Origin of the sequence: Pseudoalteromonas sp. SG41-2 (genome assembly GCF_014164535.1) — a bacterium.
In the GTDB taxonomy this organism is placed as follows: domain Bacteria; phylum Pseudomonadota; class Gammaproteobacteria; order Enterobacterales; family Alteromonadaceae; genus Pseudoalteromonas; species Pseudoalteromonas rhizosphaerae.
Genome location: NZ_JACJFK010000001.1, coordinates 173,015 through 288,357 on the forward strand (window position 1 = coordinate 173,015; position 115,343 = coordinate 288,357).

Sequence of the window (115,343 nt, forward strand, 5' to 3'; positions counted from 1 at the left end):
CTACACCTGCGATTGAACTAAGGAAATGTGCCAAGGCCGTTTATCGGCCTTGGGATTAAGTGAGAAAAGTATGCAAACAATTCCGATGACAGTTCGTGGCGCAGATTTAATGCGCAAAGAACTTAACGAATTAAAAACAGTTACCCGTCCAAAAATTGTATCTGATATTGCAGTTGCACGTGAACATGGTGACTTAAAAGAAAACGCTGAATATCACGCAGCGCGTGAGCAACAGGGTTTTTGCGAAGGCCGTATTCAAGAAATTGAAGCTAAGCTTTCAAATGTACAAATCATTGATGTGACTAAACTACCAAATACGGGTAAAGTTATTTTTGGTACCACAGTAACAATCGTTAATGTTGAGACTGATGCTGAAGTTAAATACCAAATTGTTGGTGATGATGAAGCAAGTATTAAAGATAACCGTATTTCGGTTAATTCACCGATTGCCCGTGGTTTAATTGGTAAACAAGCAGATGATGCTGTGATCATTAAAACCCCGAAAGGCGACGTGGAATACGAAATCATTGAGGTTGAGTACATTTAATTACTTTACTCATTTTCACGTTTTTAAAAACCGATGCTTGCATCGGTTTTTTTATGCCATAAACAATCTCGACATTTCTTAATAAATTGGGTACGTTAAGCTAACGTATTGATAATTTGCAGATGTTGATGACAGCAATTACTTTTCCTGACGCATTAAAAAACGGCGATAAAATTGCCATTTGCGCATTTTCATCCGGTGTTAAGAGTATCTTTCACCCACGCCTGGAACGCGTACTTTCTGGCTTAACACGCCGTGGCTACCTAGTAGTCGAAGGTAAATGCTTAAGACAACAAAGTAGCCCAGCAAAACAACGCGCTGATGAGCTAATGGCATTCTTACTTGATGACAGCATTGCCGCAATTATGCCGCCGTGGGGTGGTGAGCTTGCCATGGAAATACTTCAGTATATTGATTTTAATGCGGTTAAATCTGCCAAGCCAAAGTGGTTAGTAGGTTTTTCAGATGTGAGCACGTTTGCCTGTATGCTTACAGTGCGATGTGGTTGGGTAACACTTCATGCTGCAAATCTAATGCAATTACATCCTAACGAGAAAGACAATTACTGCTTGCAAGTTTTTGATGTTCTGGCGCTTGAGAAAAATGGCTATTTCGAACAGATGCCTGCCAAGTATTATCAGAATAAAGTGATTGATTACGCAAAAGAGCCAGATGCATTATTTGATTATACTCAGCCGAGTCAATGGCGCTGCCTAAACTATCAAGACTCAAGGCAAGTAGAGCTGACGGGGCGGTTATTTGGTGGCTGTTTAGACTCACTTAACGTGTTACTGGCTTCTCCATATCTTGATCTGCATAACTTTAAGCAAACATATGCGCCAGAAGGTTTACTACTTTATTTAGAAAATGCAGAGCTTTCACCTACAGCAGTGGCCCGTACTTTAATGGCGTTGCGGTTAAATGGTGTGTTTGCTGATATTAACGGTATTATTCTGGGGCGTAGTGCTTTGCTTAGCTCTCCAGAGCAAGACATTGATTATTACCAAGCCCTTGAGCTTGCGTTAGGTAATTGTTTATTCCCAGTTATCATCGACGCTGATATCGGACATGTTGCACCCAATTTATGTTTAGTGAATGGCGCGTTTTGCAGTTTTAAAGCCACTATAGATAAAGGCTTAGTTTACAATGCGAGCCTAGTGACCACTTTGCAATAGAACTTCGTACCTAATTGGTGATAAAAATGCATATTAAGGCAATGGCGTTAATATGCATTTTTCGCGATACGTAATTATTTTGAATCAGATAACCTTTCGACTAACTCAACACGTCGATTCAGCTCTCGACCTAATTCGTTTTTGTTAGTGGCTGCGGGAGCATAGGGGCCAACACCTTGAGGTATTAACCTTGTTTTAGCGATACCATAGTCAGCAATTAAAGCTTTAACGACCGCATCAGCCCGACGTTTAGAAAGGTCTAAATTATATTCAGCAGAGCCTTTATCATCTGTGTGACCAACAACATACAAACTCAATGCCTTATTTTTTTCTAAAACTTGCGCAATGACATCCAATGATTGTTTAGATTCAGGCTTTATGACCGCTTTATCGTAGTCAAATAACACCCCATAGATTGAGGCTTTACCTTTTTGCTTAAGTTGCTCTAACACTTTATCGCTATTTGTCTCTATTAACCCAGTTAATAATGGCTCGCTCTGCATCACTACAAGCTGAATACGAGAATCGCCTTCATAGTTACCTATAAAAAAAGCTACATAGGTAGTTTGGCCCTCAACAGTACTTTTCATAACTTGGTATCGAGGTTGGCGCCAGTAATTATAAGCTTGTTTTACAGCGAGTTTATCCCCTAACTTTTGTAAATCCTCACGGATTAATCTATCTCTGGTGTTACCACTGCATGAATCTTTTTGACAAGAGAATACCGTTTCAAACCCTTCTTTTACTAAAGCACTTAGATAATTATGATAAATTTTTAGCGTTGACACCCTGTTTACGACATAAGTAATTTGGGTTAAGTCTCCGGTAACGTCTAGCATTGGGAGTGTCTTTGTTTTTGTATCAACAATACCAACAGGAATGCTGAATTCTTCATAATCAACCTGTTTGTAATCTTCAATATAACTACTAGGGTAGCGACTTATTAATGGATGATCTGCTGAGCCCCCTTTATCTTTACGCGGTGCCTTGGTTATCTGTTTACTATTGTGTTTGGTAAATGCGTCAAAATTGGCAGTGACAAGTCCTGATTCAATGTCTTTTATATCCACTGTGGTTAATAATACTCGCGTCGTATTTTTATACTGACCAACAAATAACGAAATAGCAGCATCGGGGGACTCATCCCCTTTTGTGGCGAAAATATAGTGAGGTTGTTGGAATTGATTACTAGGGTTAAAGTAGCTAGACTTTTCAGCTAATAATTTTCTTTGTTCACGTTTATCTCCTGAATAACAATCACTTAAAGAACATGTATAAACCACTTTAAAACCAGCATCACTTAACGCACTTTCATAATTTTTTGTTACCTTTAACGAAGCAACATTTTTTATCGTATAAGCGTAATGGCCTGTATCACCAATGAATTTTTTATACTCAAATTGTTGAGACTTTTCAGCTGTAGCAACAAACTTTGTAACAAGGCGAGTTTCTTCACCCGCTAAAATAACGGAGTTCTCCAGCTTGGCACTTGGATAGGGGGAAAGCAAAGGCTCTGCGTGTAGGTTAAATACACATATTAGGGGGGCGATACAAAATATAAGTACCTTGGTTATTTTGTTATTCATTGAAATTCCTTTTATTAATGAAGGTAAACATTGTATTTAAAAAATAAGTTGGCCTAATTAAACTTTATAAAAAAGAATAAATCGCAATTTTTTAACGCTTACAAATTTTGCTGGCGTTGATAGTAACTTTACAGGCTTGAGTGTCAATTGATTGCCAATGCTGGATATCGGATGGCGCAGTACAGCCAGCATCTTCAATAAGTAAAATGTCATCCTCACACAGTAATAAAATGGCATTTTTATCTTGAATGAAAACTTTTAACTGATAGTCCTCAAAAGGGGTGAGGTTGTTTTTATTGCTGTTGATAGCAGCCATTAGTAATGCTTGCGGATCAGTATAGGTTTTGGTGCTGAACTTTAATGTGCCATCAACCGCGGCTGAAATATCTTTTAGTTGTGATGCAAGATCAGCCATCTTTTCTGGCTCATGTGCATTAGCTAGGCTAGGGCAGCCCACAGATAAAACAATTACTAAGATTAGAGTTAAGTATTTCATTTTAAATATTCCACGCGGTTAAGTTGCCATTTTCGTCTTTACCGTTGTCTAAATTCCAATTACAAATTTGCCAGCACTCTCCATCATTAAAAATAGCATTAGCAATAATCGATATAAAATACTGTATATTTTTAACCGCTAAATTAAAAATGTCGTCGTAGTGCATTGGGCCATTTGGAGTATTAAGCTGCTCAATGTAAGTGTAATCAATCTCATCTTGGCGAGGGTAGAGTAGCCCATTGTTTGCCGCAACATGCCTTGCCCATGGGAAGAGTCGATATCCTTCTTCAGCATGATCAACAACCAGTTGAAAGCCTGAATGCCACGCATCAAAGTCAGGAGCTGCTGATTGTGTGTAATCTGGGTGGATATGCGATAAAACATGCTGCCACAGTTGTTTAATATCTTCATCAAGGCAGTTATTTTGGCTGCTACATGAGCCGATATTAAGCCGAAAGCGATCAGCAAGGCCAATTTCACCCAAGTTTAACCTTGGCCAAATGTAAGCGTCTTGATTCATTTCACAAGTGCGGTGGTCAGTTTGGTTTTGCTCATACGGGCCCACTTTAAGCTCGACCACCGGATGAATGGTGATATCAGCTGCAACATGCGACATATAACCACACAGCCAAGCAAAGCATTTCTCTTGCGCTGATCCCTCTAGATTTTTGCAATACTTTACTGCTTCTTTAATTACATCACCGGTATTGTGATAATGCATTAAATCAGCCCATTTATTTTGCTCTGAATTACCCACAGCTAAATAAGGGTAGTCAGGCGATACACAGCCTAACTCAAGGTATTTTTGATTTTGACTTAAGATCAGCTTTGCTTTGGTAGGAATATTCATTCCAATCAGGGCGTTATTCTCAGTAGCTAAGTTAGCCGCAGTAATGTGTGCAAAGGCACCTGGCATCAGTAAATCCTTCTACTTAGTAGTTTTGTTAATATATTTGCAATTGATCCAAGTTGCAATGGTTAAGTAATTAGTCAAATAGGCTTATTAGTTAGCTTTAAAATGGACTGCGTAATTTTAGTTATCAATAAACGTAACTTGAGCTTAAATCCATCGAGCTCACAGGCTACTGCCAAGCTCTAAAATGGCTATCTATTTTAGTAGGAGTTTAGTTGCCAAGAAGCGGAGACAAAACTAGCTGAGTTGGGCATAACTCAAGCATATCTTTTAGAGGAATCGGCTTATGGTGAGTGTTGACTCGTTTATTCACAGGGTAAAGGAGTTTATGATGGAGCTAAAAAAGACAGTGAGCGGGTCAGCGGCACGAGCTAAGCGTGCCGCATCAGTTGTTACTCAACGATAAATGTAATGCGTTTATGACTCGAATAAGGAGCTATATCATCTTTTGCATAAACAAGCACTTGATAGTTACCTGAGGAAACTAAAGGCAATATTGCTGTATCACTTGTTTCGTTACCAATAGATGCAGCCCTGCCATTTGGCAATAATACGAGCCATGTGTAGGTAATGGGATCTGTTTCTTTGTCATAGGCGTGTGCTTTGAGTGTTAAATTACTGCCTTTGATTTTATTCCCGAACATCTCAACATCGATAATGGTCGGCGCGGAGTTATCGGGATCTTCTACTTTGATTGCGACAAACCTTTTCGTGGTGTTTTCTCCGTCAGAGGCGGCGACTTGTAAAATGTAAAAGCCAGCAACATCAAAACGAACTCTAGCGCGGCTACCTGTTTCAGCAATAATATCTGCTTGGCTATTCGCTGGCCTATTTAGCCACTTCCAGCTCAACTCTACTTGCGCGCCCTCAGGCTCTTGTACTTCAGCGTAGAATAATTGCTCTGATAGGGTAAAGGTATTAAGCAATGGGCTTGGCAAGACGTTAAGTGCTGGTGGTGCATTTTGGTCGGAACTAAATGAAATTGCTGTTTTACCAGCATCGCTCTGTTTCTCTGAGACCGTTATCGTTTTTACGACTGATTCCGTACGGTCACTATTTCTATCTTTGAGTGTAAAACGAACCTTGTATTCACCGGCAACATCTGGAATAAAGAAGGAGATATACGACATAGTATAGGCTAATGTTACCTTGCTGGTAGCAGGAATACTGTCGAAGCTAAACATAGGAGTCGCAAAATTGTATTGCATGCTGTCTTTTGCATCAAGGTTAATAAACTCGTTCACTTCAGCGGTTTCAGGTGCGTCAAATGATGCTATGAGCTCTGGTCTATCATCATATACTTCTATCTGTTTGGTTACCGTTTCTGAATAGGCTTTACCATCATGTACCGTTAAGCTGATCGTGAATATGCCATAGTCTCTTCCTTCAAAACCAGCACTTTGTCCTTCAGGATTGGCGAGAAAGAAGTCTAATGCATTGTTAGCACTGGTAACTTGCCACTTATAATAAATCTTATCGCCATCAGCATCTGAGCTATTTTTGCCGCTTAGTGTTACTTGCTTATTTTTACCCACTTTTTCCTCAAAAGGAGTAATAACAGCTGTTGGGGCATGATTTTTTGGCTCAATTGGTTTATCTGAAATGCTCACTGACGCTGTAGCAATAGACTCTGTTGAACCTGACTTAATGATTAGCTGAATTTGATATGTACCAGCTATATCGGCAACAAACTCGCTCATTAGGCTGCTATTATTTGCTATTTTTGCAGAGCTATTATCAGGCTTTTCAATAATTGACCAATCCACGCTTGAAATGGCAGGAACAATGCTACTTGTTCCTACTAATCTGACCGTTGAACCGGTGTATACCGATTGGATCGGATTGATTTTAGCAGTAATGGCACCTGAGCCGGTTGAACTATCGGTAGATGTATCTTTATCGCTATCACTGAGATTATTATTTTCTACTTGTGGCTTAGTTGAACTACCTGAACCGCCGCACGCGGTTAGTGTTACCCCAAGAAATAAAGCCAATAATATTAATTTTTTATTCATTTTAATGTCCCTATACTTTATCCTAGCAAACAAAATACATGCTTTAGAATATTTAATCTAGTTAAAATTTGTTCAGCACAAAGGCCAGCTTGTGCAAATATAGAAGTTAAGTTAAAAGCCCTCAGTAAAAAGTTAAAACTGCAATTGTGCAGTCATTTTCGTGCGCGCAATTTTGGTTTAAGCGGATTAATAACTTATTAAATAGAAAAAATGAAAGTAACCTTGTAGTAAAAGATTAACTCTTAATCTAAAAAGTAAGTGTGGTGGAACAGCATTGTTTGTTCAATTAGAGTGGCTGTCTAGCTTTATAATTTCGCATTCAAGATATATAGGCTTTGCGAAAGCACCTACAGGAAAAGTGTTTTAATAACAATATATTAAAGAGGTATTTTAACTTCTTTGAATAGAATTTTGATATGGCTTTTCGGGCAGTATAGAGCACATATAATATAGCTATGTTTAATTCTCGATAATTACAGCTGTGCCCGAAGCAACGATAAATAACATACCTGATTTACCACCGCCTGATATCTCACTGTAGTCTAGATCTATACCTATTACGGCATTAGCACCTAGAGAATAGGCTTCTTTTCTAAGTTCATTTAGTGCTGTTTTACGGGCATCTCTAAGCGTGTTTTGTATGCTGTTACTGCGACCTCCAAAAGTATCACTAAAACTTGCAAAAATATCTTTAAAAATGTTCATGCCATAAGCGCATTCGGCAGTAATAACATCAATACGTTTTGTAATATTTAAGTTTAGAGCTGTTTCGGTTGTCAGTAGTACGTCTTTTGCTTCAACTTTGTTTAGTTTACTTGCAATAGCGTGTTCTATTTTCTGTTTATCATAGTCTTGTTTGGCTTTACTGCCATTAACACCATATTTTCTGGTTAGGTGGATATCTTTAGCTTTCTCTATTGTGTTAGCTACAGACTCAGAAATTTGTGTTAAGTATTTACCATAATAGAGCACATCGTAATGGTTTTGGTTTTGCTGGGTTCTGATTCCCGCTAATCCAAATTCTTTGTTCATGAATTTAAGGTAAGGCAAAGATATTTCTATTTCATTGCTGTTTAGGTCAGCTAGGTTTGTATCGTCGAAGCCTTCTATGAAAGCATCGCATTCTTTCATACCATGATTTTTATAAATACCAGATTGACTGTAGAGCGTTGTTAAGTTGCATAAAAATTGGCCTTTATACCAAATGGCTGCAATAGCATTATGCCCGTCTTTCTTTAATGCGTATGCTAAGTCTGATGTATTATATGTGTTACCAGTTATATTATTTATTAGCTCTTTATCTTTTAAGCTCCAGTCAGGCTTAGTATTTGATGGTGTTGATTTATCACTTTTAGAAAAAAACATATCTCTCCTTAGAAACTTTAATAGTAAAAAGTAGCTTGATTGTAGAATTGAACTTCAAGCATATGCTGATAGCTATACAAACATGCTTTAACTCTGCCAACCAAACATTAGCATATAAAAGGGTATAATATGACTTAATAAAGGGGAGTTATGCAAAATTCACATCGAATAGAAAACGATAAACTAATTTTTAAAGCGCTGGTGGAATTGCTCAATCAATCTAGCCGATACAAAAATCCTAGTTGTTATGCTTTAGTAAATCACCTTAATAATAAAGGTATTAAGACAAGCTGGGGGAACAATTGGACTCGGAAAAGCTTATTTAGGTATCTACAAAGAAACGGCTTTCTGGTGTGTGGGGCTTACGCAATAGCTTAGATCAATATACGAAACTAGCCAAGTTTATTTAGGGTATTTTCAGACATCGTAAAACGGGAGTTTCGCAACCAGTACGCACGAACAGCTAAATGAAGTAAGCTTTATTTCCCAGCTATAAAATGAGTAGAGTGGCTACAGATTGGCTACACGAAAGGCTTTTAAAGAAAACAACTTATATATAAATGAGGTTAAGTTGTTGAATTAAATGGTCGGTATGGAGAGATTCGAACTCTCGACCCCTGCCACCCCATGACAGTGCGCTACCAAGCTGCGCTACATACCGACGTTGCAAGCAATAGTACGTATATTTTTTCAAAAATCAATAAGCTTTTGTTTGTTTGAACATTTATTGCACGTACTGAGTGAAATAAATCATTTTATGAGGATGTTTAGTTATTTATCCAGTCATTGATCGATTTATACATCACATCTCGTAGTATAGGTTGAGCAGTTTTGTTAGGGTGTATGTTGTCGTTTTGCATCAGGCTATTATCAGCAGCGACATTCAAGATAAAAAATGGCATTAAATGGCTGTTTGTGGCACCAGCAACCTCAGCAAAACTAGCGGTAAATAATCCGGTATAACGTGGCCCATAGTTAGGCGGGATGTGTACTTCCATAATCGCTACTTTGGCATCAGCTTGTTTGCTCTTGCTCACTAAACTGGCTAGGTTTTCTTTTAGGCGTTTAATTGGAAAGCCACGCAGGCCGTCGTTACCACCAAGCTCTATAAGTACATGGCTCGGTTGAAACTCATTAAGTAGGGCGTCTAAACGACGCAGTGCGCCACCGGTGGTTTCGCCACTGATACTGGCATTGATAAGTTGGATCGGCGCTTGCTCGTTGTCGTACTTATCTTGTAACAGTTTAACCCAGCCTTGCTCTTGTTTTAAGCCGTAGGCGGCGCTTAAACTATCACCTAAAATTAAAATTGTGTTGTCAGCTGCCGCACTAAGTGGTTTGATTACTAATAGTAAAACGAAAATAAAACGTAGGATTGAATACATCATATGTCAGCGCTATCTCAATTAAATATCATTCAGGTTAAAGGTCTTTCTAAAACGGTTAATACCCTTGAAGGGGATTTGCCCATCCTCAGTGACATCACCTTTAATGTCAAGTCTGGAGACTCAGTTGCTGTAGTTGGTACCTCAGGTTCAGGTAAATCAACTTTATTAAGTTTGCTCGCAGGGCTTGACCAATCGACTCAGGGATCAATTTATTTAGATGGTGAGCCGCTGCATGAACTTGATGAAGAAGCGCGTGCGGCATTAAGAGCTGCAAAAGTCGGTTTTGTATTTCAATCATTTATGTTGGTACAGAGTTTAACAGCACTTGAGAATGTGATGTTACCGGCAGAGCTTGCTGGTGGAAAAAATGCCAAGCAACAAGCACTCGATCTTCTGGAAAAAGTAGGTTTAAGTCATCGTATTGAGCATTATCCGTCGCAATTGTCTGGTGGTGAGCAGCAGCGTGTAGCGATTGCTCGCGCATTTATTGGCACACCAAAGATTTTATTCGCCGATGAGCCATCAGCAAATCTTGATAGCAAAAATGGTAAGTTAATTGAGTCACTGTTATTCGAGCTTAATCAGCTTCATGGCACGACGTTGATTTTAGTCACACATGATGAGGCGTTAGCAGCAAAGTGTCAGCATGTGTTACAAATTGAAGCGGGTCAATTAGTTAAAAATACCAATGAGGCTGTGGCGAATGTGGGTTAAATTAGCATTAAAATTATTTAGCCGTGAATTTCGCCGTGGTGAACTCACGGTGATTTGTGCGGCCATAGCGTTGGCGGTATTGACGGTTTTAACGCTTTCTATGGTGACTGATCGCATAGGGCAAAGCATAGCGCAAAAAAGCAGTGCCTTTATTGCCGCTGATCGCGTGCTGGCAAGCAACCATGAATTACCGGGTGAATATTTAACAACAGCAAGCGAATACAACTTACAAACCGCACAACTCACTTACTTTGATACTATGTTGTTTGCTAATGACGAAATGCAATTAAGCTCAGTAAAGGCGGTGTCGGAGCATTATCCACTTAAGGGCGAACTAAAAGTTAAAAGCAGTTTAACCGGAGAGGTTGAAGTGGCCACGCAAGGGCCAACTGTTGGTAATGTGTGGTTTAGTGAATCGGTATTTTATGCACTAAATGTAAAAGTAGGTGATACGGTTGAGCTAGGCGCTGCGCAATTTAATATTGAAAAAGTATTGGTGGAAGAGCCAGATGCGCCATTTAATATTTTTTCAAGTAGTCGTCGTGTGTTGTTAAATAACCAAGATGTAGACAAAACTGAAGTGATCCAGCCGGGCAGCCGTGTTTTTTACCGCCAGTTGTATGCAGGGGATGAGAGTAACCTTACTGACTTTTATAGCTGGCTAAAACCACAAATGAAAGAAAACCAGCAATGGTATGGTGTTAAAGACAGACAGTCGCCGATTGCAAATAGCTTAAACCGCGCTGAAAGCTTTTTATTATTAGCGGGGTTATTGGGCATTATTTTAGCGGCGGTGGCTATTGCCGTGTCTGCAAAGCGTTATTGCGAACGCCAATATGACCCAGTTGCGATGATGAAAACCTTAGGTGGTAGCCGATCGACAATTCGCAAAATTTACTTACTGCATTTATCACTGGTGTGTGCTTTGTCGGTCATACTTGGCTTAGCCATTGGCTATGGTTTACAAGAGATAGCCACTAGTTATTTAGCTAAATCAATGAACAATACTCTTCCTGCAGCGGGTATAAAACCGTGGTTTGTGGCGATTAGTACTGGCGTTATCTGTGCCGTGATGTTTTCAATCAAGCCGTTATTAGATTTATTTGATATTCCACCGCTTAGGGTATTACGCCGTAACTTAGGCGATAAGCTACTAGTAAGTAAAGTGCATTTAGCGATGTCGGGCTTAACAGTCTTTTTATTAATGTGGTTGTTTAGTAATAACCTTAAAATTACCGCTATTTTGTTTGTCTCTACTTTAATTTTGATTGCAATACTGTTTGTATTATCTCGGTTAATTTTTGGCAGCGGACGTAAACTAGGATTGCGCCCGGGGAATAGTTGGTCATTAGCGATTGCTTCGTTGCAAAAACGTGCCAATGCTAATGCGGTACAGTTGATCAGTTTTTCGTTGGCAATAAAGCTATTGTTATTTTTAGTGGTGCTGAAAAACGATATGATCGCAGATTGGCAATCGCAACTTCCAAGCGACGCGCCGAATGCTTTTTTAGTAAATATAACCGAAACTGAATTGCCAGACGTAACAAGCTTTTTAGAGCAAAAAAATATTCAAGTATCTGAGTTCTATCCGACTATTCGTGGTCGCGTAAACGCTGTTAATGGTGAATTAGTTGCTCGCGAAGTCTCATTGCAAGACAACGAGAAGAAAGACGAAGAAGCACGCGCAGGTATTGGCCGTGAACTAAATCTTACATGGTTAGAGCAAGTCCCTGTGCAAAATGAGATCATAGACGGGCAGTGGTTTGCCGACAATGCCACCGCTGAAGCATCGATCGAAGAATCTATGCTAGAGCGTTTAGATGTGAAACTGGGTGATACGCTAACATTTTTGATTGGCGCCCAGTCATTTGATGCCAAAATCACCAGTGTTCGTAAAGTTAATTGGGCTACTTTAAAGCCTAATTTCTTTATTATATTAAGTCCTGATGTACTGGCTGATTTTCCTGCGACGTATATTTCATCGGTGCGTATCGAAGCCGATCAAAAACGCGACTTTAGTGAGCTACTACGTGCCTACCCGACAATCAACGCCATCGACGTTGACAGCTTTGTCAAACAAATACGTTCTACTATTTCGCAAGTATCGCTGGCAATTGGATTTGTACTGGCGATAGTGGTGATGTGTGGTGGCTTAGTTTTAATTTCGCAAGTGCAAGCAAGCCTTGGTGAACGGATGCAGGAAATTGTCATATTGCGTACCTTAGGCGCCAAAGGGCGGCTAATAAAAAATGCCACTTTATATGAGTTTTTATTGCTGGGCAGCGCTGCTGGTTTTGTCGCTGCGTTGGTCAGTGATGTGGCTTTATTAATAGTGCAACGTGAGATGTTTGACTTAGCAGGTAAGCTGCACCCGCATATTTGGCTTATTGGACCATTAGTGGGTGGTGTGTTTGTGGCATCACTAGGCTACTTTATGATAGCTAGAACCATGCGTAAAAATACCCAAGGGTTACTACGCTCTTTAGCCTAAAAGGTTAGCAATTAAACAAGCCCGTTTTTACGGGCTTTTTTATGCCAATAATGCACTGGTAATTTATACAGTGCTCTGGCATTATTAGCGTACTTAACTATTTACACTGATTGGGCAAGTATTGGCTATTATTTTAGGGATTGATCCTGGCTCACGATTAACCGGTTATGGGGTGATTGCCCATCAAGGTGCTAAATTTACTTATTTAGGCAGCGGTTGTATAAAACTGGCCGATCACGAGTTTCCTATTCGATTAAAAATGATTTATCAAGGGATCAGTCAACTAATCGAACAATTCTCTCCCGATCATTTTGCCATTGAAAAAGTATTTATGGCGCATAATCCTGATTCAGCTCTTAAATTAGGCCAAGCCAGAGGGGCTGCAATTGTTGGTGCGGCAATGGCTGAGTTACCGGTGTTTGAATACTCGGCGCGGCAAATTAAACAAGCGGTGGTAGGGCACGGTGGTGCCGATAAATCGCAAGTGCAGCATATGGTTAAAAATATTTTAAAATTGCCAGGCACACCGCAAGCGGATGCAGCCGATGCATTAGCCATTGCGATATGCCATGCTCATTCCGATCAAAATTTAATAAAACTAGCGGGCAGTGCCAGTAAAACCGTTAGAGGACGATTAAGGAAATAACATGATAGGTCGCTTAAATGGCATCTTAGTAGAAAAACAACCGCCAGAAATTTTGCTTGAAGTAAGCGGTGTTGGTTACGAAGTTAACATGCCGATGACGTGTTTTTATGATTTACCAAACATTGGCGAAAATGCCATTGTGTATACTCATTTTGTAGTAAGAGAAGACGCCCAGTTATTATTTGGCTTTAATAATAAAATTGAGCGAGCATTATTTAGAGAGCTATTAAAAGCCAATGGCGTTGGGCCAAAGCTCGGATTAGCAATACTTTCAGGGATGTCGGCTAAGCAATTTGTTAGCTGTGTGAATAACGAAGATGCCACCAGTTTAGTGAAACTGCCAGGTGTAGGTAAAAAAACCGCAGAGCGCCTGGTACTTGAAATGAAAGACCGATTAAAAGATTGGGGTAATGACTTATTCACGCCATTTAGTGATAATGCAGTTATAGAGCCCGCATCTGACGCACTTATTGCTAATAATGCGGCAGATGATGCAATCTCTGCGTTAGTGTCATTAGGTTATAAATTGGCGCAAGCACAAAAAACAGTAAAATCAGTGGCCAAGCCTGGTATGTCTACAGAGGTTCTGATCAAAGAATCTCTAAAATCAATGTTGTGAGTAAACCATGATTGAAGCGGATCGTTTAATAGATGCGACTGAACAAAGTAATGAAGATGTAGTCGATCGCGCGATTAGACCAAAACTATTAGCCGATTATACTGGTCAGCCCCATGTTAAACAGCAAATGGAAATATTTATAGAAGCTGCACGTAGTCGGGGTGAAGCGCTTGATCATTTATTAATATTTGGTCCGCCGGGTTTGGGTAAAACCACACTAGCAAACATTGTTGCCAATGAGCTGAATGTCAGTATTAAAACAACCTCGGGCCCAGTGCTTGAAAAAGCCGGTGATTTAGCCGCACTACTGACCAATTTAGAAGAAGGCGATGTACTTTTTATTGATGAAATACATAGGCTAAGCCCGCAAGTTGAAGAAATACTCTATCCTGCAATGGAAGATTATCAACTCGATTTAATGATTGGTGAAGGGCCCGCAGCTCGTTCCATTAAGCTCGATTTACCCGCTTTTACCTTAATTGGTGCTACCACTCGCGCAGGCTCGTTAACCTCACCACTTAGAGACCGTTTTGGTATTGTGCAGCGTTTAGAGTTTTATTCGGTGGCAGATTTATCGACTATAGTGGGGCGCTCTGCTCATTATTTAAATTTAGCCATGTGTGATGAAGGCGCCATTGAAATTGCTAAACGCTCTCGTGGTACGCCACGTATCGCCAATCGATTATTACGCCGGGTACGAGATTACACGCAAGTTAAATCAGACGGTACTGTAAATGCCGAAGTGGCAGAGCTGGCACTTAATATGATTGATGTCGATAAAAGCGGCTTTGATTATATGGACCGTAAATATTTACTCGCGATCATTGAAAAGTTTATGGGGGGGCCGGTAGGGTTAGACAACTTAGCCGCCGCCATCGGTGAAGAAAAAGAAACCATTGAAGATGTGATCGAGCCTTACCTCATCCAGCAAGGATTTATCCAACGTACGCCAAGAGGGCGTATTGTGTCTGATAACGCCTATCATCACTTTGGCTTATTACCCAAACAAGAATAAAGTACATTTATTGTAGCTGTATGCGTGCGTATGGCTGCAAACCCACCTCATACATCTTCTATACTGTTCTTTTAGCCACTATTCAAATGTCTATTTTGCTGTGTTTAAGTTAATCGCGTGATTAGCATATTACTTAAAGTTTAGATTATTTAGTTATTTGGGCTAATGCAATTCACATACTGTTAAGTTTGTAAACGATATTGTATGCGCCATAGCGAGGTAGTGCTGTGCGTGATTTGCAGGCAAAAAAAAGCCCGCATAAAATGCGGGCAAACAACAAGTTGAAGGAAGTAATCTAAGTAACACTGCTTAAATTCATCAAGTTTTATCAAGAAGACTTTAAGCGTAGCAATACGAAAAATCAGAATCATATTGCAAAGAACTGGGCTGAATGAAGTATTCATTGCTGCGCTAGCTCGGTATGGGAGAATAATACGCAATAGTTGGTTTTTGTTCAAACTAGAAAAATTTAATTTTCAGATAAAAAAAACTAATAGCAAGATTTTTATGAGCGCTTTATTTTTGTTCATAAAATTCACGGTCGTATATTAATCTATTGAATTTGTGATGTTTTATTTGTTTGAATGATTTTTTTATAGATTAGTTAAACTGTTGCAATGACTATGCTCATAGTCAATTATGCTTGTTTATTCATTAAGAGTGAATAAAGAGGGTGTTTTACACAGTTTTTGTTTATAAATAAGCACCCCAGCATGTATTTACCTCGGCAGTACAATCTTAAATTGTTGCGTCAAGATTGCCGAACAAGGCTATAAAACTGGAGTCAGCCTGCTCTTCAACGTTTTTTGTTGCTAATTCACAGCAATAGCGTTGTCAGTACTGAGCTGAATAGATACACTAGTTGCAACTTTTGGCCATTTTTTCGGTCATATACCTAGCGTATAATGAAATGTTATTTATACAAGAAATCTTATTAGGAGTTTAATGTGGGTTCAGGGCTTAATTTTTTAGATTTAATTCTAGAAGCAAGTTTTCTTGTGCAATTAGTTATGCTGGCATTATTAGCTATGTCAGTGATGTCATGGGCAATTATTTTTCAGCGTAAAAAAGCAATTTCGGATGCATTATCCAATACTAAGCGATTTGAGCAAAAATTTTGGTCAGGCATTGATTTAAGTAAACTCTACAATGAGATCTCATCGCGTAGCGGTAGCTCAACCGGCGTTGAAGCATTATTTATAGCAGGCTTTAAAGAGTTTGCTCGTCATAAGAAAAACTCTTTTCAAAGTGCTAGCATTGTAATGGAAGGGACGCATCGTTCAATGCGAGTTGCGTTATCTCGCGAAATCGAAAAATTAGAATCAAGTTTATCGTTTTTAGCAACAGTGGGGTCTATCAGTCCTTACATTGGTTTGTTTGGTACTGTATGGGGCATTATGAATGCTTTTATCGCGTTAGGCGAAGTTAAGCAAGCAACCTTACAAATGGTTGCCCCAGGTATAGCTGAAGCGCTTATTGCAACAGCTATGGGTTTATTCGCTGCTATTCCAGCGGTTATTGCATACAACCGTTTTGCTAATAGAGTTGAAAAGCTAGAATCTAACTACATTAACTTTATGGAAGAGTTTGCAAATATTTTACACCGTCAAGCAGCTACCCAAATAGAGGCAAAAGCGAATGTATCAGCGTAAGAAGCGTCGTCCTGTTGCAGAGATAAACGTAGTTCCTTACATTGATGTAATGCTGGTGCTACTGATTATTTTTATGGCCACTGCGCCTTTGATCACTCATGGCGTTAAAGTTGATTTGCCAAAAATGGAAGAATCAGATTTAGTTGATACTAAAGATACGCCCCCGATCATTGCTTCAATTGATGCACAAGGTAAGTACTATGTCAGTATCGGTACTGATCCAGAAGAACCGATGGAAGCATTAGATGTTGCCGCTGTTATCAAGTTGCAACTGATGAAAAACCCAGAAACCCCAGTGATGATCAAAGGCTCAGGTAAAGTATCGTATCAAGAAGTATTATTATTGATGGATTTCTTAAAAAATGCCGGTGTACCTTCAGTTGGATTAATGACTGAATCGTTTGAAGGGAATAAAAGCTAATATGGGTCCTTCAGTATTAAAATCAGTGTTATTGCACCTCGCTATAGTTGGCGTTTTGATTGGAACCGCGAGTTTTCATACTTCACCGCCTACAGTAATGGAAGTTACCTTGAACAAGGCTATGCCTGATGCTGAAAATGCTGTTTCAGCGGTGACTGTTGATCAGAAAATGGTTGAACAAAAAATTGCTGAGTTGAAACGCAAAGAAGATGATAAAAAACGTGCTGAAGATAAACGCATTCGTGATTTAGAACGTCGAGCATCTGATGCACGTAAACAGCGTGAATCTGAAGACCGCCGGATCAAAAAGCTAGAGCAAGAGCGTCGCGCGAAAGAGAAAGAAACCGCACAAGCCCAAGCTCAAGCTAAAAAAGCGCGTGAAATAGAGCAAAAAGAACGTGAAAAAGCGCAGCAGGCTGAAAAGCAAAAAGAACAAGCTGAACTTGCTGCTAAAGCGGCTGCTGAAAAACGTAAAGCAGAAGAAGAGGCTTTAAAGAAAGCTGAAGACGACCGTAAACGCGAAGAGTTAGCCGCTAAAAAACGTGCAGAAGCTGCTGAAGAGGCACGTCAAAAAGCGTTACAAGAGCAAATGCTGCAAGAGCAACTGGCTACAGAGCAAGCTGCACGTAATAAAATACGTCAGCAACAGGTAGGCACTGAGGTTGATAAATATAAAGCATTAATTATGGCACGTATTCAGCAAAATTTATTAATTGATGAAAAGATGAAAAACCAACAATGCCGTGTGAATATTCGCTTAGGTTTTAATGGTCTGGTCACACAAGTTACATCTTTAGGTGGTGATAAGTTAGTATGTGAAGCGGCGCTTAGAGCGGTTCGTATGGCTGATACACTGCCAGTTTCTAAAGATAAAGATGTGTTTGAGCAATTAAAAAATATTAACTTAACAATTAAGCCACAATTTTAAAGGAATGGTATGTTCAACAAGTTGAAAACAGTTTGTTTAATTTTCGTTTTAGGCTTTACCAGTGTTGCAAATGCGGCACTTGAAATAGTCATAACCGAAGGCATTGATGGCGCGCGACCTATTGCGATCGTGCCATTTAAATATAAAGGTATGGGGCCAATTCCACAAAAGCTCAGTGATGTGATTGCTGCGGATTTAATGCGTAGTGGTAAATTTAAACCCATTGACGTTAATGCCATGCCACAGTTACCTAGTAAAGACGCAGACGTAGATTATGGCGCTTGGGTAAATAAAGGCGTTGAAGCGATTTTAGTTGGTGAAGTTGAACAACAAACTGATGGCCGTTACTTAGTACGCTATGAGCTTATTGATGTTATCCGAGGCCAAATCACTGGCGGTGAAACGCAAATGATGAGTAACGGAAAACTCATTAAAAACCAAGATCATATTCAAGAAGCACGCGAAAGTGTGATCAGTGATACCGGTTTTAGACGTTATGCACACCGTATCAGTGATGTTATTTATGAAAAACTCACCGGTGAGCGCGGCGCATTTTTAACTAAAATTGCTTATGTGATTGTACGTGATGATGAACCAAAGCCTTACCAGTTAGTAGTTGCAGATTATGATGGTTTTAATGAGCAGGTTTTATTACGCTCGCAAGAGCCGCTTATGTCACCAGCATGGTCACCAGATGGCACTAAACTAGCGTATGTAACCTTTGAAAATCGTCAAAGCCAAATTTATATCCAAGATTTATACACTGGTAAGCGTGAACTCATAACAAGTCACCAAGGTATTAATGGTGCGCCACAATTCTCACCCGATGGTAAAAAACTACTATTGGTGCTATCAAAAGACAGAAACGGCGCTACTGAAGTGTATATGCTAGACTTAGCAACGCGTAAAGAAACCCGATTGACTAACCACCGTAGTATAGATACTGAACCGTCTTGGCATCCGAATGGTCAAGATATAGTGTTTACTTCTGAAAGGGGTGGTAATGCTCAGATTTATAAGTTAAATTTACAAACAGGTAGGTCACAACGAATGACCTTTGATGGTGATATGAATCTAGCTGGTTCTATTACCCCTGACGGCAAAGAATTAGTGATGGTTAACCGTACCAACGGGCAGTACCATCTTGCTAAGAAAGAGCTGGCTACAGGCGCATTTCAAGTGTTAACACGAACGCGCCTAGATGAGTCACCGAGCGTAGCACCAAATGGTTCGATGATCATCTATAGCACGCTACATAATAATAAGCAGGTACTAGCGCTAGTATCAATGGACGGTCGCTTTAAAGCACGGTTACCTGTGCTAAATGGACAAGTAAAGGCACCCGCGTGGTCGCCTTATTTACAGTAATTTTTGCTGGTTTACTCAATATAGGAATCTACTCAATGCAACTTAATAAAATACTTAAAGGCCTGCTAATTGCTGTGCCAGTTATGACACTAGCAGCTTGTAGCTCATCTTCGGATATCGATGAAGGTGCAGCAAATCAATCAAATCAAGCGACTGTTGAGCAAACAACTGATAATGACACTGTCGAAGTTGCGACATTAACGCCAGAGCAGCAGGCTCAAGAAGAACTTCGTCAGAAGTATGACGAATTGCGTCAAGAACAAGTGATTTACTTTGGTTTTGATACTGCGACTATTCAAGGTCAGTATGGCGAATTACTTCGTGCACATGCTGAGTTTTTAGTTAAAAACCCATCTGTTAAAGTATTAATTGAAGGTCATGCTGATGAGCGTGGCACTCCTGAGTACAATATTGCACTGGGTGAGCACCGTGGCCAAGCAGTTGAAAAATACCTACAAAGTTTAGGTGTTTCTGCAAGCCAAATGTCAGTAGTGAGCTACGGTGAAGAAAAGCCGATGGTTAAATCACGTACTGAATCTGCTTTCGCTAAAAACCGCCGTGCGGTACTAGTTTACTAAATTAGAGACATTATGAAGCCGAAAATTATTTTGGCAGCCATGATATTGAGCGGGAGCACCCATGTTTGGGCTGCTCCCGCTCCTGTTTCAGAAGCTGCGAGTTCACAATCGAGTATAGAAAAACGCCTTGCTGCCCTTGAAAGTATGATGCAGTCGAGAAATTTATTACAAGTTGAGTTACAGCAACAGTTAAATAGGCTGCAAGATGAAGTGAGCCAGGTTCGCGGGATCACTGAAGAGCAGACCTATAAGCTTGAAAAAGTACTGCAACGTCAACGTGAGCTGTATCAAGAAATAGAAAATCGCGTTAGCCAAGCTTACTCGCAACCTAGTGCAGAGCAACACGCAGAGCCTGTTGCATCGCAAGCTATAAGTTCTGATCTGTCTGAGAATGAGGCATACGAGCGTGCAGTGGCATTAATCATGAAGGATAAGCGCTATGATCAGGCAATTCCAGAGTTTCAAACGTTTTTAACAACATATCCAAATTCTGTGTATGCGTCTAACGCTCATTATTGGTTAGGACAATTATTAACAATTAAAAATGATCCAGTAAAGGCATCGGAACATTTTAAAGTTGTTGTAAATGAATTTCCAAATTCAAATAAGCGTCCAGATGCCATGTTAAAGCTTGGTACTTTATTACAAGAGCAAGGTTTAGCCGAACAAGCGTCAAAAACCTTTAATGATTTACTTAACCAATACCCAAGTACAACTGCTGCAAAATTGGCCACTGATCGCCTTTCAAAAATGTAGAATCAGTTTGATTAGACTGCTTTTTGTCATAAGCGGTCTAAAATTGGTCAACTAGACATAAAAACTTAAAAAAAGAGACATTTTCTGTTGCACTCATTTTTTAAATAAGTATTATAAGCGCCCGCAGCAAACGAATGGTTCAACCACTCGAATTGCGACAAAAAGAGCGGGTCATTAGCTCAGTTGGTAGAGCAGTGGACTTTTAATCCATTGGTCGATGGTTCAAGTCCATCATGACCCACCATTCATTATTTAATAATAGAATGGTCTTTATCGGCGGATTTACGTATTAATGTTTTGTTGCATTTTGTTGCAGCAGCAGAACGGGTCATTAGCTCAGTTGGTAGAGCAGTGGACTTTTAATCCATTGGTCGATGGTTCAAGTCCATCATGACCCACCATTCTTTATTCGTTGAATAGTAGAGTGGTTATAATCGGCGGATTCACGCACCGTGCTTAGGCACATCAGAGCGGGTCATTAGCTCAGTTGGTAGAGCAGTGGACTTTTAATCCATTGGTCGATGGTTCAAGTCCATCATGACCCACCATTCTTTATTCGTTGAATAATAGGGTGGTTTATAATCGGCGGATCTACGCAGCGTGCTTAGGCACATCAGAGCGGGTCATTAGCTCAGTTGGTAGAGCAGTGGACTTTTAATCCATTGGTCGATGGTTCAAGTCCATCATGACCCACCATTCTTTATTCGTAGAATAGTAGAGTGGTTATAATCGGCGGATCTACGCAGCGTGCTTAGGCACATCAGAGCGGGTCATTAGCTCAGTTGGTAGAGCAGTGGACTTTTAATCCATTGGTCGATGGTTCAAGTCCATCATGACCCACCATTCTGGTTTATTCAATTTCAGTTTATCTGACCCCTATTTAGTAAATTCACATCACTTTACATCAAAAGAAAAAAACACTTACAAAAATAATTGTCAAGCTAAATACAAATGCGTTAATCAAATTGCTATTATATCAATCGTGTTAAGTTACTGACCATTTATAGCGACAGATAAATACAGTGATAACAAGGCTTAAATTTTGACATGTAGTTGTTCTCGGCAATTGCTCCTGCATTGCTCTACCTCCTGCATCCATGCAGTCGTACATAAAAAATAACTAACGAAGTTAACGCTTTATTTAGCCTGCTAGAATGATTAAATATTTAAGTAGATTGGTATTTATGACCACTACTGTTATTTAGTTTTATATTCTCGTATAATCCGCCCCATAAATGCACTGTAGATTAAGTGGTCGAGAAATGAGTTTAGCTCAAACTATTATGCCTGAAGGTTATATCTTTCCTCCTAAACCAGCTCCATTGAATAATGATGAGCAGGCGCAATACAAAGCACGTATCAAGCAATTATTGATTGATAAAAATGCCGTATTGGTTGCCCATTATTATACTGATCCTGAAATTCAAGCGCTTGCTGAAGAAACTGGCGGTTGTGTTGCTGATTCGCTAGAAATGGCTCGCTTTGGTGCCAAGCACGATGCTGACATGATTATCGTTGCCGGCGTACGTTTTATGGGTGAAACAGCAAAAATACTGACACCGAATAAAACCGTGGTTATGCCAACACTAGAAGCAACTTGTTCGCTTGATATTGGTTGCCCAATTGATGAGTTCTCAGCGTTTTGTGATCAGCACCCTGATCGTAAAGTAGTTGTATACGCAAATACATCAACTGCCGTTAAAGCTCGCGCTGATTGGATTGTTACCTCATCGTGTGCCCTTGAGATTGTTGAGCACCTAGATGAAATGGGTGAAAAAATCATTTGGGGCCCAGACAAACATTTAGGTGCCTATATTCAAAAGAATACTGGCGCTGATATGATCATGTGGAATGGCGCATGTATCGTGCATGACGAATTTAAAACCAAAGCGTTAAAAGACATGAAAGCGCTTTACCCTGACGCTGGCGTTTTGGTTCATCCAGAATCACCAGCAGAAATTGTAGCGTTAGCTGATGCAGTAGGTTCAACCAGTCAATTGATCAAAGCTGCACAAACTATGAGCAATCAAAAGTTTATTGTTGCCACTGATCGCGGCATTTTTTATAAAATGCAGCAGTTATGCCCTGATAAAGAATTTGTTGCCGCACCAACGGCTGGCGAAGGCGCAACCTGTAAGAGTTGTGCGCACTGCCCGTGGATGGCAATGAACGGCCTCAAAGCGATTGAGGAAGCGTTATTAGATGCAACTGGCAAAGAAGTGTTTGTAGATATGGACCTTCGTGAAGGCGCACTCAAGTCGCTTAATCGGATGCTCGACTTCTCAGCGTCACTCCAACGCTAAACCAAGTTATAAAGATAAGGCCGCTGATACTGCTATCAGCGGCCTTTTTTGTTTGTTTACTAGGCAGTTAACAGGCAAAAGGGAAAAACACCTTGCACCGCCGCGCGCTATTTCATACTATTACGCCGCGTTATACATTAACGCCTGCGGTGAGGTGGCTGAGTGGCTGAAGGCGCACGCCTGGAAAGTGTGTTTAGGTTAATCCCTAACGAGGGTTCGAATCCCTCCCTCACCGCCATTATTCTATATTAGGACGCCTCATGGCGTCCTTTTTTGTGCTTATCAATAAAGCTTCTAATTTTATATATCAATACGCCCCCCTTTATCTAGTAACTTAATTCATTGAACTCAAACAAGTTCCATTCAGTTACAAATTTGGCTATGATGCTAAATATTCAACAAAAGGATTCTTGATGAAACATATCCTACTAATAGTTACTGGTGCAAGCCCTCAAGTATTAACTGAGACGCTTTACGCTCTTCATCAGCAGGGTAAGCCGATACCCGAAGAGATTTTTGTTATAACTACAAAAAGCACAAAGGCTATGCTTACTGATGGACTATTTAAGCAAGGTCACTTAGCTAAATTAATAGCAGACTACCAACTTCCCAATATTAAACTTCCCGATGAAAATATATGGCTAATAGAAGACAACAAAGGCCAACCTATTGATGATGCAAAATCTGAAATAGAACAAACTTATATGGCTGATTTTATTACCCGTAAAGTATTTGAGCTTACTAATAAAAATAACATTAGTATTCATGCCTCAATCGCGGGTGGGCGGAAAACCATGGCGTTTTATTTAGGTTATGCAATGTCATTATTAGGGGGCGAGCAAGATTCACTCAGCCACGTATTTGTAAACGACGAGTTTGAATTTGTAAGAGACTTTTACTACCCAACACCATACAACCACATGATCGACGGTAAAAATGGCAAACAAGTTAACTGTAAAAATGCCCAAGTTACACTTGCCGAAATACCATTTGTACGTATGCGCCAATCAATCGACGAAACCCTCATTACGAATATGCAAAGTGCCTCGTTTAGCCAAACAGTAGCAAGTTTAAACTCAGCACATAAAAAAGATTTAGCTCTTGAAGTAAATGCTAAGGCAAAAACACTTACCTTTGCAGGGGTAGAAATTAAACTTACCGCCAAAGAATGCGCCTTTTATTTATGGTTAAACAAATATAGTCAAAGTGGAAAAACTGGCTTAATTGTTGACCGTAACTTTGAAGAAACATTGAGGTACAGCAAAGAGTATCTAACGCATTTACAGCAAAATAGCAGTGATTTACGTATATTCCGTGATACGTTTGGCGTAGAACCAGAAGACTTTAGAGATGGTTTACACAGTAATTTAAAAGTAATGGAAAAAACGTTTGTACAGCAAACACGCAGCCGGATAAACAATAAAATAAAAAATTTGTTACCCAACGAGCTTGCTAAAAAAATAGCGATTGACTCTAATAACCAAAGTTTTGAAACAAGCTACTGGTTAAGTGCAGTAACACATAACATAAAAATAAATATAACGGCTTAAACTTCACAAGCTTGCAAATGCATAAAAATAAATAAGTTTGGTAAATTAGTTTATAAGGAAGTAACGAAGAATGAAGCAATCAATGAACTTTGAACACATTAAGCAACAATGGCCAGAACTACACCAGTTAGCCGCTTTTGCAGAGGAGTATGCGATTACCGATCCGCAAAGCTCATTGGTTAAATTACGTTGCTTTGCCGAAAAAGTCGTAGGCTTCATTTATAAAGAGCTCTGTTTACCTGCCAACCCTAATTCGACTTTTCAAGATAAACTCATTGCTGACAACTTTAAATCAGCAGTACCACAACAAATACAAGATAAACTGCATGCTATACGTAAAAGCGGTAACAGAGCAGCGCACGAAGGCAAAGTAAGTCAGCAAGAAGCGGTATGGATTTTAAAAGAAACTTACTTTATTTCTTGTTATCTTTATATGGCTTTTGCCAATGGCGATCAAAAAGACTTACCAGAATTCACTGCACCCGAACTTACTCAATTAACTAACCAAACAGATGCCGCTTTTGCAAAACAAAATAAGCAACTATCAAAACAGCTAGAAGAAAATAAACTTCGCTTAAAACAAGCGTTAAATGAATTAGAAGCCGCTCAGCAAGCGCAGCAATTGGCTCAAAAAGAAGCGGCCAAACTTAAAAGTGTTATTGATCAAAATAAACTCACTGAATTGCAAACAAATAATAGTGCAATTACATCTAGCTTTAACTTTAATGAAGACGAAACCCGCAAACGAATTATCGATTTAGACTTACGCGCAGCAGGGTGGCATGTTGCACTTGATGATGTTTCTACCGATGAAGTCGGCAAAGAAGTAAAGGTAAATGAGCAACCAACGCCAACAGGCACTGGCTACATAGATTACGTTTTATGGGATGACGACGGAAAGCCACTTGCTGTAATAGAAGCCAAACGCGCCCGTGAAAACATCGAAAAAGGCCGTGAGCAAGCAACGCTTTATGCCAACGCGCTCGAAAAACAATTTGGTCAACGCCCTGTTATTTTTTATTCAAACGGCTGGGATATAAAAATCCTAGATGATGCGCAAGGCTATAATAGCCGTGGATTATACGGTTACTATTCAAAAGATTCCCTGCAGTACTTAATAAAGCAGCGCACGCTGAAAAAAGATCTAAACACCACGCCAATAGATACCGCAGTAGCAGGGCGTTTGTATCAAATGGAAACCATAACCCGTGTTTGTGAGCGCTTTAGCGACAAACACCGCAAAGCGCTTATTGTGCAAGCAACCGGCACAGGTAAAACACGCGTATCTATTGCGCTTGCTAAGCGTTTACTTGATGCGGGTTGGGCAAAGCGCGTACTGTTTTTATGTGACCGAAAAGAGCTACGTAAACAAGCGGGTAATGCCTTTACCGAACACACTAAAGAGCCAGTACACATTGTAGGAAAAAGCGCTAAAAATACCGCAGCGAGTGCGCGCGTATTTATCGCGACTTACCCAGGCATGCTGCGCATAATGAACAAGTACGACGTAGGCTACTTTGACCTGATCGTGGCTGATGAATCGCACCGCTCAATTTACAATATTTATGGCGATATTTTTAAATACTTTGACGCGCTAGAAGTGGGCTTAACCGCCACGCCGGTAGAAATGGTATCGCGCTCAACCTGTGATTTGTTTAGCTGTGATTACAAAATGCCAACAGCCAATTACCCACTTGAAGACGCCATAGAGCAAGGCAACTTAGTCCCCTATAAAATTGTAAGTTACACCACACAGTTTTTACGTGAAGGCATTAAAAAAGACAACCTAACCGATGAACAAATAGCCCAACTAGAAGAGCAAGGGATTGATCCTAACGAGCTCGACTTTGACGCAAAACAAATAGACGAAGCCATTAAAAATAAAGACACCAACAGGCTAATACTACGCAACTTAATGGAAAAAGGCCTGCGCGATAAAGACGGCCAGCTACCTGGTAAAACTATTATATTTGCCCGTAACATAGCCCACGCCGAATTAATGGCGCAGTTATTTAGTGAACTTTACCCGCAGCATGGTGCTAATTTTTGCCGCGTAATTCACTCAAAGTACGAACGCGCCGAAGAGCTAATAGACGACTTTAAATCAAGCGACGAAAACAGCGTACGCATTGCCGTATCGGTCGATATGCTCGACACCGGCATAGACGTACCTGAATGTGTAAACCTTGTATTTGCAAAACCCATAAAATCAAAAGTAAAATTTTGGCAAATGATTGGCCGTGGCACACGCTTATGCGAAAACTTATATGGCCCAGGCAAGCACAAAACCCACTTTTTAATATTCGACCACTGGGCTAACTTTGAATACTTTGACGAAAACCCAGAAGAAGAAGACGTAAAACAAGCTAAATCTCTACTGCAAAAACTATTTGAAGCGCGGGTAACCCTTGCCCAAACCGCCCTTAAAAAAGCCAATATGGATGTGTTTGACCAAACAATTAAATTAATTCACGGCGATATTTGTTTACTGCCAATGGAATCAATATCAGTACGCGAGAACTGGCAAGTGGTCGAAACCTATAAAGATCTAAAACGCCTTAATCAATTTGCGCCCAACACAGCCAGCGACTTACTCGAAAAAGTAGCGCCGCTTATGCAGTGGCGTAACATCATGGGGCAAAGTGAAGCGTATAAATTTGATTCTGAGCTAACCACTATTCAAACGCTGTTACTTACTGATGCAAACCAAATTGATTTAGCTAAACAAAGTGTAATGAACAAGGTTGAGTCGCTACAAATGCACTTAAACGAAGTGCGTAGCAAAGCACCTGCAATAGCAGAAATACAAACAGAGCAATATTGGCAGTATTTAACCCATGTAGCGCTTGAGCAAAGCCGCATTAATTTACGCAGTATTATACACCTGCGTACTAAAGATATAGCACCGCCACCCACTGCTTTTATACTTGATATAACCGAAGACACCAACCAAATACACGAAGCCGACAGGCTGACAAAAATAGTCTCTATTGATTATCAAATATACCGCCAAGAGGTTGAAAAAACACTTACCCCGTTATTTGAAACCGACAGCGTACTGAAAAAAATTCGCAGTGGCGAACCAGTAACCGAAGCTGACTTAGCGCAATTAAGCTCGTTAGTGCATACGCAAAACCCAAGTGTAGATTTAAATACATTAAAAGAGTTTTTTCCCGAATCAACCGCGACGCTCGACAAAATATTGCGTACCATAGTCGGCATGGATAAAAACGCCATAGAACAAAGTTTCACTACCTTTGTGCAGCAAATACATACTCACGTAAACTCTAAACAACAGCGCTTTATTGGTATGCTAAAAAACCATTTAATTCGCCACGGCTCTATCGAAATAGCCCAGCTTTACGATGCACCTTTTACCCAAATACACGACATGGGGCTAGACGGCATATTTAGCCAGCAACAAGCCGACGTAATCGAACAATTTATTAAGCAGTTTGATGTAGAATTGGGTGATAAAAATCAATCTGTTGAAAAAGAGGTGAGGCTGTAAATGGTCAATCAAGTAGAAGTGTTTCAATCTGATGATGGTGCCTTACAATTATCAGTTTCATTAAAGAACGAGTCAGTATGGCTTACTCAAGCAGATATGGCAGTATTGTTTGATAAAAACAAACGTACAGTGTCTGAACATATTCGTAATATTTTTAAAGATGAAGAGTTAATAGAAGAGGCAGTTGTCCGGAATTTCCGGACAACTGCCTCAGATGGTAAAAGTTATACTGTAAGCCATTATAATCTCGACGTTATTATATCAGTGGGCTATCGCGTTAAATCTAAAAATGGGGTGCGCTTTCGCCAATGGGCGACTAAAACGTTAAAGCAGCACTTATTAAAAGGCTACACCTTAAACCAAGAGCGACTAGCGCAAAACGCAACAGAGCTTAATAACGCATTACAACTCGTTAAACGTATTGCTGTTTTGCCACAAAACAGTGAGTTTGGAGCAGGGCTTGTAGATATAATTGCCAGTTACACGCAAACCTTCTTATGGCTACAACAGTATGATGAAGGACTGCTTAATTCACCAAAAGGGGAGTTAGGCGGCGCACTTACACCACTTAATGATGTAAAAATCGCGATTGATCAGCTTAAGCAAAACCTTATAATCAAAGGTGAAGCCACCAAGTTATTTGCACAAGAGCGTAACAACGGCCTAAATGCAATTTGGGGCGCGTTAGATCAAAGTGTATTTGGTGAGCCTGCCTACCCAAGCATAGAAAGTAAGGCGGCTCATTTATTATATTTTGTTGTAAAAAACCACCCATTTAGTGATGGCAATAAACGCACCGCAGCGTTTTTGTTTGTCGATTTTTTAAATCGTAATCAACGGCTGCTAAATGAGCATTACCAACCCGTAATAAACGACACAGGGTTAGCGGCCATTACCTTGCTAGTGGCAGAGTCAAACCCAAAAGAAAAAGACACCATTATTCGCTTAATCGAAAATTTATTAAGCCAAACTTAAATAGCATAAAACGCAGGTCGGATAAGCCAAAGCGCCATCCGACGATGTTGGATAAGCCAGAGCATCATTCAACAATGCCATATAAAAAATTAATTAACACAATGAGCGCAATAAACCGCTCACACTAGGAAAACTATGATAACCGGACCTTTAAAAAGTAAAATCGACAAACTATGGGAAGAATTTTGGACAGGCGGCATCACTAACCCGCTAACCGTAGTAGAGCAAATTACTTTTTTAATGTACGCCCGTATGCTCGACATGAACGAGCAAGCCGACGAAAAACGCAGCGCACGCACTAAGCAGCCATTTAACCGCCGCTTTAACGACGCCGAACAACACATTCGTTGGCAAAACCTGCGCCATTTAGGCGCAGAAGAGTTATACAAACTAGTTAAAGATGAGCTGTTTCCGTACTTTTCAAAAACCTCAGGCGACGTATCGCCAGAAGGCGCGGTATTTAACGAGTTTATGAAAGACGCGCAATTGATGATTCAAAAGCAAAGCTTATTGGTAAAAGCCGTTGAAATGGTCAACGATCTCCCGCTGGAAAACTCAGACACCAAAGGCGATTTATACGAATACTTGCTTAGCAAACTCACCACCGCAGGTATTAACGGCCAATTTAGAACGCCGCGCCATATTATACGCGCCATGGTCGAAATGATGGATCCAGATGTAACCAGCCAAATATGCGACCCATCAACCGGCACTGGTGGCTTTTTGTCGGTAAGTTACGAATACCTATTACAAAAATACACCTCAGCCGAGGGCATCGACCGCGAACCTGTGTTTGATGTAGATGGCAACGTACAATGTGATGATAGCGGCAAACCGCTTGAAAACTTACTTTACTCAGGCGATTTAATAACCCCAGAGCAGCGCAGCCACATAGATGCTGACATGTTCAACGGCTTTGATTTTGACGCCACCATGCTACGCGTAGCCGCTATGAACCTAGTAATGCACGGTATTAAACAACCGGGCATTCATTATCAAGATACCCTAAGCCAAAACTTTAAAGAGCATTACCCGCAAAAAGCCAAAGAAGGGTACGACATAATACTCGCCAACCCGCCATTTAAAGGCAGCCTAGACGAAGAAGACGTATGCCCCGAGTTATTACGTAAAGTAAAAACTAAAAAAACCGAGCTGCTATTTGTTGCCCTTATTGAGCGCATGTTAAAAGTAGGCGGGCAATCTGCGACTATCGTGCCCGACGGCGTATTATTTGGCTCATCAAAAGCGCACGTACAACTGCGCCAAATGCTGGTGGATAACAACCAGCTAGAAGCCGTAATCTCACTGCCCAGTGGCGTGTTTAAACCCTACGCTGGTGTTTCAACTGCCATACTTATATTCACCAAAGGTGGCAGCACCGATCATGTATGGTTTTACGACGTACAAGCCGATGGTTTTAGCTTGGATGACAAGCGCACACCAATAAAAGCTAACGACTTACCAAGCCTAATTAGCGAATTTAAAGCCCGCGATAAAGCACAGGCAACAAGCGATAGCAATGATAAAACTCAAAAGGCGTTTTGGGTAAGTAAAGACGACATAGCCAGTAATAAATACGACCTGTCAATCAACCGCTATAAAGAAGTGGTATACGAGGAAGAAAGCTACGATCCACCAAAAGAGATTTTAGGTAAATTAGTGAGCTTAGAAAACGAAATACTGGTTGATTTGAAAGAGCTGGAGGGGATGCTGTGAGTTGGCCTTTGGTGAAGTTGGGTGATGTAGTTAAGTTTATTGGTGGGTCACAGCCCCCAAAATCAACGTTTAAATATGAGCCAATGGAAGGTTATATTCGTCTATTACAAATTAGAGATTATAAATCTGATAATAATTTAACGTTTATACCAGAATCATCAACCAAAAAATTCTGTTCTAAAAAAGATATCATGATTGGACGATATGGGCCCCCAGTATTTCAAATACTTCGAGGGTTAGAGGGAGCGTATAATGTTGCATTAATGAAAGCTGAGCCAAGTGAGAGCGTCGATAGAGACTATCTGTTTTATTTTCTGAGACAAGATACTTTATTTAGGCTTATAGATGGTTTATCGCAAAGAACAGCTGGCCAAAGTGGTATTGATATGGATGCATTAAAAAGCTATCCCATGTTGCTCCCACCACTACACGAGCAAAAACGAATCGCCGCGATTTTAGATAAAGCCGACACCATCCGCCGCAAACGCCAACAAGCCATCCAACTCGCCGACGACTTCCTACGCAGCGTATTCCTAGATATGTTCGGCGATCCTGTTACAAATCCGAAGGGGTGGGAATTGAGATCTCTCGCCTCTTTGTGCCGAAAAATTACAGATGGCACTCATCACTCACCACCTATAGTTGAAAAAGGCTTCCCTTACGTAACAGCAAAACATTTGAAGAAAACAGGGTTAGAGTTTCATGCTAAACCTTGGTACGTGTCGGAAGAAGAACATAAAAAAATATTCTCTAGGTGCAACCCTGAAAAAAATGATGTTCTCTATATTAAAGATGGTGCAACGACGGGCCTTGCAGCAATAAATGAATATGACTTTGAGTTCAGTATGCTTTCCAGTTTGGCTCTCTTAAAGCCAAATTTTGAATTAGTTAACTCAGAGTTTTTATGTATGTTTTTGAATCATCCAAGAACAAAATTAGTTTTAACTGCGAATATGGCAGGCGCAGCTATTACAAGGCTCACATTAGCGAAAATCAAAGATGTAAAAGTTCCTTTACCTGATATAAATACTCAAGAAAAGTTCAAAGAAGTATATATTTCTGTAAGGGCTATTTTGAATAAGGTCAAAGCAAGTGATGGATTGAGTGAGCAAGAATTTAACTCACTAAGCCAAAAAGCCTTTGCAGGCCAGCTATAACGCTATTTATAAAAATAAGAACAAGGATGTTAAATGACCGAACGTAAATTAAATAAAAACAAAAATGAGACCAAGCATTTAAAACAAACCGCTTATTTAGCATGGAAAGGATAAATAAAAAATGCAGGCACAAGTAAAACGCATGAACGAAGTGGGCGATACGGTGTTTTTAACACCTACGCCATTACTCAGCTACGAGGAGTTGGTGTTAAAAAGCTTAGGCTCAAATACCTATCGCGGCTTTCATCGTAAAAATAATAATTGCTTAGGCGCATCACATACCTTTAGAGATGTGTTAACCAAAAAGAAGGATTATTTAATATACGCACTAAATAATCTCACCTCTGAAATAGAGTTAAACGAGCTTGTAAACGAGTTATGTAGTGAGCTTAAAATTGAACTGAGTAAAAACATTAAACCTTCACAGTTGCAGTTGTTTAATAAAGTACGAAAGCCCGTAGATATTGTATTTGAGCACTTTGTAGCAATGGGTGAAGACTTTGCACCAGCAAGAAAAACCGCCACACCATGGCTATTTTTATCTGGTTTGAAATAAGCGTTTTGAAAGCAACGGCACAAACTTATTTTTAACCAATCTAAGCAGAAAATGATAAACCATTTTGGGAGATGAAATCGCTTTATTGGATGTATGATAATATATTTACGGTTTGAAGATATTCGCTTAAGTTATTATTACTTTATATAAAAAATATACATATTTATAAGATTAGGATTGTGGACATGGAATCACCAGAGGTTTTTTTAAAAGAGCTTAATAGTGCTTTACGCAGATTACGGGGGGCATGCAATGTACTCGCCAATGAAGAAATAGATAAAAAATTATTAGCTGTGATACGTCGGTTACTGTTAGCTGAAATATTAGGCAATGAGTGGATAATTGCAGTTGGTGGCTCGCAAGGGGCAGGTAAAACAACTTTAATGTCTAAAATTTATGACTGTGGAGATTGGCTACAAGGCAACGAAGGGCGCGGTGAAAAATTGCCCGTTTTGATTATTGAAACTAATGAAGTAAATGCACCGAAGGGCTATGTACGGCGTTTACAAAGCGGTGATACTGGAAATCAGTTAATAGTAAAAGATGTAACTATTGATGTTGAAAACTTTAATCAAGTTATAACAGACCCTTCAGCAGAAGATTTACTCCCTGTCTTAAAAGTACCAAAACGTTTTTTTAAAAGGGAAAATCAGGCTTGGCTACTTTTACCTGGCTATGAAAAACAAGATCGAGATAATAAAGATTGGCAAGAGTTAATGCGTCAAGCAATGATAGCTGCAGGTGGTTGTATAGTTGTTACAGACGAAACAAGAATGGCAAATCAACAACAGCTTGATATTACAAAGGATATGCTTGCAAATGAATTAAAGCATTGCGAACCTTGTGTTGTTATATCTAAAACGGAGTCATACAAAAATGACTTAGATCGCCAAAATCAGTTAAAAAATAGTGCGATGAACACTTTCAAAATAGATGAGAGCCGAATTGATAAGCAGATCATATTAACGGGAACAGATGATTCTGATTACTTTGAAGAGTGGATGCCAAAATTACAAAGCATGATTGATGAACTAAATTATACTGGGCAATCGAATCGTGTTTTTCAAATTAATAACCTTGCACACTTAATCGGTCGAGATTTAACTAAAGTTCTAACTAGTATTAGATCTAAGACTAGACTTATCTTCAAGAGTTCTGAAGCAACAGAGAGTGCATTAATATGTGAAGATCTTCTAGATGAATTTGATGACTCTGTTACATTATTGAGAGAAGAGCATAAAAAAATTGCAAAAGCGCATGTTGATCGGAACCGGATAAATGCGTCTAAGAAGTTAGACGAAAAATTATCTTTAGAGCATGAAGGCTTAAAAAATTTTATTACTAGTTCACTTAAAAGTACAACTGAAAAAAAGACAAAAATAAAGCAAACTGTTGAAGACGCTTGGCAACAAGAAGGAAACAACTTTCTTTCTGATTATGCTAATCAATTAACGGGCTTGACTTTAGAAAAATTAGGGCCTGTGAACGATTCTGATACAGAGCTAAGTAAAAATGAAAATCCTAAATTAGAGAACACTAAAAAACTTATTGAACTTGGTTATGTTGGCAAATCAGGTAAGCCGATTCAGTTTACAAAATTAAGTGAGGAAATAAAGAACGATATCAAAATAGTACTGAATCCTAACTCTAATACCATTGTCGAAACAAGTAAACAACTAGTAGAAAGTGTAAGGTTGATACCTACTATATCCCTTGAATATGCAAGGTTGTCTTACTCTGTACCAAAGTTGTTAGCTGATGAACTTAAATTAAAGATGGACCATAATGGTGAGTTAATAGAACAGAGTGTTGATGCTATTAACAAAGGCGTAAATACGGGGAGAGATGCTCTTAAAGCCGTTGCTGCTTTATTAGCTGTAGATGTGATTAGTGATGGTGATTCTGATATATTGGGTACACTTTTTGGCCATACTAAAAACAAAGAATCTGAGACCAGTTCGAGTGATGATTCTACCAGTGGAGAATCTACAAGTGAGACTGGGGGCGGCAGTTCGCCCCCTGTTATGCTTCACCCTGCTGCCATTGCCGTTACTGCCTTTGTTGCAGCTTGCTATGTGACAACCAAAGCAGTAACAGGGCTTAGAAAACAAGAGCAACAGTTAAGTATTCAAGCGCACTCTTTGCTTAATGCAATCTCAGATTCTCACTATGAAAACTTTTGCAGTAGTTTTGATGAAGTAATGCGCTCAGTAAGATTTAGATTAGTATATACCTTACGACAACGCTATCATTTAGATGAAAACTTAATGCGTAAAGAAAGATTAGCAAAGGCTTTAGCTGATGTAATTGTTTTATCAAATGATTTGAAAGCTGAAATTGATTCTTCAGCAAGTGGCTTAAACCCATTGTTAGTTGGGTGCACTGCTGAGTATGATTAATGATTGGCTAACTGAATACTGGTATGAGTTGCACCTATCTAATTTGGACTGGGCGTTTGATGCATACGAGCGATTAATAAGCTCTATGAGTCACGATATTCAAAAAACGTTATCGATGAAAGGAAAGCAGGTAGAGCCTTTTGTAGTTGTTTACGGCAAGACTCAAGTAGGAAAAACGACACTTCTTCTTGATTTGCTCGGTATTCATTCAGATCAAATAAGTGCAGTTTCCCATGTGCTCAGGGGGGGAAGGGAAGCTGGGAAGTCAGCTACTGCAACAACTATGGAATATTGTCGTTCTAAAAGTGAAAATTGGGCTTTAACCATAAATTCTAAAAAAGAGTTCTATGCTGCTGAGTCCGATATGATCATAGCTCTAAGCTGCTTAAGAGACAGTATGGAAAATGAAACTCAGTCTTTCAATTCTCCGTGCATTGTTGATATACCAAAACGTTTCTTTTCTATTACTGCTAAAAAATACACCAATATTCGTATTTTAGACTTACCCGGTGATAATCCTGCGAATGCTACAGAGCAAAAACATGTATATGCTATGGCTAAAGCTTATCTTCCTTTCGCTGATTTAATTTTATTAGTTGGAAGGGGAGATGATTTGAGTTTTTTAAACTCAGAGGCTATGAGTCTTCCGGGGCTAGAGAATTGGCAAGCCATGCTTGGACGTTTTCGTATAGTAACGACATTTTCTTACTCCGCCCAATCAATAAGAGACCTAATTCGTAAGAAAGAAGAAGTTAATATCAGTGTTATTAGAGCGAGATTGATTGAGCAAATTCAGCGCTTTGGTGAGCTAAGTAATGAAGGTAAAAATCAGACCCTATTTTTCCCACTTGAATTTGGAAATAGTTGGCAGAATCTAGAAAAGCAGGAACCTTTACTCTACAGTAAATTAAAGCCATTAATTAATGGGCTTCGAGCAACATTAATTGATGAAATACATGCTTCTGTATCGCCTGTCAGTCGCCTTCGTAATATGCTCGATAGTCATGTAAGGATAGAATATATTTATAAAAAGAAATTAGAGAGGTTGAAACAGGATGAAAAAATAATCAGCAGCGAGATTCAAGCTATTGATGAAGATGTCCAAAATTATATAATAATAAACAGCAAAGAGCTCGAGGAATTAAATAAACTAAAGGTTCTAATTGAATATGGTAAAGATGAAAATATAGAAAGTAATATTCATAACTTATTGGCTGATAATAAAATTAATAGTCATTCTAAAATTTATGAAAAATCAGAAGGTGCAAGTGTTACTACTCTTGAAAAGTTGATTGTTAATTACCAGTATGATTTAAAAGCAGTTGAATTAAATTTAAGTCAATTTTTAATTGATAAAAATAAATTATACTGGAGAGCGGTTGAGAAAGTTTTTGTTGAGCCAAATTATAGCGTGATTGAGGATGAGGTTCGATCTATTTTTGGACAGATAGAAAAAGATTTAGATAAATATTTTATAAAAAAATACCTATCAAGTAAAAACTATCTCCATGATAAAAATAAAGTAGAAACGGCTAGGAGTAAATCAGAAAAGTTTATTCTTTCGCAGTGGAGAAAGTCTTGGATTAAAGCAATTGAAACATTGAACAGTAAACTTAATCTTAAAAAAAGCCAACTTGAGACGAGCATATTGATAAATGAAGAAGAACAAAAAAAACTACAGAAAGAATCTCATGGAAAAAATATTTTATTAAATAAATTGGAGAACAGCGCTAAAGATATCGAAAAATTAATGAGAGAGGATATAAAGAAATTTGAATCTTTTATTAATATTTTGAAACAAGAATATCAGGCTTCAGTAGCGGAAAAAATTGATGCATTTTTAAATGAAGGTGATGAATGTGATGCGTTTATGCAGCTGGTTTCATTCTGTGAACTAAGTAGTCAAAGAAACTCGTTAGAGTTATTACATGCAAAAAAAGTGATTAAGTTATGATTGAAAATAGTGAAATTAATAATAAAGAAATACAACTTACTGAATTAATGGGGAGGATTGTTAGGCAACCACTTACTCCTGTTATTAATGACTTGGAAATTTTAAAAAATGACATTTTATCTTTAGGGGATGCTCTAGAAGAGGCTAACGAGAAGCTTGATTTAGTAAGTGCAGATAAAGATGAGTTATTAAAGCAATTAACAAAAAAAATTTCACGTTTAGAAGAACGAGTTTTAAACGATATGGCTAAAAATAGCGCTGGAATTATTAATGATAATAAAGATAGAGTTGAACAACAGCTGTTAGTTTTTAATAAGTCTATTGAAGGTGCGGTGTCTGAAATAATAGGCTCAAGAGATGCCGTTAAAGATATGTTGACTTCTTTTAGTAACAAGATAGATGAGCGTCATAAAGAACTTTTAGATAGAAATACTTGTTTAGATTCTAAGATTGATGCATTAGCGTATGGATTAGAAGGAACAAATAATAAAACAGCTGAAATTATCGTAGCGCAAGAGAAAAATATACTCGAATTGACTAGTGAAAATGATGAAATTAAAGGTTTAATATTTAAAATTAATAAAAAGATTAATTTATTCTCATTCGTTTTGTTGGTATCAACTTTAATTGCTACCTCTTATTATTGGTTTCAAATACTGATCCATTAAAGGGTCAGAAAAGCACATGTTTAATATGAAACTCCAACTTTGCGCCTCAAACGGACTTAATAAATGTCTAAAAGTTGATTTCCCTCGCTTATCTCATGAGCCAGGTAAATAAGCTGGGGTAAATACGCTAATTAGTGATCGCGATAATTTTAACTGGCAATTGCAGATTATTGATAACAGCTATAAATCCCGTGAAAAAACAATTATCGCTTGTGAAGCGAATTGCCGTTTTGCGTTTTTTATACCGGTTAGTTTAAAGTTAACACAAGAGGAATTAACTCAGCGCTTAGCGTATGAATGGCAAACAAACATTTGAGGTATATCAGCTTATTCCACGCAGCGATATAGCTGTGCTGTTGAGTGAATTATCTAAAAGAGAATTTACTCCGCACTGGGCTAAAAATACCAATTTAAGCATAAGCGGCCATATTAGCGACGCTGCACTTTGGGTTACCCAAATACCCAGCCTAAACGCACCACCAATAAAACAACTCGCTGCAAAGAGAAGTTTTATACCCATAGAGCGGTTATTGAGTTATTGCCAATCGCTTATTAATGAAAAGCAACGCGTGGAGGATTCACCAAGTTCTAAAATTTATAGCTGCAATGTTATTAATTTTAGTGATTACAAAAAAGGCTAAAACCAACTCAATTAAGTTTTTACAAGCTTGTGAAAACTAATCCTATCATCCGCTTTGCTATCATAGTTTACGAAATAAGAAATTGGTTATATTTTGTAAACTATGCTAATCATCTAAAAAATAAGTGCTTTTTATATAATTGGCTTGAAATATATAATTTAAAACGTACTATTAAGCTAAAGTTCATAAGATTGTTTTTTAAAATAAATAAATACTAAAGTATTTGTTTTTAGATAGGTAACGGCTTGTAACCACCACACTCAAAGGACATGCGAATAGTCATATTCGTTAATTGATATGGAGATTACCCCCTATGTATACGCACATTTTTATTAAGCTTTAATCTGATATTTAAGTATTGGGTTGTAAGACCAATATTAATTGAAGAAAAATCATTAAGTACCTTAATAAGATATAAACCTTTTACTCATTACTTTATGGATACAAATATGTCAGGAAAAATATCGTTACCTCACAAATGCCCGAAATGTGGTGTTACAGCCAGAACAGCTGCTGAATTAGAAACAATTTTTGGTTACCGAAATCTAAAAGGAGGGGCGACTAATCAAAGTCAATGTAAAAAATGCAGATAGAACTCTATGTAATAAGGCCTAGTTAGCCAATATTTATTAGAAGAACATGATTGTATTTTTATAGAAGTTAAATTAAAGGAATTTATATGAAAGCGTTCGATCCTAGTGCATTTACAGCACCTAAAGCTAAACCATTACCTGTCATCCTATTACTAGATGTTAGTACTAGTATGAGTGGTTCTTCAATTGACAACTTAAACTCAGCAGTAAAAGAAATGATTGTAGATTTTGCTAAGGCAGAAAAAAGTGAAATAGAATTGTTAGTTTCTATTATCACTTTTGGTGCTGAAGTTAAATTAGAATTACCTTATACATCTGCGTCAAATATAGAATGGAAGGATCTCAATGTTAGTGGAGCTACCCCTATGGGGACTGCATTTAAGATGGCAAAAGCTATGATTGAAGATAAAGAAACTACGCCATCACGTGCATATCGTCCTACTATTGTTTTAGTTTCTGATGGTGCTCCTAATGATGAATGGCAACGGCCCTTGCAGGCGCTCGTGAATGAAGGACGTTCTAGTAAATGTGACCGTATGGCTATGGCTATTGGCACCAGTGCAGATAACAACGTATTGAATCGGTTTGTTGAAGGTACTGAAAATAAGGTATTTACAGCAAAAGAAAATACAGAAATAAAAAAATTCTTCCAATTTGTCACTATGTCAGTAACTACACGTACTGCATCACAAAACCCAAATTTATTGCCTACTCAGCAAGAAATTAAAGACATCTCACCTGCAGCAAAAGCGCTTGTTGATTCTGTTGAAGAGTCAATGTCTGTGGAAGATAGTGAGTCTGATTTTATCTAGAATTTATTATTTTTAACCATTGAATACATTTTTGTATTCAATGGAAATTTCTCTTTATATTTTGGACGATTATGACAACTACCGTAGCAAATGAGATGAATTTAAATAAGGTATTGACTGCATTATCAAAACCAATTTCTCCAGATATATTTAAAAATATTTTACCAACAGTCTCTCTTGAGAGTGGTGAATATCATTTCTATAAATTGACTCGTGTTTCTATAGCTGAAGAACAAAGTAGTCGTCAATCACTGGAAAATATATTTAGTGTTATATCTGGGCTAGGGCTTAATGGTGTTTATATATTGGAAGGTGATGAATACGGGGTCAGTTTATATTTTGGCCTAGTACGGAATTTTTCACGTATTTCTGCACCTATGACAGCGAAGCTTGCTGCGGAAATGATTTTGAAGCCAAGCTTTGAAGGGAACTTTTTTGGCAGTGAATTAGTAGAACTTGATGATCAAAATAAAATTGTAGACTCCCTTAAAAATTATTCCCATGTTGGTCTTTTACAGGGTGCAGTAGGGGATCAAGGAGAAGGGGAAGCTTTGAAATATCAAAGTGTAGACACCATTATTAATATAATGATGGGTAAACAATTTGCACTAAGCATCACATATTCACCTCTTCAACCCAGTGAAATAGACGAAATAGAAAATGGCTTGCACGATGCCTTTAAGCAACTCAGTTTATTAGCCAAAAATTCATTGCAACTAGGTAAAAATAATAGTGCAAATGCCTCATCTTCAACTAACAAAAGTCATTCCGATGGTCGCAATAATAGTATTGCGATAAATAGCGGAAGCAGTGATGCAAAAAATCATGGAAAAACGACTAAGAACTCTGAAGATGTTAGCGAAACGGGGGGCGATAGTCATACCATAAGCAAAGGCGCAACTTACACCGCAGGCAGTAATCATAGTGATACTCAAGGTAGCTCAACAAGTCTGAGCAAAACACTGGGGGCGAGTGAAACCCTAAGTTTAGAGGTTATCAACCCTCAAGCTAAAAAATGGGCAAGCTATATTGAAGATGTTTTACTACCTAGAGTTGATTATGGGCGAAGTCGTGGCCTGTTTGTTAGTAGTATTAGCTTGTTTACTAAAAGTAATCCCACATTATTAGCACTAGGGAATAGTTGTAAATCTATTTTTTCAGGTAATAGTAATAATTGCTATCCACTACAACTAGTTACAATTTCTAATAGCCAACAAGCTGTTCATGCTGCACAGCAATTTCAAATTCCTATTGCTGACGTTGAAAAAAAACAAGTTAGTAGCCCACAATACAAAATGAATCATTGGCTTAAATCTCGTTGCATTATTGATAAAAAAAGTTTGATGCTAGGTGCTGTTTATTCTACAAAAGAGCTCAGTCTAGTAGCAGGTATTCCGCAGGATGAAGTAGCAGGTATTGCCCTAGAGCCTAAAATAACATTTGGTTTAAATCCTCCATACATTACTGAAAAAAGTGATCGTCTTACGCTTGGTAGCTTGGTAAAGAATTCGCATGTTTGTGAAGGACACCCTGTTGCTATTAATAAAAAGGAATTGAATAAACATGTGTTTATTGCGGGTGCTACAGGTAACGGAAAAACCACTACCTGTAAATATTTATTAGCAGAAAGTAAATTACCTTTTTTAGTTATTGAACCCGCTAAAACTGAATATCGAGAGTTGATCACCGAATATGATGATTTGCTTGTATTTACTATAGGAAGAGAAGATTTAGCGCCTATGAGGTTAAATCCACTCGCACTTTTACCCAATGAAACAATTAGTAACCGCATTGATACGATTAAGGCTGCATTTATGGCTTCGTTTGATATGGAAGCTGCCATTCCGCAAATATTTGAAGCTGCATTATACAAATGTTATGAAAATCTTGATTGGAACTTATGTTACTCCAAGTATATGGGCGTTCAAGAAACAGCTATCTACCCAATACTGAGTGATTTATCTGCTGAAATTGACAAGGAAGTTGAACGTCAAAATTTTGATGAGCGTTTAAAGAAAGATTATATAGCCTCTATTAAATCAAGGCTTCAAGGATTAATGGTTGGTGCGAAAGGGCAAATGCTCAATTGTACTCAGACTATTGATTTTGATGCCTTACTTGATAAGAGAGTCGTTATTGAGCTGGAAGAAATTCGTAATAATCAAGAAAAATCCTTACTGATGGGATTTGTTATTACTAATTTAATGCAGGCTGTTAAAAATAGGCATGAAAAAGACTCAAGTTTCAGGCATCTGACTTTAATTGAAGAAGCGCATCGGCTATTAGCTAACCCAAGCATTGCGGCTAGTAGTAATGAAAAATTAGGTGTCGAAATATTCGCTGACATGTTAGCTGAGATCCGTAAATATGGCGAAGGTTTAATTATTGTTGATCAGATCCCTAATAAACTTATGCCAGAAGTTATAAAAAGTACAAATACAAAAATTATTCATAAGCTGATTGCAAAAGATGATAAAGATGCTGTTGGTAATGGGATGGCATTGAATGAACAGCAACAAAATTATTTGTCGCAACTCGATGTTGGCCATGCTGTTATTTTCAGCCAAGGCTGGCGACAATCTGTTCAAGTAAAAATAAATCCTGGTTCAGCCAATACAGTACCAGATCGCAAGCTTGTAATATCTAAAATAAAATCTGAATATGCTAAATTTTCATACGAGATATTGAAGCGTATAGAGGATGTTGAATATTCCTTTACAACATGGCAAGCACTTTTGGAAAGTAATGTATTACCTGCTTACGAAAACGTTATTAGTTACGGTTTTGATAATAGTGAAAAAAAAATGGATTTAGCTAATAAAATTAACGTATTAGCAGATCAAAATATTAATTTACGTTGGGTATCACACTTCATTGCTGCCAATGTTTATTTTGAACAAAACAATGATGAATTACCAGATTGGCAAGAAGCTGTACATGTGATGTTGGAAGCCGTAAAAGAGCAACAGCCTTTTTCACTCCAGCAGTATAATTTAGATCAGTCTAAGAGAAGGAAAATAGTATGTTTGGATTAATTACAGCAGGCTTCACTGCCATTAGTGCTGGTTGTAGTGCCATCGGTGGAGCGCTTGGTTCTGCATGTGGTGCTATTGGTAGGGTTTTAGGGCCGATGTTAAATATGGGAGGAGTAATAACTACCGCACTTAATATAATTGGAGGGTTAGCTAAAGTTTTTAACCTCATGCCAATGCAAGCTGATATCGAAAATGACATGGTTGATCTTGGAGCTCGAATAGATAAAAGTGATCTGAAATCTGACGCTTTTTCTAGTGCTAAGGAATATATTGATCACCTGCGAAATAACATTGAAATTAGCCGCGAAGAAATCAATTCACTTTCAGATGAAAAGAAAAAAATAAATCAAATTGTTGGTGCGAGTTTATACGCAAAAGGGGTGTCTGAAAATTATACCATAGATATACCTGCTACTTTTTGGGGGGAAGTTGCTTTGTCGGCTTTGTCATCAGGGCAGGTACATAAAATATTAAATGGTTATCAAGCGATAGGGATACCGGCTGATTTAAGATCTTTTTCTGAGCGAAACCTATCGTTGGGGGATAACAAATCTGTTTATAGTGTTTTGGCTGATGCATTAAAAGACGTTGATTTAGATAGTGTGGTTAATACACCGGAAGAGTTGATTACACAACGAAATAATGAGTATGAAAAAGGCAGCACCAATGCATAAGATATTGTTTGATAATAGTGGAAGCATGTCAGAACTGGGAAAAGAGCAATTACTCATTAATACATTGCGATTTTGTAGACAATTTATTGAATTAAACAATATTAAGGAGCCTGTTGAATATTACCAGGCGAGTAACTCCATTGACCAAATACAGTTTGAGGAAAATAACGATATTGTTATTTTACCGCCTACTGGTCGAACCTCTGGGGAAGTAATATCTGATTGGCTTCAGTCCAATAAAAATAATTTTATTTTTTGGATAACAGACGGTTATACAAACTTTAGTGAAGAATTACTTTTAAACTTAGGTAAAAAATCAAACCTAGTTATTGTCGCCTTGGGTTGTGATGCTGATATTAATCAGCTTAAGCGTTTTCAATCTAGCTTGTTTCTTGTAGATAATTTAGACGCTGCATTAGAAAAATTTTTTACACCTATTTCTAATATGTCCGTATTGCCTAAAGTGGTTGAAGAAGCGGCAACTGAAAATGTATTCAGTGACGATGACAACGATGATGAATGGTAAATATTTAGGCTATTTTGGTCATAGCGAAATTGGACCAAGTCATGTTAAGAATAACGTCAACAATCAAGATGCATGGTGTATTAAATATTTTGATTGGGGACAAGTTATTGTTGTTTCAGACGGTGTTGGTAGTAAATTACTTTCAGAATTTGGTAGTAAAGCTGTGTGCCAAGCAGCTATTAAACTTGCACATTTCTGGCATGAAAACATAAATTATCAACCCGAAGTGTTGTTGAGTAAATTTCACGAGTATTGGATTGATGCGCTAGAAAATAGAAACCCTAATCAATGTAGCTGCACAAGTTTGTGGGTGATTCACTGTCATGGGCTTATTTTTATGGCACAACTGGGGGATGGTCTTTTATCCTTTATTAATAAGCAAGATGAAGTCAATTTTTTAATCGATGATTTTAATGAGATATCCTTTAGTAATCAGACATTTGCTTTACAGGAAAAGCATGAAGAAAATCACTGGAATTGGAAGGTAAAGACTGCTGAAGAGTTTACCTCTTTTTTATTAATGACTGATGGTATTAGCGATGATTTATTACAAGAACAAAAAACTTCATTTGTAAAAGGTGTTGTTGAGCGTTATTCGACATTAGATAGAGAGCAAGCAAAAGAAGAAATCCAATGGTGGCTTAAATCATGGCCAGTGCCGAATCATCAAGATGATAAAACTATCGCATGTATTTACACAGTGAAGGATTAATGTAATGAATCAAGGCAGTAAGGTAACGGATCAATACCATCAACAGCACGAAATAGGGGCAGAGTTAGGAAGAGGTGGGCAAGGCATTGTTTATACTACTAGTGATCCTGATATTGCAATCAAACTAGTATTAACTAATGACGGCGAACCTTATACAGATAAGCACTATATCCATGGCTATCAAGAACAATTAAATAACTTATTAACACTACCTGTAAACCAAGATATCAACTTAGCAAGACCAATTTGTAAATTAAAAGATCATGCTGGCTATGTTATGCAACTACTACGTGACATGAAACCTATAGAAGATTTTTTTGCCATTCCTTCTAAAGATCTTGAAAAACGAAAATATCCGCAATGGCTTGATGGTTTTGTGAAGGAAAAGCGTTTTAAAGAAGCGCACGCATTAGCTGATTATGCTCAAACAGGCAGTAGTAAAAGGCGTTTTCAAGTATTGATGCAGTGTGCTACACAACTTGCAAAGCTTCATGGTCAGGGGCTTGTCTATGGTGATATATCCAATGAAAATGTTTTTTTTAGCGAAAATAAAGCATTTAACCATGTTTGGTTTATTGATGCAGATAATTTACGTTTTGAAAATAAAAACTCGAAAAAAGCGGTTTATACACCTGGATATGGTGCTCCAGAGCTAGTATTGGGATTAGTTGGATCGAGTTCACGCACTGATGCATATTCTTTTGCCGTTTTAGCATTTAAATTGTTATCACTAATACATCCTTTTTATGGAGAAAAATTGCAGGGAGATAATGGGGCAGACTGGGCAGATGAAGAAGAATCAACATCAAATATGTCACTCGATGAGCAAGCTAGTGCAGGATTACTGCCTTTTATAGACGCTCCTGATGATGACTCTAACCGCAATCAATCTGGGTTGCCTCGAACATTAATTTTAACAGAAAAGCTTCAAGTACTTTTCAACCATACATTTAATAAAGCACAGAAACACTCTTGGAAACGTCCACTAATGTTTCATTGGCCAAAGGCGCTAGCTCAAGCCGTAGATCTAAGTATTGAATGTGAATCATGCAATATGAGCTACCTAGAAAAGTATGCTTTAACGGAAAATAAATGCCCTTATTGCTCAGCTAAAACTCCTCGTTATTTTTTGATACAGCGACATGCTATTAGCCAATTCACTGGCTCTGAACTATGGCGTGCAGCTATACCTCGTCAGGAAGACGAAATTTGTTTGCCTAAACGGTTATTTACACCTTTCTGTTTGGATGATTTTGATGATGAATTCGCTAGGATTTACAAAGAAAGTGATCACTGGGTATTATCACTATCTTTTAGTTATAGCCAACAAATAAATGTTGCGTTAAACGCTCCTGGAGAACGTTTTTCTAACTTTGTTTCAAAATTAGAGTTAACTGAAGAAGAACTTAAAAAAGGAATTTTATTACAGATTGACGGTGATTACCCGCAACTTGTAACGATCACGCTTAAGGATGTTAAATGAATATTACAGAAATACGCACAGAGATTGAGCATCAAGCGTGGATACGTCTATTAAATGATTCTAATGTATTAGAACGTGAGCAATTGTGTTCAGTATCTTATGAACATGGAAAGTTACAACTTATTTCAAATGGTCAGTGCATGATGTTCAAGTGCACTCAAACCAGAGAAGAGAATGATATAGCGATACAATTTGCTAAGGGATATAGCGCACTTGCTAGTGTGACAAATATAGCTGCTAACGGTACATACTTAGTGCGAATTGTTTATATTCATGGTGGCACTATTAACCTTTCTAATATTGATTTAGCTTTAGATGCTAATACCTTAGAGCAAGCTAAAAAATTAAAGGTAGGAAATGATTTTAAGGAAATTTCACAGGCCTTAAAGTCTAAATTTATGTTTAGATTTGATAGTAATAGTAAGGATTACTATGCATTCGCCTATCTGAGCCAAGTTGCTTACGATGAAATAAAACAAATCGAACATTTAGAGAAGAAAGCTTTAAATAGTGATGATGCTGTGGAACGTGTTCCGTTTAAAGAGCCTGCTCTAACAAATAACATGGTTCTTATTGGTGAAGGTATTCAACTTGCGGTTGGTGAATACAATATAGGTGAAGATACTTATTTAGGCTGTAAAAGGTTAGTTGAAAAAAGTAGGAAAGAAGTTAATAAAGCCATTCGATTAATTAAAATTAACTTAGGCTTTTCAGATATTGATAATCCTGTTGTTTTAGAGGCTTATGCTAAACAACAAATGGAAACTTTATCTAATCAAGAACAAGGGTATTTAAATACTTGGGATAAATACGGTGATGAAGAAGGTAACTTCTTACTTAAAAAAGCGAGATGGATTAATTATATATCGTATACAAATTTTGAACTATATAAAGATGGCAGTAGTATTGAGGTATTTGTAAATAAAGATTATCGCAAACAATTGAAATCAGGTGACTCCTTAGAGTTGATATCTACAGACCCTGAGTATTTAGTAGATATAGATATGACATGGGAACAATATAGCAAAACACAATTTGAGAATTATAAACAAAAAAATGGGCTAAATTCAGGAATAGAATGGGGTGAATTTAAATCTCAAAATAAAACGTCAAATGATAGTGAACAAACCGACAAGAGTAATAGCCGCAATATTAAACAGCAAAAAAATAATGAGAGTCTCATTATTGATATTAAAAAGGTTAACCAGCATAGCTTGGTGTTAGGTGTCGACTTTTTACCTGATAATGCAAAATTAATTTACTCAATAATGGGAGACCAGGTACAAGTTGAAAGACGCATGACCGCGAGGGAGCGCATTAGTCAGGGCACTAGCGCAATGCCATTGTTAGGGCTCATTATTGAAGAAGATGGCGTGGTTCCTCAGCGTAAAAAAGCAAACAAAATAAAACCACTTACTAACCATGTTGAGAGTAAAATATTTCCAGAACACCCACCTACTGCAATGCAAAAAATAGCCATTGAATGTGCTTTAAATACACCTGACATTTGCATTATTCAAGGACCTCCTGGGACAGGAAAGACAACAGTAATCGCAGCTATTATTGAGCGTTTAAATGAAATTTCTGATAAAAAAGAAGGAGTTCAAGGTGATATTTTAATATCTGGTTATCAGCACGATGCTGTTGATAACGTCTTATCAAGATTAAGTGTTAATAGTTTGCCGTCAGTCAAGTTTGGTCAAAAAAATGGTGAGGAGTTAAATGCATCTAGTAGCGATAGTAAAATTGATTTTTGGCGTCATAACGTTGCTCAAGATGTACGGAACGTTAATCCTGAATTAAGCTTGAGTACTAATTACGATTTATTGCATCGCTTTTATCAGAATTATTTATCCGCGCCTGGTACGCATAAAGCATTGAGATTATTAAAGCTAGGATTAGATGCGGTTACAGATTTTGGACCACAATCACTTTCAGTACGATGTAAAGCTTTATCAGATGAGCTCGTTGAACAATCACGTCCTAAAGATCAAAGCGAGTTAAGATGTGTTCGCGCACTTCGCATAACTCACAATGCTTTTTTAGATGATGGCCCCGCTCGAGCTTCAGTTCTTTTAAATAAGTTTTCTGATCAACTTTCAGAGTCAGACTCATCATTATTAAAAAAGGCTATTACTTGGGAAAAGGGTAATAATCTAGATTTTTTAGACGAATTGAAACAATTAAAAAAGAATTTATTGGCACGATTTAGAGAAGAAATTCGTCTTAATACGTCTAAAGTTCGCCAAGATGTTGTTGAACTCATTCAAGGCTGTTTAGCACAGCTTGAGTCAAGTACTAGTATCAAAGATCCTCAAAATAAAATCTTATCAAATTACCTATTTGAGTTAGAGAATAACCCCTTAGGAATTAAAAAAGCAATAAGCGAATACAATTTAGTTTATGGAGCAACAACAGGTCAGTCAGAGGGGAAATTATTAAGAAAGGTTAAAGTTGGCGGTAAAGGAGCCATTATTTTTGATTCCGTAATTATAGATGAAGCTGCACGAGCTGCACCAAGGGATCTTATGATTCCAATGGTACAAGCGGAAAATCGGATTATCTTAGTGGGTGATCATCGTCAATTACCACATATGGTAGAAGATAAAATTGTTGAAGCTCTGAAAGATGAAGATGGTGATAACAAAATATATGAGGAGCATATTAAACACAGTATGTTCCAATATTTATTTAATAGATTAAAAAAACTAGAAAAACAAGATGGAATAACACGGACTATTACACTTGATGCACAGTTTCGCAGTCATCGTTTACTTGGTGAATTTGCAAGTGATACTTTTTATCAACCTCATGGTGAAGCATACCGCTCTGATTTACCTGATAGCTTGTTTTCTCATCAATTAAAGGGGATTAAAAAGCAAGCTGCAGTCTGGGTCGATGTTCCTCACTACTCTGGAAAAGAAGAAAAGGACGCCAGCAAGAGTACTTATCGAACAGCTGAAGCGAAAAAAATAGCTGAAAAACTGAGTCAATGGATAAATAGTGAGGAAGGCAAGACGCTATCATTTGGAGTAATTAGTTTTTATAAAGCACAAGTTAGAGAAATATTTAAAGAATTAGTTAAAAATGGAATAACTGAAAAAAACGGCGATGAATATCAAATTTGTGAGCAATATAAAATGCTCAGGGATAAAACTGGTAAGCCTATTGAAGAACGGTTGCGTATAGGTACAGTTGATTCTTTTCAGGGTATGGAATTTGATATTGTACTGCTATCAGTCGTAAGAAGTTGCGATAAACAAACACTAAATAATGAGAGTATAAAACAGCACTCTATTTTTGGGCATTTAATGTCAATAAACCGTTTGTGCGTCAGTATGACAAGACAAAAGAGAGCTTTAATAACTTTTGGCGATAAAGCTTTTGTCTCGTCAGATAGAGCTAAGAATGCGATTCCTCAAGTGGAAAGTTATTTACAGCTTTGCGATAACAGCGGATTAGTTATTGGTGACAAAAATAAAAAAGTAGAGGTGGATTAGCGTGAGTAATTTTTCTGATTATATTGATGTTATTAGTTGTAATGAATCGATCATCAGACATGATCCGATAGCTGATTATGCACTTCTTTATCCATTATGGGCATATAACATCACGTTACCAATAGTGGAACATGACACGCTCAATCCATTAGAAACTGTAGTGTATGAACTAATCGCTAATAAAGAACATGATGTCGAAAAGATTGCAATGCTTATTGGATTAAAAGTTGAGTTAGTCGAGTTTATTATCAGTCGTCTACAGCAATTAGATTTTATTAATAGTCGATTACAAATGATAGAGGCCAATCAGCAAAAAGTCTTGGATAAAGATAATATTAAGTATATTGCCGCGACAGTTTACTATGACATAAAGAATAAGATGTATTTACCTAGGATAGTTAAAGACGGCTTTCCTATTTTTTACGCTCAAAAAGATAAAAACAAATATAAATTTAACATGGGTACTAGTGGTGAGTTAAAAGAAGTCGAGGCTGCGCCAGTTAGCTTTGATAAAAAAGTTGCACCAGAGTTAACGCCCACTGATGCTTTAAATATTATTCGTAATTACCGTAATGCATTAAAAAAAGAGCGTTTAACAAATAACGAGCTTAATGAATATTGTAACATTCCAGCAACAAGTATTGAGGTAGATAAATCCCCTCAGCTTGTATATTTACATCAGCGGGTTTTTATTCCTGATAATAGTGCTGATGTATTTGTTACAAATGGTTTTAATGGAAGTATTAATCCTGAGGCAAGTAGAGGGTTTGAAAGGCATAATAATTCGTTATATAAGAAACTTAAAGAGAAGGCTGAACGGAAAAAATTGAGAGCTAATCGTACAGAGAATTTTATAGATGAAAGCTCAATAATAAAATTAAATAAAATTTATCAATACATAATCAACAATACAATTACTTCATCAGCAGAGCGTAAGTTAGCTATTGATAATCAAGCAGATTTCTTTAAAGGTATATATAGTGAATTAGAAAATTTACTAGCAAGGTCTGCATCATTGATCCCTGTTAAGAATGTATTAACGCATATTCATTCAACTAATGCATCAGTTAATGGTCGAAATATTGCGAATAAAGTCAAAAAGATAGGGTTTAATACTAACAAGCTTGCTAACTACTTCTTTAATATTAAAAAAGGTACATTTAGTTACTTAGATTATAACGATCCCAACATGACTGCAATGATTGCGTTAAATGCTATATCTGCAGAACAAGCAGTGAGTCATCCTTTTATTGAGTTAGCGAAAGAGAATCCTGATTTCTTTGAAAGAGTCAATGAGCTCAAAAAATTGAGAGATGCGGCAAGTCACGGAGATATTGTTAGTGAAATTAAAGATAAATTAGAAATTAAAGAATGGTATCAGTGGATAGAGTCTGTATGCAAAGTATTTGGAAATGACATTTCTGAGGAGTTTGTTAAAAATGGTATTGATCACCGAACAAATTTAGAACTAACTCTGAGTCGTGAAATGGATAAACATTTTAATTGGCATCAAAAGGCTTCTCTTCCTCTTGATGTCGTTGAAGTGATTCGTAGTGCATTAAAAAAACAATTAGAAAATAATTTGAGCGATACCGTGACAGATTGTGCGTCCGCACTACAGAAGAGTTTTTACCATGCAATGAAATATTTTGAACCAGTGCGGGATATTTCTTTGCTACTTGCGGAAAGTCGTTCTGATGTGATTGCAAGAAAAATCATACCAACCCAGATTGAGCATAGACTTAATTCGAGTAAAGAACGCCTCGAACGGGCTTGCCAAGGAGTTGATAGTACTCTAGGTGCTAATGCGATGGCATTCATTTATCGTGTCCATGATAATGATTTAGAGGCTTTTCCTAAACGAGATAATTTATTGTCGGTGACATCGCGATTAGTCGAGCTTAGAGGGCATAACAGAAGATTAACAGAGGCTGATATATCATTAGTAGATTTAGAGAAATTAGTCACTACCGTATTTAAAATGATCAATGATTTAATGGAACGTTTTGGTGAGTAAACATAACCAATCAAAAGGTTAACCAAAAGTATTTTTAAGGAAGTAATCTCATGAATAAACTAGAAAAAAAACAAGTTAAAAATAATGAACAAGCGCAACAACAAAATAATATAGAAGAATTGTTGGCTAAACGTGAAAATGAACTTAATGCGCAGAAAAGTAAAATTGTGCGAAAGGAAAAAGATATTGATCAAGAGAGAGCGTTGCTTTTAGAGGAAAAAAAACAGCTATCGATTGAACTATCTAAAGCTAAAGAATTACAGAATGTCCTAGAAAAAGAAAAAATAGCACTTAGTCATGAACGTATTAATGTTGAAAAAGGATTGCCACATCAAGTTGCTAACTATAAGCAGCAACTCGATGAACAAGTTAAACACAAAGAAAAACAATTGGATTCATTGAAAAATGATCTCGAACAATCGCGTGATAAATTAATGAAAGAGCAGCAGGACTTAACAGTTAAAGCTGAGCGTTTATCGCAACAAGAGCAAGGATTTGAGCTAGCATGTCAACAAGAAAAACAAACATTGTTAGATGCATTTAATGCAGAAATCACAGCAAAGCGAGATACCGTTAATGCCGAGATTATAGCGAGTAAAAATGCAGCGCATAATGCCCTTGATAATGAGCTGAAAGAAAAAAGAGAACAGTTAGAGTTTCAACAGCAAGAGTTAGCTAAGCAAACTGAAACTGTCACCAAACAAAAAGCAGAGAATCAACTTAAAAGCGCAGATATAAATGCAAAAAGGGAGGCGCTTGATCAACATATCAATGAAGGTGTGATAGATAAAAAAGTAAGCTTAGAAAAAAGTTTAAAACAAAAAGAAGATGAAATAGAGCGACTTCGTAACAGTTTAGAAAGTGCAGAAACATCACTCGGTTTGTATAAAGATCTAGAGAAGCAACTTGGCTCCGAGCCTGCTAGAGTACTAGCTGAACTATCTGCAACTAAAGAAGAAATTAATCGCTTAAATGAAGAGCTATTAGAAAGACCAACGAAAGAGATAGAGGATTATTATGATAAGGCTAAAGCTGAATTAAGCGATGCTCAAGATCGTGCAGATCGGTTTGCTAATGAAAATCAACAATTACAAAACCAAGTAAAAGATATAGAACAACTTAGTTATCAATTACAACGTGCGGAAAGTGAACTTGATACATCGAAAAGTCTTTTTAGCTCTAAAGAAGCTGAGAATAACAAATTGAAAGCTGAAATAGATCGGTTAAAAGTAAGCTATGAAGATGAAAGTAATCGTGAAGAGCGTTTGCAACAGATTCAAAGCGGCGTGATTAGTCGACTAAAAGGCGAAAATGAATTACCCGTTTGGCCTGCTGACACTAAGGAGATATCTTGGCTTAATACTATTAAGAAGAAGGTATCAAATTATGGATTAGAGTTTGACTACCGAATTTTATATTCTTTTCATACGGCACTTAAAATTTCTGAATGGTCTCCATTAACTGTATTAGCGGGTGTGAGTGGTACTGGTAAATCTGAGCTTCCAAAACTGTATTCTCATTTCGGTGGTATTAACTTTATGAGTGTGCCAGTTCAACCGAACTGGGATAGCCAAGAATCTATGCTTGGTTACTTCAATGCAATTGATAACGTATTTGATGCACAACCTATTTTGAAGTTTCTGATCCAAAGTCAAACAGAAAAATCAGTTAATCCTAATGGCTTAAAAGACATGATGAATCTAGTGTTACTGGATGAAATGAATCTTGCCCATGTTGAAATGTATTTCGCTGACTTTTTGAGTAAATTAGAGGATAGACGCGCCGCTGATAAAGACAATTTACCCACTATAGACATTAAACTTGGTGCAAAACACGAACCGCATAAATTGGCATTGGGAAGAAATATGCTATTCGCTGGGACTATGAATCAAGATGAAACTACGAAGGCACTATCGGATAAAGTACTGGATCGTGGAGTAACTATTTATTTTCCAAGACCTACAACATTAATTGCTCGTAAAAAATTAGAAAAAAAAGAGGCCCCAAGTCACTTTTTGTCAACGAAGCAATGGCATCGTTGGGTTAAGTTAGAAAGTAGCTTACCTGGTGCAGAGCATAAAAAATACAAAGGCATTATTGAGAGTATTAATAATCATCTTGGGGAGGTTGGTAAAGCGTTAGGTCATCGTGTTTGGCAGTCGATAGAATATTTCATGGTTAATCATCCGTTGGTATTAGCATTTTCAGCTAATGGATTTGATGATGCTAATTATAAAAAAGCACTACATTTTGCTTTTGAAGATCAGTTAGTGCAAAAAGTTATGCCAAAATTACGAGGCATTGAAACCCGTGGGATTGGTAAGGAGCGCTGTTTATCACCTATTCGTGCTTTATTAGATGATAAAAAGTTTAATATTGTTGCCGATTTTGAGCGTGCTATGGTCATGGGACATGGTCAATTTATGTGGTGCAGTGCTGATTACTTAAATGATGATGAGAGCAAAAAAGAGTATCTAGAACTTGTTAAAGCAATACCTGATGATTTCAATAAACAACCACAAACTCATACACCTAAAATAGTAGCCAAAAAAATAACTCTAAGCCAAAATCAACTTAACCTCTTAAATACCTATTCAAGAAACAGTAAAATTACAATAGATGGCTTGTTACCAGCTCAAATCGCAGAATGTCTTCAAATAAGTGGATTTGATGCCAAAGATATTAAAGAATATTTAGTAGAGAACGCACCTAAGGTGCAAGCATGAATAATGAAATGATAAGCACGGTAGAATTGAGCACTTTTGACCAATTCTACCGTGCTTTGAATAACAAAGATGCCAAAGCCCTGCTTGTCGCTTATTTACAGGACACTTTTTTATCAAAAATTACTATTGAACCCGTCACTGGTGAACCCGATATAATGGCCTTAAGTCATCTTGCTACTTCAACTAAGTTGCAATCTCAAGACAAATTTACCCAACTATTATCTTATTGTGATGCTGCGTTAAAAACGGTGATCAACTATCCGCGCTATAAAGTTGTTCGAGAGCATGATTTTGTGCCTATTCATAAGGCGCAGCAGTTAGATAGCCGTTCTGTACAATGGTTATCACGTCAACCAGGGAATAATATTCGCCAAAAACTTTCTGTTAATCCCCATGTTTTAGCATTAACGCGGCGTAATAGTTTGGATACATTAGAAAATAGATTTGTTCACAATACGATTCAATACCTTGATTATTTGTTAGAGAGTAAGCGCGAAAATGTTGGTTTAAATGATGATCAAGATTGGTTAGCACAAGAGCTAGATTTATGGGGCAGTAAAGAAGAAGTCAAAGAGATTAAAGCATGGCAGGTAATGCCACCCAATAATGTATTACTTGAAGATAAAAACTATCAAAAAATTTGGCGAGTTGGTAATAAACTTAACCGACTTGATGATGAAATTTCACATATTTACAACAATATTGAGTTTAGTTTTTTACATCGGTTGTGGTTAGAGATTATTGCGCATCTACAATCAGTTAAAAAGGTTCACGTTCTAGAAAGCATGTTGTCATCCGATGTAACTGATTTGACCTATAAGCATGTTTATGGCTCAGTTGAAATACTTGGTAAAAACCTAGAGGCTAGAGGATCCTATAGATTAAATGAAAAAAAATATATTGATATAAGAGTTTCATGTAATGATCAAGAATCTAAAATAATCTTAGTCACTAATTTTGATGTGAAGAAATATTATACGATAAATATTTCGAGTGTTGGGGTTGTAGTATGTGATGAAAAAAATCGTCAAATACAATCTTACTCATTGTTCAATCAAGATATGCAGATAATGGCCGGCCAAATTGTTCAATCTTGGCTTGGAGAGTCTGGTTTACCAAGGGTGTTTAAAGCGTTAGAGTCTGATTTTTTTGCAACGATTAACTTGTCATCCAGTATTCCATATGTTCGCCTCTTAACTTCAGATACAGCTAAAGAAAAAGGCTCAGTAAAAAAACTACAAAGTGAAAGCCCTTTACCATTACGTTTTCTTGCCCATAAAGATAATCATACCGGAGAGGTGTTAGATCTCTCGTTATCAACCGCAATTGACTTAGACCAAGATGCAGAGTTATTAACCTACGGATCTGTTTATGATGAAGATAATGCAAGTGTAATCGTAGACCTAATTGCTAAAGGCTTGAAAACGCCCAGGGTTAATTATTTAGTTAGTGATTACATTAGTGATTTTGATTCTAAGGTAATTCGTAGTGAGTTCAACCGTGCTTTCTACAGAGCGACGCCTTTACCAAAAAGTATTGCAGCCGTTTTTGCCATGCAAGCTAAAACGATGTTACCTATAAAAAAAGGAGAGTTATATGTTGTACTAGAGCAGGGGTTAAATGGGCTCTATGCAACACCTGTTATTGGTCAAAACAGCAAACAAAAAATTTATTGGGAGAGGCATCCGTCTTTCAAATTAGATAATAAAGGAACAATTAAACTTATTAATCAAGCTCTCAAGGGGGAATACCCTCAGGATGTCATAGATGCTTTCTGTTCGTCATTTAGTTATGCTGAGTTGATAAAAAATAATAGAAAGCCTGCGATAAAATATAGAAACAACTGGTATACATTAAGTGAAAGTAATAGGGAAAAAGTTAAATCTCATTATGTTGATATTGCCAAAAGTACTTTATCTAACTCACTCAAAGAAAATGGTATTAATGGTTTTACATCACTGAATATCATTACATTAGACCCATCAATAAAAACAAATGGTTTTGATAGTAAAAATATCTATAAAAACCTAGATATTACTCATGGTTCACAAGCCCTTTTTGAATTAATGTCAGCAAAAAGAAATACAGTCTATTGGCGAGATCATCTCCCTAAATTATTAACTCGTTTGCCAATGGAAGGTAGAGAGGTTGAATTGGTATTTGTAGATGATAAAACAACAATAGAGCCTAAACGAGGCAAGCGTATTTCGCTTGAACTTAAGAGTAAGTTTACAATTCCTGCTGGAAAAACAAAAATTGCGTTACCAATTTTTCAAGGGCAAGGAAAAGATGTTAAGCGTTACAGCTTGACTCTGGAACATTCTGCCTTCCCACTAGCAGCCGATATAGAGTGTACTTTAGATTTAGGTTATACCTACGGTGATGAAGAGCCTTATCAATTAGTTTTTAGCCCAGTTGATAATGATGCTCCTTTTAACCAAGTAATTGCAAAATGGTCGAATTGGGAGATGACTCAAGAGCAAAAAAGAGTATGCCCTGAATACCCCAAAGTACAAACTATTACTGAGCTTATTAAATTTACTTCTCAAGGTAAAAAAGAGACTGATATATTAGAATGGTCTGAGCGCGTATTTAATGAAGTTCATGATTATTATGAATTCTTAGTAAATGGAAAAAGTTCAAAACGTATTTCACTACAGATAGATCCTTCAAACTATTTCGAAGATAAAAATGGTAATAAATGCCAAAAACTTAATTTGGGTATAGGTGAAGTATTTATACATCAAGCCCAATTTGAAGATGGGGTGTTTAATAAACAGCCTGATAAAATTTCAGGGAATTTAATTAAAAATGATAGGGGCGGCTATAAACTCAATGATATAACTGAAATTGGTGCAATACCTATGAGAGAGGTTAATCGTTTATCTGGAAAATGGCGATTCCCTATTTTAACTCTATTTGACCAAGAGCGAGAAATGCTTAGTCAAGACTTTCCGAGAAGCTTACGTGAAAGCGCTAACCTAGCATTGAATAGTGCAGTAGAGCTTCTAACCGTTAATACCCCAAGTAAAATGGAACAAGAGTTAAGGCAATTTATAAGTTACTTCCATCGTATAATGCCAGAATCTTTCGCTAAACAATTAATTGAGAATACTAAGAATAAAACTAAATTACGCCAATCAATGTTGAATATTTCCTATGCTTTGGGTGATTGTTCAACTGAATGGCAGAAAAGGTTATTGAGTAATATTCTGATGCCAATTGATGATATAGGTGGAACACGTGCAGTTAGTTTAGAAATATTGGGCACGGCTATCTGGCGAAGTAAGTCTTTGGTCTTCCAATTAACAAGTAAGCAAATTAATGTTTTGGTAAATAGGGTCTCTGATTTCATAACCAAGGATGAGTTAAACATTAAAAGCAATGATAAGCACTTCAAATGGAATTCTTTACTACGTCGATTAGAGCTAGTTTTTGCACTCATACGACTTCGCGCAAGTGATAAGCAAGATATAGCAAGGTCTATGGCAGTAGGTAGTGAAAATTCAGATAAATTATTAAATGCAATACAATTATTAAATGAAAATGTAGGCGGTACATTATTTAATGTTATGGAACGAGATAATAAAGTTAAGAGTCGGGTTCATTTAGGTAATATTAATAAGCCAGTAGCCTTTAATAAAACTCCTGATATTTTATATGCACTTAATATGTACTTATCGGGTGACGATGGTGCTAGTAGCATCACCATTAGTGAGATTTCTTCAGAATAGCAATGGGTAGTTTCAACGATAGTAATTAGCTTTCGCTTCAATGAATTTACGACGCGCATGGGCTAAACACGCAACGAAAGTATCAATTAAATCACCATCTATTGAACTTGTAAATATTACATTGTGAAGGAGAGAATCGCTGGGCCCAACTAAGTTTTGTACTTCTACCATCTTCTGGTGCAGGTCCTTAAACAATGCTGAAAACTTAACTAGTAGTACATAAAATTAAACTACCTAATTAGAAACGTTATTTAAGGTAAGCGTCTAGCAAAATGCACCTGCCAGTCACTCGTCAAAATGATTAAGCTATTTCCGAATTTCAATGAGGAGATAGCCATGAGAAAAACACGCAGCCATTGAACAATGGCGCAGTATTATTGAACAACAACAAGTCAGCGATTTAACTATCACTGACTATTGCCAGCAACATGCTTTATCAAAAACAAGCTTTTATGCCGCACGAAGTAAGCTTAATGAATCATCGGGCAGCTTTGTTCGCGCTAAAGTAGCTAAACACGTTGACGTCACCGAACAGCTACTGTCGATTACCCTCGAAGTCGGAAAAGTAAACGTCAGTTTGCTTCCCACAACGCCTGCATCTTATCTAGGCCAATTACTACGCGAGCTTGCCTGATGAAAATGTTTGTTGAACCAAAGTGTATTTACTTACACCGCGATGCTGTGGATTTTCGAAAATCCATTGATGGTCTGGTCGCAATCGTTGAGGGTGAGCTTGAACGTGATGCCTATACTGGCGCTTTATTTTTATTTTGCAACAAAGCGAAGGATAAACTCAAGCTGGTTTACTGGGATAAAACGGGGTTTGCTTTGTGGTACAAGCGATTAGAAAAGCAAAAGTTCAAATGGCCAAACAAAGCCAGTCTGCAAGAATTTGAGCTCAGTCCAGAGCAACTGAATTGGTTGTTGTCGGGATATGATGTGCTTGGTCATGAAGAGTTGCGGTATAAATCGATGATCTAATCGATCATATTGGCAGTAAATTATCGTTGCCACACCGTCTGTTTTATCTTTGCGTCAAGCAAGAAAACACCGTCAAATTCTGTTAAATTGCGAACATGAAAATTGATGCACACTCACTTCCTGACGACCCAGAACAACTCAAGCGCATGTTGCTTGAGTTGCAACAGCATATGGATGAAAAGTTAGCTGAAAAAGACGCGAAAATTCACGAATTGCTACAAGCTTATAACGCGAAACTAGCCAAAGAGTACGCCAAAAAATCTGAAAAGATGCCGGGTGCAGGCGAAGTATTCAATGAAGCAGAAGATATTCTCGATGAACATGATAAAGCGCTATTGGCCACATCGGCCTCAGTAAAGAAAGAAAAAGCCAAACCGAAACGCCGGCCACTGCCGGCTCAGTTACCCCGAGTTGAGGTCGTTGTTGACCTCGAAGAGGATGAAAAAATGTGTGATTGCTGTCAAAGCCCCCTTCACAAAATGGGTGAAAGCAGCAGTGAAGCACTCGAGTTTGTGCCAGCGCATATTAAAGTAATCAAAACCATTCGCCCTAAATATACGTGCCGTCACTGTGAGCGTGAAGGCATTGAAAGTGTGGTAAAAACCGCCCTTATGCCCGCAACAGCCATTCCAAAAAGCATCGCAACGCCCAGCTTGCTGAGCCAAATAATCATGTGTAAATACCAGTTTGGCTTACCACTTTATCGCCAAGAAACCATGTTAGGCGATATTGGTATTGAGTTGAGCAGACAAACTATGTCGAGCTGGATGTTGCGCTGCGCAGACCTGTTGTCCCCTCTGTATCAACGCTTAAAAGACGTGTTGCTATCTCAACCGGTTATTCACGGCGATGAAACCCCGTTAAACGTCATTAATGCAGATAAAGCAACCAGCTATATGTGGCTGTATTGTTGCGGCGATGATAAACCGAGTAAAGGCACCAATATTGTCTTGTTTGATTACCATAACAGTCGCGCAGGCCAATGTGCGATTGATTTCCTTGATGGTTACGAAGGCTACATGCACGTTGACGGCTACAAGGCTTACGAGCAAACGAATGCAACACTGGTTGCGTGCTTAGCCCATATGCGCCGTAAATTCATCGAGGCTAAAGGCAATAATAAAAAAACAGTCAAAGCAGATGTAGTACTAAACCTTATTCGCAAGCTCTACGGTATTGAGCAAGCCATCAAAGATAAATCGCACGATGAAAAATTCAAGATTAGGCAGAGAAAAGCCAAACCAATCGTTGATGAATTGTATCAATGGTTACTCAAGCATAAAGATAAAATCCCACCAAAAATGGCGTTAGGTGAAGCAATTACCTATGCGATAAATCAGTTTGAGAAATTCAGACGTTACCTTGATGATGGCAGGCTCAGTATTGACAATAACCGTGCAGAGCGAGCTATAAAACCGTTCGTAATAGGGCGAAAAAACTGGTTGTTCTCAAATACCTGCAATGGTGCTCATGCCAGCGCTATACTTTATAGTCTTATTGAAACCGCAAAGGCAAATGACCTTGTGGTGCATGACTATATCTCTACTTGCTTACAGCGCCTTGCTGAGCAGCCAGATAACCTTGAGCCACTGCTACCTTGGAACATTAAGCAAAGCTAGGTGTCGTTAGCTATACGCTTACTATTTAAGTGATTGAAATATAAAATTAATTGGTGCGGCTGAGTGAGGTCGATTCGCTTTACCCATCAATAAGCGGATAGTACGCATCTCCCCAAAGCTCGTTTGAGCTATCCATCATAATATCGATAATAAATATAAAATGAGCAGCGTTAAAGTTGTAGTTAAACTTAAAACGACCGTTATTTAGTTATTTTGTTTGCTAGGTTAGTTAATAAATCAACGGCTTTAAAGCTCGCCGCTTCCATTTGCGATATATGATCAATCATTTTATCCGAATGGCCATCTGCAAAGGCTTGCAATGCTTGTATGCCATGGTTGTGAATCTCGGCGTGCGGGGCTTCTAAGTTTTTAAATTCAATATGGGAGGCGTATTTAGCTGCACCATCACCTTTATAGTACCATTTACCTAAACGACACATTGTGTGATCGGCAAATTCATCTGTGGTTTTATCAGATAAACCAAGTAGTACCTTATAAACTTCCAGTTTCCAAACGATATGATCCATTTTTACCGTCTGAATAAATGCGTTTTCAGTTGAGTCGGTAATAACTGAATACATGTTTTGTGAGAACGTAACAATTTTATTAGCGGTATCTTCGATAGCCGCTGAACTTTCACTGATCTCATTACTTTGTTTCCCGACGTCGGTAATGTTGCCAACAACGTGGTCCATTTGTTGGTTTACTTGTTCAATTAAGCCTGAAATTTCATTCGATGCATCAGCTGAGCGTTGTGCTAATGTGCGAACTTCATCTGCAACTACGGCAAAGCCTCTACCTTGTTCTCCAGCTCTGGCGGCCTCAATAGCAGCATTAAGGGCTAGTAAGTTAGTTTGGTCAGAGATGCCTTTGATAATGTTTACAAAGTCATTAATCCCTGCTGTGACTGTTTGTAATTGCTTTACAGATTCAGAGGCTGTTTTAGTGTCTCTGGATATCACAGAAGTTGATTGCAAAGTGGCGGATAGCATTACAATAATGTTATCAAGCAATTGCTGTGATGATTGAAAGCCATCTCTGTGCATTACAAGTTCACTTGAATTTGCTGCTAGGCTCTCCCTGATTTGCTCTATTAAAATTGAAGACTGTAGCCACAAGCGGTTTAATTCGTCTTGTTGTTTGGCAGTTTTATCAGTTTGATTTATTTGCGCTACTAACTGACTTTTAGCATTCTTAACTTGTTCCAGTTCATCATGCAGTGCTTCATTTTGGTTACGAATATCTACAATTTCATTTTTTAGTTTTGCAATTTCTTTTTTATACTTAGAATTAAATATCACGTATTTGTCCAACTGTTTCTGTAAATGTGCCCAGAGTAAATCTCAGCGTTGTGCTAGCACACTTAATCTAATAGGTTATTAGGTTAGTTTAGCAAACTATGTCGTAATTTTTTTGAGCAAGCGCAATAAAACAGTGTGCCATTGCTATTTTTAGGTCAACAGAGCAGCCTTAATGCGAGGAAATAACATCGCTTTATTAGTAAACTATATGTTTGAAGATAGTTGCGCGCAAGAACATTTGTTAGTTTAACTGAGACAGACGACTTTATTCCGCCCTGTTTCTTTAGCTTTATAAAGACCAAGATCGGCTTGTTTAACCATGTCTTTATATTCACCTTGTTGATTATATTCACAGACACCTAAAGAAACAGTGACCTGAAGTAGCTTATCTTGGTAAGTCAATTCAATGTTACTTACGGCTAAGCGTAACTTTTCTGCAAGATGCGATGCTTGCTCTTTATTGGTTTCAGGTAAAAACACCAGAAATTCTTCACCTCCCCAGCGAGCAACTTTATCCATACTTCTAATTGAATCTTGCAATGCGCTAGCCACTTTTTGCAATACAATGTCACCATAGTCATGTCCATAGGTGTCGTTGAGTACTTTAAAATGATCTATATCCAGCAAAATAATACTAAAAGTTTTTTTATTGCGATTAACCCGGCTCATTTCTAATTCAAAGATATCGTGCAATGCGCGGCGATTAAATAGTCCCGTGAGCTGATCGCGCAACGCAAGCTCTTTAACTTGCAGGTAGGCAGAGTGTTTTAGTCTATAGGCAATATAAATAAATAGGATAATTAAAAGACTGAAGGCAACGATCCCATAGAGTCGTAGAATTGCATTTTCATTGCTTGTTTGCGCTAGTTTAGCTTCGATTAATGACTTTTCTTTAGAGGCAATATCATAGGCTGCTTGTGATTGATCAAATTTTTCTTTTGCAGCTAATGAGGTACTTTCATCATCTAATTCTTTGTATTCAACCATAAGTTCTAATGCGCGTTGGTAATTTCCTAATGATTGATAATTTTCGATCATTGGCGGATAGTTTTCTAAACGTTTGATGAGTTGACTCTCGCTTGAAAATATAGCAAGGGCTTGCTCAAAATAGTCGGCAGCAAGTTTATAATTACCTAAACTTTGATTGCTTTGTGCCAGATTACTTAAAACGGTAGGCTTATGTATTAAATCATTGTTTTTATTTACAATATCTAACGCTTTTAAATAATAATCAATGGCTTTTTGGTGCTCATTTAGCTCAGCATAAATAGTGCCTTTATTAATAATTATAGGAACTCGGTCAAATATATTATGAAAGTGGGCTACTTTTTCGGCTTGATTAATGGCAATTAATGCCTCTTGGTATTGGGCTTTATCAACGTACATTGCAGCTAAGTTTGCATACAGCTCAGTGAGCAGTATGTCATTTTCAGGGTATGCTGCTATTGCCTGTTGAGTGTATTCAATCGCTTTGTCGTAGTTTTTCATATAATAATTGGTAAACCCTAAACCAATTAATATCTTCGGTGAAGCATATCCTTGAATGTTTATTTGTAAATCGTGAGCATGTAAGATTTTATCGAGTCCATCTACCATTTTTCCTTGTCTAACAGAGTTAATTCCATACAAATAGTAAGTCATACTCGTAGCAAGCTGTGTGTCATCAGCAAAAGACACCGCTTTTGATAAATAAGAATCGGCTTCGGCAAACTTACCTAAGCGATATTTCATTAGTCCGAGGTTGTCATAAAGTGCGTATTTAGTTTCTATATCGACTTCGCTAACGAGTAATTGTGAGACATCGTCTTTGAGCAAGTCGAATTCATGCCAGTTCTTGTCTTCATTCATAAATGCAAGCCAAACAACCATTAACTCAGCTTGTTGTGTGGTTGATTGTGCCGAGGAATATGTTGTCCTTAATTGTTGATAAGCTTGTGCGGATTCACCATCGCTTTTGAGCTGTTTTATTTCACTGAGTGTGGATTCTAGTGAGTCAATTTGCTCTGTGGCATAGCCACTATTAATAAACGTTAGCAGTAGTAATATTAAAATACCTTGTCGTACCATTATAAAGTCCAAAGAGTAAGGGGCGTGTTGAAGTCAACTAATGCCAAAGTTTTTGCAGTGGGAGCTGTGTTTATTTCACTGATCAGTGTGAATAAGCATAAATTAATTATCGCTAAAAGCGACATTATTGCCGTTATATTTTAATTTTTATAGGTATTAATTTTGTATCTTTGTCTTAAAGCGTTGCGCGTAAAAAATTTAAAGTTTGCGTGGATAAGTCGCAGAACAACACGTCTGCGACTCAATTATAGCGAAGTGTAATTAGTAACGTTTTTTAGGTGCTTTTAGTTGTGAATCAAATTCATCAGGAAATAAAATCGTGCCGTCGTCTTCTTCAGTTGGAAAAACGGCGATAAGTAAGTCATCTTGTTCAAGACCGGGTGTCCATCGGGTTGTCCAATCTTTCAATGGAATTGCTTTAGCTGTGCAATTTTCCCACTCACCGGTAGCCCATGCCTCGGCATAAATACGTTCAGGCCATACCGGTACACAATCATCATCTTCGTTGGCGAGCATAACACAGCCATCGTCGTCATTTAATATCCACACTTGTTTGAACTCTTGGACGGTCTCAAACATAAAAGCCAATCTTTTTTTGGCTCCTAAATTTAAGATTGTCTCGAATTTTTCAGATGCGGTTGCAGTTGCATTACTCATTAATAGACTCTCTCTAGAATGGCTTAGGTATAGTATATTGACTAATATGACAAAATGTCGATTAGTTAAAAATTAATTACACATTGCGTGGTATAAATCGTCGGCGAGTTGGCTTAGATCTTGTTCGCAGCGGTTAGTCAGTGCATAGGTTCGCAAGCCGTAAAGGCCCATTGCTAAAAAACGAGCTAGATGCTCAGCTGTGCGTGTGTTTGGGATTTCACCTTCTTTTATCGCGCGCTCAAATTGTTCGGCGAGGGCGTTTTCGTAGGCGTTTAAATTTGTCATTAGTACGTGGCTGATCTGTGAATCTTGCCCTTCAACTTCACTAATACTTTTAGTCAGTAAACATACTTTCATCGCATCACCACTGATACACTCGTTGACTATTGAGTCTAAGTATTGGCGTAGGCTTGGTAAAACGGGTTTATGTTGACAAAAAAGTGCCGTAAATTGCTGATTTCTATCAGCCTGATATTGCTCAATAGCCGCTAAAAAAATACCTTTTTTATTACCAAACGCAGCATATAAAGATCCCGGATGAAGCGCTGTAACTTGCGTTAATTTTTGCATACTCGTTTTAGCATAACCGTGTTGCATAAAAGCCAGCATCGCTTGGCGAAGTACAAATTCACGGTCAAATTCGGCTATTCTCATAGGGCGCTCTGTTGCATTCTATTTGACTTATAAGGTGTAGATGGGGTTAGTTTACTTAATCTTGAACAAATATTCAAAAATAGACTTGAATGTTTTATTGTTCGCCCTTATCTTGAATGTACACTCAAGATAAGGATTGATAAGAATGACCACTGATCTACTGCAACCGTTTAAGCTTAATGACACGATTGAATTACAAAACCGTATACTTATGGCACCGCTAACGCGTTGTATGGCTGACGATAACTTAGTGCCAACCCAAGCGATGGTTGATTACTACGCACGCCGTGCTGAAGCCGGTTTAATAATTAGTGAAGCCACGATTATTCGCCCTGATGCGCAAGGTTACCCGAATACGCCAGGTTTATTTACCAGCGCACAAATTCAAGGCTGGAAAAAAGTAACCGATGCTGTGCATGAGCAGGGCGGTAAAATGTTTGCACAACTTTGGCATGTTGGTCGGGTTGCACATCCACACTTTTTTGATGGCGACGTTTTAGCCCCATCGGCTATTGGTGTTGAAGGCTCTGTACCACGTATGCGTGAGCTTACTTATATTACCCCAAAAGCAGCAACCACTGCCGATATTAAGTCATTAATTGCAGATTATGCAAAGGCTGCAGAGAATGCACTTGAAGCTGGATTTGATGGCGTTGAGATCCATGGTGCGAATGGTTACTTAATCGATCAGTTTTTACATTATGCAGCCAATGAGCGTGATGATGAATACGGGCAAACTCCAGAGAATATGTCGCGTTTTGCACTTGAAGTTGTTGATGCGGTAATTAACGTCATCGGTGCAGATAAAACTGGGCTACGTTTATCTCCTGGTGCTTACTTTAATATGAGCGAAGATAGCCGCGATAAAGCGGTATTTGATTACCTCTTAAACGAGTTGAATAGCCGAGCACTCGCTTACTTACATGGCGGTATTTTTGACGATAGCATGCGCTTTGCAAGCCTTGCAGATAAAACGACGTCAGAATATTTACGTGCGGCTTATTCAGGTACTTTAGTGGGTGTTGGTAGCTATGATTTTGACACGGCTAAAGCTGCGATTAACGCCAATAAGTTTGATTTAATTGCTATTGGTCGCCCGTTTATTGCAAACCCAGATTACATCAGTAAAATCAAAAATGCTGAAGAAGTGGTTCCGTATAGTGATGAAATGCTGGCTGAACTAATTTAAACGTAATTTATTTTAGTCACTAAACCACCTACGCTCGTAGGTGGTTGCATTAACGCCATACATGTTGATTGCAAACTCGTTTTAGGTATTTATTTGCGATTAGCAATATTGCTTTTTAATCGTTACTAATACTGTGAAAAATACTTTTTCGTATTGATTTAACTCCCTCTCTATTTCCTACAAATATTACCGCGATAGACTGTTATTTAAATTATAATATCTTTATATGTTAATTGGTTAAGCTGCATTGTTGCCATAAATAATCAATATTTTTGTCACTGTTACGTCAATTTTTTCGAGCTTTTTTGTCATATATTCCCTCCATACTTTGCCCGTATACAAAACAATAATTGCAAATGGGACAACAATGCGTACTTTTACTAAAAGATCGACTTTAAGCTTAGCAATCGCTTTAGCGTTTTCAACTAATAGCTTTGCAAATACCAACGAAATCGAAGAAGTCACGGTAGTGGCAAAACCAACGAGCTATGCAAATAGTGTGATTGAGCAATCAATGATTGAACAGCAGAGTTCGGTATCAAGTGTATTATCGGTGATGGATAACCTACCGGGAATTAGTATTAACGAAGGTGATGCATTTGGTGGTGATGATTGGTCTACCACTATTACGATGCGCGGCTTTAGTATCGATGGTAACCAACAGCAGTTAGGTATGACGGTTGATGGTATTCCAAACGGTGGCTCTAATTATGGCGGTGGTGCAAAAGCTAATCGCTACCTAGACAGCGAAAACTTAGCCACGGTTGAAGTGGGCCAAGGTACCTCAGATATCGCCTCGGCATCACTTGAAGCGCTCGGTGGTACGTTTAATTTTGTTAGTAAAGATCCTAGCCTTGAGCGAGGAACTACATTTGCTTACACCAATGGTGACCATGATGCGACCCGTTATTATTTTAAGCATGAAACTGGCACTCTCTTTGATAACACGCAAGCTTATGTGAGTTATTCACAAACCAATACTAGCCGCTGGATAGGTGATGGCAGTAATGGTGGTAAAGATAATCAACATGCTGAGGCTAAATTTGTATCTAATTTTAATGCGCTGACTGTAACAGGGCGTTTATCGTATGATGATGTAAGTGAGACCAACTATAACAGTGTGAGCTTGCAGCAATTTGCGCAAACACCAGATTGGGATCAACTAACTTGGAATTGGACTGGCGTGCCACACTTTGACCAAATGTTTGCAGAAGGTTGGGGTACATTGCGTGAAAATGCGTTAGGTTACGTAAAGTTTGAATATGCAATCTCACCTTCGTCATTATTAACAATCAGCCCTTATTACCATAAAAACTCAGGGCGTGGTGATTGGATCCCACCTTATTTAACATCACCTGTCGATAAAGACGGTAATCCAACAACCGAAGGCGGCACAAATGCTGGCTCATATGGTTTTGCAGATAGCCAAGGTAAGCCATTAACGCCTAACGCAAATTGTACGGATACACTCAGTTGGCCATGGGATTCAGGCACAGGGTTGAATCCGGCGTGTTACCCAGATTCCGCAATACCGGTAATGTCATATCGCCATACACACTATGACAAGGACCGTTTAGGTTTAACCGCCGATTATAAATTAACCTTAGGGATGCACGATATTGAAGCAGGTATTTGGCTTGAGCAAACTGATCGTGACGAATCTCGTGATTGGCATAAAGTTATTGACGCTCGCGTGTATCATCACTTTGATAGCACCCCATACTGGACGCAATATAAAAATACTTTTGAAACAGATACCTTTAAGTGGTACGTACAAGATTCTATCAGCCTAGGCGATTTTACAGTTAATCTTGGCGCTAAACAGTATTTAGTTGAATTACAAAAATACGATCATTTTGCAGATCTACGCTCTGATAAAATAAACAGTGATTCAGATGTGTTATTTAGTGCAGGTGCTTTGTACCAGCTAACTAGCAGTACTGAGTTATTTGCCAGTTTTAGTGAAAATTTCTCAGCAATTAAAGATGGAGTGCTGGAGCGTGATAGTTCTACACTCACAGAAATTGAACCAGAAACAGCTGAAAATATCGACTTTGGTGTACGTTATAAAGCAGACCGCTTGAGCCTAACTGCGACCGCTTATTCTATTGCCTTTGATAACCGTATTACTTTTATCGCACCTGGCAGTGATACCGGCGGGATTGATTATACGATAGGTACAAATGGCTCTTACATCAATGTAGGTGGTATTGACTCGCAAGGTATTGAACTATCAGCAAGTTATATGCTTACAAATGAATGGAATATTTATACTTCATACACTAATAACAGCTCTGAATACGCATCGCACGATCCAAGTGCCTACGATGCCGATGGTGTTATCCTCAAAGATGAAGACGGAAAAGCGCTACCGCCAAGCTTTAAAAAAGGCGATGACGTTATCGATTCACCAAGCGATATGTTTGTGCTTTCGACCGATTATTACAGTGGCGACTTCCGCTTTGGTATATCCGCTAAATATACCGGTGAACGCTTAGGTGCATTTTTAGATGAGCAAACTCGTACACGTAATAAAGTTGATGGTTATACCGTGCTTGATATCAATGCCGGTTATGCTGCAGACGTCAATGCCGGCCCATTTAAATCAATCGATATTGCTTTTGCTGTCACTAACGTAACAGATAAACAGTATTTAGCGGGTGGGACAGGTAATGGCAGCACTTATTTTATTGGTGCACCACGAACTGCAGCACTTACATTTACTGCTAATTTTTAAGCCCTAATTATAAAAATAATAACCAAAACCCATCCTTGTTGATGGGTTTTTATTGATAGGAATACTATGAAAGCAATAGCTAAACTGGCCGTAATAGGCTGTACATTAATGGTAAGTCATATTGTCAAAGCCAGTGATAATGTCGTGCTTGTGACGCTTGATGGAGTGCGTTGGCAAGAGGTATTTAACGGCGCCGATCAAAAATTGTTAGCAAATCCCGATTTTGTTAAACAGCCTGAGCAATTGAAACAACAGTTTTGGCGCGATGACAAACACGCCCGACAAGCTCAGTTAATGCCATTTATTAGCAATACGATTGCTCAACACGGTGTGTTAATTGGCGATAGAGAGAATGGTTCAACAATGTCGGTGAGTAACCCGTGGTATTTTTCATACCCAGGCTACAGTGAGATCTTAACTGGCAGTGTTGATGAGGCAATTAACAGTAATGATAAAACGCCAAATCCAAATAAAACTATTTTAGAGCGATTAGAGCAACGCGCTGACTATAAAAATAAAACCGCCTTATTTGGTAGTTGGGATGTATTTCCGTTTATTGTTAATACCAAACGCAGCGACGTATATGTAAATGCGGGTTTTATGCCAATTGAGGCAGACTTATTTGCCGATGCGCCACTATTAAATGCTTTACAACAGGAGATCCCAAGTCCTTGGCATAATGTGCGTTTAGACAGTTTTACATATCGTTTTGCCAAAGCTTATATGCTGGCAAAAAAGCCTAAGTTATTAGTGATCAGCTTAGGTGAAACCGATGATTTTGCCCATGATGGTCATTACGATCACTATTTGCAGTCGGCTAAACAAAGTGACGCTTTTATCAAAGATTTATGGCAAACCATTCAGACTACACCTGGCTATAAAAATAACACAACGCTTATTATCACCACGGATCATGGCCGTGGCAGTAACGCTAATGATTGGCAGCATCATAGTTCAAAACAAGCAATGGCAAAATCGGAGCAAGGTCGTAAAGCTTTTCCTGAGGGAATTATTGGCTCTGAGCATATTTGGTTAGCTGCAATTGGCCCAGATATTAAACCGCAAGGTTTATTAAAAACAACAACAGAGCTCAAACAAGCACAAGTTGCGGCAACGATTTTAACCGTACTTGGCGAAAACCCTAAGCAGCTTAATCCCGCTATGGCGGATGCAATTAATGAGATTTTAAAATGAAGCATTTAATTAAAGCGGCCGCATTGGTAAGCATTGTTGCGAGTTTTTCAGTATTAAGTACACCGCAAAAACTAACGCCACAAAAAATACTGTTTGGCTCATGTGGGCATCAAGATAAAGATATTCCGATTTTTGACGCGATCAATAAAGAGCAGGCAGATTTGTTTATCTTTTTGGGTGATAACATCTACGGCGACACCAACGATATGCGCGTACTTGCCGATAAATATCAGCGCTTAGGCGCTAAGCCCGGCTTTAAAACGTTAAAAGCACAGACTCCCCTTATTGCCATGTGGGATGATCATGATTTTGGCCAAAATGATGCAGGTAAAGAGTACCCACATAAAGAACAGTCTCGGGAAATTATGCTCGACTTTTGGCAAGAGCCACCGGGTTCAGTGCGTCGCACACGTGCCGATGGGATTTATACTTCGTATATGTATGGCGAAGGTGAGCACACGATACAAGTGATCATGCCTGATCTGCGTTGGAATCGCGATGCACTTAACCACGTTAGTGAAACACAATACAAGACTGAGCGTAAAGCGAGTAATCAAGGGCCTTATAGCCCAAGTGAAGTAAAAGGCGCATCGATGTTAGGTGAGGCGCAGTGGCAATGGCTTGAACAAGAGCTTAAAAAGCCTGCTGCAATTAAACTGATTGCTTCGAGCTTACAGTTACTGCCTGACTTTACCGGCTGGGAGTCGTGGGCTAATTTTCCGGAGGATAGAAACCGTTTATTTGCGTTAATTAAAAAACACAAAGTAAACGGCGTGGTAATTATCAGTGGTGACACACATTGGGGTGAGATATCAAGGTATGAACAAAACCTTGATTATCCACTGATTGAAATGACCAGCTCAGGCCTTACTGAAAAATGGAAAAACGTCAGTCCTAATAAACACCGCGTGGGGAAGTTCACACATGACGTTAATTACGGTGATTTAAGCATTGATTGGCAACAAACAGATCCAGCTATTTCACTCCAGCTAAAAGGCATTGATGGCGATGTGATCATGCAAAGCCAATTTAGCTTATCAAGTATTAGCCCATATAAATAATGACTCCCTCAGAAAATAAAACGCACAGTAGCTATACTGTGCGTATAAAAAGTGAGTTAATTATTGTGCTAACTCGCTGATTTATTAATGCCAATTAGCGACAATGGCTACCCCTATAATTGAAAATATCTTACACTGTTTTTATCTCAAGCAAGAACAGTGTCGCAATGCTCAATATTATTCAATCTAACCGTATGGAAGCCCTGCAAGCGCAGTTTCATCAGCTTTTAAAAGTAAACCCATTAAGCAGCCTGTTTGATAAAGAAGTGGTGTTGGTGCAATCTCCGGGTATGTCGCAGTGGCTAAAAATTGGTTTAAGTGAAAGTTTGGGGGTGGCAGCACAGGTAGATTTTCCATTGCCATCGAGCTTCATTTGGCAGTTATACCAGCAGCTATTACCGAATGTACCCAAAGAGTCGGCGTTTAATAAACCTAATCTTGCTTGGAAGTTATTTGCTATTTTACCAAACTGCATTGATGAACCGTTATATTTACCCCTTAAAACCTACTTAGCAGGTGACACTGACGGTCAAAAAACCTTTGCTTTATGTGAAAAAATAGCCGATGTATATGACCAATATTTAATGTACCGTCCGCACTGGATAGCCACATGGGACAGCGGCACTGATAAATTAGATGATGTAGATATTAGTATCGCGCCGTGGCAGCCTGATCTGTGGAGAAAAATAGTAGCGCATAGTCAAGTGCTTGGGCAAAGTCAGTTTCATCGCGCCAATATGCAAGGGCAGTTATTAGCCGCGCTTGATAAAATGGACAGTAGCTTATTACCAAAGCGGATCAGTTTATTTGGTATTTCAGCCATTGCCAGTTCGCAACTTGATGTGTTTGATGCATTGAGTAAAAAAACCGAGGTATTTTTATTCTTTTTTAATCCCAGCGAACATTATTGGGGGGATTTAATTGATGAAAAAACGGCAGCTAAAATAACGGCTAAATACGCCAAAATGCCATTGTTGGAAGCGCAGCAAAAAAAGCAAAGTGAGCCAGAGCAAGACTACTATTTTATTGGTAATCCGTTGTTATCATCGTGGGGTAAATTAGGCCGTGATTACTTTGAACAACTGGTACAGCGTGACGCAAGCTGGATTGATGGCTTTATTGATGTGTTTGACGACAGTTTACTTGGTCAAATTCAAAGCGAAATTTACCAGTTAGCGTTTAAAGGTGAATCCCTTACTGACAATAAAGAATGGTTTATAAACGATGAAGGTAAGCTTGCAATAAGCACTACCGATACCAGCATTGCTCTAAGTGATTGCCATACTCCACTTAGAGAAGTTGAGCGTTTGCACGATTACTTACTTAATTTATTTAATCAAAACCCCGCACTCACCCCAAAAGATATTATAGTAATGATGCCGGATGTTGGCACTTATAGCCCTTACATCGAAGCGGTATTTGGCGGTGCGCAGGGTAACCGTTTTATTCCCTATGCGTTAGCTGATCTAGCCATTGAGCAAGAAAAACCGGTACTGAGTTCGTTTGCAAGCTTAGCTGATCTGCCGTTTTCGCGCTTTGGTGTGTCAGATATCCTTGATTTACTGCAAGTGACGCAAATAGCTGAAAAGTTTAGTGTTGAAGCGCACGAATATGAGCAAATTCAATATTGGCTTGAGCGTGTTGGCGTCAAGTGGGGAATAAACGCCGAGCATAAGCATAGCTTTGATTTACCCGCGATAGAATTAAATACCTGGCAACATGGCTTAAACCGCTTATTGTTAGGTATTGCCCAACGTGATGAACAATGCCCGTTTAATGGCATATATAGCGCTGATGAAGTGGAAGGGATGGCACTTGATACACTCAATAAATTAGTGCATTTTATTGATGTATTGCAACACTTTAAACACAGGCTCACCCCAGACGACACGCTAACTAATAAAACCCTTATCCTGAGTGAACTATTAACGGCTATTTACGAGAGCGAAAGCGACGATAGCTGGGATTTACTGGTACTGCAAAAGGTGCTCGAAGAGCTGCAAAAGCACCATGATAATGGCGATTACACGCAAGTAGTGTCACAGCGTATTGTGAGTTATTTAATTAAACAAGGCATTCAAGAAAAAGGTGTAGGGCAACGCTTTTTAGTCGGCCAAGTGAATTTTTGTACGCTAATGCCAATGCGTGCTGTGCCATTTAAAGTGGTGTGTATGTTAGGGCTTAACGATGCCGATTACCCACGAACGGTGCAGCCGATTGGTTTTGATTTAGTGCCTTATTCGAAAAAGCAAAAAGGTGACCGATCGCGCAAATTAGATGACCGTTACTTATTTTTAGAAGCGCTGCTCAGTGCCCGTGATAACTTATACATGAGTTATATTGGCCGTTCATGTTTTGATAATCAACCGCGTATGCCATCAACCTTAGTGAGTGAATTACTAGAATACATTGGCCGCAGTTTCAAATTTGCTGAGCCAAGTGAGCAAACCTTGCCTGAGTGTTTGATCAATAAACAGCATTTACAGCCTTTTAATAGCCTAAATTATCAGGCAGATACCACTAATACGCTGCAATCCAATCACAGTTATAATCCAATTTGGTTACCCGCTCAGGCGATAATCCCAGAGCCACTGACGGCGCTTGAGGTCAGCGCACCTGAACATCTTGAGCTGGATATGTTTATCCGCAGCGTATGCAATGCACAAGAGAGTTTTTATCAGCAAAGTTTAGGGTTGCGTTTAGCACAATTTAACGAAGTAGCTAAAGATGAAGAGCCATTTAGTTTAGACGCACTGCAGCGTTATTTTTATCTCGACGAAATACTCGAAGCGGCTATTTTTGAGCAGCCCCTTAGTCGTGAGCAAATACTGCAACGAGGCGAGTTACCGCAGGCGCATGTTGGAGATTTGATTTTTGATAAAATGCAGCACCGGGTTGATGCACTGGCAGGGCAAGTTAAAGAGCACATCAAGGGCGGCAAAAATGAACCGATTGAAGTTGCGCTAACACTTCACAGTGATAACAACAGTACTGAGCTTGAAGGCTGGTTAAATCATCTTTATCAGCACAAACAAGTGTTTTATCGAAGTGCCAGTATCAAGGCAAAAGATCTCATCAAGGGCTTTATATATCACCTTGTTGCGCAGTGCGTGGATCAACATGTAGAAACTGTATTACTTGGGCTTGATAAACAAATCACTTTTGCAGCTTTGGATAAAGCAGATGCCCAAGCACTGTTGCAAGATTGGTTTACTTTATATAACGCGCTACTTAAAGAACCCGTAGCGTTTTTTCCTGTGAGTGGCTATGAGTACGTAAAAAGTGGTGGCGATATCGGCAAAGCAATGAGCAAATTTAGCCCACAATATATTGGCCGAGGCGAGGGCGAGAACCCCTATATTCGCTTAACAACGCAATCGTTGAATGAGTGCCAAGAGGAATTTATACGCTGGAGCGATATGCTACTTGCGCCGTTATTTGCACATGCAAAGGAGAGTGACCATGCAAGCGCTTAATCCACTTACGATGCCGCTTATTGGGCAAAGTCTCATTGAAGCCAGTGCAGGCACCGGTAAAACTTATACTATTACAGGTTTATATTTACGTTATTTACTCGGCATGCAAATCGCGCAACAACACTCATCGCCCGTAAATACTCCGTTGAGTGTTGAACAAATATTGGTCGTTACGTTTACCGATGCCGCCACCCAAGAAATTAAAGACCGTGTGCGCACTCGTATTATAGCAGCACGTGATGCACTGCTTGGCCAAGCAACAGAGGATGAGCTGATCAATGCTGTGATCGCCACAATCGATGATAAACACCGTGCATTTGATTTGCTCGATGCCGCCGCTAAATCGATGGATGAAGCAGCAATATTCACCATTCATGGTTTTTGCCAACGAATGTTAAAACAGCATGCGTTTGAGTCTGGTGTGGCGTTTAATTTGGAGTTTATTTTAGATCAACGGGAGATCTTGCTTGAAACCATTAAAGATTTTTGGCGAGTGTTTGTATATCCACTCAATAAAGAAAAAACCGATGCAATTTTAGAGGTATTTGCTGCCCCTGAAGCGTTATTTAGTAAAGTGGCCAACATACTTAATAAAGGCAATGCGCTGGTTACTCCGCAAATAAAACTAGATGATGTGTGGCAAGCACGCGAGCTATATCTTGGTAAAGTCGCGAGCTTTAAAAAAGCCTGCCTTGATAGCGAATTTATTGCAGCTGTAAAAAGCTCTGGCTTAAGTGGTGCCAAAACACCTGCACGTAAAGGTAGCCTTGCAGCGCTTGAGGCATTTTGTAAAGGTGATGAGCTATTTTTTGAGTTTGGTACAAACAAGTACTCTTATGAAATATGGAGTACTGAAAACCTCAGTGACGAAGCTAATTATAAAAAAAATCAGCCTTTGTTTAGTCATGTAATGCTTAGCCAGTTTGATGAAATGGCTAAGCTTGTTAACACTGTTAATCAAGGCTTGGCAATCGCTATTGTGCAACATGCGGCAAGTTGGGTTAAACAAGCCATTGTAAAACGCAAGCAAGAGCAAAGCGTTATAACTCCTGATGATTTATTAACTAATTTGCACAGTGCACTCAATACAGAGCAAGGCGCAGCACTGGCAGAAAAAATAGCGCAGTTGTTCCCGGTAGCGATGATTGATGAGTTTCAAGATACTGATCCCATTCAGTACGGTATTTTTAGTAAAATTTATAGCCAAGAAAACACCACGCTTGCCATGATAGGCGACCCTAAACAAGCTATTTACGGTTTTAGGGGCGCGGATATTTTTACGTACATTGGTGCTAAACACGAAGTGGCAAAGGAGCAGCAATTTACCCTTGGTACTAACTTTCGTTCCAGTAGCGATGTGGTTGCAAGCGTCAATGCACTGTTTAGTAAACACGATAACAGCTTTATTTATAACGATGCGATCCCGTTTAATCGCGTGGCGGCACAAGGTAAAAAAGCCGATAAATCGTTTTTAATAGATGGCCAACCTGCCACCGCCTTTGAGTTTTGTGTGTTTGCAGATAGCGCCGCAGATGAAAAAAATAAACCAACTAATAAAGGCATTGGCCAGCAACATTTAGCTAGCTATTTTGCCAATAAAATAGTGATCTTACTTGAGCAAGCACAGCAAGGGCGTGCGTGTATTGCGAATAAGCCAGTCACGGCGGCAGATATTTGTATTTTGGTGCGTGATCGGGTTGAAGCGCAAATTATGAAAAAAGCCCTCAGTGATGCCAAAATTGCGAGCGTGTACTTATCCCGTGAGAGTGTATTTAGCCAAGAGCTGAGCCATCATTTACTTAATTTTTTATCGGCTTTACATGGCCAATACAACGAATCATTGTTGCGAGGCGTGTTAGCTGGGCCACTATTTTGCTTAAGTTATAATGACATTTATGCCTTGGCTGATGATGAAGCACAGTGGCAAGAGCATCTTAACTTTTTTGCTTACCTGAGCTCTATTTGGTACAAACAAGGTGCAATGGCAATGCTTGAGCACTTACTCAGTCACAATCAATTAAGCGCGAAATGGCAAGGGTTGGGTTACAACGTTGAACGTTGGCTGACCGATTTTCGTCATTTAGGCGAGATCCTACAGCAAAAACAAATCGAGCTAGAGGGTACTTTACGGTTATTACGTTGGTTTGCGCAGCAAGTAAGTCAACAAGATGGTGAAACCGTGCAAGTACGCCTTGAGAGTGATGCCAATTTGGTAAAAATAGTCACTATGCATGCTTCAAAAGGGCTTGAATACCCGCTGGTATTTATGCCATTTGCCAGCGGTTATCGTGAAACGAAAGATGCGTTGTATCATCAGGATGGCCAGCTGATTTACGATCTCAGTAAAAACGATGATGCGTTACAAAAAGCGGAGCAAGAACGCCTAGCTGAAGATCTACGGTTATTGTATGTTGCACTCACTCGCGCCGTTCATTACTGCGCAATTGGTATGTATAACCTAGGCCAAGGACAAAGTAGTCGGTTGGCAATTCAAAGTAGCTCCTTGGGGCATGTATTATTTGCAGGACTTGATATCACCAGTAGTTTAGTGTGGCGCACGCATTTACAAGAGTTTTGTGCTGACAAACCAGCCATGAGCTATCAACAGTTTACTAGCGAAGAGTTATCTCAGCAGGGTGCATTATCACTGCAATCAAGCCAAACACAAAGTCACAGTGTGAGTGTTAATAAGGTTAAAGTTAAAATTGAACGTGATTGGCGCACCACCAGTTTTAGTGCGCTGAGTTTTAAAAGTCATAGCGAGCATTTAGAACCTGGGCGCAGCGACGAAGATCATCAAAAAGATGAGTTTGCCACGCAACAAGACGATATTCGCTCACCTTATAGCTTTCCCAAGGGGGCAAAACCGGGTAGTTGTTTACACGAGATTTTTGAGCAATTGGATTTCACCAGCCCAGAGCAGCACCCCACAAACCATGAGCAAAACCTAAGCGTGGTAGTTGAGCGCAGCTTAAACAAATACCATATTAGTGAGCAATGGCAAGAGACAACTGAGCAATGGGTGCTTGCCGCGTTAAACTGCCCATTGAATGAAAACGGTTTAAGCTTAAGTAAATTAACGCCACGGGATTGTTTGGTTGAAATGGAGTTTAATCTGCCAATTACCAGTTTAACGGCAAAAGGCTTGAATGAAACATTGATTAAGCACTTTGGTTTTAATCAAAGTAGGCTCGATTTTTATGATGTAAAAGGCTTATTAAAAGGGTTTGTCGATTTAATATTTTGTCATAACGAGCAGTATTTTATTTTGGATTATAAGTCTAACTTTTTAGGCAACCAGCCAACTGATTATGAGCAAGAGCATTTAGAGCAAGCTATGAGTAGCCACCAGTACCATTTACAGTATCTAATTTACACCGTGGCATTGCATCGGTTATTAAAACAACGGATCAACAATTACAGCATTGAGCAGCATTTAGGTGGCGTATATTACACCTTTTTACGTGGTATGGCAGATGGAAAAGGTGTGTACTTTAAAAAGTTGACCGCCGAGCAAGTTATTATTTTAGATGGGCTTTTTAGTCAAGGCAGTGTTGCCCAAAGCATAGATGAGGCAACCGAAAATAGCCAAGGAGCAATGCTATGAGCGTGTTAGATACCAATACAGCCATTGCAACAGCAGCGACGAACGACGTACAAATAGTGCCATTATTTGATTACCTACTTAGCGAAAACCGGCTACGAATGGTTGATATAAAACTGGCAGAATTACTGTGTAGCAGTGAGCAAACTCAACAACCAAACGACGTTTATTCACTGCTTTTATTACTCTGTTTATCGCAGCAAAGTCAGCACAGCTGTTTAGATTTAGCGCAGGTAGATTGGCGTAATCCGTTTAATTTACGCCAAAGTGATTTTACCAAACTAGCGGGCATAATTCCTGACACACTCAGCCCGTTTAACGACACATTTACCACCGCAGAGGCAATTAATTGCTTGCAAAACCATCCTAGTGTCGGGGAGACTAAACCGTTACAGTTACTTGAACAACGACTTTATTTTGCACGTCTAAGCGGTTATGAGCAAACACTGGCATCAAGATTGTTGTTAATGAGTGAGCGTAAGCTCGATATTGATAGCGATAAGTTAACTCAGTTACTTTGTGACTATTTCCCCGAACAAGATGCACCAGAGCAAGGGCTCGATTGGCAAAAGGTTGCCTGTGCGATGGCAGCAACCAAAGGCTTTAGCGTTATTACCGGTGGCCCAGGAACAGGTAAAACCACGACCGTGACTAAGCTACTAGCAATTTTACAATCGCTTTATCAAAATGCCCCACTGAGTATTAAGTTGGTGGCACCGACAGGCAAAGCCGCTGCGCGATTAAGTGAATCAATCCTTGGGGCAAAACAACAGTTAAAAGATAAAATAAGCGCTGCTATTACGCCGCTGATCCCAGAAAGCGCGCAAACGATTCACCGGTTACTGGGGGTAAAACCGTTTACTAATAAGTTTAGGCATAACCGCAGTAATCCATTGCATTTAGATGTATTGATCATTGATGAAGCGTCGATGGTTGATTTATCGCTGATGGCTAAACTAATTGAGGCCTTACCAGAGCATGCGCGACTTATATTACTCGGTGACAAAGACCAGCTTGCCTCGGTTGATACCGGCAGTGTAATGAGCGATTTATGCCAAGGTTTAGTGCTTGGCCAAACACCAAGTTATTCAGAGGCGCGTTGCGCTGAACTAAACAGCTTATGCTTTAATAACCAGCGCAAATTAGTCGCAGGTAATAGTCAATTCAAACTGGCCGACTGTATCGCGTTTTTACAGCACAGTTACCGTTTCACAGCCGACAGCGGCATAGGTCAATTAGCATTAGCGGTTAATACCAATAACAGCGGCAAGCTCAATTATGTAGAGCAAGAGCTGAGCAGCGGCCAATTTAAAGACGTTATTTTAGACTATGACATTGTAAGTAAACCGATTGATAAACTAGTACAAAGCGCCGCCAGTAAATACGCTCAGTATCTTAATTTAATTAAACAACACGCGAGCGTACAAGACATACATAAAGCTTTTGCCAGTTACCAGTTGTTAGCCGCAGTACGCGAAGGCGATTATGGCGTTCATAGTTTAAATAAACGCATTGAAACGCAATTAAGCCAGCAAGGATTGATTAATGTAAACTCAAATCAGCGGCATTATTTGGGCATGCCGATTATGATTGCGCAAAACGATTATCAGCTAAAACTATTTAATGGAGATATTGGGATTTTAATGCACGACGACAGTGCCCAGCTCAAAGCCATATTTATTGACGAGCAGGGCAATCAACGGGCATTTTCACCAGCCAGACTACCAGCCCATGACACAGTTTATGTAATGACTATTCATAAATCACAAGGCTCCGAGTTTGCCTATACGGCTATGGTACTGCCACCACAAAACCAAGCAACTGCCGGCATCAACCGCCAGTTAGTCTACACCGGCATTACCCGTGCTAAAAACACTTTCGAGCTGGTGGCTGATAAAAAAGTGTTGTTAATGGCAATGAATAAATCAGTCAGCAGGGCATCAGGATTGTATGAGAGGTTGGTGGAGTTTTGAAAGGGAAAGCTTTAAGTTTTAAGCTGCTTGCTCTGACCCCGTTAAATTTATCATGTAGGTCAAGCTTTAGCTTTTTTGTTGTCACAGATGCTTTGATATAAAATGCTGGTTAATCAGAATCATGGGATTAAATAGATGAATTCTTTATTGGTTATTTTGCTTTTAATACCATTTGTGGCATATTCACATAGCCCAAAATTTCAACAAGTGGAGCAAGAAGCTAGGTTAATCGAAGTGACGCTTTCGGGCCGGATAGGGGTAACGGTTCTTGATACTAAAAATGGAGAATACTGGGATTACAAAGGTGATGAACGCTTCCCTTTGACAAGTACTTTTAAAACAATTGCTTGTGCAAAGTTATTGTATGACTCTGAGCAAGGGGATATTAATCTTAATAGTACAGTCAAAATTAAAAAGACAGATCTTGTGACGTATTCTCCGGTTATAGAAAAGTATGTAGGACAAGCAATAACCCTTGATGATGTGTGCTCTGCAACCATGAAAACAAGTGATAATACCGCGGCAAACATCATCATAAATGCAGTAGGGGGCACAGAAAGCATAACTGATTTTGTAAGGCACACAGGGGATGAAAAAACTCGCTTAGACCGTTTTGAGCCCGATTTAAATGAAGGAATACCAGGAGACTTAAGGGATACAACGACTCCTAAATCAATAGCAAACACTTTAAATGAACTATTATTCGGCTCAACACTTTCTCCAATGAGCCAAGAAAAGTTAAAAGCATGGATGGTCAATAACCAAGTAACTGGTAACTTGTTGCGCTCAGTGTTGCCTGAAGGTTGGAACATAGCCGATCGTTCCGGAGCTGGTGGCTTTGGTGCTCGAAGCATTACAGCTGTAGTATGGAGTGAACATCAATCACCGATCATAATTAGCATCTATATAGCGCAAACTGAGGTCTCAATGAAAGAACGCAATGAGGTGATCGCTAAACTAGGGAACTCCATTTTTAAAGTTTATACATCGCAGTCTCGTTGATAAAGCTAACGTTGAGGTCTTTCATGGATAAAGAGTTAAGTCTGATGATCCTGCCAGAACAGCTAAACCATTGAATCAAAATAGCAACTCGGCTATGGTTGATGGATTAAAAGATAAATAAAACGAGTCACTTTTAAGGCTCGTTATAGAGGGAGTAGGTACAGGTGGATATTGAAGTTGCTTTGGTAAGTGCGTTTACAGTAAATGGCAAAGGTGGCAACCCTGCTGGTGTTGTGTTTAATGCTGACAGGTTCACAGATGCTCAAAAATTAAAAATTGCCCAAGCTGTTGGGTATTCAGAAACGGCTTTTGTTGCTAGTGATAATGAAGCTGATTTTGAGGTGTCTTTTTTTACTACAACAGCAGAAGTTGATTTTTGTGGCCATGCTACGTTAGCTACTTTTTCTACTATGTTCCAAGAAGGTATGCTTACTGCGGGCACTTATGTTCAGCGCACCAAGGCTGGCATGTTATCAGTGAGTATTGAACCAAATGGTAAGGTTGTCATGGATCAGCAGTTACCTGAAAAAATAGCTGGTTTTTCATATCAAGAAATTGCCCATGTGATAGGTATTGAAAGTAATATACTTGAAAGCACAAACTTACCTATTGAAGCTATTTCAACAGGACTAGCCGATGTCATTATTGCTGTTCCTCATGGCTATTTAGATGCAATAGAGCCAAACGATGAACGTATCGCTGATTTTTGCAAACAGCATAACCTTGTTGGCTTTCATGTTTTTGAGCTTTGTGAAGTGCAAAGTAAACATACAGCCAGCTGCCGTAACTTTGCTCCTTTGTTTGGTATTTCTGAAGAGTCAGCAACAGGAAGCTCTTGTGGGGCTTTAGCATGTTACCTTACCGAGCACCTTACTGAGTTAGGAAGTGAATATGTTTTTGAACAAGGTAGGGCTATGAATTGCCATTCAATAATTACAGCATCTGTTGAGTCTAACAATTCAATAATAAACAGCGTAAAGGTGGGTGGTTTTGCCAATAGTATAGGCTCAGTAATAGTCGCCGTATAACAGCTACTCTCTTAAGCCTAGTAATTGACAATAGCGTACAATTGACTGTTTTTATTCTATGTTGAAGAAGCTTGTTTTAGCGAAGGTTAGATTACTTTAAAGGACTCAGTGTGAAATGAATACTATATTTTTGCCCATGTTCGCGCACGTGATTTTGTGTGTTGTGCTATATGGTTTGCTCACTATTGCCAGAGCCCCAAGTGTATGGGGGCTTGGTAAAAGAGCGGATGGCTCTAATCCATTTCAATCTATACAGCCAAAACTCAGCGCTAATTTGAGCAACCAATTCGAGTGGCCGGTATTTTTTCATCTGGTTTGTGTGCTTTTAATTTCTACTGATTCAACAATTAGTTCAGCTTATTATTTGCTGGCTTGGGTCTTTATCGCTGGGCGAGTGTTGCACAGTGGTGTTCAAATATTCACTTCAAACATCAGGCTGCGAGGAAGTGTTTTTACTATTAACTTCATCGCAGTACTCGCAATGTGGGTGATGTATAGCATTGAAAAAATGAGCAGTTAACAAGGTGGAAAGACTCGCAAACGTATCAAAAAATCAAACTAAACAGCTTGTAACCACTTAGGCCAAAAATAAGCATTAACACCGGTAAAGTAAGTAAGTTTACCAACATTGAGTTGGTGTATTTGCCCATTACTGATTTTTGGTTAACCAGCCACACAAGGTAAGTGGTGACAATAGGCAGTAATAGGCCATTAGCTGCTTGGGCAAAAATTATCACGGCAACAGGGTCTAAACCCAGAGACGCCACGGCTGCACCAAATAATAAAATAATAATCGCGACACTTTTAAAGCGGGTGTTATCCATTTTATTTGACCAACCTAACATGCCACATACTGCATACGCACCGGCAAGAGGGGCTGTAATTGCACTGGTTAAACCAGCTGCAAATAAGCCAATAGCAAAAAAGTAATGGGCGGCATCGCCAAGTAATGGCTCAAGTTGTACCGCCATGTTGGCAGCGCTAATTTGCCCTGCATCTGTGCCATAAAATGCCACTGACGCGGTTGATAAAATAGCCAGCGTGATCACGCCACCTAAGGTGATAGACACACCCGTATCTACATTAGTTTGCTTAATAACTTTTTGCTTATCACTTTTGCTGTCGTGCCTTGCAGCTAAAACACCTGAGTGTAAAAATAAGTTATACGGCACTATGGTGGTGCCCACTAATGCCAGTACCGTGGTAATTGAACCCTCAGGCATACTAGGGATAAACCCTGCTAACACATCACTGAGCGAGGGAGCAGCCATAACAAGTGTAGAGATAAACACTAGGCTCATTAAAATTACTAATAAAATAAGCGCGTTTTCAACGACTTTGTGTTTACCGCTGTAAAGTAACACCGCACTTAAAAATGCAATGAGTGGCGTCCAAAGCTGGGCATTAACATGAGGAAATATTTCAATTAATCCCATACTGGCACCGCTAAGGTTGCCAGCTTCATAGGCGGCACTGCCTACTCCAATGGCGCTGATCACTAAAAATATAGCGAGAGATTTAAATAGGGGCGTTTCAATGTGGGCTCTTAGCGCTTGCGCTAAATCTTGCCCGGTGGCTACGCCAAGGCGCGCCGCCATAGATTGTAATAATATGGTGGCAATAACTGAAAACAGTAATGTCCATATTAGTGCAAAACCAAAGTTTGCACCTGCCACGCTGGCAGTCGTAATAGTCCCTGGTCCAATGAAGGCAGCGGTGACGAGTAGTCCTGGTCCTAATCGCATAATTGACCTTAATAGTACTTTTGTATATTGCTATTTAAAGTTACATCTAACGTTTTATAACGCGATGCCTGTATTATTGCTGCCACTTATATTAAGTGCCTTGCAGCGATAGCCGCCCCTTGGCAAACCCTTTTTTGATGATAATCATATGTTAAAAAAGGTCGCGTAGCATACCAACTTATATATAAATTTAAAGGGGGTGTGGCGCGTTTGCACAAAATTAGTACAATCAACAAATAAAAGTAATAACTGCTTACCTCAGTTTAGGACTTATTTAACGACTTAAAGAATGACTGAATAACCTTAAATTGTTCACAGGTTTATGCCAATAACTATAGGCACTATAAACGCTTTGCACGCACTGTATTCACGCAAAGGGTTTGAATGCCCTAAATATCAATTCATGCCATCACGGCTTTAATGGCCTCTAAGCCTTTTCGCAAAGTGCTGGCATCGGTTGCATAATTAATGCGAATACACTGGTGTTTGTGTGCCCAAGCATCATCAATACCAATAAAAAAATTATGCCCGGGAATAATATAAACATCCTGCTCTTTAAGCTTTTGGTAAAGTTGTTCGCTGGTTATTTTTGCCTCTTTAAACCACAGCCACATAAAAAATGCGCCTTCTACTTTGTGTAAGTAAACGGGGAGGTGGGCAAATATTTCATCAAACAAGTTCATTGCTGTTTGTGCTTTTTCTCGATAAAAAGGCAGCACTGAATTTTTACACAGCGGAAGGAGTTCATCTTCATTAATAAGGCGCGTTACTAAACTTGGGCCAAAACTATTCGGCGACAAAACCATACTGCCATTCACACGGCCAATGGCTTTAATTATGTCATTGTTAGCCACTACAATACCGGTTCGCAAACCCGGTAGGCCAAGCTTTGAAAGTGACATGCATAAAATAATGTTTGAGTTCCAGGTTAAGTTTGCGTCGGTATAAATACACCCAGGGAATGGGTCGCCGTAGGCGTTATCAATGATCAGTGGGATATTATATTGCTTAGCCAATAAATCGAGATGCTGTACTTCTTCATCAGTAATGACATTGCCTGTTGGGTTAGTCGGGCGCGATACACACAGTGCGCTAATGCTGCTGTCGCTTGCTAATACTTGCTCAACAGCTTTAAAATTAATGATATATTTAAATTGGTTTGAGCCACTTTCAGTATTTAAAATTTCGATATCGGGCTTTATTGCTACAAACATATCGTCAGTTAAGCCTTGATCTGCATAGCCTACATATTCAGGTGCCAGCGGAAATAAAACCTTTTTATGGCTTCCATCAGGCATACTGCCAGCTAACAGATTAAATAACACAAAAAAATTGGCTTGGCTGCCATTACCAAGCGCTATATTATTTGCGGTTAAATCCCATGAGTATTCACTTTTTAGTTGCTTGGCCAGAGCTGCACGAAATGCATCATTACCCGTTGGGCCATCGTAAAGTCCAAATACGTTGGAAAGTGTATTATTAGCAACAAGCTTTTGTAACTCATTGATAAAAATATTATTAACCTCAGGCACTAAGGCCGGATTACCACCACCGAGCATAACAATATTTGGATTGTTACTGTTTTTAGCATCGCCTAAATCTTCCATTAACTGAGTAATACCATTAGGTTGAGTAAATTTAGTGCCGAAGTTTGAGTAATCCATAATGACCGTGTGCCTTAAAAAATGATAAGTTAGTGTAAATTAACACTATGAATTTGATATTGAAAAATTTTCACCGCTTAGATTACTATAGCGATAACCCGCTATAATCGTTTTTCATATTTTAAGTAGGGCAGCCTTATCAGCAACCTTGAATCACACACTAAAACACCTTTAAACACCACAGCAGACGATTCGGTTATTACTGATACGATTCTTAAAATTGCCACTTTTAACTTGTTTAATTACCTTGAGCCGCCTAATGCCTATTATGAATTTGAACGCATATACACCGCAGAGCAGTGGGCTAAAAAGCAGCGTTGGCTTGTAAATTACTTAACCGAACATCAGCCTGATGTGATTGGTTTTCAAGAAGTATTTAGTATTGAGTCGCTTAAAGAATTAGTTAAAGAGCAAGGTTATGCGTACTTTGCCGTGGTAGATGAGCCCCAGGTAATCGACGACTTTATTTACAAACGCCCTGTTGTGGCAATAGCCGCAAAATACCCAATTGCTGAAGTGGCAACTGTTGAGCATGACCATGAGCTTGCTGAAACCCTTGGTTTAACTGAGGATTTTACATTTAGCCGAAAGGTGCTTAGAGCTACAATAACCTTACCGCATATCGGCAACACGGATTGTTATGTGGTGCATTTTAAGTCTAAGCGCTCAATGATAGAGCTTGATGAGCAAAACAAAGAACTCACACCCGAAAAAAATATTATCGAGCTATTAAAAGCCGATATAGCAGGGAGTTGGGGCTCAACTATTCAGCGCGGCAGTGAAGCCACATTACTGATGATGGACATCATTGCGCGCCGCGAATCTACACAAAACCCCATGGTTTTAATGGGCGATTTTAATAACGACTTAGCTGATGGCGTTTTAAGCCATTTACTAACAAATACACTGCGCTTTGCCCCTGCGTTTGACAGTAACACTTACCTTGCAAAATATTGCCTTAACGACGCATGGCAGTTATTTGCAAGGTCGCAATTAAATTTGGCTAATCAAAATAATCAAAATAATGAAAATACAGTGGATTTAAAGCGAAAGCCTACCCATTATTTTGGCGCGAGCAGCTCAGTGCTTGACTACATTTTGTTGTCTTGCGAGTTTGACTCAAGTTACGACGACAGCTTTTTTGAGGTGAGCCATTACCATACTTACGATCGTCATTTAATTAACCCTGAATTTGAGCGTGATGATTTAAGCACCGATCATGGCGTGGTATTGATTAGCTTAGCATTAAGGTCGTAGCGGATTTTGTTACTATAAATTGCAAGCTAATTTGCCGCTGACATAATTAATATTAAGGCGCTCAGTAGGTGCCTTGATGTTTTCCCTTTCTTTTATCCTGCTGTTTTAAAAAATCACTAATAATTAGTGCATTAACTCTAATTTATATTGATCCACATCATCTTTATTAACGGTGAGAGTGGTAGATTAGTGACGCTGGATTTTTAAGTTCGTTTAAATCGCTTATTACAACTACCCTTGTTGTACTTACAAAGCAGGGTTGCTTTCATATAACAAATAGCGTGCTGTATCCTAAAAATTTTTACCTTGACTACCCTCACTTACATTACTTTATACATACATGGAGTTTTAGCACATGACAATTAAATCAACGTTCAAATCTTTGAGTAAGCTCGCTGTATTGGTCATTGTGGGGGGGGCTGGCTGGTATGCTTGGCAAACCTTGCAGCCTACATCATTTGCTGAACAACTCCCTGGCAGTGTTGCCTATGGGAATGGGCGAATTGAAGCGACTGAGTACGATATTGCTACAAAATTACCGGGCCGCTTAGTTGACGTTATGGTGCAAGAAGGCGATATGGTTAAAGCGGGTCAAACGCTAGCGGTTATTGACACTGATGATTTAAATGCACAGTTACGTGAAGCTCAGGCGGGACTTCGTGTTGCCAATGAGTCTCGTAAATACGCATTAGCGATTGTAGAACAGCATAAAAGTGAGCTTAATTTTGCCCAAACTGAATTGCGCCGCTCTGCAAAATTATTGGAAAAAGGCCATATTTCAAAAGAAGTGGTAGATCAACAACGAACCACCTCTGCTATTGCGCAAGCTGCTTTAACCGCGGCAAACGTAAAAGTTGTGCAGTCGGATGCTGAAATAGAAGCAGCGCAGGCACGTATTGAGCGATTACAAAGCAACATAGCCGACAGCACGCTCACAGCACCAATCAATGGTCGCATATTGTATCGATTAGCTGAGCCTGGCGAAGTGCTTGGTAGTGGTGGTAAGGTTTTATCGTTATTGGATTTAACCGATGTTTATATGAGTATATATTTACCAACAGCGCAAGCGGGCAAGGTAACAATAGGCTCACAAGCGCGCATTGTTATTGATGCTGTTGCCGAGTATACATTGCCGGCTAAAGTGACGTTTGTATCTGCACAGGCGCAATTTACCCCTAAATCGGTAGAAACCCGAAACGAGCGCGATAAACTGATGTTTAGAGTTAAGGTAAAGCTCGACTCGCAGTTATTAAAAGATCATATCAAACAAGTAAAAACAGGGGTGCCAGGGCTTGCTTATGTGTTGTTAGCGCCTGAAAAAAATTGGCCTACGTCATTACAGGTACGAGTGCCTGAATAATGGATAACGACGATAAAAACATTCAACAGCCACCAAGTGAAAGTGTGGTTACGCTTACTAAGGTGAGCCATCGCTATGCTAATAATCGCGTGCTGGACAACATTAGTATTTCATTACCTGCCGGGAAAATGGTCGGGTTTATAGGCCCTGATGGCGTAGGAAAATCAAGCTTGCTGGCACTTATAGCGGGGGCAAGGGCGATTCAAGAGGGGGAGGTTGAGGTATTAAACGGCAATATGCGCAGCAGTGGTTTTCGTAATACGGTGTCGCCACGCATTGCTTACATGCCTCAAGGGCTTGGCAAAAATGTGTATCCAACACTTTCTGTGTTTGAAAATATAGATTTTTTTGGTCGTCTATTTTCTCAAAATAAAGCCGAGCGAAAACAACGAATTAATAACCTTTTAAAAAGTACAGGCTTAGAGGCATTTGCCGATCGCCCCGCAGAAAAGCTCTCTGGTGGGATGAAACAAAAACTCGGTTTGTGCTGCGCACTGATCCATGACCCTCAATTATTAATTTTAGATGAGCCAACTACCGGAGTTGATCCGCTATCGCGTCGTCAATTTTGGCAATTAATAAACAGTATTCGCGCTGAAAATACACAAATGAGCGTACTGGTTGCGACCGCCTACATGGAAGAAGCCGATGATTTTGATTGGCTAGTTGCTATGGACGATGGAAAAGTAATCGGTACGGGCAGCCCACAAAACCTGAAAGCGCAAACTAATAAAGAATCGCTTGATGAAGCCTTTATAGCATTACTTCCTGAAGAAAAGCGCCATGATCATCAGCGGTTAGTTGTGCCACCTCGTAAACAAGACTTAAACACAACTCAGTTCGCTATAGAAGCAAATGGATTATGTAAAACATTTGGCGATTTTACCGCTGTTAACAATGTGAGTTTAAGTATTGAACAAGGTGAAATTTTTGGCTTTTTAGGCTCAAATGGCTGTGGAAAAACCACCACAATGAAAATGCTTACCGGGTTACAACCGTCAACCAGTGGCGAAGCAAAATTGTTTGGTGAAAAGGTCGATGCCAATAACATCGAAAGCCGCAAACGCGTTGGTTTTATGTCGCAAGCGTTTTCGCTTTATAACGAGCTTACAGTGAAGCAAAACTTGGTATTGCATGCACGTTTATTTCACTTACCCGCAGAGAAAATAGAGCCGCGCGTTAAAGATTTAATTACTCGGTTTAACCTTAAAAAATACAGTGACGATTTTCCTACCGATTTGCCCCTAGGTATTCGCCAGCGTTTATCGCTTGCTGTTGCGGTAGTTCATAGCCCTGAAATGCTCATACTTGATGAGCCCACATCGGGTGTAGACCCCGTTGCAAGGGATGACTTTTGGCAGCTACTCATAGAGCTTTCGCGCGAACAAGGCGTGACTATTTTTATTTCGACTCACTTTATGGATGAAGCGGCACGTTGCGATAGAATTTCGTTAATGCATGCAGGTAAAATACTTGCCAGCGATACGCCAGCTGCACTGTGCCAAGCGCGTAATACCGACACACTAGAAGCTGCCTTTATTGAATATTTAGAAGAGGCGGTAAATGCAGCGGGAGCAAGCTCGGCGATACAAGCATCGATAACGGATAAACCCAAAGCATTGGCTACAGCGCCCGCTACTCGTAAAAATAACACTAACCCCACATTTAGTTTGTTGCGGTTATTTGGTTATGCGCATCGCGAAACGCTAGAGTTATGGCGCGATCCTATTCGCCTAACGTTTGCTTTGCTGGGCTCGATAATTTTGCTGTTTATTTTAGGTTATGGCATTACATTTGATGTTGAAGATTTAAGCTTTGCGGTACTAGATCAAGACCAATCACCCGAGAGCCGCAACTACATTCAAAATATGGCAGGTTCGCGTTACTTTATTCAAAAAGCAGATATTAAAAGCCCGCAAGAACTTGATAAACGAATGCGCAGTGGTGAGTTAAGCGTGGCCGTTGAAATTCCACCTAACTTTGCTCAGCAATTTAAACGCGGCCGTAAACCTGAAATTGTAGTGTGGATTGATGGTTCTATGCCGTTTAGGGCAGAAACGATTAATGGTTATATGAGCGGCGTGTATTACAGCTATTTAACCAACTTATCTTTGCGCACTTATGCACAAGTACCAAACTTAGTGCCAGCTAATATTGAATCTCGCTATCGTTATAACCAAGATTTTAAAAGCATTGAGGCCATGGTGCCGGCGGTTATTCCACTGCTATTGGTATTTATTCCTGCGATATTGATGGCGCTTGGCGTAGTGCGGGAAAAAGAGTTGGGTTCAATCATAAACTTATATGTAACACCGGTTAACCGGCTGGAATTTATTATTGGCAAACAGCTGCCTTACATTTTAGTGAGTATGATCAGCTTTTTTGGCTTAGTCGCACTTGCTATTACCGTGTTTGGTGTGGCGCTAAAAGGCAGCTTTTGGGCGCTTAGTTTGGCTGCATTATTATACGTTACAGCGACTACCGGAGTTGGGCTGTTAATTTCGGCTTTTACAAAAACACAAATTTCAGCACTGGCAGCCACTACGGTGATTGTGTTGATGATTGCCGTTAACTTTTGTGGGCTAATTGACCCTGTTTCTTCCTTAGAAGGATTTGGCGCTATTATTGGCAAACTGTTTCCGACCACCTACTTTTTAGAGGCATGTCGGGGGGTCTTTAATAAAGCGCTTAATTTTTCTGATTTATCAGCCCAGCTACTGCCTTTATTCGCTTTTATACCCGTGCTGACTCTGGCCAGTGTATTTTTACTTCCAAAGCAGGACAAATAGCCATGCAACGTCGCGGAAACATTGTTAATTTAGGTATTAAAGAGTTGCGTAGTTTATGGCGTGATAAGGTTTTGCTGCTATTCGTTTTTTTTGCTTTTACTGGGTTGATTTATGTTGTGGCTTCAGCCACGTCGATAGAGTTAAATAATGCGCCGATTGCAGTTGTTGATCACGACCAATCGCAATTATCTAAGCGTATTATTAATGCCTTTTATGAGCCTTACTTTAAAACGCCAGACAGTATTTCATTAAGCGATGTTGACTCAGCTATGGATAATGGCCGTTATACTTTTGTGCTTAATATCCCGCCTTATTTTGAGCGTGATGTACTTGCAGCTAAGCAACCTACAATTCAAGTAAATATAGATGCTACGCGCATGTCGCAAGCATTTATTGGTGATAACTATATTCAAACTATTATTAACGGCGAAGTAAATGAGTTTGTGCAAGGTTATCGAACCGTTTATTCACTGCCAATAAAGCAATCGGCGCACATTATGTTTAATCCAAACATGACAAGTGTATGGTTTGGTAGCGTGATGGAATTGATGAACGTGATCACAATGATTTCGATTATTTTAACTGGCGCCGCGGTGATCCGTGAACGCGAACACGGCACATTAGAGCATTTATTAGTGATGCCGTTAAGCCCCTTTGAAATAGTGATGGCGAAAATTTGGGCCAATGGGTTAGTGATTTTATTACTGACTACGTTTTCATTATTTATTGTGATCGAAGGTTTATTACAAGTGCCTATTCATGGCTCGGCGGGCTTATTTTTATTTGGCGTTGCGATTCATTTATTTGCGACCACATCGCTGGGTATATTGTTGGGAACGCAGGCGCGCACTATGCCGCAACTCGGGTTATTGATGATCTTAATTTTATTACCATTACAAATGCTCTCTGGCGGTGTTACGCCGCGAGAAAGTATGCCTGAGGTGGTGCAAAATATAATGTTATTGGCGCCAACAACGCATTTTGTAAAATTTGCTCAAGCAATTTTATACCGAGGGGCAGGGTGGGATGTAGTTTGGCCTTACTTTTTAGCGTTAGTTGTTATTGGCAGTGTGTTTTTTACTGTTGCATTAATGCGCTTTCGTAAATCAGTGGCGCAAGGTTAGGGTAATATACCAACCTGCATAAATATTTGAACAATTTAACGAATTAAATCACCCTATAACGTTGTTAAAAATTTTTCATTTAGAACAACTAGATATCAAAAATTTTGCCTAGTTATAGAGCAATTTTCTTATCGTTAAAATAGATCCCATATCCAAGCAGATTGGTATTAAATATAACGCGTGTTTTCAAAAAAGTGGCTGTGATAAAGCCACCCGTTAACGTTAAAGCGCTAATGGGTGGCTATTGAAGTATGGGGGAGTGATACCATCCGCAATAATAATTAAGCGAATGGGTATGACTTAGTTTAGTCTTGGGTTAATTTCTAAAGGAGACAGCGTAATGGTCGCATTACTGCTTGCTCCTTTATATTCTTGATAGTCTTTGTTTTCAAACAGCGTGTAAAAAACATCAACATAATCGTCATTATTAGTAAACCATTCATCCGGCATTGCTTTTAGCAGTTCATTGGTCAGCTTAGGGATAATGGCATAACCCTGCGCTTGTAAATCAGGAATGCTCGCCATCACTTGCTCTGATATTTCTAATAATTTTATTGCTAAAGTTTTATAGTTGGTGTTGTCATCTTGTTCCATTAAGAGTAAATCAACCGCCTGCCAACGATAACGCTGCCAATGAATGAGTACCTGATTAGGGCTGTAATCGGTTTGATCATGATCTAAATACGGTAAATCAACGATATCTAATATTGGTTCATCTCGGGTCGGGTCGATACCCGTTACAATGGCATAAATTTCAGCACCACCTGAGATCCAAGGTTCTTTGTCATCTTCTAAGCGTATTTTTTTCAATACACTGGTTTGCAGAGGTTTTTCATTGCTTAACTGGTTTTGTGGACTAACCGTGGTTTTACTGAATTTGTTAGCAGATAAAATTCCTCTCATTACTGCAATACCCGCATCTTGTACTTTTTGTTGATCTAATTCGACAATAAATACAGGTTGGGTCGGCATTTGATCAACACTAAGATAATGAATGTCACCATACTGATCGAACGCTTCAATCTCGCTCCATTGCGAATCGTCACCAGCAGGTGCAAATGCAAATAAAGGGCGTTCGCCTTGCTGCCAAGCGCTAAGCATTGTGTCACTTGCCAAACGCACTTGTAACAAACTACCGGTGTTTTGTGGTAAACCTTTAAGTTGTTGTAACGCGCTGTTTGCTAAACGAGTATTTTGTTGTGTGTGCATGCCTAAAGACGGTAGCTGGTCCGCATTCAAAACCAGTTTATATTGGCTTAGCGTTTGTTTAAGATCAGCGTTTAATACACTGTAATTAAGCGCTATTTGTTTTGCGAAATTGCGTTTAATGGTGGTTACGTCTTTGTATTGCGCCAACTTAGACAAGTTTTCACCTTTTTCGATTTCATATTGAGCTGAAAAAGCGGGCGCTGATACACAGTTCAACAGCGCTAAAGTTGCTAAGCACTTGGTTATTTTATTCATCATATTTATTTTACCGTTCCGTTATCAGTAACGCTATAAAACAATACTTAGAATAAATAATCAAATAAAAATTATAAAATACGTAATTAGTACTGGTTTTAAGTTGCGCTCAGACTCTAAAAAAATACCAAGACGCTGTGATAGAGTAAGTTTTATATAAAGAATGAATCTATTACAAAAAATTATTTTACTAAAAAGTAATTGCTATATACATCAGTGGCTTATCTTTGGCTTGATAGTTGCTGTAACTACTACTCTAATAACAACACAAAGGATTAAACAATGACCGATATAGCACATTCAGCGTTTATAGCATTTTATTTATATTTAATTATGATGTTAGTACAGTGGGCAGTGGCGACGTTTAGTAAAGCCAAACAGCCTGGGGCTGTGCCAGGAAAAATTGATAAAGACCTATCTCATGAGAGTTTTATATTTAGAGCGCATCGCACCTTTCATAACACATTAGAAAACAGCGCGTTATTTATAGGAACGGTTTTATTTGCTTTTGTGATGAATTACCACAGTTCGGTTTTTGCAATCTGTATTTGGGTTTACGTCATTGCACGTTTAATTCATATGGCACTGTATTACGCAATTGCCACCGAGAAAAACCCCAGCCCGCGTAGCTACTTCTTTTTGATTGGCGTAATTGCGAATCTAGTTATGCTGGTGATGCTAGGGCTAAGATTAGCCAGCTAATAAAACCTGATAAAGCGAGAAGCATTATTTGCTTCTCGTTTTTAAATTTAATTATCTACTACAGGTTTTTTTGTGCGAGAAACCCAAAAGCAAATTAACGAACCAATCGTCACCAGCACAACACCTTGTTAAAAAGAGTCAGCTAAAGCAACGGATAAGTAAATAGAGGCAAACACAGTTGAAAAAATAGGGGTAAAATAAGACAAGGTGCCTAAAAGTATCATATTGCCACCTATAACGGCCTGATTTCAAAAAGCATATCCTGACCCAATAACAAGAGTATCGAGACTGGAAATACGATGATCTACTTATGGAGCTTGAATTTAAGGCAAACGATATACTCTTGCTTATTTCAGCTTAAATAACTATGAATTGTATGCTGTAACCTGGTACGAAAAATGGATATTGGGACGTAAGATTCAGTTTAATTCGTCATCACCGATGAAAAAGATACGTACAAAATTTCGGCGTTTTAATCGGAACTTCACAAAGCAAACTATTGTTTTCTAACCGACCTTTTTCTAAATATATTTGGTTGCCATCCCCAGTGTAGGGAACCGAGCCGTAAAAATACGGTAATAAAGAGTGCGCCTAAAATACACCAAACATAAGGTACTTCTAATAGAAACAGTGTGGCATAAGTTAAGCCACCAGATAGACACGCGGTGGAGTAGAGCTCTTCGCGCATGACAAGGGGGACTTCACGGCATATTACATCGCGCATTAGACCACCAAAGATGCCCGTGGTCATGCCCATAGTAATAGCCACAATCATCGTAGTGCCTTCGATTAAGGATTTTTCAATGCCAACAATATTAAAAATTGCCATGCCCAAAGCATCGACCAGCAACATGTAATAGTTTGATACGTGAGGTAAATGACGAATAAATATTACGGCGATAAATATGGCGCTGTATGTTGCGTATAAGTAATCCGGTTCGGCTATCCAAAATACTGGCTGGTTTAACAATACGTCGCGCAGTGTGCCACCGCCGAGCGCTGTTACTGACGCGACAACCACAACACCAAACCTCCTATGTTTTTTTCATGGCCCATTAGAGTACCTGAGATGGCAAAAAACGCTACCCCGATCAAATTTAACAAATGAAAATAGTCAGATGCCATTGTGGTCTCCATACCATTACCAAAAAAGTAGCCTATTAGGATAGCGTACTGATGATTTATTTAGCCTGAACATAGGTATTGTGCATGATTAAGTTTTAAAACAGTGCTTGCAGCGCTCTTATATTCTCAGTACAAGAATGCAAATAAGCGCTGATACAGCTAAATTCGGCACTATAAATTGACTTAAAGCGCAAATAAATTGAACGCATTAAATGGTTGTTCGTCCATAAATCATTGCTATTAGCTGTTGTTATAGTTATAACTGATGTTGGTTGTTTCAGAAGTTTCTGAAAGTAAAAAGGAGGTTGCCGAGTGTTTTGCACTCAAATTACCAGGATAATACCCATCTAATGCGCGTGTTTTGCGCCTCTCTAATTGGAGAAGTAAGTGAATAAACATGTTTTTGCTGCTGCCGCCCTCAGCTCTGTTATGGGCTTTACGCTTCCAGCGTTTGCTGATGTTCCAAACCCGATTGATACTCCATATTCCGGCACTATAAAAATAGCGGTTGATGCCACAGATCTAGCTCATCGTATTTTTAAAATAAACGAAACTATCCCTGTTAGTGCTGGTGAAATGACTTTGCTTTATCCACAATGGATACCTGGACATCACTCACCAGTTGGACCAATAAGTCATTTGGCTGGATTGAAAATGTCAGCAAAAGGTAAAGTGATCGAATGGCAACGAGATCCTGGCAATGTATATGCTTTTAATCTTAAGGTTCCTAAAGGTGTACGTGAGTTGCATGTTGAATATCAATTCTTGTCACCACAAAGTTCAGCGCAAGGGCGCGTTATGATGACGCCAGAAATGCTCAATTTACAATGGGATACAGTAGCGCTTTACCCTGCTGGGCACTATAGCCGTAAAATTAAATTTCAACCGAGTGTAACGTTACCAAAAGGGTGGCAGTTTGCTACTGCACTTGAAAAATCTTCGCAAAAAGGCAATACAGTTACCTTTGAGGGAATTGATTTTGAAAACCTTGTAGACTCGCCAATGTTTGCCGGTAGCCACTATAAGCGTGTTGATTTAAACCCAAATGCAGATACTCCGGTGTTCTTAAATGTCTTTGCCGATAAAGAAAAAGATCTTGAGATCAGTGCTGAAGGGTTAACAGCACACCGTGAGCTTATTCAACAAATGTATGCGCTTTATGGTGCACATCACTTTGATCATTATGACTTTTTACTTGCCCTGACAGATAAGTTAGGCGGTATCGGCATGGAACATCATCGCTCAAGTGAAAATAGCGCGAAAGAAAATTATTTTACTGACTGGGATAAGTCATGGGTCGGTCGCGATTTATTAGCACACGAATTTAATCATTCATGGAATGGTAAATATCGTCGCCCTGACGCATTATGGACACCGACCTATAACCAAGTTAAAGAAGCTAATGGTTTATGGGTATATGAAGGGCAAACACAGTTTTGGGGGCAAGTCATTGCGGCTCGTTCTGGACTTTGGAGCCAAGAAAATGCGATGGATATGCTAGCTCGTTTAGGTGCAACCTACGACCAAGGCCGACCTGGCATGGCATGGCGTAATATTTTAGATACAACCAACGATCCAACTATCGCTCAGCGTTCATCTTTGCCTTATCGTAGTTATCAAATGAGCGAAGACTATTACTCTGGTGGAGAATTAATTTGGTTTGCGGTTGATGCAAAATTACGTGAATTGAGTAACAACAGTCATTCATTAGATGATTTTGCCCAGAACTTTTTTGGCGTAAACCCGGGTGATTGGAATGTGTTGACCTATAAATTTGATGATGTGATTAACACGCTTAATGGTATTGAAAAGTATCAATGGGATGACTTTATTAATTCGCGTTTAAAAGGCCATGTTAACTTATCTAAATCACTGGAAGACCAAGGTTGGAAATTGACCTATAACGATAAAGCCTCTGATGGCATTAAAGCAATTGAAAGCCGCTATAAATCGACTGATTTACTTTATTCTCTGGGCTTCTCGGTAAATAAAGAAGGCAAAATGCGTGACGTATTATGGGATAGCCCTGCATTTAATGCGGGTCTTGCGCCAAGTATGCAAATTGTTGCCGTTAATAATACTCAGTTTAGTGCTGATGCACTCAAAGATGCAGTGACGGATGCTAAAGGCTCAAAAGCGCCAATTAAGCTCTTGGTGAAAAACTTTGATCAGTACAGTGAAATTCAGATCGATTATCATGATGGCCTTAAATATCCTCACCTTGAACGTATTGAAGGTAAGCCTGACTATTTATCACAACTACTAACCGCACGATAAAATAAATCCGCGTAGGTTTATCAATACTTTTAAATATACCCACAGAGTGTGGGTATATTTATTTCATGCCAACCGATTATGATTTTGCATGTACGTTGAAGTTATGGTTATTTTTTCATTGCAAAGTAATCCACAACTAACTGCGTCATAGCATTCACGCCTAATTGCAGTGCTTGCTCGTCAGCGAAAAACTGTGGTGAATGATTACTTGCTGCCGTTTTTGCATCTTGACCTTGTGGGGTAACACCTAAAAAGAAAAACAATCCAGGAGTTTCTAAAGCGTAATAGCTGAAATCTTCAGCGCCGGTGATCAAATCAGTGGTAATGATATTCTCAGCCCCAGCAACTTTAGTTAGTGTTGGCGTCATTTTTTGCGTGAGTTTTACATCGTTTACGGTGACAGGGTAGCCGTGGTCGATATGTACATCAGCTTTAGCACCACCGGATTCAGCGACCATTTCAGCTGTTTTCACTAAACGTTTTTTGATATCAGCGCGCATTGCTTGGTCAAAGGTGCGAATCGTGCCAATTAACTCGACACTATCGGGAATGATATTGGAACGTACGCCGCCATTAATAGCACCAAACGAAATAACTGACGGCGCTTTAGTAACATCAACTTGGCGAGATGAAATTGTTTGTGTGGCCATAATTATTTGTGATGATGCCACAATCGGATCAACACCATTCCATGGTCGTGAACCATGAGTTTGGCGGCCTTGTACATTGATTGTAAATGAATCTTCACTGGCCATAAGCGGACCTTCACGGAAGCCAATTTGGCCTGTGTTTAATGAACTGGTTACATGTAAACCAAACACGGCATCAGGTTTTTCTTTAAATAAGCCTTCTTTTAGCATGAGTTCAGCACCGCCTTCTTCACCTTCTGGGGCACCTTCTTCAGCTGGTTGAAAGACAAATAATACATCACCCGCTAAGTCATCTTGAATTTTAGCCAAAGATTCAGCTACAGCCATTAGAATAGCGACATGGTTATCATGGCCGCAGGCGTGCATAACACCTACTTCATTACCACGGTAGGTTGAGGTCTGAGTTGAAGCAAACGGTAAATCAACTTGCTCAGTGACAGGCAAGGCGTCCATATCGGCACGCAGTGCCACCAAAGAGCCTTTTTTACCACCTTTGAGTTTAGCAACTACACCAGTATGGGCTATCCCAGTTTGTACTTCGAGCCCCAGTGCTTTTAAATGTTTAGTAATGTATTTAGCCGTTTCAAATTCGCGGTTACTAAGCTCTGGGTATTGGTGAAGATGGCGTCGCCAAGTGATCACTTTTTCACTTACACTGTGGTTAGCTTTTTTTAGATTCTTGTTGATCTGTTGATCAGGAGCTGCTGCAAAACTTGGTGCAGATAACGTACTTAGCAATAACCCGCTGTAAATAACTTTGTGTAACATAGTGATCCCTTTTATTATTTGATTATTAAAACTAATGTAGAGTAAACCGATATGAATGAACAGGACCGTGCGATAATTAACCAAGGAAATTGGTTTAGTAGCCGCTCGGAAGAATTTCAACACCAGCTATTGTTACATGCAAAAGTAATTAAACTCGATGCGGGTGAAGCATTATTTTTAAGAGGAGATGAAAATGCGGGTTTATACGCTGTTGTTAATGGAGTTATGCGAGTCAGTGGAGTAAATGGAGAAGGTAAAGAAGCGGTACTGAGTTTTATAGATCCCGCTATTTGGTTTGGTGAAGTTGCTTTATTTGATGGTGGTTTGCGTACCCACGATGTTTATGCACAAACACCCGCTCGATTGCTACATGTACCGCATCGGGCACTGATACAATTATTAACAATCACGCCTGTTTATTGGCATGATTTTGGTGTTTTACTTTCACAAAAAATGCGGCTGCTGTTCACTTCATTAGAAGATCATGCTTTATTAACTGCACAGCAGAAAGTCTGTAAACGGCTGGTTATGATGGCAACCATGTCGCTGCCCAGTAATACCGCTACTATTATGTTATCGCAGCAACAACTCGCAGATATGACCTATTTAACTCGTCAAACTATTAATCAAATCTTGCAGTTATTAAGTGCAAAAAAGCTTATTTCCCTGCATTACCAGCGTATAGAAATTCTTGATAAACAACAGCTGGCTTTACTTGTACATTAGCTGCGTTATTATTTTTACCTGATATGGGTTCATTGGCCTTAAATTTGCTTTATAAAATAAAACTATCAATGGATTTGAAGCAATGATCTCACTAACATTTAATAACTATTACCGTACAGAACCTTATAACCTCCTGTGCAAGCGAAAAGCATAAGCCGTTCTAAAGCGGCAACCGAATTGCCAGAAACGGCAAAAAATAGCCAAGTTGATACTGTTAGTAGCCTTAAAAACCCTTCATATGGAAAGACTTTTTAGAAAAAGCAAATGAAGCGCTTATTTATCAACGATTAGGTGTTGATAAAGATAAAATAGCTGAACTTAAGGCCGCGATTGAAAAGCTGACAGAAAAAATACAACAGCAGGGGGGAATGACGAATTAGCAAAACAAATGGAATCGTTACAAAAAATGCTTGGACAAGAATATCAAAAAGGCCGTGAGTTACAATCTAAAACTCCAGATCACGATAAAGGTAAAATCATAAGCGCATTTGTATAAGTGGATTTTACAAATGTCGGGTAGAAGACATTCTCGCGTTGTGTTAACTGCTAAAGTAAATAATAAGATAATTATATAAAGTAGAGAAAATGAAAACACTGCAACAACAACTGGGCAATTATGGCTTATATCACCGTTCAAAACGCAATGTACTCACACACTTTTTTGGTATTCCACTCATTGTATACGCTGTATTGTGTTTATTAGCGCGTATTTATTTACCGGTTGCTGATCATGTTATCAATGGCGCTCATGTTTTTGTGTTAGCTACTGTGATTTATTATTTACTGCTTAATGTCTCACTAGGTTTGATAATGGCTGTTATTTTAGTAGTAATGAGTATAGCGGCTGCGCCAATAGCTTCACTTAGTTTTACTAGCTGGTTAGCTGTTAGTATAGGTGTTTTTATTTTTGGCTGGGTTTTACAGTTTATTGGGCATTATTTTGAAGGTAAAAAACCAGCTTTTGTTGATGACTTAATCGGGCTTATCATTGGGCCATTATTTGTGCTTGTTGAGGCGCTTTTTTTACTCGGACTATATAAACAACTTGAGCAACAGATCACAGACATTGCGGGTCCTACAAAGCCTTAATAATAATCATAGGTAGAGCATGAACTTTAATAATAAAACGGTGTGGATCACCGGGGCATCATCAGGTATTGGTAAAGAGTTAGCGATACAGTTAGCACACTTAGGCGCTAATATTATTTTATCAGCCAGAAGTGCAGATAAACTAAATCAACTTTGTAGCGAGTTACCGGCTGGACAACACAAAGTAATACCTCTTGATTTATCACAACCTGAGCAGGTACTTGAGTATGTTACAAATAGTATGGCTACGATTGGTAACGTTGATATTTTAATTAATAATGGTGGCGTGTCGCAGCGTAGTTTGTTTTTAGAAAATGACTTTATTGTGTATCGTCAACTTATGGAAGTTAACTATTTTGGTTTGATTGCGCTAACTAAAGCGGTATTACCGAGTATGGTTAAAAATGGCGGCGGCTGTGTAGTATCAATCAGCAGTGTCGCAGGTAAAGTTGGCTCTAAGTTCAGAACCGGTTACTCAGGCTCTAAATATGCAGTCGTTGGTTTTATGGATTGTTTGCGAGCTGAAGTGGCCAATAAAAACATTCATTGTTTGACTATCTGCCCAGGCTCTATAAAAACGGCTATTGCTCATAATTCACTTAATGAATATGGTATTGCGCAAAATAAGGCTGAATACTCCATTGAAAATGGTATGGATGTAACGGCTGCTGTGAAGCAAATGGTCAGTGCAATAGCTAGACGTAAAGATGAAGTGGTGGTTGGCGAGGGGATCAGTGGCTGGGCTCCGACTATAAAACGTTTCTTTCCTAGTTTTTTTAATCGTATGACAGCGAAAAAGAATTATCGTTAAACAAACGATGAATAATACCGTGCTGGTATGCATTAACAACGGATTTATAGTTTATAAATTAGCTATAAATTGATTTTTCTGCTGTATTAGTAAACAGTTGTGCGTAGAACGATGGGTTAGAGTGTAGAAAAAACAGGCGATCGTTTATGCTCTCGCTGGAATTGGTCTTTTATACTTGCACCGATAATTATATGCCCTTAAAGTAACTAAAATTATGTAAACGAGTGATGAATACTGTGGAACAAAAACAACTTAAAGAATTAACACCAGAAGAACAAGAACAAGCAAAGCAGCAAAGTATTGCATGGCAACGTGAGTGTTTTCAAAATGCACAAAAGCATTTAGCAGAGAAGGGCGTAATGCCAAAAACTTTGCTAGAAAAAGAAAGCCGCTTTATCGCTCCGTTATGTGCCCTATGGAAGTTTAAAGGCCAAGACGGTAAAAGTTATTGGGTTATCACCGGTCGCTTACCAACTGATCATGCGTTAGCATCAGTTGCCGAAAATGCGCGTGATGCGCTGCGATATTTTTCTCTGCAATGGCAGTTAAAAGCAGATCAAATTATGCAAACCGGTGGACACGATAAAACTAAAGTTGATTTTGCAAACCTACTAATTAATCGTGCGCATGGTATTTATGAAATGTACGAAAAAGAAGAGCTGTGGGCAAACGAAGTTAATTGACCTGAAAGCTTATTTATAATTTTAACTTAAAGATTTTAATATAAAAACAGCTTTAAAAATTAAAAAAGCGAACGTGTTATGTGGAGTTACACATTAATATGTTCGCTTTTTTAATGCCCATTGCGTTAAATTGGTGGTTTTTAACTCGCTAGGATGGCCATTTTTAATAAATTTTTATCAATGCACCAGTGTAAATGGTTTCGTATTGAATTTATTAATGGGGCATTGCATACGAAGCCGTGGAATACCTGCTTCCATAAACACACAACCTTGTTGTTCAAAGCCATTACGTTTAAATCGTTCTACCTCATTTAAAATACAATTAATGCTGACGCAATCACAACCCTGCTGTTGTGCAAGCTCAACAATATAATTCAGCAATGAACGATAGACGGAGCGATTACGGTGCTCTGGCAGCACCGCAATACGGCCAATAAGGCCATCGCTACATAATCGGCCTGTTGCAACTGGGCCTTGGCTGTCATCTGTTACCAGTATATGATGAGCATATCTATCAAGATTATCAAACTCGATATGTTTGGGAATATGTAGTTCACATACAAATACCCGCTCTCTGATCTGTTGTAGTAACTCCTTGCCTATATCCCATTCTACCTTGTTGATATGATAGCCCATACAAACACACTCCTAGCAAAACCAAATCCCCTCATTAATTAGTGTAGTAAAGGTTTGTATAAAAACTAAACTATTTTTTGAACTATTTAGTTGCTCTGCTGTCACCATAGTATGGTCAGTGAGTAATTTAACCGCAGTTAAGTCACTAACAGGGAGTGGGTAGTTTTCACCATTTACGCTCAGAAGTATTTCATTTTCAAAAACTTGATACAATGCACGGGTGCCACCGAGGCGCTCAAAAATCACATCATCATCATTCAATAGCTCAGCTATTTGTTCACTATTAAATAAATCTTCTGGCGGCATTAAATCCATTTCATGCTTAGGTTGACTAAGTGTATTACCTAACCAAGATTTAAGTAATGCGTCGTCATTTAGGGCCGCTTGCATTAATAGTTTAATGTTTTCGACTTCGCAAGCTTGGATCTCACCTTTAGAATCGCGCAGTGTTATTGCAGGGTCTTGATAACGGCTATTTCCCGCTTCTTTATCAATAATGTGATCAGCAAAGTTTGATAATAGATCGCGTTGATTTGGTGCACGAAATCCGATCGAGTAGTTTAATGCGTTTTCTACAGCATAACCTTCATGTGGGCAGCCCGGCGGGATGTATAAAATATCGCCTGGTTCTAGGATGCAATCAATCACGGCTGGAAATTGTTCAACTTGTAATAAACTTTTATTTTGTGCAAATTGTTTTAGTTTATTATCTGGCATACCGACACGCCAATGACGCTTGCCTTCACCTTGAATAATAAATACGTCATATTGATCTAAATGCGGACCGACTCCACCCCCAGGCGTTGAAAAGCTGATCATTAGGTCATCAATACGCCAATTAGGAATAAACCGAAATGGTTCCAGCAGCTGCGCAGCATTAGGATGCCAATGATCGACTGCTTGTACGAGTAGGGTAGAATGTTGCTCGGTTAGTAATTCAAAATCTTCAAATGGGCCATGATGCGCTTGCCAGTCATTATCATGATTAGTGATAATACGCGATTCAATGCTCTCTTCCATGGCAAGACCGGCAAGCTCATTAGCATCAAGCGGGTCGGCAAAGTCTGTAAACCCTTGCTTGATCAAGAGCGGTTTTTTTTGCCAAAACTGTGTTAGAAAGTCTTGCTCGGATAAGTCGTTAATCGTTAATTGATACATGCTGCGCCCATTAAAATGAAAAAAGCGAAAGGCAAGAGCCTTTCGCTTTATAGTGTATATAAAATAAGTTGTCGCAGAAAGCTTAAACTAGGTTGTCGATAAACTCGACAGCACGACCAATATAGTTAGCCGGTGTTAGTTTTTTCATTTCTACTTTTGCTTCTTCCGGTAACTCTAAACCATCGATGAAGTCAGCCATGATCTCTTGATTTACACGTTTACCACGGGTTAAATCTTTTAGCTTTTCGTATGGTTTTTCGATGCCGTATTTACGCATTACCGTCTGAATTGGCTCTGCTAGCAGTTCCCAGTTCTGATCCAACTCGTCAAGTAATCGTTGCTCGTTTACTTCTAACTTGCTTACACCTTTTAGGGTTGACTGGTATGCAATTAGCGCATAACCCATACCAACACCTAAGTTACGCAGTACTGTTGAGTCAGTAAGGTCACGTTGCCAGCGAGATACCGGCAGCTTTTGCGCTAGATGAGCGAAAATAGCATTTGCTAGACCTAAGTTACCTTCTGAGTTTTCAAAATCAATCGGGTTAACTTTATGTGGCATAGTTGATGAACCAATTTCACCCGCAATGGTTTTTTGTTTAAAGTGATTTAGCGCTATATAGCCCCATGCATCACGGTCAAAATCTAATAAGATAGTGTTAAAGCGAGCAATCGCATCAAATAACTCGGCAATGTAGTCATGCGGTTCAATTTGCGTTGTAAATGGGTTGAATGTTAACCCTAGGCTAGTTACAAATTGCTCAGCATGATTGTGCCAATCGTAATCAGGGTAGGCACTGAGGTGAGCATTGTAGTTACCTACAGCACCGTTGATTTTACCTAGCATTTCAACTTGTGCAATTTGGTCACGTTGACGCTTTAAACGCATATATACGTTGGCAAATTCTTTGCCCATAGTTGAAGGTGTTGCAGGTTGACCGTGAGTACGTGTCATCATTGGTACTGCTTTGTACTCAATGGCTTTTTCTTTAATTGCATTAAGTAGTTGATCACAGTAAGGAAGTAATACTTCGTTACGTGCTTCAGTGAGCATTAAACCGTGAGACAGGTTATTGATGTCTTCTGATGTACATGCAAAGTGAATAAATTCATTAATTGCATGTAACTCGGCGTTGTCAGCTACTTTTTCTTTTAATAAGTATTCAACGGCTTTAACATCGTGGTTTGTAGTACGCTCGATATCTTTTACACGTTGCGCATCGGCTTCGCTGAAGTTATCAACAATCGCGTTAAGTAAAGCATTGGCTTCGTCGCTAAATGCCGGTACTTCTTTGATCGCATCAGCTGCTGCAAGGGCTTGTAACCAACGAACTTCGACTGTTACACGGTATTTTATCAAGCCAAATTCGCTGAAAATACTGCGTAGTTCAGTGGTTTTGCTGCCGTAGCGACCATCCACCGGAGAGATAGCTGTTAACGCTGAAAGCTCCATAATAACTCCTAAATTTTAGTTTTGAACGATAATTAAATATGGTTTTTAGCAATGGCGATAATTCTTCTTTTCGCAAAGAAAAAGTGACGGCGTTTACCGCCCATTTGTCGCCATAATACTGCACTGCGAATACCTGCTAATAATAATGCACGTATTTTGTGTTGTACTAATTGCTGTTTTAGTAAGTCAGGCTTGCCATAAACCTGAATTCGGTGCCCTAGGGGGCTAAGCACCTTTGAATAAATATCGGCAAGAGCCGTAATAACAGTGTCATCAGTAATAGCAAAGTGATCAAGACGTCGCTTGATATCATCAATGCTTTTACCAAGCTCTGCTAAGCTACTTGCTTTTGCGCTCAGTGCACGCTCAAGTTGCATTAAACCGCCAACGTATTTGACGATTTCAACATCTTTCTTTTCACCTGCACTGAGTTGATCAAGTAAGATTTTATAACCATCTCTTAGATTCTCAGTGCCTTGATACACATCACTGGGTGAATCAGGGGAGGTTTGTACAATACTGGTTAATAGTTTTTCTAATTCGTAATCGTTGCTACTGCCGTACTGCGCTATTTTTTGAACTTGTTTAGCAACTTGGCACATGGCTGCTAATGCCATGACTTGGTGTTCATTCATTATTTGATCACCGAATCAATAATACCGCCACCTAAACATATTTCGTTGACATAAAACACCGCAGATTGTCCTGGGGTTACTGCTTTTTGTGGTTCATCAAATAATACTCGGGCAAAACCATCATCGCCAACGAGCAGCGTACAGTTTAGGTCTTCTTGACGATAGCGAGTTTTTACCGTGCAGCGGGTGGTACCTTTTGGCCCAACACGATCAACCCAGTGTAATTGGTTGGCATTTAGTCCATTGCTGTAAAGACGCGGATGGTCTTTACCTTGACCAACAATCAATACGTTGCGTTCTAAGTCTTTATCTACTACATACCATGGTTCGCCAGAGCCTTCTCTCATGCCACCAATTAGCAAACCTTTGCGTTGACCGAGAGTGTGATACATTAAGCCTTCGTGCTCACCAACGTTGTTACCGTCTGTGTCTTCAATAACACCCGGTTGTGCAGGTAAGAATTTTTGTAGGAAGTCTTTAAACTTACGCTCACCGATAAAGCAAATACCGGTACTGTCTTTTTTATCGTGGGTAATTAAGTCTTGCTCTTCAGCAATGCGACGCACTTCAGGTTTGGCAATATCACCAACTGGGAACAGCGTTTGTGCAATATGTTCATGACTTAATGTGTATAAAAAGTAGCTTTGGTCTTTGTTATCATCAAGACCACGACACATAACGTATTTATCATCGCGTAATTCACGGCGTACATAATGGCCCGTGGCTATAAAATCAGCGCCAAGCGCCGTTGCTGCAAATTCTAAAAAAGCTTTGAATTTGATTTCTTTATTACACATGATGTCAGGATTTGGCGTACGGCCTGCTTTATATTCAGCAAGAAAGTACTCAAATACGTTATCCCAATATTCTGCGGCAAAATTAACTGTGTGTAGTTCAATCCCCAGCTTGTCACAGACTGCTTGCGCGTCTTTTAAATCGTCGGCAGCAGCGCAATATTCATCATTATCATCTTCTTCCCAGTTTTTCATAAACAGGCCTTCAACTTGATAGCCTTGTTGTTTTAATAAATAAGCTGATACAGAAGAATCAACACCGCCGGACATGCCAACGATGACTTTAATGTGACTATTTTCGCTCATGGATAATTTCGCTTATACAGGTTGCTGTCATTTAAACTACTAGCGCATATGCGTATTACAGAGCTAAAAGGAGACACTCTGACAAATTACGCAGGCTATGAAAGGCCGCGATTATAGCAGTATACCCAAACCACCTCAAGGTGCAGAATTCAGCGTTTCACAGGGGCTTAATATCAAGGCGTTACTTTGCAACAATGGCAGTCCCTTTTAAGAAGTAACAACGCTGAGAGTAAGTGCCTGTGAAACTCCCAACAGGTTGGTTTAAAGCGATTTATACTGCGTTATTGATTTTAACAATAGAACCACTATTCCTTGCAAGCAATGCCTTGCCTAAATCGCTTTTAATTCCAACTGAAACTCGCATCTTGAGGTGGTTTGGGTATAAAGAGACGGCCAAGCCACCCAAAATATGAGTTTTGTAGGGAACAGTTTCATAGCCAAATTGGCAGGGAAGGTATGGTTTTTAAGTTGTATTAAAAACGATAAAAATTTTCGTAATGACACTTGGCTGGTTAAGTTTCAAAAAACAGCGCTTGGATTTTGAAACTTAACTAAGGCGTTATGGCTAGGTAAAAATTATTCTACACCAATAAACCCGCCGGTTTGGTGTGTCCACAACGCGGCATAAATACCATTTTGTGCCAGCAGTTCTTCATGGCTACCTAGCTCTACAATGCCGCCCTCATCAAGTACGATGAGCCGATCCATTTGTGCAATAGTGGATAGTCGATGCGCGATGGCAATGACGGTTTTACCGGTCATTAAATCATCAAGACTAGCTTGAATAGCCGCTTCAACTTCAGAATCGAGCGCGCTGGTGGCTTCATCTAAAATTAATATCGGGGCGTTTTTCAGCAGCACCCGAGCAATGGCGATACGTTGGCGTTGACCTCCAGAGAGTTTTACGCCGCGCTCACCCACTTGGGCTGCAAAACCTTTGTTGCCTTTGCTATCTTCAAGGTCATCAATAAACTCTAGCGCTTTGGCTTGTTTAGCCGCTTTCATCATTTCTTCATCGCTGGCATCTGGGCGGCCATAAAGGATATTTTCTTTGACTGTCCGATGCAGTAAAGAAGTATCTTGGGTAACCATCGCAATGTACTTACGCAGGCTTTCTTGACTCACTTTTGAGATATCTTGGCCGTCGATGTTGATACTACCGCTATCAATATCGTAAAAACGTAGCAACAAATTAACGAGTGTTGACTTACCAGCGCCAGAGCGACCAACAAGACCTATTTTCTCTCCGGCTTTGATGTTGAGATTTAAGCCATTGATAACAGCGCCGCGATTCGTTTCGTTTGCGGCCTTACCATAGTTAAAATGCACATTATTAAAGTCAATTGCACCTGTGGTTACACTTAATGTGCTGGCATCAGGCAGATCATCGACTTCAATTGGGTTTGATAACGTTTTCATACCATCAGCGACAGTGCCGATGTTTTCAAACAAGCCACTAATTTCCCACATGATCCACTGCGCCATGCCATTTAAACGCAGTGCTAAGCTTACCGCAATTGCAATTGCGCCGGCACTAATGGCACTCAGAGTCCATAAATACAAAGATAATGCCGCAACACTAAATACTAAGAAGTAGTTAAGCGTTTGAATGGCAAAATTTAAACTGGTAACTAAGCGCATTTGCTTATACACAGGTTGTAAAAATACATCCATGCTGTCTTTTGCGTACTGCTCTTCACGTTGGGTATATGAGAACAATTTAATAGTCGAAATATTCGTATAACTGTCAACTATTCGGCCGGTCATCTCAGAGCGAGCGTCTGCTTGCGAGCTAGCCACTTTTTTGAGCTTAGGTACATAGTACATTTGGATCAAAATATACAGAGCTAACCATACAAGCAAAGGAAGCATTAAGCGCCAATCGGCTTCGGCTACTAAAAACACCATAGCGCCAAAATAAACCACTATGTACATTAATACATCAAGTAGTTTCATCACGGTTTCACGCACCGCGAGGGATGTTTGCATTACTTTGGTGGCGATGCGCCCTGCAAATTCATTTTGGTAAAAGCTCACACTTTGGCGAAGCAAGTAGCGATGTGCTAACCAACGAATTGACATCGGGTAATTACCTAACAAGGCTTGGTGCAATATCGCAGAATGAAAAAACACCACGATAGGTAGGACAACAAGTAGCACTATCGCCATTTTTATGAGTTCAGATTTTTGCTCAACAAATAATGTTTCAGGGGTGTAGATACTTAGCCAATCAACAAGCTGGCCCATATAGCTAAACAGTGATACTTCTAAAATCGCGAGCAATGCAGCGCTTAGCGACATAAAAAATAGCGAGACTTCCATACCTTTAGTGTAGTGACGACAAAATGCAAATAGCGTCGCAGGAGGCTGGGTTGGCTTTTGTTCGGGAAACGGCTTGATCATCCGCTCAAATAATCGATACATTTTAATATCTTGAATAGCAAAAATGGCGTTAACTATATCACTGAAAAGCGACAAAAACAGGTTTGCATAATGATCTTTTTGCTTGTTTGTCGGTTATTACAAAACAACAGTGACTACCATTTTATTTTGCCAATCAGCATATCTTTAAACATCACCCAGTCTGCCCATAAGCTATAAAACGGGTATTTGAACGTAGCAGGGCGGTTTTTCTCAAAGAAGAAATGACCAACCCAGGCAAAACCATAACCAATAATGGGTAGCAACCACAACAGCATAAATTGTTGGCTATACAGCACATACAAAACGATAATAAGCACCAAAGAGCTACCAAAAAAATGTAACCGTTTGCAGGTAATATTTTTATGTTCTTGTAAGTAGTATGGGTAAAACTTTTTAAAGCTAGTAAATTCTGGTGTACTTTTCATATCACATATCTTGTTAATGCTAGCTATTACTTGAAAAAAGGCGTTGGTGTGTTTTAAACGCATACTCGTCAGTCATGCCACTTAAATAATCACAAATTACTCTGTGTGTATTACCATTTTGTTGTTGTGCTAGGCGAAACACATTTGCTGTGGTTTCAGGTAAAAGTCGTAATGGTTCGCAGGCAAATGCTTCAAATAATTCAATAATTAACTTTTGTCCTTTAAACTCAATTTGCTGCATATGCGAAGCACGAATGAGTCGTTGATAAATAAATGACTTTAAAGTCTCAAGTAAATGCTGATAACAGTGGGGTAGTTCAACGGTGTAATTTAAAATTGGATTTTCAAACTCAAGTTCTGTGTGCACAATGGATGATTGAGTAATAAATAAGTTTACTAATTCCCCAATCACATCTTTACGTTGTGCTTCGCTACCTAAAAATAGCCGCTCGGTTAAGTTACTGTCGCCAAGCCACTCACATTGCACAAGCTCAAGTGCGGGTAAGGCATGATTTTGCCACTCTTTTAGGGTGATTTGCTCTGTTGCAATTGCGTCTTCAAGGTCATGTACGGCATAAGCAATATCGTCGGCAAGTTCCATAATTGCTGCATCAAGGGATTTAAAACTGGTTTTAGATCTAAACTGATCGACGGCCTTAAAATCGCCTAAGCGTTGTTTATCAGCGTCAGATAAAGGCGCTACAATCCAGTCAAAGGTCGCTTTATCATCCTTGTATAAACCTTTTGCTGGACGCCAGTCGTCAGCTTTTATAAATGCACGTTGCGGATCATGATGTGGGATGGTGTGCCATAAGTCATCAATAAAAGCCGGGTATTTTATAAAGCCAAGCAAAGTACGGCGCGTTAAGTTCATACCATGACCATCACTGTATGGTTCGAGTCTTGAAACAATGCGCAGTGTTTGTGCATTGCCTTCAAAACCACCATGTTCACGCATCATGTAGTTAAGGGCAATTTCACCGCCATGGCCATAAGGAGGATGGCCTATATCATGCGCCAAACAAAGCGTCTCAAGCAAACTAGGGTCGGGAAAATGTGTGAAGTCAGGGTGTTGTTTCTCTAAATGACGAAGTAAACCACTGCCAATTTGCGATACCTCTAAAGAATGAGTTAATCGTGTACGATGAAAATCATTTAGGCCAATTCCCATTATCTGAGTTTTAGCTTGCAAACGTCTAAATGCAGCTGCATGGATTATCCGGGAGCGGTCTACTTGCCACGCTGAGCGATTGTCATTAGGGCGAAACTTGTTTTGATTTATTATGCGGCTTTGCCAGTCTAATTCCATTAATGAGTATCCGGTAACTTTTTTAGCGTTTCTATGCGCTTAATTGTAGCTGATTTTTTTAGATTATAAATCCTTCCAATGGGTATATTCGCCTTTATTGAAGGGCTTAGGTATAATGAATGGTCAGATGCGTGTGGATATACCATGCATAAATGTTAGTTTCTTTGAGAGAATACATGCTTAAGTATCTTTTTCGTTTAATCGTTAGCCTATTTTTTATTTGGGCATTGAGTTACCCATTTATAGAAAAATCGGATCCAGTTATTGAGGACGAAACAACCTCAATCAAGCCACCAGTCAAAAAGAAAGAAAAGCCATTACATAATGTTAAACTTCCTGACTTTGATGGTTTTAGTGATGTTAAAGAAAAAAAACATGCTTTTTTTAACTTTATTCGGCCGCATGTTGAGGCTGAAAATAAAAAAATTCTGCAGCAGCGGGCAACGTTGGAGATTGCATTGATGATGATGCAATACGATGAACCATTAAGTCGCACGCAAACCAAGCAAGTTAAAACGATTTTAAATAGCTATAAATTACCAGAAACGATTGATAGTTTGTCTTTGCGTAAGGCATTAAACCGAGTTGATATTATTCCTAAAGAGTTAGCGCTGATGCAAGCGGCCAACGAATCAGCATGGGGAACGTCTCGATTTGCTCGAATAGGTTTAAACTTTTTTGGTCAGTGGTGTTATAGCAAGGGCTGCGGTATGGTGCCTAATCGTCGTAATACCGGTGCAGATCATGAGGTGGCGGCATTTAAATCTGTGCGCGCAGCCGTGACTTCTTATTTTAAGAATATTAATACTCATGCTGCCTATAAACATTTACGTAGTATCCGCGCCGATTTACGTTTACAAGAAAAGCCAATTTCAGCGACTAAACTAAGCTACGGATTAACCTCATACTCTGAGCGTGGTGAGGCGTATATCGAAGAATTAAATCAAATGATCAACCAAAATAGAGCCTACTTTGATGAATAACCCAGTACGTAGTATCAGTCATATTATGGCAGCTGCCGCTGTACTAATAGCAACATTTACTGTGCAAGCAAAAGAGTTTGTGGTCTCCTATGATGGCTTTTATGATCGTTTAAAAGTCGTCAATAAAGGTGATTTTCAATTTGCTCAGGTCAATTTTTATATCACCGACATTGCTAGTAATGATGAATGTTTAATTAAAACCGGGCGCATTATTACTGAGCGAGAGGAGTTTCCACTTAATTACACTGAGCATGCTCAGCTTTTACTTCCTTTTGATAAACAACTTGATACAAATAAAGCTGTGGTGGTTATCGAGCCTCAGAACGAAAATCACGATTGCCAGTTAAAACTGCAAATTGAAGCGCGTGAGTTTAATAATAGTAATTTGAATAAACACCAGTTGTATCAGCTTAATAATGAATTTGATGAATTATTATCGGATCTGTCGGGTTTTTTTGTTAGCAAACTGATGAGCTTTTTATTGCCTGAACAACAAGGTGTAGTGCTGACTTTTGCAGATCCAGTCACTATTGCCGATCCTGCTTTTGATTGCCAAGGGGCAATTTGTCATGTCAGAGTTACTGAGCAGTGGGAAGACGATAAAACAGCATTTGCTGTGTCGGTGCCATTACTAAAAGTAACGCCATGGATAGCTAAGTAGTAAAAAACAGTTCAGCAAGCGTTGTTAACAACAGCGCTTGATTTATGTTATTACTAATCAAGAGTAATCAAGAGTAATTAAAAAATATCCTTCCATATTTACTAATCAATGCCTATGAATAACCATGTTTTTAGGCAATTGAGTTACATGCAGCCCAAAGCACGTTAAAATACAGTCATTATAGATTTAAAATAATTCCTTAGATATGAATAAAACCCATGTGATTGAATGCCTGCGTTTTGCTTTAGAAGGGCAACTTACTACCGCGCAGGCTGCTGCAAAGACAGCCCATGACACCGCCACTCATGAAGAAAATATTGCTGAAAATAAATACGATACATTAGGCCTAGAAGCTGCCTATTTGGCACAAGGGCAAGCACAGCGTGTGAATGACTGCCATTTGAGTATTATCGAGTTTGAAAAGGCATTTAAAATCGCTGTATCAAGTAAAGTTACCATTGGTTCGCTGGTCTGTATCTGCGATGAAGACGAAAATCTAAAATGGTATTTTTTAGGACCACTTTCTGGTGGTTTAAGCATTAAAATAAAAGACACCATAGTGTATGTTCTCACACCACTGTCACCATTAGGTCAATTACTGATGGATAAGCAACAAGGTGATGAGTTTAGTTTTACAATAGCAAATAAATCCACGTTATTAGAAATTGTTTCAATAAGTTAGTGGTGCTGAAAGGAGCTTTAACCAGCTTTATTAGACCTTACTGTGGTTGATTAAATTTACTTATCTTAACGCTAAAAATTACTCGTTGGTAAGGTAGCGAAAAACCCTTTATAAATCACCTGTAGATTAAGCAGTAGCTGAATCTAAAGCACCCATCCTGTTAAGTACACCAGTAGCACAACAATGACTTAGCAGTATGGGTGTTTCTATTTACATTCACTCTTATATTTGTATTTTGACTTATTTTAGGAAAAGTCGTGTTTAAAACCTTGATTGTGGTTGATAACAACGAGCAGGCACTTGCTCATTCATTCGAAAACGTAATTACCTTCAACACTTACTTACGAGATTACCCAAAGCATAATGAGCCAAAAACGCGCATTATTAATCTATGCGACTCAAGCCAATACTTGAGTAAAGGCTATTATTGCTCATTACTTGCTGAGGCACGTAAACATCAGGTATTACCAAGTGTAAAAACGATTAATGCGCTACGTTGTGGCCAAACTTTAATGCTTAATGTTGGTCATCTTGATGATGCCTTATATTTTGGGCACGCAGTAAATGAATTACAAAACAAAGCGGCAAAAATGGTATTTAAACAATACCCAGCGCCTATTTTATTTGTAGATGAAGCTGGGTTGTTACAGCAAGGTTCATTGGCGTCGCTTAATGCTCAGCAGCATCAAGACTTTGTTGCTAAATTAACTGAGTTTACGCAAACACAGTGGCGTATAAGTAGTACGCAAAAACGTTACCGCTGGGATATGGCTATTTTAGTTGATCACAATGAAAAAGTACCACCAAGCGATAAAGATGCAATAGCCCGTTTTATCAAAGCGGCAGCTAAACATGGTATCTATGCTCAAGCGCTAAGCTTTGACGAAATAGATAATATCGCTCAGTTTGATGCGCTATTTATTCGTCAAACAACTGCAATTGACCACCCAACTTATCGTCTGGCAAGTAAGGCGCAGAGCCTAGGATTAGTGGTGATTGATGATGCTGAGTCTATTTTACGCTGTTGTAATAAAGTGTATTTGCATGATGCGTTTAATTATCAAAAAGTACCGAGCTTAAAAACCGTAGTAGTAGCTGATCAAAGTGATGAAACCATCAGTCAGCTTGAAGAGGCATTTACTTATCCACTAGTGCTTAAAATGCCGGAAGGGTCGTTTTCAAAAG

At 39.0% G+C, this 115,343-nt stretch carries 84 protein-coding genes, 7 tRNA genes and 3 pseudogenes (2 of these 94 running past the window's edge); 69 read left to right on the top strand and 25 right to left on the bottom strand.

The window, feature by feature from the left end; genetic code table 11:
* From carB to H5186_RS00745, 3 genes are all read left to right on the top strand, one after another.
* Positions 1–21 carry the 3' end of a carbamoyl-phosphate synthase large subunit gene (carB, locus tag H5186_RS00735; protein WP_149982336.1) on the top strand. It extends 3,198 nt beyond the left edge of the window, so 21 of the gene's 3,219 nt are visible here — the last part of the coding sequence; its start codon lies beyond the left edge, outside the window; its stop codon occupies positions 19–21.
* 49 nt (positions 22–70) lie between these two features.
* Positions 71–547, top strand: coding sequence for a transcription elongation factor GreA (gene greA / locus H5186_RS00740; protein ID WP_145233085.1), 477 nt, complete (start codon positions 71–73; stop codon positions 545–547).
* A gap of 128 nt (positions 548–675) precedes the next feature.
* Entirely contained in the window at positions 676–1,722 is a 1,047-nt protein-coding gene (locus H5186_RS00745; RefSeq protein ID WP_182793946.1) for a S66 peptidase family protein, read from the top strand.
* A gap of 74 nt (positions 1,723–1,796) precedes the next feature.
* On the opposite strand, the gene H5186_RS00750 is transcribed toward H5186_RS00745, so the two are convergent.
* From H5186_RS00750 to H5186_RS00780, 7 genes are all read right to left on the bottom strand, one after another.
* Entirely contained in the window at positions 1,797–3,308 is a 1,512-nt protein-coding gene (locus H5186_RS00750) for an OmpA family protein (protein WP_182793948.1), read from the bottom strand.
* Positions 3,309–3,399: 91 nt separating this feature from the next.
* A complete protein-coding gene (locus tag H5186_RS00755; RefSeq protein WP_182793951.1) occupies positions 3,400–3,804 on the bottom strand; it encodes a hypothetical protein in 405 nt (134 codons plus the stop codon).
* Between the two features lies 1 nt (position 3,805).
* Positions 3,806–4,720, bottom strand: a complete 915-nt coding sequence (locus H5186_RS00760) for a zinc dependent phospholipase C family protein (RefSeq protein ID WP_182793953.1) — start codon at positions 4,718–4,720, stop codon at positions 3,806–3,808.
* 389 nt (positions 4,721–5,109) lie between these two features.
* Entirely contained in the window at positions 5,110–6,732 is a 1,623-nt protein-coding gene (locus H5186_RS00765; protein ID WP_182793955.1) for a PKD domain-containing protein, read from the bottom strand.
* 459 nt (positions 6,733–7,191) lie between these two features.
* A complete protein-coding gene (locus H5186_RS22910) occupies positions 7,192–8,097 on the bottom strand; it encodes a YbjQ family protein (protein WP_259400263.1) in 906 nt (301 codons plus the stop codon).
* Between the two features lie 584 nt (positions 8,098–8,681).
* Positions 8,682–8,758, bottom strand: a tRNA-Pro gene (locus H5186_RS00775).
* A gap of 106 nt (positions 8,759–8,864) precedes the next feature.
* Complete coding sequence (locus tag H5186_RS00780; protein ID WP_145233087.1) at positions 8,865–9,485, bottom strand: arylesterase; 621 nt, start codon at positions 9,483–9,485, stop codon at positions 8,865–8,867.
* Here H5186_RS00780 and H5186_RS00785 point away from each other — a divergent pair, their 5' ends adjacent.
* The 41 genes from H5186_RS00785 (at position 9,486) to tnpC (ending at position 60,515) form a co-directional block, all read left to right on the top strand.
* The gene (locus tag H5186_RS00785; RefSeq protein WP_182793957.1) at positions 9,486–10,199 is read left to right on the top strand and encodes an ABC transporter ATP-binding protein; all 714 of its coding nucleotides are present in this window, start codon (positions 9,486–9,488) and stop codon (positions 10,197–10,199) included.
* Positions 10,189–12,690: an ABC transporter permease gene (locus H5186_RS00790; protein ID WP_182793960.1), complete on the top strand. Its 2,502-nt coding sequence runs from the start codon at positions 10,189–10,191 to the stop codon at positions 12,688–12,690. Before H5186_RS00785 ends, H5186_RS00790 begins: the two co-directional genes overlap by 11 nt.
* A 121-nt stretch (positions 12,691–12,811) precedes the next feature.
* Positions 12,812–13,336, top strand: a complete 525-nt coding sequence (ruvC, locus tag H5186_RS00795; protein ID WP_145233090.1) for a crossover junction endodeoxyribonuclease RuvC — start codon at positions 12,812–12,814, stop codon at positions 13,334–13,336.
* A gap of 1 nt (position 13,337) precedes the next feature.
* The gene (gene ruvA / locus H5186_RS00800) at positions 13,338–13,955 is read left to right on the top strand and encodes a Holliday junction branch migration protein RuvA (protein WP_145233091.1); all 618 of its coding nucleotides are present in this window, start codon (positions 13,338–13,340) and stop codon (positions 13,953–13,955) included.
* 7 nt (positions 13,956–13,962) lie between these two features.
* Complete coding sequence (ruvB, locus tag H5186_RS00805) at positions 13,963–14,970, top strand: Holliday junction branch migration DNA helicase RuvB (protein WP_145233092.1); 1,008 nt, start codon at positions 13,963–13,965, stop codon at positions 14,968–14,970.
* Between the two features lie 947 nt (positions 14,971–15,917).
* Positions 15,918–16,622, top strand: coding sequence for a protein TolQ (gene tolQ / locus H5186_RS00810; RefSeq protein ID WP_149982328.1), 705 nt, complete (start codon positions 15,918–15,920; stop codon positions 16,620–16,622).
* Positions 16,609–17,043: a protein TolR gene (tolR, locus tag H5186_RS00815; RefSeq protein ID WP_149982327.1), complete on the top strand. Its 435-nt coding sequence runs from the start codon at positions 16,609–16,611 to the stop codon at positions 17,041–17,043. Before tolQ ends, tolR begins: the two co-directional genes overlap by 14 nt.
* 1 nt (position 17,044) lies before the next feature.
* Positions 17,045–17,971: a cell envelope integrity protein TolA gene (gene tolA / locus H5186_RS00820; RefSeq protein ID WP_149982326.1), complete on the top strand. Its 927-nt coding sequence runs from the start codon at positions 17,045–17,047 to the stop codon at positions 17,969–17,971.
* A gap of 9 nt (positions 17,972–17,980) precedes the next feature.
* On the top strand, positions 17,981–19,339 hold the full coding sequence (tolB, locus tag H5186_RS00825; RefSeq protein WP_182793963.1) for a Tol-Pal system beta propeller repeat protein TolB: 1,359 nt from the start codon (positions 17,981–17,983) through the stop codon (positions 19,337–19,339).
* A 35-nt stretch (positions 19,340–19,374) separates the two neighbouring features.
* Complete coding sequence (gene pal / locus H5186_RS00830) at positions 19,375–19,917, top strand: peptidoglycan-associated lipoprotein Pal (RefSeq protein ID WP_149982324.1); 543 nt, start codon at positions 19,375–19,377, stop codon at positions 19,915–19,917.
* Between the two features lie 12 nt (positions 19,918–19,929).
* The gene (ybgF, locus tag H5186_RS00835; RefSeq protein WP_149982323.1) at positions 19,930–20,673 is read left to right on the top strand and encodes a tol-pal system protein YbgF; all 744 of its coding nucleotides are present in this window, start codon (positions 19,930–19,932) and stop codon (positions 20,671–20,673) included.
* 168 nt (positions 20,674–20,841) lie between these two features.
* Positions 20,842–20,917 (top strand) — tRNA-Lys (locus tag H5186_RS00840).
* An 81-nt stretch (positions 20,918–20,998) separates the two neighbouring features.
* A tRNA-Lys gene (locus H5186_RS00845) sits at positions 20,999–21,074 on the top strand.
* Between the two features lie 71 nt (positions 21,075–21,145).
* Positions 21,146–21,221: transfer RNA gene (locus H5186_RS00850), tRNA-Lys, on the top strand.
* 72 nt (positions 21,222–21,293) lie between these two features.
* Positions 21,294–21,369: transfer RNA gene (locus H5186_RS00855), tRNA-Lys, on the top strand.
* A gap of 71 nt (positions 21,370–21,440) precedes the next feature.
* Positions 21,441–21,516: transfer RNA gene (locus tag H5186_RS00860), tRNA-Lys, on the top strand.
* 419 nt (positions 21,517–21,935) lie between these two features.
* A complete protein-coding gene (gene nadA / locus H5186_RS00865) occupies positions 21,936–22,976 on the top strand; it encodes a quinolinate synthase NadA (protein WP_182730647.1) in 1,041 nt (346 codons plus the stop codon).
* A gap of 148 nt (positions 22,977–23,124) precedes the next feature.
* Positions 23,125–23,214: transfer RNA gene (locus H5186_RS00870), tRNA-Ser, on the top strand.
* Positions 23,215–23,389: 175 nt separating this feature from the next.
* Positions 23,390–24,526 (top strand): CRISPR-associated ring nuclease Csm6, encoded by a 1,137-nt coding sequence (gene csm6, locus H5186_RS00875; protein WP_182717373.1) that lies wholly within the window; start codon positions 23,390–23,392, stop codon positions 24,524–24,526.
* Between the two features lie 70 nt (positions 24,527–24,596).
* Complete coding sequence (locus H5186_RS00880; protein WP_182793965.1) at positions 24,597–28,037, top strand: DEAD/DEAH box helicase family protein; 3,441 nt, start codon at positions 24,597–24,599, stop codon at positions 28,035–28,037.
* Positions 28,038–29,012 carry a RhuM family protein gene (rhuM, locus tag H5186_RS00885; RefSeq protein ID WP_182717375.1) on the top strand — a complete coding sequence of 325 codons (975 nt, stop codon included), beginning with the start codon at positions 28,038–28,040 and terminating at the stop codon, positions 29,010–29,012.
* A 135-nt stretch (positions 29,013–29,147) separates the two neighbouring features.
* Positions 29,148–30,728 (top strand): class I SAM-dependent DNA methyltransferase, encoded by a 1,581-nt coding sequence (locus H5186_RS00890; RefSeq protein WP_182793967.1) that lies wholly within the window; start codon positions 29,148–29,150, stop codon positions 30,726–30,728.
* Positions 30,725–31,885, top strand: a complete 1,161-nt coding sequence (locus tag H5186_RS00895) for a restriction endonuclease subunit S (protein ID WP_182793968.1) — start codon at positions 30,725–30,727, stop codon at positions 31,883–31,885. The genes H5186_RS00890 and H5186_RS00895 overlap by 4 nt, the downstream gene beginning before the upstream one ends.
* A 121-nt stretch (positions 31,886–32,006) precedes the next feature.
* Entirely contained in the window at positions 32,007–32,441 is a 435-nt protein-coding gene (locus tag H5186_RS00900) for a hypothetical protein (RefSeq protein ID WP_182793970.1), read from the top strand.
* Positions 32,442–32,626: 185 nt separating this feature from the next.
* On the top strand, positions 32,627–34,840 hold the full coding sequence (locus H5186_RS00905) for a sugar kinase (RefSeq protein WP_182793972.1): 2,214 nt from the start codon (positions 32,627–32,629) through the stop codon (positions 34,838–34,840).
* On the top strand, positions 34,833–36,794 hold the full coding sequence (locus H5186_RS00910; RefSeq protein ID WP_182793974.1) for a hypothetical protein: 1,962 nt from the start codon (positions 34,833–34,835) through the stop codon (positions 36,792–36,794). Before H5186_RS00905 ends, H5186_RS00910 begins: the two co-directional genes overlap by 8 nt.
* Positions 36,791–37,462 carry a hypothetical protein gene (locus H5186_RS00915; protein ID WP_182793976.1) on the top strand — a complete coding sequence of 224 codons (672 nt, stop codon included), beginning with the start codon at positions 36,791–36,793 and terminating at the stop codon, positions 37,460–37,462. Before H5186_RS00910 ends, H5186_RS00915 begins: the two co-directional genes overlap by 4 nt.
* A 293-nt stretch (positions 37,463–37,755) precedes the next feature.
* Positions 37,756–38,103 (top strand): hypothetical protein, encoded by a 348-nt coding sequence (locus tag H5186_RS22915; RefSeq protein ID WP_259400264.1) that lies wholly within the window; start codon positions 37,756–37,758, stop codon positions 38,101–38,103.
* A gap of 679 nt (positions 38,104–38,782) precedes the next feature.
* Positions 38,783–39,508 carry a VWA domain-containing protein gene (locus H5186_RS00925; protein WP_182793978.1) on the top strand — a complete coding sequence of 242 codons (726 nt, stop codon included), beginning with the start codon at positions 38,783–38,785 and terminating at the stop codon, positions 39,506–39,508.
* 71 nt (positions 39,509–39,579) lie between these two features.
* On the top strand, positions 39,580–42,543 hold the full coding sequence (locus H5186_RS00930) for an ATP-binding protein (RefSeq protein WP_182793980.1): 2,964 nt from the start codon (positions 39,580–39,582) through the stop codon (positions 42,541–42,543).
* Positions 42,531–43,217 (top strand): hypothetical protein, encoded by a 687-nt coding sequence (locus tag H5186_RS00935; RefSeq protein WP_182793982.1) that lies wholly within the window; start codon positions 42,531–42,533, stop codon positions 43,215–43,217. Before H5186_RS00930 ends, H5186_RS00935 begins: the two co-directional genes overlap by 13 nt.
* Complete coding sequence (locus tag H5186_RS00940) at positions 43,192–43,743, top strand: hypothetical protein (protein ID WP_182793984.1); 552 nt, start codon at positions 43,192–43,194, stop codon at positions 43,741–43,743. Before H5186_RS00935 ends, H5186_RS00940 begins: the two co-directional genes overlap by 26 nt.
* The gene (locus H5186_RS00945) at positions 43,730–44,455 is read left to right on the top strand and encodes a PP2C family serine/threonine-protein phosphatase (protein WP_182793986.1); all 726 of its coding nucleotides are present in this window, start codon (positions 43,730–43,732) and stop codon (positions 44,453–44,455) included. The genes H5186_RS00940 and H5186_RS00945 overlap by 14 nt, the downstream gene beginning before the upstream one ends.
* Before the next feature lie 4 nt (positions 44,456–44,459).
* A complete protein-coding gene (locus tag H5186_RS00950) occupies positions 44,460–45,938 on the top strand; it encodes a protein kinase domain-containing protein (RefSeq protein WP_182793988.1) in 1,479 nt (492 codons plus the stop codon).
* Positions 45,935–49,438: an AAA domain-containing protein gene (locus H5186_RS00955; RefSeq protein ID WP_182793990.1), complete on the top strand. Its 3,504-nt coding sequence runs from the start codon at positions 45,935–45,937 to the stop codon at positions 49,436–49,438. Before H5186_RS00950 ends, H5186_RS00955 begins: the two co-directional genes overlap by 4 nt.
* 1 nt (position 49,439) lies before the next feature.
* Complete coding sequence (locus H5186_RS00960) at positions 49,440–51,455, top strand: hypothetical protein (RefSeq protein WP_182793992.1); 2,016 nt, start codon at positions 49,440–49,442, stop codon at positions 51,453–51,455.
* A 50-nt stretch (positions 51,456–51,505) separates the two neighbouring features.
* Complete coding sequence (locus tag H5186_RS00965; protein ID WP_182793994.1) at positions 51,506–54,181, top strand: hypothetical protein; 2,676 nt, start codon at positions 51,506–51,508, stop codon at positions 54,179–54,181.
* The gene (locus H5186_RS00970; RefSeq protein ID WP_182793996.1) at positions 54,178–57,915 is read left to right on the top strand and encodes a DUF2357 domain-containing protein; all 3,738 of its coding nucleotides are present in this window, start codon (positions 54,178–54,180) and stop codon (positions 57,913–57,915) included. Before H5186_RS00965 ends, H5186_RS00970 begins: the two co-directional genes overlap by 4 nt.
* A 406-nt stretch (positions 57,916–58,321) precedes the next feature.
* Complete coding sequence (locus H5186_RS23360) at positions 58,322–58,549, top strand: IS66 family insertion sequence element accessory protein TnpB (RefSeq protein WP_404936439.1); 228 nt, start codon at positions 58,322–58,324, stop codon at positions 58,547–58,549.
* Complete coding sequence (tnpB, locus tag H5186_RS00975) at positions 58,549–58,896, top strand: IS66 family insertion sequence element accessory protein TnpB (protein WP_182793998.1); 348 nt, start codon at positions 58,549–58,551, stop codon at positions 58,894–58,896. Before H5186_RS23360 ends, tnpB begins: the two co-directional genes overlap by 1 nt.
* A gap of 95 nt (positions 58,897–58,991) precedes the next feature.
* A complete protein-coding gene (gene tnpC / locus H5186_RS00980) occupies positions 58,992–60,515 on the top strand; it encodes an IS66 family transposase (RefSeq protein ID WP_182794000.1) in 1,524 nt (507 codons plus the stop codon).
* Positions 60,516–60,715: 200 nt separating this feature from the next.
* Here tnpC and H5186_RS23275 read toward each other — a convergent pair whose 3' ends face one another.
* The 4 genes from H5186_RS23275 to H5186_RS01000 form a co-directional block, all read right to left on the bottom strand.
* Positions 60,716–61,816 (bottom strand): methyl-accepting chemotaxis protein, encoded by a 1,101-nt coding sequence (locus tag H5186_RS23275; protein ID WP_274803910.1) that lies wholly within the window; start codon positions 61,814–61,816, stop codon positions 60,716–60,718.
* 246 nt (positions 61,817–62,062) lie between these two features.
* Positions 62,063–63,883: a tetratricopeptide repeat-containing diguanylate cyclase gene (locus tag H5186_RS00990; protein ID WP_182794003.1), complete on the bottom strand. Its 1,821-nt coding sequence runs from the start codon at positions 63,881–63,883 to the stop codon at positions 62,063–62,065.
* A gap of 261 nt (positions 63,884–64,144) precedes the next feature.
* Positions 64,145–64,540 (bottom strand): DUF2750 domain-containing protein, encoded by a 396-nt coding sequence (locus H5186_RS00995; RefSeq protein ID WP_145233101.1) that lies wholly within the window; start codon positions 64,538–64,540, stop codon positions 64,145–64,147.
* A gap of 72 nt (positions 64,541–64,612) precedes the next feature.
* A complete protein-coding gene (locus H5186_RS01000; RefSeq protein WP_145233102.1) occupies positions 64,613–65,194 on the bottom strand; it encodes a TetR/AcrR family transcriptional regulator in 582 nt (193 codons plus the stop codon).
* A gap of 145 nt (positions 65,195–65,339) precedes the next feature.
* Here H5186_RS01000 and H5186_RS01005 point away from each other — a divergent pair, with 145 nt between their 5' ends.
* The 10 genes from H5186_RS01005 to H5186_RS01050 all read left to right on the top strand — a co-directional run bounded on the left by H5186_RS01005 (position 65,340) and on the right by H5186_RS01050 (position 82,978).
* A complete protein-coding gene (locus H5186_RS01005; protein WP_149982560.1) occupies positions 65,340–66,383 on the top strand; it encodes an alkene reductase in 1,044 nt (347 codons plus the stop codon).
* A gap of 367 nt (positions 66,384–66,750) precedes the next feature.
* Positions 66,751–69,120 (top strand): TonB-dependent receptor domain-containing protein, encoded by a 2,370-nt coding sequence (locus H5186_RS01010; protein WP_182717389.1) that lies wholly within the window; start codon positions 66,751–66,753, stop codon positions 69,118–69,120.
* 66 nt (positions 69,121–69,186) lie between these two features.
* Entirely contained in the window at positions 69,187–70,314 is a 1,128-nt protein-coding gene (locus H5186_RS01015; protein WP_182717390.1) for an alkaline phosphatase family protein, read from the top strand.
* Positions 70,311–71,375, top strand: a complete 1,065-nt coding sequence (locus H5186_RS01020) for an alkaline phosphatase D family protein (protein ID WP_182785157.1) — start codon at positions 70,311–70,313, stop codon at positions 71,373–71,375. Before H5186_RS01015 ends, H5186_RS01020 begins: the two co-directional genes overlap by 4 nt.
* Before the next feature lie 167 nt (positions 71,376–71,542).
* Positions 71,543–74,851, top strand: a complete 3,309-nt coding sequence (gene recC, locus H5186_RS01025; protein ID WP_182794005.1) for an exodeoxyribonuclease V subunit gamma — start codon at positions 71,543–71,545, stop codon at positions 74,849–74,851.
* Positions 74,838–78,458, top strand: coding sequence for an exodeoxyribonuclease V subunit beta (gene recB, locus H5186_RS01030; protein ID WP_182717393.1), 3,621 nt, complete (start codon positions 74,838–74,840; stop codon positions 78,456–78,458). Before recC ends, recB begins: the two co-directional genes overlap by 14 nt.
* Positions 78,455–80,428, top strand: coding sequence for an exodeoxyribonuclease V subunit alpha (recD, locus tag H5186_RS01035; protein ID WP_182717394.1), 1,974 nt, complete (start codon positions 78,455–78,457; stop codon positions 80,426–80,428). The genes recB and recD overlap by 4 nt, the downstream gene beginning before the upstream one ends.
* Before the next feature lie 135 nt (positions 80,429–80,563).
* The gene (blaCARB, locus tag H5186_RS01040; RefSeq protein WP_182794007.1) at positions 80,564–81,430 is read left to right on the top strand and encodes a CARB/PSE/RTG family carbenicillin-hydrolyzing class A beta-lactamase; all 867 of its coding nucleotides are present in this window, start codon (positions 80,564–80,566) and stop codon (positions 81,428–81,430) included.
* A 164-nt stretch (positions 81,431–81,594) separates the two neighbouring features.
* Positions 81,595–82,458: a PhzF family phenazine biosynthesis protein gene (locus tag H5186_RS01045; protein ID WP_182794009.1), complete on the top strand. Its 864-nt coding sequence runs from the start codon at positions 81,595–81,597 to the stop codon at positions 82,456–82,458.
* A gap of 115 nt (positions 82,459–82,573) precedes the next feature.
* The gene (locus tag H5186_RS01050; RefSeq protein WP_145233112.1) at positions 82,574–82,978 is read left to right on the top strand and encodes an MAPEG family protein; all 405 of its coding nucleotides are present in this window, start codon (positions 82,574–82,576) and stop codon (positions 82,976–82,978) included.
* A gap of 25 nt (positions 82,979–83,003) precedes the next feature.
* On the opposite strand, the gene H5186_RS01055 is transcribed toward H5186_RS01050, so the two are convergent.
* Positions 83,004–84,203, bottom strand: a complete 1,200-nt coding sequence (locus H5186_RS01055) for an Nramp family divalent metal transporter (RefSeq protein ID WP_182794011.1) — start codon at positions 84,201–84,203, stop codon at positions 83,004–83,006.
* Positions 84,204–84,604: 401 nt separating this feature from the next.
* A complete protein-coding gene (locus tag H5186_RS01060; protein ID WP_028835861.1) occupies positions 84,605–85,867 on the bottom strand; it encodes a valine--pyruvate transaminase in 1,263 nt (420 codons plus the stop codon).
* Positions 85,868–86,101: 234 nt separating this feature from the next.
* Between H5186_RS01060 and H5186_RS01065 the strand changes: the two genes are divergently transcribed.
* The 4 genes from H5186_RS01065 to H5186_RS01080 all read left to right on the top strand — a co-directional run bounded on the left by H5186_RS01065 (position 86,102) and on the right by H5186_RS01080 (position 92,397).
* The gene (locus H5186_RS01065; RefSeq protein WP_182794012.1) at positions 86,102–87,124 is read left to right on the top strand and encodes an endonuclease/exonuclease/phosphatase family protein; all 1,023 of its coding nucleotides are present in this window, start codon (positions 86,102–86,104) and stop codon (positions 87,122–87,124) included.
* A 355-nt stretch (positions 87,125–87,479) separates the two neighbouring features.
* Complete coding sequence (locus H5186_RS01070) at positions 87,480–88,484, top strand: HlyD family secretion protein (RefSeq protein WP_182794013.1); 1,005 nt, start codon at positions 87,480–87,482, stop codon at positions 88,482–88,484.
* Positions 88,484–91,273 (top strand): ribosome-associated ATPase/putative transporter RbbA, encoded by a 2,790-nt coding sequence (rbbA, locus tag H5186_RS01075; protein ID WP_182794014.1) that lies wholly within the window; start codon positions 88,484–88,486, stop codon positions 91,271–91,273. Before H5186_RS01070 ends, rbbA begins: the two co-directional genes overlap by 1 nt.
* 2 nt (positions 91,274–91,275) lie before the next feature.
* Positions 91,276–92,397 (top strand): ABC transporter permease, encoded by a 1,122-nt coding sequence (locus H5186_RS01080; protein ID WP_182794015.1) that lies wholly within the window; start codon positions 91,276–91,278, stop codon positions 92,395–92,397.
* Positions 92,398–92,697: 300 nt separating this feature from the next.
* Here H5186_RS01080 and H5186_RS01085 read toward each other — a convergent pair whose 3' ends face one another.
* Positions 92,698–93,864 carry a DUF3103 family protein gene (locus tag H5186_RS01085; RefSeq protein WP_182794016.1) on the bottom strand — a complete coding sequence of 389 codons (1,167 nt, stop codon included), beginning with the start codon at positions 93,862–93,864 and terminating at the stop codon, positions 92,698–92,700.
* A gap of 279 nt (positions 93,865–94,143) precedes the next feature.
* Here H5186_RS01085 and H5186_RS01090 point away from each other — a divergent pair, with 279 nt between their 5' ends.
* A complete protein-coding gene (locus tag H5186_RS01090) occupies positions 94,144–94,563 on the top strand; it encodes an MAPEG family protein (RefSeq protein WP_182717402.1) in 420 nt (139 codons plus the stop codon).
* A gap of 47 nt (positions 94,564–94,610) precedes the next feature.
* Here H5186_RS01090 and H5186_RS22930 read toward each other — a convergent pair.
* A pseudogene (locus H5186_RS22930) lies at positions 94,611–94,841 on the bottom strand (EamA family transporter); the annotation flags it as partial.
* On the opposite strand from H5186_RS22930, the pseudogene H5186_RS23280 reads away from it, so the two are divergent.
* Positions 94,838–95,073 (top strand): annotated as a pseudogene (locus tag H5186_RS23280) (ClbS/DfsB family four-helix bundle protein); the annotation flags it as partial. The pseudogenes H5186_RS22930 and H5186_RS23280 overlap by 4 nt on opposite strands.
* Here H5186_RS23280 and H5186_RS01100 read toward each other — a convergent pair.
* Positions 95,060–95,688, bottom strand: a pseudogene (locus H5186_RS01100) (trimeric intracellular cation channel family protein). The pseudogenes H5186_RS23280 and H5186_RS01100 sit on opposite strands and share 14 nt — an antisense overlap.
* A 387-nt stretch (positions 95,689–96,075) precedes the next feature.
* On the opposite strand from H5186_RS01100, the gene H5186_RS01105 reads away from it, so the two are divergent.
* On the top strand, positions 96,076–97,965 hold the full coding sequence (locus tag H5186_RS01105) for a peptidase M61 (protein WP_310737072.1): 1,890 nt from the start codon (positions 96,076–96,078) through the stop codon (positions 97,963–97,965).
* 107 nt (positions 97,966–98,072) lie between these two features.
* Here H5186_RS01105 and H5186_RS01110 read toward each other — a convergent pair whose 3' ends face one another.
* Positions 98,073–99,383 (bottom strand): amidohydrolase, encoded by a 1,311-nt coding sequence (locus H5186_RS01110; protein WP_182760895.1) that lies wholly within the window; start codon positions 99,381–99,383, stop codon positions 98,073–98,075.
* A gap of 51 nt (positions 99,384–99,434) precedes the next feature.
* On the opposite strand from H5186_RS01110, the gene H5186_RS01115 reads away from it, so the two are divergent.
* The 4 genes from H5186_RS01115 (at position 99,435) to H5186_RS01130 (ending at position 102,692) form a co-directional block, all read left to right on the top strand.
* Positions 99,435–100,109, top strand: coding sequence for a Crp/Fnr family transcriptional regulator (locus tag H5186_RS01115; RefSeq protein ID WP_182739623.1), 675 nt, complete (start codon positions 99,435–99,437; stop codon positions 100,107–100,109).
* A gap of 585 nt (positions 100,110–100,694) precedes the next feature.
* On the top strand, positions 100,695–101,198 hold the full coding sequence (locus H5186_RS01120; protein ID WP_145233124.1) for a DUF962 domain-containing protein: 504 nt from the start codon (positions 100,695–100,697) through the stop codon (positions 101,196–101,198).
* 19 nt (positions 101,199–101,217) lie between these two features.
* The gene (locus tag H5186_RS01125) at positions 101,218–102,009 is read left to right on the top strand and encodes an SDR family oxidoreductase (protein WP_182794017.1); all 792 of its coding nucleotides are present in this window, start codon (positions 101,218–101,220) and stop codon (positions 102,007–102,009) included.
* A 227-nt stretch (positions 102,010–102,236) separates the two neighbouring features.
* Positions 102,237–102,692: a DUF4826 family protein gene (locus H5186_RS01130; RefSeq protein ID WP_220493027.1), complete on the top strand. Its 456-nt coding sequence runs from the start codon at positions 102,237–102,239 to the stop codon at positions 102,690–102,692.
* Positions 102,693–102,869: 177 nt separating this feature from the next.
* Here H5186_RS01130 and H5186_RS01135 read toward each other — a convergent pair whose 3' ends face one another.
* The 8 genes from H5186_RS01135 to H5186_RS01170 all read right to left on the bottom strand — a co-directional run bounded on the left by H5186_RS01135 (position 102,870) and on the right by H5186_RS01170 (position 111,832).
* On the bottom strand, positions 102,870–103,328 hold the full coding sequence (locus tag H5186_RS01135; RefSeq protein ID WP_145233126.1) for a GNAT family N-acetyltransferase: 459 nt from the start codon (positions 103,326–103,328) through the stop codon (positions 102,870–102,872).
* 12 nt (positions 103,329–103,340) lie between these two features.
* Positions 103,341–104,486 (bottom strand): cupin domain-containing protein, encoded by a 1,146-nt coding sequence (locus tag H5186_RS01140; protein ID WP_182794018.1) that lies wholly within the window; start codon positions 104,484–104,486, stop codon positions 103,341–103,343.
* A gap of 82 nt (positions 104,487–104,568) precedes the next feature.
* Positions 104,569–105,939: an adenylosuccinate lyase gene (gene purB / locus H5186_RS01145; protein WP_145233128.1), complete on the bottom strand. Its 1,371-nt coding sequence runs from the start codon at positions 105,937–105,939 to the stop codon at positions 104,569–104,571.
* Between the two features lie 32 nt (positions 105,940–105,971).
* Positions 105,972–106,574, bottom strand: coding sequence for a high frequency lysogenization protein HflD (hflD, locus tag H5186_RS01150; RefSeq protein WP_149982535.1), 603 nt, complete (start codon positions 106,572–106,574; stop codon positions 105,972–105,974).
* On the bottom strand, positions 106,574–107,674 hold the full coding sequence (mnmA, locus tag H5186_RS01155; RefSeq protein WP_182717411.1) for a tRNA 2-thiouridine(34) synthase MnmA: 1,101 nt from the start codon (positions 107,672–107,674) through the stop codon (positions 106,574–106,576). The genes hflD and mnmA overlap by 1 nt, the downstream gene beginning before the upstream one ends.
* A 576-nt stretch (positions 107,675–108,250) precedes the next feature.
* On the bottom strand, positions 108,251–110,098 hold the full coding sequence (locus H5186_RS01160) for an ABC transporter ATP-binding protein (RefSeq protein WP_145233131.1): 1,848 nt from the start codon (positions 110,096–110,098) through the stop codon (positions 108,251–108,253).
* Between the two features lie 113 nt (positions 110,099–110,211).
* Positions 110,212–110,523: a DUF962 domain-containing protein gene (locus H5186_RS01165; RefSeq protein WP_149982533.1), complete on the bottom strand. Its 312-nt coding sequence runs from the start codon at positions 110,521–110,523 to the stop codon at positions 110,212–110,214.
* A gap of 19 nt (positions 110,524–110,542) precedes the next feature.
* The gene (locus tag H5186_RS01170) at positions 110,543–111,832 is read right to left on the bottom strand and encodes an anti-phage deoxyguanosine triphosphatase (RefSeq protein WP_182794019.1); all 1,290 of its coding nucleotides are present in this window, start codon (positions 111,830–111,832) and stop codon (positions 110,543–110,545) included.
* A gap of 176 nt (positions 111,833–112,008) precedes the next feature.
* Here H5186_RS01170 and H5186_RS01175 point away from each other — a divergent pair, with 176 nt between their 5' ends.
* From H5186_RS01175 to H5186_RS01190, 4 genes are all read left to right on the top strand, one after another.
* The gene (locus H5186_RS01175; protein ID WP_182760899.1) at positions 112,009–112,815 is read left to right on the top strand and encodes a glucosaminidase domain-containing protein; all 807 of its coding nucleotides are present in this window, start codon (positions 112,009–112,011) and stop codon (positions 112,813–112,815) included.
* Positions 112,808–113,476, top strand: coding sequence for a DUF2987 domain-containing protein (locus H5186_RS01180; protein ID WP_182717414.1), 669 nt, complete (start codon positions 112,808–112,810; stop codon positions 113,474–113,476). Before H5186_RS01175 ends, H5186_RS01180 begins: the two co-directional genes overlap by 8 nt.
* A gap of 205 nt (positions 113,477–113,681) precedes the next feature.
* Positions 113,682–114,158: a GreA/GreB family elongation factor gene (locus H5186_RS01185; protein ID WP_182794020.1), complete on the top strand. Its 477-nt coding sequence runs from the start codon at positions 113,682–113,684 to the stop codon at positions 114,156–114,158.
* Between the two features lie 257 nt (positions 114,159–114,415).
* A protein-coding gene (locus H5186_RS01190; RefSeq protein WP_182767642.1) for a RimK family protein crosses the window boundary here: on the top strand, positions 114,416–115,343 show its 5' portion. 467 nt of this gene lie beyond the right edge of the window; the window shows 928 of its 1,395 coding nt (coding positions 1–928); its start codon is at positions 114,416–114,418; its stop codon lies beyond the right edge, outside the window.

Coding starts and splice junctions, on each gene's coding strand:
- H5186_RS01130 (WP_220493027.1), top strand. CDS start 102,237: ATGAATACTGTGGAACAAAAACAACTTAAAGAATTAACACCAGAAGAA.
- H5186_RS01110 (WP_182760895.1), bottom strand. CDS start 99,383: ATGTTACACAAAGTTATTTACAGCGGGTTATTGCTAAGTACGTTATCT.
- H5186_RS01000 (WP_145233102.1), bottom strand. CDS start 65,194: ATGAGAATAGCCGAATTTGACCGTGAATTTGTACTTCGCCAAGCGATG.
- tolR (WP_149982327.1), top strand. CDS start 16,609: ATGTATCAGCGTAAGAAGCGTCGTCCTGTTGCAGAGATAAACGTAGTT.
- H5186_RS01020 (WP_182785157.1), top strand. CDS start 70,311: ATGAAGCATTTAATTAAAGCGGCCGCATTGGTAAGCATTGTTGCGAGT.
- H5186_RS00910 (WP_182793974.1), top strand. CDS start 34,833: ATGATTAATGATTGGCTAACTGAATACTGGTATGAGTTGCACCTATCT.
- tnpC (WP_182794000.1), top strand. CDS start 58,992: ATGAAAATTGATGCACACTCACTTCCTGACGACCCAGAACAACTCAAG.
- H5186_RS01160 (WP_145233131.1), bottom strand. CDS start 110,098: ATGTATCGATTATTTGAGCGGATGATCAAGCCGTTTCCCGAACAAAAG.
- blaCARB (WP_182794007.1), top strand. CDS start 80,564: ATGAATTCTTTATTGGTTATTTTGCTTTTAATACCATTTGTGGCATAT.
- ybgF (WP_149982323.1), top strand. CDS start 19,930: ATGAAGCCGAAAATTATTTTGGCAGCCATGATATTGAGCGGGAGCACC.
- rhuM (WP_182717375.1), top strand. CDS start 28,038: ATGGTCAATCAAGTAGAAGTGTTTCAATCTGATGATGGTGCCTTACAA.
- H5186_RS01070 (WP_182794013.1), top strand. CDS start 87,480: ATGACAATTAAATCAACGTTCAAATCTTTGAGTAAGCTCGCTGTATTG.
- nadA (WP_182730647.1), top strand. CDS start 21,936: ATGAGTTTAGCTCAAACTATTATGCCTGAAGGTTATATCTTTCCTCCT.
- H5186_RS01050 (WP_145233112.1), top strand. CDS start 82,574: ATGAATACTATATTTTTGCCCATGTTCGCGCACGTGATTTTGTGTGTT.
- csm6 (WP_182717373.1), top strand. CDS start 23,390: ATGAAACATATCCTACTAATAGTTACTGGTGCAAGCCCTCAAGTATTA.
- mnmA (WP_182717411.1), bottom strand. CDS start 107,674: ATGAGCGAAAATAGTCACATTAAAGTCATCGTTGGCATGTCCGGCGGT.
- tolA (WP_149982326.1), top strand. CDS start 17,045: ATGGGTCCTTCAGTATTAAAATCAGTGTTATTGCACCTCGCTATAGTT.
- H5186_RS22910 (WP_259400263.1), bottom strand. CDS start 8,097: ATGTTTTTTTCTAAAAGTGATAAATCAACACCATCAAATACTAAGCCT.
- H5186_RS01115 (WP_182739623.1), top strand. CDS start 99,435: ATGAATGAACAGGACCGTGCGATAATTAACCAAGGAAATTGGTTTAGT.
- H5186_RS00750 (WP_182793948.1), bottom strand. CDS start 3,308: ATGAATAACAAAATAACCAAGGTACTTATATTTTGTATCGCCCCCCTA.
- H5186_RS01060 (WP_028835861.1), bottom strand. CDS start 85,867: ATGGATTACTCAAACTTCGGCACTAAATTTACTCAACCTAATGGTATT.
- H5186_RS00745 (WP_182793946.1), top strand. CDS start 676: ATGACAGCAATTACTTTTCCTGACGCATTAAAAAACGGCGATAAAATT.
- H5186_RS01080 (WP_182794015.1), top strand. CDS start 91,276: ATGCAACGTCGCGGAAACATTGTTAATTTAGGTATTAAAGAGTTGCGT.
- H5186_RS01005 (WP_149982560.1), top strand. CDS start 65,340: ATGACCACTGATCTACTGCAACCGTTTAAGCTTAATGACACGATTGAA.
- H5186_RS00905 (WP_182793972.1), top strand. CDS start 32,627: ATGGAATCACCAGAGGTTTTTTTAAAAGAGCTTAATAGTGCTTTACGC.
- H5186_RS00925 (WP_182793978.1), top strand. CDS start 38,783: ATGAAAGCGTTCGATCCTAGTGCATTTACAGCACCTAAAGCTAAACCA.
- H5186_RS00900 (WP_182793970.1), top strand. CDS start 32,007: ATGCAGGCACAAGTAAAACGCATGAACGAAGTGGGCGATACGGTGTTT.
- purB (WP_145233128.1), bottom strand. CDS start 105,939: ATGGAGCTTTCAGCGTTAACAGCTATCTCTCCGGTGGATGGTCGCTAC.
- H5186_RS01015 (WP_182717390.1), top strand. CDS start 69,187: ATGAAAGCAATAGCTAAACTGGCCGTAATAGGCTGTACATTAATGGTA.
- H5186_RS00930 (WP_182793980.1), top strand. CDS start 39,580: ATGACAACTACCGTAGCAAATGAGATGAATTTAAATAAGGTATTGACT.
- H5186_RS01055 (WP_182794011.1), bottom strand. CDS start 84,203: ATGCGATTAGGACCAGGACTACTCGTCACCGCTGCCTTCATTGGACCA.
- H5186_RS00785 (WP_182793957.1), top strand. CDS start 9,486: ATGTCAGCGCTATCTCAATTAAATATCATTCAGGTTAAAGGTCTTTCT.
- rbbA (WP_182794014.1), top strand. CDS start 88,484: ATGGATAACGACGATAAAAACATTCAACAGCCACCAAGTGAAAGTGTG.
- ruvB (WP_145233092.1), top strand. CDS start 13,963: ATGATTGAAGCGGATCGTTTAATAGATGCGACTGAACAAAGTAATGAA.
- pal (WP_149982324.1), top strand. CDS start 19,375: ATGCAACTTAATAAAATACTTAAAGGCCTGCTAATTGCTGTGCCAGTT.
- H5186_RS00790 (WP_182793960.1), top strand. CDS start 10,189: ATGTGGGTTAAATTAGCATTAAAATTATTTAGCCGTGAATTTCGCCGT.
- ruvA (WP_145233091.1), top strand. CDS start 13,338: ATGATAGGTCGCTTAAATGGCATCTTAGTAGAAAAACAACCGCCAGAA.
- H5186_RS01125 (WP_182794017.1), top strand. CDS start 101,218: ATGAACTTTAATAATAAAACGGTGTGGATCACCGGGGCATCATCAGGT.
- H5186_RS00965 (WP_182793994.1), top strand. CDS start 51,506: ATGAATAAACTAGAAAAAAAACAAGTTAAAAATAATGAACAAGCGCAA.
- H5186_RS00970 (WP_182793996.1), top strand. CDS start 54,178: ATGAATAATGAAATGATAAGCACGGTAGAATTGAGCACTTTTGACCAA.
- H5186_RS00945 (WP_182793986.1), top strand. CDS start 43,730: ATGATGAATGGTAAATATTTAGGCTATTTTGGTCATAGCGAAATTGGA.
- H5186_RS01180 (WP_182717414.1), top strand. CDS start 112,808: ATGAATAACCCAGTACGTAGTATCAGTCATATTATGGCAGCTGCCGCT.
- H5186_RS00950 (WP_182793988.1), top strand. CDS start 44,460: ATGAATCAAGGCAGTAAGGTAACGGATCAATACCATCAACAGCACGAA.
- H5186_RS00755 (WP_182793951.1), bottom strand. CDS start 3,804: ATGAAATACTTAACTCTAATCTTAGTAATTGTTTTATCTGTGGGCTGC.
- greA (WP_145233085.1), top strand. CDS start 71: ATGCAAACAATTCCGATGACAGTTCGTGGCGCAGATTTAATGCGCAAA.
- hflD (WP_149982535.1), bottom strand. CDS start 106,574: ATGAATGAACACCAAGTCATGGCATTAGCAGCCATGTGCCAAGTTGCT.
- H5186_RS00935 (WP_182793982.1), top strand. CDS start 42,531: ATGTTTGGATTAATTACAGCAGGCTTCACTGCCATTAGTGCTGGTTGT.
- H5186_RS01090 (WP_182717402.1), top strand. CDS start 94,144: ATGACCGATATAGCACATTCAGCGTTTATAGCATTTTATTTATATTTA.
- H5186_RS01085 (WP_182794016.1), bottom strand. CDS start 93,864: ATGATGAATAAAATAACCAAGTGCTTAGCAACTTTAGCGCTGTTGAAC.
- H5186_RS01175 (WP_182760899.1), top strand. CDS start 112,009: ATGCTTAAGTATCTTTTTCGTTTAATCGTTAGCCTATTTTTTATTTGG.
- H5186_RS00780 (WP_145233087.1), bottom strand. CDS start 9,485: ATGATGTATTCAATCCTACGTTTTATTTTCGTTTTACTATTAGTAATC.
- H5186_RS00995 (WP_145233101.1), bottom strand. CDS start 64,540: ATGAGTAATGCAACTGCAACCGCATCTGAAAAATTCGAGACAATCTTA.
- H5186_RS00990 (WP_182794003.1), bottom strand. CDS start 63,883: ATGGTACGACAAGGTATTTTAATATTACTACTGCTAACGTTTATTAAT.
- H5186_RS01185 (WP_182794020.1), top strand. CDS start 113,682: ATGAATAAAACCCATGTGATTGAATGCCTGCGTTTTGCTTTAGAAGGG.
- H5186_RS01170 (WP_182794019.1), bottom strand. CDS start 111,832: ATGGAATTAGACTGGCAAAGCCGCATAATAAATCAAAACAAGTTTCGC.
- H5186_RS22915 (WP_259400264.1), top strand. CDS start 37,756: ATGAATGGCAAACAAACATTTGAGGTATATCAGCTTATTCCACGCAGC.
- H5186_RS01165 (WP_149982533.1), bottom strand. CDS start 110,523: ATGAAAAGTACACCAGAATTTACTAGCTTTAAAAAGTTTTACCCATAC.
- H5186_RS00765 (WP_182793955.1), bottom strand. CDS start 6,732: ATGAATAAAAAATTAATATTATTGGCTTTATTTCTTGGGGTAACACTA.
- H5186_RS01120 (WP_145233124.1), top strand. CDS start 100,695: ATGAAAACACTGCAACAACAACTGGGCAATTATGGCTTATATCACCGT.
- tolB (WP_182793963.1), top strand. CDS start 17,981: ATGTTCAACAAGTTGAAAACAGTTTGTTTAATTTTCGTTTTAGGCTTT.
- H5186_RS00760 (WP_182793953.1), bottom strand. CDS start 4,720: ATGCCAGGTGCCTTTGCACACATTACTGCGGCTAACTTAGCTACTGAG.
- H5186_RS00940 (WP_182793984.1), top strand. CDS start 43,192: ATGAAAAAGGCAGCACCAATGCATAAGATATTGTTTGATAATAGTGGA.
- H5186_RS00915 (WP_182793976.1), top strand. CDS start 36,791: ATGATTGAAAATAGTGAAATTAATAATAAAGAAATACAACTTACTGAA.
- H5186_RS00890 (WP_182793967.1), top strand. CDS start 29,148: ATGATAACCGGACCTTTAAAAAGTAAAATCGACAAACTATGGGAAGAA.
- H5186_RS01010 (WP_182717389.1), top strand. CDS start 66,751: ATGCGTACTTTTACTAAAAGATCGACTTTAAGCTTAGCAATCGCTTTA.
- H5186_RS01135 (WP_145233126.1), bottom strand. CDS start 103,328: ATGGGCTATCATATCAACAAGGTAGAATGGGATATAGGCAAGGAGTTA.
- tnpB (WP_182793998.1), top strand. CDS start 58,549: ATGAAAATGTTTGTTGAACCAAAGTGTATTTACTTACACCGCGATGCT.
- recC (WP_182794005.1), top strand. CDS start 71,543: ATGCTCAATATTATTCAATCTAACCGTATGGAAGCCCTGCAAGCGCAG.
- recB (WP_182717393.1), top strand. CDS start 74,838: ATGCAAGCGCTTAATCCACTTACGATGCCGCTTATTGGGCAAAGTCTC.
- recD (WP_182717394.1), top strand. CDS start 78,455: ATGAGCGTGTTAGATACCAATACAGCCATTGCAACAGCAGCGACGAAC.
- H5186_RS00955 (WP_182793990.1), top strand. CDS start 45,935: ATGAATATTACAGAAATACGCACAGAGATTGAGCATCAAGCGTGGATA.
- H5186_RS01140 (WP_182794018.1), bottom strand. CDS start 104,486: ATGTATCAATTAACGATTAACGACTTATCCGAGCAAGACTTTCTAACA.
- H5186_RS00880 (WP_182793965.1), top strand. CDS start 24,597: ATGAAGCAATCAATGAACTTTGAACACATTAAGCAACAATGGCCAGAA.